This window comes from Sulfurimonas sp. NW9, assembly GCF_051132275.1.
Taxonomy (GTDB): Bacteria; Campylobacterota; Campylobacteria; order Campylobacterales; family Sulfurimonadaceae; genus Sulfurimonas; species Sulfurimonas hydrogeniphila.
In genome coordinates this window covers 969,960-1,085,302 of the sequence record NZ_CP093236.1, presented here as the reverse complement: position 1 = coordinate 1,085,302, position 115,343 = coordinate 969,960, and the positions used below count along the sequence as shown (strand labels likewise).

The following is a 115,343-nucleotide window of genomic DNA, read 5'->3' as shown; positions in this document are numbered from 1 at the left end:
TCAAAATCTGGGCACACACAGATACTATAAACTGCTTAACAAGTCAGGTTTCAAAGCCAAACAAGATACTCTGTGCTCTTTGTACGAAAAGAACATACTTGTGTGCGGCATTGAAGAGAGCAGCGCTGACAATATTCGCAGTGCGGCAGCTACAGCGAATAAAGTCTTTAAAAACATCAAACTATAAATCTGCGAGCATTGCAGTAGAAAAAAACAATATAAAAGCTGTTGTAGAAGGTTTGGTCCTTGGCGGATATGAGTTTAACAAATACAAAACAAAAAATGAGAAACAAAAACTTAAAAATATTTACCTTACATGTAAAGATATAGCAGAGCTAAAAGATGCTTTTGAAGAAGCTGTAATAATTGCTGATGCAACCTGTTATACGCGTGATATAGTAAATATTGCTCCTGATGATTTGAATCCGCCTACTTTTGCAAAACTGGCAAAGAAACTGGCACGTGAAAATTCTCTTGAATGCACTGTTTTAGGACATAAAGAACTCAAAAAAGAAAGATGTGAGGCAATGCTTGCAGTCGGTCGCGCTTCGTGTCATGATACAAAACTGATTCACCTGGCATACAAACCAAAAAATCCGAAGAAAATTATATCTCTTGTCGGAAAGGGTCTGACCTATGACAGTGGCGGACTCAGTCTGAAACCTGCAACCTCAATGGTAACAATGAAAATGGACAAAGCCGGAGCCTGTGCAGTGCTGGGTATCATCAAGGCAGTCAGTGAATTAAAACTCAATATTGAAGTACACGCTTTTGTCGGTGCCGTTGAAAATATGATAGGCGGAAATGCCTACAAACCTGATGATGTTTTAACTTCTCGCAAAGGCGATACGATAGAAGTGAGAAACACAGATGCAGAGGGTCGCCTGGTGCTTGCGGATGTGCTTGATTACGCACAGGAAAAAGTTCAAGCAGATTATCTGTTTGATTTTGCAACGCTTACGGGTGCCTGTATGGTAGCTCTTGGACAGTATACAACAGGTGTTATGGGGCATTCCAACAGACTCAGACATGACATTTCCAAAGCTTCAGGCAGAGCCGGAGAGTTGACAGCTTCCCTGCCGTTTAACAAGTATTTGAAAAAACAGCTCAAAAGTGAAATAGCCGATATCTGTAATATTTCAAACAAGCCTTATGGCGGAGCTATTACAGCCGGACTTTTTTTAGACAACTTCATCAAAGAAGAAAACAAAGACAAATGGCTGCACTTTGACATAGCCGGAAGCGCCTATACTGAGAGTCCCTGGGATGTCAATGTATATGGCGGAACCGGTGCAGGTGTCCGTTTTATGAGTGAGTTTTTAAAAAGTATAAAATAAATATGCTATAATTCCGGTATATTTTAAAAAAGGAGAGAGAATGTCACTAAAAGAACTGTTTCTTGCAACTGCATTAGCATTGTTTCACAGCTCAAAACCGTGTCATTGCCATCTCTTCTTTACCATTAAATCAAAATTGATGGTTTTACTCAACCACTATATTCCAAGATGCCCGTTTTATACGGTATGTTTCGCATTTCGCCGCAGCGGTATTCACCCTCCCCTTTCAATATCCTAATCATTTAATCAAAAAACTTTATAAAAACAAATACAAATATTGTCAGAAATGACTTAAATCAAAGGATATTGTTATGTCAAAAAATACGTATGTAGTAGGATTTCCAAGAATCGGAGAACAAAGAGAACTGAAATTTGCCCTTGAGAGCTATTGGGCAAAAAAAAGCAGCTTTAGTGAAGTTGAAAAAGTAGCAAAAACATTGAAGCAAAGACACTGGAACTATCAAAATAATGCAGGTATAGAATATATCAGCACAAATGATTTTTCCTTTTATGACAACATGCTTGATATGGCAGTCACATTAAATGCTGTGCCAAAGCGCTTTACACATCTGCAGGGGGAAGAACGCTATTTTGCAATGGCAAGAGGCAACAAAGATGCCCTAGCGATGGAGATGACAAAATGGTTTAATACAAACTACCACTACATCGTTCCTGAATTATCACTTGAAGATGAGTACGAATTAAATGCCGATAAAATCATATCAGAATATAAAGAAGCAAAAAAACAGGGGTTTACATGTAAAATTAACATCATAGGACCATTGACATTTTTAGGGCTTTCAAAAAGAGCAGACGGTGGTGATACTTATGAATTGTATTCTAAAATTTTGGCTGTATATGAAGATCTTCTTCAAGAAATAGCCAAACTTGATGAGAGTGTTACTTTGCAAATTGATGAACCTATATTTGTAAAAGATCTTGAGACAACAGTGCTGAGCCTTATAAAACCGACCTATGACAAACTTGCCAATGTTTCTAAAAATATAAAAATTGCAGTTGTAACATATTTTGAACACTCATGCGAAGCAACAAAAATTCTTTTGCATACTCCTGTTTGGGCTCTTGGACTTGATTTTTTATATGGCAAAGAAAACTTTGATTCACTTGAACTCATTGCCAAATCTGACAAAATGCTTATTGCAGGCGTAGTTGACGGAAGAAACATTTGGAAAAACGATATTGAGAAGAGTGTCAATCTGCTTAATAGCATCGCTTTACATGTAAACAAAAATAATATCCTGGTTTCTTCTTCCTGTTCTTTGCTGCATGTACCCTTTAGCCTGAAATATGAAGAGAAAATGAATCCTGAAATAAAAAATTGGCTAAGTTACGGTATTGAAAAACTTGATGAAATTGCGCTTATCAGTAAAATATTTTTTCACTCTCAAGAAGCATTAGATGCAAATGAGCTTCAGTTTTTAAAAGAAAACCAAGAAGCAAACATTTCCAGAAGAACTTCAAAACTGATTCATGATGAAAACGTACAAGAGAGAATCAACAATATTGATAAATATGAACGTGAAGGAAAATATGAACAGAGAATAAAGCTTCAAAAAGAAAAACTGCAATATTTGCCACTTGCTACAACAACTATCGGTTCATTTCCGCAAACACCTGAAATAAGACATGCCAGACGGGAATATAAAAATGGCAACTTGGATGAAAAAAGCTATAAAAATGAGATGAAAAAATATATAGATGACTGTGTAGCTTTTCAAGAAGAGTGCGGGCTTGAAATTTTAGTCCATGGGAACCAGAACGCAATGATATGGTTGAATACTTTGGAGAACAGCTTCAGGGTTATGGCTTTTCCCAAAACGGCTGGGTGCAGAGCTATGGAAGCCGCTGTGTGAAACCGCCTTTTATTTACGGTGATATATCCCGTCCAAAGCCAATGACAGTAGAGTGGATCACCTATGCACAGAGCAAAACAAAAAAAATAATGAAAGGTATGCTCACAGGCCCTGTCACGATTTTAAACTGGTCATTTGTGCGGGATGATATGGAGCGTAGTGAAGTCAGCAAGCAAATTGCACTTGGAATCTGTGACGAAGTAGATGATTTGCAAAATGCCGGTATACAAATAATTCAGGTTGACGAAGCTGCATTTAAAGAGGGCTATCCTTTGCGAAAAGCAAAAGTGCAAGGGTATGAAGATTGGGCTGTAAGAGACTTCAAGCTTTCGGTAAGCTGTGCAAAACAAGAGACACAGATTCATACGCATATGTGCTACAGTGAATTTAATGACATTATTGCAACCATAGAAGCTATGGATGCGGACGTTATCTCAATAGAAACGGCGAGAAGCGGAAATGAATTGTTGAAAATTTTTGCAAAAGTCGGCTATAAACAGGAAGTAGGTCCAGGTGTTTATGATATTCATTCACCAAGAATTCCATCTGTAGAAGAGATTGTCACACAGATTCATTCACTCTTAGAGGTACTTCCAAAAGAGCAGTTATGGATAAATCCTGACTGTGGACTGAAAACACGTAAATGGGAAGAAGTGAAGCCCTCTTTGCAAAATATGGTTGAAGCTGTAAAAATTGTCAGAAAAACATTAGGCTAAAGCTGGAAGTCCATTATTTTTGGACTTCTCTCTTTAGTTGTGTTTCTATGGACTTAATCTTTGAAGTCAGTCTGTTTTTCGTGTTTTTTCGTATATCAAATTTTAGTGAGGAATAGACTCTGTCGCAACCGCTTACCTGCTCATACGCAAGTTCAATGATGTCTAAAGCCTCACGCATTGTCTTTGTTTCTACAACTGTTCCCATCGGGGTAAGTTGGTATGCTACGCCGCTTTTATCTATAGCGTCTACTATCTTAGCCACCTGTTTTGATACGGAACTGCCATCTCGACAGTTATCAGATGTCGGAAACATTGAAAATTCTAAAAGTACACTCATTTATTCATCCTTTAACTTTTAACCTATTGTACCACTCTTAATTTTAAATTTACTTAGATATAATTTCAAAAAATATTTCTAAAGGGTTATCATGGGATTAGCAATAGGCTTAGTCGGACTTCCAAACGTCGGTAAATCAACAACTTTTAATGCACTAACAAAGGCACAAAACGCGGAGGCAGCCAACTACCCATTTTGTACAATAGAGCCAAACAAGGCTGTTGTGCCTGTTCCTGACAAAAGACTGCATGAACTTGCAAAAATAGTCAATCCTGAAAGAATTCAATATTCTACTATTGATTTTGTTGACATCGCAGGGCTTGTAAAAGGTGCCAGCAAAGGCGAAGGTCTTGGAAACAAATTTCTTTCAAACATACGCGAGACAGAAGTGATTTTACAGATTGTCAGATGTTTTGAAGATGAAAATATTGTACATAATGAAGGAAGCATTGATCCTCTGCGTGACGTTGAAATCATCGAAGGTGAATTGATTTTGGCTGATATTGAAGTGCTTGCAAATCGAATCGAGAGACTTAAAAAACAGGCAAAAGCTGATAAAAGTGCAAAAACTGTTTTAGAAATGGCGGAAGAGCTTTTAGAGTTTCTGGGTGAAGGGAATTTAGCACGCAACTTTGAAAAAGCCGACTCTGATGAGTATCGCCAGCTTAACCGTGAAGTGCGTTTTTTAACCGACAAAGAGATTATGTACGGTGCAAATACAGACGAAGACGGATTGCTAGAAGACAACAAATACGTAAAAGCGCTTCGTGAACATGCGCAAAAGAACAACTGTGAACTCATTAAACTGTGTGCAAAAGTTGAAGAAGAGCTTATAGGTCTTGAAGATGAGGAAGCACAGGAATTTTTAACAGATTTAGGTGTAGAAGAATCAGGACTAGAACAAATCATACATAAAGGCTTTGACAAACTCGGTCTTATGAGCTACTTTACAGCTGGGGTCAAAGAGGTACGTTCCTGGACAATCAGAAAAAATTCAACTGCTCCAAAAGCAGCTGCAGCCATCCATAACGACTTTGAAAAAGGTTTCATACGTGCCGAAGTGATTGCCTATGAAGATTTTATAGCCTGCGGCGGTGAAGCAAAAGCCAAAGAAGCCGGAAAAATGAGATTGGAAGGAAAAGAGTATATTGTTCAAGACGGTGATATTATGCACTTCAGATTTAATGTGTGATGTAAGGAATATATAAACTTTTAAACAAATCAGCCTAGAATAAAGTCTAGGTTCCGAAAAACCTAATCAGTTTTTTCGGAACCCGTACTTTAGTGCGGGCTTTGTGCCTATAAAGACTAGACTGAAACCTTGTTTCTAAAAAACTTAACGCTTAGAGTTAATATGAAATTTGCTTTTTATTTTGTAGCAAATTTATAGTCTAAACCAACCCAGATTTTTTGAATGTCGTTTGTATATCCTGCAACTGTACCTTTTGAATAATCAGCATACTTTAAAAGACCTGTTAAGTTATTTACTCCAGGAATTTTATTTGTATATACTGCATCAAACTCAGAACCTAAGTCATCGAGCCCACCCATCGTTTTATCCGCTGTAAATGTGTGATAGACTGCAAGCAACTTGCCAAGACCTTTTGCAGTATAGCCTAAACGGACATTAAAATCTTTTAAACCGCCGAGTGGTCCGCTGTTTCCTACATAAAAGACATCCGCCCAACCGTTAAATTTATGATTTGTTCCCAGCATAGGGTTAAAGTTTGTTTTTCCGTCTGTTCCGGTAGTACCACTTAAAAACTCATAATTAACACCGGCTAGAATACCGTTTACATTTGCACCCAAATCCAAATTATAGTAAGAAGCATCTGCTTTTCCGTTACTGTTATGGATTTCCATAGTAGAATCTTTTTGTAAAGCATATTCAGCACGGTAGCTGAGTTTTGCCATACCTGTCTTTACTTTTCCTGTCAATGCAATACCGTAAGTATCATGTGCACCGGCTATCATATAGTCATATGCAGTTACTTTCAGTTCCGGCATTACTTTATATGCAGCATGTACGAGCACACTGTTCGTATCAGCAGTCGGTCCGGCGATTACACCCTGAAAACCATAAACCCACGCAACTAATACTGAAAGATTCTTAATAGAATTATTTGCAACAAACACTGTATCATAAGAACGTTCGAACTGTCTCCAGCCGACTGTGCCGATAAATCTTTGGTTGTCAAGATTTATTTGACTGCGCCCTACATGTACTGTTGTTTTATCAACACTGTAATTAATTTCAGCATTTGAAATCATTGCCTGTTGAGGGTCCATCACCACTGAATATGGTTTTGTTCCGTCTGTATAAGATGTTCCATTCCAGTTGTACTCATGCGAGCCTAAATTATTTACAGAAATCATACCAATACTTGCAGAAAGACCATCTACACCAAGGAGATTCGCTGTTGCTGTTAATTTTGTACGTACAGTATATGCACTCGCATTTGTCGTTGTTGCTTTTCCGTCATCAACACTCTCATAACGAGGACGAATTTGGCCTTTTAGTTTAATATTGTCTAAAATATTAATCCCGTCTGCACTTGCACTTACACTTAATCCACCGATTACTAATGGCAATGCTGCCATTGAAAGTAGTAATTTTTTCATTTCTCTTCCTTTTTTAAATTCACATAAATTATAACTTATATAACTTATGTAATTCTTGATATAAATCAAGTTTTTAGATTTACTCCTTGTTTTCCTGAGCAACAGGTGTAATCGGTTCCCCTCTCTCTTCTTCTATCTTTGCACGGTGTTCTGCCATAAGAACTCTGATTTCATCCATAACAAAAGGAGGCACATTGTCATCTTTTTGCCATTTCACTTCATCAATGTATCCACCATAGTCATCACCGAGTTTTTCAATGTTTTTTTCAAACTCATCCATATCAAAGCAAATTTCACTTCTACCGTCTGCTTCATCTTTAAGTTCTATAAACCATTTTCCGGTATCATCCAGTTTGATAGTAGCTGTAAAAATAACTGCCATTACTCAACTCCGTCAGGATTACTCAGGCTTTTTGCAAACTCTTGCAACTGAGAATCTTTTTTCTTTAAATCCCCATGGTACACGACTCTGTCAATCTCAACATTTTCATCTTTGAGTAGATTTGGCACGGCATCTGATTCATTAATCACTTTTATATTTGCATCGAGTTCATCTTCTGAATATGCCATCTGCATATCAGCCGCAATCACATGAGGAATAGCCTCTATCACTTTCAGTTTTCCAAGCTCTTCACTGACATCTTTACCTTCTATTGTAATGATAATACGGCCTTTTTCATCATGTAAATGATAATCACAAACCTCACACTCTTTTAAACTCTGCACCACTTCATCTAAAAACTTCGGTACTGTCTGTACCACTATACTTGAAACATTCATATTATCTTTTCCTTAATTTTATTTTATAAAATGAAGGAAACCTCCTTCATTCTTTTATTACGATGCCAGAAGTAATTCTGTCATCTACGCTAACGCTATGTTTCCTTCAGCAGGAAGCTCATTGCACTAGTGCAACTACAATTTAACTGTAAATTATTTTTCTTATTCTTTCGTTCTTTTCACTTCTCATTTTATCATATAATCTTTGATATTTTAACTTTGTTGCATAAGAAACGGGACTTCTGAGTGATTTGTATTCAACCAGCTCGCCTTTTTTATAGACACCCGAAACAAGAGCCTCAACCCAGTAAAAACCTCTATCTTTTCTGAGATTTTTTACTACGCCTTTCCACTGTTTTCCGGCTTTTATAGTATTCCACAAATCTTCAAATGTTGCATCCGGCATATCAGGATGCCTCACGATACTGTGGGGTTTACCGATGATTTCATTTTGAGAATATCCGCTTATTTCACAAAATGTTTCATTTGCATAGGTAATTCTCCCTGATAAATCTGTTCTTGAAATGATTAATTCATCTTGGGGAACTTCAGTTTCAACTAAAAATTCACTTTGTGTAAACTCCATCATCCACTACTCCTTATTTGATTTTATAATACCCTACTCTAGGCGAACTGCTGTTTATAAAAAACTCTTTTTCGTTGATAAAATAGATACTGTTGACAATCATTTTATCAGCTTTGTATTTTCCCAAAACCTCTCTTGTCGTTGTATCAAAAAGTTCTACATCGTTGTTTATATCACTGCTGTATGCAGCTGTTTTCCCGCTTGGGCTGAGTCCTACTCCATATACAAAAAAGTGTGACATTTTATAGTAGGCATCGCCGTTTTTCAGATTATACACTCCTACACGTCTGTCCTGTCCTCCTGTTAAAACCACTTCACCTTTAAAATCAATGCTGAAAATATTGTCGACATTGTCTCCATGAAGTGTTTTTACATGCTTGCCCTCCTTGGTGGAAATAAGATGCACATCTCCACTTTCATCCGCAATAGCCACTAATGTTTTGTCATTATTAAGTGCAAAATTGGAAAACTTGGACATAGAAGCCTGTGTTGTCCAGTTTTTCTTTTTTGATTTAATATTATAAGAGATAATGTCATTACTGATTAATGCAATCAATATATTCTCTTTGTCTATAAATTTTGCTTTGATAATGTTGAGTCTGTCATCTCCTGAAATGATTACATGTAAAGCTGAAGAATTGTAAATATGAACTCTGCTGTATCCTCCGTTATCTTGAGAAAGTATCAACAAAGAGCCATTAATCAGATCAATAGAAAATATTTTAGAATCTATTGCATCTCCCATAAAATCTTTAATTTTGTCTAACTTGATTGCCTGTATATTTTTTTTGCTTTTTGTATTAAAAATTTCTATTTTTCCGTCATCAGTAGCACAATAGAGTTTTTGTTTCTTATATAAAACATCTGTTACAAGTCCTGATGAAACCTTATAAATATACTCCGGCTGTATTAAACCTTTTGCATGTATGCCTGAAATGACCATTAGTAGAAAAACAAGATATTTCATTCACTTACCTTCTCAATATCAATAGCATCCGCCGGGCATCTGCTGATACAAAAACCGCAACTTGTGCATTTGCCATTGATTTCAGGCATAAACATTGCCTTAAAATCTATGGCATCTTCCAGACAGGGGTCTTTACATGAAAAACACATAACACCCTGCCAACTCAAACATTTATCCTGATTTATCACAATATCAGCAAAAATTTTCCTTTTGTTTTCAACCAGAAGAACATCACTGGGACAGGCTGTTGCACACTCATCACAATATGTACAGCCTCTTTTGCTAAAATCCAAGTAAGGTGTTCTGTCTTCTCCGATAATAATAATCTGCTCTTGACACAAAGTAGCGCACTGCGCTTCACAGTTTTGACACTCTGTAACAAAAGCATCAGCATCATTAAAATACGGTGGACGTATAATGACTGTTTCATTTTTATTTTTCTCTGCTGCCTCTTTTACAGAGGAAGAGAGAAAGCTAAAAAGCTCTCTTCTTTCCATTTGTTTATTTACTTTGCAGTATCAATATTTTTCATCCACTTGGATTGATCCCAAGATGATTTGGAAGCACCGTTTGGATCTGTATAAACAGGTCTAAAACTGTTTTGGTCAACCAGCATGTTTGTTGCTTGAGGTGCATGACACTGTGTACAGTTAAATCTTCCTGCATACAGATGTTTTTCATCTTTATCCACTTTTATAGAGACATTTTCCTGTGTTTCAGAAGAAGTATTTTTAACCACTTTTCCGTTTTTCAAAATTTTATCACCTTTGACAGAGGTATGCGGTCTAAAATTTGTAAAGTGTGAAACAGGAATTGGTGTAGCACCCATAGATGGCGCCATATCCGGCATATGACACATCAAACACTGATTGTTGTCTTTTGTAATCGGCAACATTCCAGTTGTATCATGTGGAATCATCGGCGGAGCATCCTGATAAGCTCGCTTAAACTTCTTTGAAGTTCCCGGTGCAGCCGAATGATATTCTACTTTAGGCGGAACAACATCTTCTTTTAAAAGATCAGTTGTCCCTCTGTATCCTAACTGACTTTCATCTATTATAGGTTTTACCTGTGTTTTTTCCTGAGGTTTTACCTGTGCATTGTTATTACATCCAACGAGTAATAAAGCTGCAGTTGTAAAACCGATCGTAATCTTTGTTAAAATTTTCATTTTACTCTCCCATTTTTTTATTTTGAATAAAATCTCTTATTGAGAACCTTAAAGCATCATCATCACATACTTCTATACATCTGGCACAATTTGTACACTCTCCTGAGAGTACAGGAAGTGATTCTTTGCCTATCATATGAAGTACTTGTTTTTCAGGACAAACTACTTTACATTTCATACAAAGTGTACAGTTTTCTTCCAGATGATGCACTCTAATAAAACTAAACTTTCCTAAAAGTGAATAAAATCCACCGAGTGGACATATATGACCACACCAACCATTTTTAAGGACAAACAAATCAAAAAGAAATATCATACCGATAGCTGCCCAGCCAAAGCCCATACCAAAGACAAGACCTCTGTGCATCATTGATATTGGCGATACAAATTCAAAAGCTGCTATACCCATAAAGGCCGAAACTATTAAACTAATACCCAAAATCCAATATCTTACATTTCTTGTAATTGGTTGTTTTGTTATTTGCGCTCTATCAATATCAAATACTCTTCTTAAATAATTAGCACTGTCTGTCACCATATTAATAGGACAAACCCAAGAACAGAACGCTCTTCCGCCTATTAAAAAATAAAACAGTGCAACAACTGCCACTCCTATAAGTAAATCACTTGCGACAACGGCACCTGCTGCCACCATCTGCAACACTGCATAAGGATCACTCATCGGAACAATTCCAAATAGTTCGGATGAACTGAGGTTTCCTTCAAGTATCTTCCATCCCCAGGCATTTGCACCGAAAAATAGAATTAATATTCCAATTTGTGTAAATCTTCTTAAAATAAGATATCTATAGTTATTCCATAGTTTACTCATCTAACAAACCTTCCAAACCACTGTTAAGCTTGTCAACCGCTTTTCTTTTACTTACATTTGTTGTAGTATGAATCGCATGAGCATCTTTTAGTCTTGACTCATCTTTTTTATCCCAGCCTTTGATGTAGTGACTGCCGGCTTTCCCCATTGCCACTTCACGAGGCAGTATAAAGATAGCCGGTTTTTCTGTCACACAGGCATGTTCACACATTCCGCAGCCTGTACAGGCATCTGCATGCACCACAGGTTTTAAAAATGCGTGTTTTCCGGTTCTTTCATTTTTAGAATATTCTACCGTTATGGCTTGTCCTAAGATAGGACAAGCTCGATAACATGCATCACATTGAATTCCCCAAAAAGCGATACAGCTGTTTTCATCAATGACTGCCAATCCCATATCTGCTGTATTAATATCAAGATGACCGTTTACAGTTACACTCGACTCATCCAGCGCACCGCTCGGACAGACAGGAACACAAGGAATATCTTCACACATATAGCAGGGAATATCCCTTGGAATAAAGTATGGTGTCCCTATAGGTCTGTGATCACCGGGTTTAGCCAGCATCAATGTATCATACGGGCATGCTTCAACACATAATCCGCATTTGATACAGGTTTTGAGAAAATCTTCTTCCTTTATAGCCGCAGGCGGACGCAGTATCAGCGGCGAAGCTTTCGCATCATCAAGATACGCGCTCCATAAAAATCCGCCAATCGCAGCATAGCCAACACCTCTGGCCATATTTAAGATAAATTTTCTTCTGTCGCTGAGTGCTTCTTTTTTCATTGTAAATTCTTTATTGTCTATGCTTTATAAATTTTTACAGCACATTTTTTAAAGTCTGTCTGTTTTGACATAGGACAGGTTTGATCCAATGTTACTTTATTGATAAACACACGCTCATCAAACCATGGAACAAATACCAAAGGTTTTGGCGGTCTGTTACGTCCACGCGTCTCAACACGAGCTCTTACTCTACCACGACGAGATTCAACCCAGCATAAATCATTGTCTTTGAGTCCTCTTTCCTCAGCAGCTTTAGGATTCATATAGACAAGCGCTTCAGGAACAGCACGGTACAACTCAGGCACACGCATCGTCATTGTTCCAGAGTGCCAGTGCTCAAGCACACGTCCTGTACACAACCATAAATCATAATTTTCATCCGGCATTTCCGGCGGATCCATATACGGACGGGCAAAGATTTTTGCTTTGTCTGTTAACGGTTTTTTCTTTTTGTCTTGTACACCTGTTAAATTACCGTGTGGTAATGCTTTGGCAAGTGGACCGTAGAATGCAAATTCACTGCCTCTTCCGTTTTCTTTTGCATGTTTTGCCGCATACGGATCAAATTTTACATTAAATCTCCATGCAGTCTCTTTGCCATTAACAACTGGCCATTTAAGACCACGAACTTTATGGTAGGTAACAAAGTCTGCCAAGTCATGCCCGTGACCTCTACCAAATGATGCATACTCTTCCCAAAGGTACTGGTGAATCATAAAGCCGTAGCCTTTGAAAACTTTACCGTCACTTCCGACAACATTTCTTGCATCACCGAGACATTCTGAGTTGTCATACCCTTTTTGTGGAAACTGATCCAATGCCAACGGATAGTTTTTCTTCGCTCTTTCATTTCCAAAAAGAATTTCATACATAGTCGTATCTGGTTTATACCCCATTGCATAGGCTTTTTCTCTTACATCAGCAAGTTTTTTACCGTTTCTCAGTGTATAAGGCCCCCACAGATCATCTACCGTAAATCTTTTTGAAAGCTCTACCCACTGCCAGGTGTCACTCATCGCATCACCTACAGGAAGAACCTGTTGTCTCCAGTGCTGTGAACGGCGTTCTGCATTTCCGTATGCACCCCATTTTTCATAAATCATAGCAGACGGCAAAATCAAATCAGATACCATTGCAGATATACCCGGATACCCGTCTGATGTTACGATGAAGTTATCCATTCACGAGCCGCTTTAATCCAGTGTTTTGCATTGGCACTGTCTTGATATGCATTACACACATTCACCCATGCAAATTTTACAACACCGTCTTCAATATCTCTGTGAATTTTCATAATATGCTGATTTCCGACAGGATTCAGTGTTCCAGCAGGAATATGCCAGCCTTTCTCTGTAATAGCTCTGTGCTTTGGATTTTTTACCATCATATCTGCAGGCAGTCTGTGTGCAAACGTACCGACTTCACGAGCAGTACCACAAGCCGAAGGCTGTCCAGTTAATGAAATGCTCCAGAGCCAGGACGTGCCTGTTTGTTTAACATAAAGTGAACATTGTATGAAAGTGTATTGTCCCATGTTCCACGTGTATGTTGATTCATACCCATTGTCCAGAAACTGACAACTTTTCTGTCTTTTTCAATGTAAAGCGCTGCCAAATCCTGCAACTTTTTCTTAAAGCTGTCAAGTGATTCTTCAGGATCACCTTTACAAAGTTTTGCCGTATACTCCAATGTATATGGTTCTAAAGATTTTTTATACTCTTCAAAAGAAATTTCCCAGTGTTTTAAAGTACCGGCAGTGTTTTTCATAGTATCACCGGCTTTATAACCATATGGTTCTAACGCAGGACCTTCTAATTCTGAGACAACCTTACTCATCTCTTTATTGTAAATTTCCATCTCTTTTGCATCATATTTTCCGGCACTGCCGTCAGGTCTTACCGGAGTAACAGATTTTTCACCTGCACGTCTGAAACCGTATCCGATATTTACAGGACCTGCTGCAAAGATAATATTTTTCTTGATGAAATCCCAGTCAATGGCTTCTGGATGGTTGTACACAATCTCACGAGCAAGATAGTTCCATAATGCAAGGTCAGTGTTTGGTCTAAAAATAATGTTAAAGTCACCCAAATCGCAGGTACGGTGTGTATAGGTCTGAATATTGACCACTTTTACACGTTCAGGGTCTGAAAGTTTTCTGTCTGTTACACGAGACCATAAAATCGGGTGCATTTCCGCCATGTTTGAACCCCAGGTTACGATTGTATCTGTCAATTCAATATCATCATAACAACCTGATGGCTCATCTATACCGAATGTCTGGTAAAAACCGACAACAGCAGATGCCATACAGTGACGGGCATTCGGGTCAATCGCATTGGATCTGAATCCGCCTTTCATCATTTTTTGGGCAGCATATCCTTCCATAATTGTATACTGTCCAGAAGCAAATACAGCTACCCCTTCAGGACCTTTTTCTTTGAGTGCTTTTCTGATGTTTTTTTCCATCTCATCATACGCTCGTTTCCATGAAACCGGTGCGAATTTCCCTTTTTTGTCAAATTCGCCTTTGTCATTTACACGAAGAAGCGGCTGTGTCAGTCTGTCCGCACCATACATGATTTTCGCATTAAAGTAACCTTTAATACAGTTAAGACCACGATTAACCGGCGCAGCAGGATCCCCTTTGACCGCAACAATTTTTCTATCTTTACCATCTCCCGTAGTTGCGAGCATAATCCCGCAACCGGTACCACAGAAACGACAAGCTGCCTTGTCCCATCTCCAATTATTTTCAGCTTTCGCTGCTGCTGCATTCAGTTCTGCTGGTACAGTCATACCAATAGCTGCTGCTGCAGAAGCTGCCGCTGAACTTTTAAGAAATTCTCTTCTTGAAAGTGACATATTTTCTCCTCACTATTTTTAAAAGTAGTTAAACACTTTACAATGTTCTCAACATATTTACTAACGTTTTTATAATAGCATTGAAAAAATTATAAATGATTGATTTAAATCAAGAATTTAAGAAAAGCAAAAGACATTGATATACATGAGTATATTTGTAACATAAATAAAAAATATTATTTGGAGTTATATTTTGCTATTGTATCTCCAAACTTTACTTTGTCATTTTCTTTGACTAAAAGTTTTAGCATATCTTCTTCGGCCAATATGACAATGGTAGAGCCCATTTCAAAACAGCCAAAATCTTCACCTTTGTCAAGATAAAGGTTTTCAAACTCATACACCTGTTCCTCTTGTACATCTGCATTTGTCTGTATACGCGTCTCAAAACTTATTTTCATAACGCCGACATTCAATGCACTCACAAGGATAATGTAAAAATATTTTCCTTCTTGTGTCTTACACAGCAGCACAACTCTCTCATTTTCTATAAAAAGATTCAAACGTTTTTTCAACGAAGGGATATTAACAGGATAAAATTTTCCCGGAATGTGTACAGCTTTAAGTACCTGCAGATTCATCGGAATATGATACCGATGATAGTCTTTTGGAGAAAGATAAAAATTTACAAATTCTCCGTTATGCACATAATCTTTTTCTGCCTGTGTAAAATTTTTTCCAAGCAAATTATCAGTTTTATAGCGCATGCCTTTGATTTGTAAAGCATAATCGTCAATAAGTCTGCCGCACTCCGTAATCAAAGAATCACAGGGTGCAATAAAATCTTCTGCATTCAAAGAAAATTTTCTTGGCTCTTTGAGTCTTCTTGTAAAGAGCGCGTTCAGACTCTTATAGGTACCCGGGTCATGGAATTCACTCATATCGAGTCCCATCAGTTTTACATAGGAATAGTTTACAATTTTTTGAAACCAGTGCGGAAATTCTTTATTTGCAAATTTACCGAACAGCTGGGATACGGCTGATGTGATATGTCTCTTATTCATTTATTTTCCTTTTGGCAATTTCTTCTATTAAAACTGTGGCATACGAACCTTTAGGGAGTGTGAAGTTCATTTCATACTGTGCTTCGTGTTTGTTGAAACGCCCTTCTATCTCCGTTGGAAAGACCCAGGCATAGCGCCTGGCTCCGTCAGCATTGATTTCATCATCATAGTCTTTTTCAATGTCTCCTGCAATTTCTGTGGCATGGCGTACTTTTTTCCCGCACAAAAGTCCTGTAACAGAGATGTCGCGTGCATTAAATCTTTCTAAATCTTCTTTTGCGCCTTCAAAGTCAAAAAGTCTTCCATGCGGATAGTGTTCCATAACATCACCGCTGATAAGTTTAAAAGGATGCTTCTGATCTTTCATCTTTTTGACTTCTTCGTTTGGCATGTTTAACAAACTCTCGATCTCTTCAGCCTTAAAACTGTTCACAAGCGTATTGATCTCAAGTCTTCTTGAGAGCCAAAGATTAAACAGATGACTCTGATAGGCATTGATAAGGAGACGTTTGACTCTGGGATTACGCTCTCTTGCCTCTCCTTTTGCCAACTTTTCTCCCAGAATATGGTTATCTCCGTCATTTCCGAATCTTTGATACCCGAAAAAATTCGGCAACCCGAATTTTTCTATATTTTTTAATGCTTCATCAATTTTTTCAGCACTTGTAGGATTGACCTTTTTCAGCTTAATATAAAAACGATTGCCTTTTAGATGCCCTATTCTCAACTTGTTGTTATGGTATGTTTTTGAAAGAATTTTTATTCCGTCAAAATTGAAATTTTCCAAAGCCTCTTCATGTTTTTTATGCAAAGAGATATACTGCACTGTCATCGCATTTTTATCCTTAAGCCCGGCATAGCCTATTTCTTTGTTTTTTATACCCAGATAACGGGCAATTTGTCCTATCATTTCATTTGTAGAGAGGTTCTTCTTTCTTACCTGCAGTATTAAATGCTCCCCTTCTCCCGAAAATTCATATAAAGGTATCTCCTCAACTACAAAATCACGGGGAGTCTGTTTAAAGTGAAAATCAATACTTGCATGTGCAAGTGAATAAAATCTGTCCATATTTCTCTGTTCCTTAAAAATGATGTGCTTTACATCTGTTTGTATATTTGTTTCTTACAGCTTTTGCAAAAACTGTCAGTTTTGTTCTGGTTTGTCTGGCATACATTTTGATTTTTTTGAGATCCCTTGCATCAAAAGCAATCAGCATTTCATACTCTTCCCCGCTACATGCAATATGCTTAGGTATTTTTTTTATAAACTGCACGCCTGTTTTGTTCAGTGATGCAATTTTACCCAAATCACTGCATAAACCATCCGATATATCCATACCCGCTTTTAAAACATTTATACTTTTGGTGACAAAATCATTTCTTAATCTGATATGAACAAATTTTGATTTTCTGTGGATTTTCCCCAGGTTTTGCAGTTTTTTCAAATCTTTTGCCGAGCGCCCAAGCTCCCCGGTAAAAGCAAAAAGATAATTTTCTCTGACTCTGGTGCGCAAGAGTGGCTTTTTTGTTTTGGAAATAACGGTTACAGTGATATCAAGCTTTGTATTGCTGATTGTATCACCGCCGATAATTTCTATATTGTACTGCTTTGCGACTGATTTAAATCCGTCAGCCAAATCTTTCATTTCTGCTTTTGTCATATTCTTTGGCATTGCAACACTTAAACAGTGCATATTTCGGCACAGCATTCATTGCAACCGCATCAGAAATATTTACAAGCATTGCTTTTTGGGCAATTTGGAAACAACTCATCCAGCTGCGTTTAAAATGCACGTTTTCAAAAAATGCATCTTTGGAATAGACAATATTGTCAATCAATGCACCGTCGTCACCAATGTGTTTACTGTTAAATTGTGATATAAAATAATTTTCTAAATTCAATAAGACTTCTTTTTATTAAGCATATATTAATTACTGCCGATATAGAATATAACGCCATTATAACATTATTAGGAAAAACATACTATGAAATATTCTATTAAAAGAATTTTTGAACACTTAAAATTTTATCTGCTTTTTATCTTCTTTTTGGCGTCTTTGGCTGTTTTGCTTACATTTGAAGAACAACTCTCTTTTGATAAAGTCAATAATTTGAACAATCAAAAAAAGATTATTCAAACACTCACACACTTGGATACGGACGATATAGAACTGGCACTTATACAGTTTAACGGAAAAAGCACACAGCTGCATCAAGAAATCGACAAACTGAAAATGCTTTATAAATACAACATTACAGACAGATATATACTGAGAAATGAGAAAGAGTATTTTGATGACTTACAAAGACTTTCTGTATTAACTGACAAATTTAACAATGCGGCACATAAATATTATGTCGGATCAAAAAATAAAAAACTTGCAAAAGAAGCAAAAGCAGAATTAGACAGATCACTGAATGAAATAATACAGCAGATAGATACTATGCTGTTTAAAAGTCTAACCTATAATCAGCAAAAATTTGATATTATAAAAATCCTGGTAATTATCACTTTCTTTCTTATTTTATTTGCAACATTTTGGTACAGAAAAATGCTGACGGCCATTTTACAGGATATTGAGTACCTGTTTCAGGTTGATAAAACTAAAAGCGATTATGAAATTTTTTCACTCGAGGCTGACGCTATTGCACTGAGGATGAACAGAAAAACTGTTGTTCAGAACAACCCCAGCATGCTTGATCCTGTAACAGAAATAAACAACTACAAAGGTCTTGTAAACTCTTATGGAGCAAAAAAAGGACTCAAAGACAGCAACTTTACAGCTGTTACTGTTCTTGAGGTGGATAATTTTTCAAAATCCAACAGGCCTTTACCCAGGAAGTCACACAGGCAATACTGCGTAAAGTTGCTTACACTGTTTCTTTGCATGAGCAACCCATAGATGTCATCGCGAGAACAGACTACAATCAATTTACAGTCGTTCTTTCACGCTCATCAAAAGAACAGCTTTTCAAAGATATGGAAATAATACGAGAGAGTATTTCTGAACTCAAATTTAATGCACCTGGTCACGGTCCTATACATATAACTGTAACAGGCGGATTTGTCATCAAACCGAACAACACTTCACTTGAAGAGGCAATAAAACAGGCAAAGGAAATTTTAGAATATGCAAAAACAACAGGAAACAATAGAATTTTCCAACTAAGAGACTTAGCCCAAAGAGAGATGTAAAGAGTCACATGTCTCAAATAGTAACAAACACAAACTTCACAAAAACAAATACTGCATTTAACCTAGCCTAAGACTATTCACGCTATAATCAGCATTATTTTAGTTCTTTATTGAAGGATGGGTTAATGAGTATTCCTATTTATACTTACGATGCGATTATAGTTGGTGCAGGCCTTGCAGGATGTGCAGCAGCAAGAGAATTGCAAAATGCAGGAAAAAAAGTTGCTGTTATAACAAAGGTACATCCTTTGAGAAGTCACTCCGGTGCAGCTCAAGGTGGAATCAACGCAGCATTTAGTGATGAAGACAGTGTTGAACTTCATGAATTTGACACTGTAAAAGGATCTGACTATCTGGCAGACCAGGACGCCGTAGAATTTATGTGTAAAAATGCACCTGAAACAATCAGATGGGCAGAGAGAATGGGTGCTGCTTTTAGCAGAAAACCTGACGGCAAAATTGCACAGCGCCCTTTTGGAGGACAATCATCACCTCGTGCATGTTTTGCAAAAGACAGAACAGGGTTAACACTTTTACAAACAGTATATGAACAGGCGTATCGTGTCGGTGTAAAATTTTGGGATGAATGGTATGCAGCTGATATCATCTATAAAGACGGCAAAGTATCAGGTGTCGTTGCCTATAATATTCGTGATATGCAAATGGCTGTTTTTAATGCAAAAACTGTCATGTTTGCAACAGGCGGGTATGCCCGTGCCTATAAAATCAACTCAAATGCCCATGCAAATACAGGTGACGGACTCTCAATTGTAGCCCGTCACGGTCTTCCTCTTGAAGATATGGAATTTGTTCAGTTTCACCCATCAGGACTTTCCGGAAACGGTGTTTTAATTTCTGAAGCAGCTCGTGGTGAGGGTGGCCGTCTTTATAACTCCAAAGGCGAACGATTTATGGAGAAATATGCTCCAAACGCTCTTGAACTTGCATCACGTGATGTTGTTGCGCGTGCAATTTTAAATGAGATCAGAGAAGGCCGTGGTGTCGGACCGAGAAAAGATGCCGTATATCTTGACGTAACACATCTTGGGAAAGAACTTATTATGAATAAACTTCCTGAACTTCGTGAACTTGCGATGACATTTTTAGGCCTTGATATGATAAAAGAGCCTATCTTGATTTCTGCTACGGCACACTACTCTATGGGTGGTATTCCTGTAGATATTGACGGACATGCCCGTAAAAACAATGAAGAATTTATAGAAGGTTTTTATGCCGCAGGTGAGTGCTCTTGTGTATCAGTACACGGTGCAAACCGCCTGGGTGCAAATTCTGTGCTTGAAGCCCTTCTCTTTGGTCGTTTTGTCGGTAAAACAATGGTACGGGATGTAGATACTATTGAACTTCGCAAAGCAAGTGAAGAGGATGCGGCGACAGCACTCAAAGAAATTGAATTTTTACTCAATAATAACGGAAATGAAAGCGTGCCTGCCCTAAGAGAAGAGCTGCAACAGTGTATGACTGCAAATGCAGGTGCATTTAGAAGCAAAGAGACTTTGCAAATCGCAATTGACACAGTAAAAGAACTTCGTAAAAGATTTAAAAATGTACGTATAAAAGACAAATCAAAAGTATTTAACACCGAACTGCAGGAAGCTTTGGAGTTTGGGCATATGCTTGACTACTCTTTGTTTATTGTAGAGAGTGCTATTGCCAGAGAAGAGAGTCGCGGTGCACACTACAGAGAAGATTTTGAAAAACGTGATGATGAAAACTTTCTAAAACACACTATGGCATATATGGATGAGAATGGGAACATTACATTGGATTATATGGATGTTGTTCTTGGCAAACATGAACTCAAAGAAAGAAATTACTAAGGATAACTTATGAGTACAGAACATAAAATAACTACGCAAAAAGTAAACTTCAAAGTATTTCGCTTTAATGCTGATGAAGACTACCTTCCATATTATGAAAATTACGATATGGAAGTGACTTCTGAAGAAGTTGTATTGGATATACTAAACAGAATAAAATGGGATCATGACGGAAGTTTTTCATACAGAAGAAGCTGCCGTCACGGTATCTGCGGAACCTGTGCCATAAAAGTAAACGGAAGATCGACCCTTGCCTGTAAAGAGAGCATGAATGATATGGTAGAACTTTTCGGCAATGAACTTGTTATTGAACCACTGAGTAAAAAAAGAGCTGTCAAAGACATGATTATAGACAAAGGTGACTTCTGGGAAAAACACGCTGCTGTCACACCATACCTTGTTGCAGATATTGATGAAAATCCGGAGTCTGAAAACCTTGTATCACCTGAAGATGCCGAAAAACTTGACGAAGCAGATCTTTGTATCCAATGCGGTGCCTGTCACTATGCCTGTCCTGCCGTTGAAATCAATGAAGATTTCTTCGGTCCTGCCGCTTTTGCAGCAGCATATCGCTTCAGTGCCGATGTACGGGACAACTCAACATCAAGACTCGCAGATGTCAATGAAGAAAACAGGGTGTCTGGGACTGTGTAAAATGTTTTGAATGTGCCGAAGCCTGTCCAAAAGAGATTAATCCTATTGGTAAAATTACAAAACTGCACCAAATGGCTTTCCAGGAAGGTATTGCCAAAAACAATGTTGCAGTTCGTCATGCCGTCGGCTTTAAAAAGTCAATTATGAAAAACGGTGTACTTGATGAGGGTGGACTTGTCCTCTACTCTGAAGGTCCGGCAATTGTTAAACATATACCTGTTGCATTTAAAATGTTTACAAAAGGTAAAATTGTTCCGCCGTGGGGTATCACAAAATCCCAAAATCTTGATGAGATTCAAAAACTTGTAAAATCTTCATCAACTGTAAAGTTTTAGGAGTGTAGCTAAAAGCTACTTTTTTACTAATAGTAAAAAACTTTAGTGATTGAATATTTATTGGACTTTGTTCAATAAATGTGAGAATGTAAGGAAATATAAATGGAAAAACTAAAATACGCACTTTTTACAGGATGTACTGCAAAACAAAGTACTCCTGAACAAATGATGTCAACTATGGCAGTTGCTGAAAAACTGGGAATAGAACTTGTGGAACTGACTGAGGCTTCATGTTGTGGCGCATCCCATCTTCAAGACTATGATGACTTTTTATCTTTGGTTTTAAATGCCAGAAACATTGCCTATGCTGAAAAACACGGGCTTACAATGGTTACTATCTGTAATACCTGTCAGCTCAATACTGCAATGACAAAGCACAGACTTGACAACAACGAAGAGCTCAAAGCAAAAGTCAATGAAAAACTTGCAGAAGTAGGTCTCGAGTATAAAGGTACTTCTGATGTTACACACTTTTTATATGCAATTATTGATGATTTTGGACTTGATAAACTCAAAGAGATGGTTGTTACACCGCTAAGTCAGTTTAATATTGCACCATTTTACGGTTGCCATAATATCCGCCCTTCAGAATTGCAAAACGAAACACATAAAACTGCTGAAAACCCTTATAATCCTACTTCACTTGATGACTTAATCATTGCCTGTGGCGGGGAGACTGTCGATTATGATGAAAAAAACAAATGCTGTGGTTTTCATGTTGAATTGCAGGCACCCCATACTGCAGCAGTTTTAACAGGAAATGCTATTGCCGGTGCGATGGATGGCAATGCCGACTGGATGGTAACACCATGTCCGCTTTGTCACCTTAAACTTGATACGCAGACTGCACATGCAAGTGAAGCGATCGGTCGTGAAGTAGAACTTCCTGTACTGCATATGCAGCAAATGGTTGGACTTGCACTTGGTTGTACTCCGGCTGAACTTGGCCTCAACCATCACTTGGCAAAAGTAGACTTTGTTTAAAAAAATTTCCTAAACTGCCTGGTTTAGGAAATTTACATTACATTGTATCACCGATATGCATTGCAGTCTCAGAATCCCATCGTGCTACATGTAAAACAATCCAGTGTTTGAATTCCTCTTCCAAAAAAGTCTGTATTGCCTGAGGGTCTTTGTTTTCATTCCACTCTTCTAACAAATCTTTTATTTTTCCTCTCATTGTGTCATGTTCGCTCTTATGCATTTGCATTGCATAAAAGTTACTCTCTTCCATCATATCTTCTTCTGTTGTGAAGTGGTCCTCAACATCAAACAAAACAACCTGAAAAAGTTCATCTATTTTTTTAATATCTTTGGCAAGTACCGCATCGTGAAAATTATTAATTATTTCTATCTCTTCTTCATGCAAAATATTCATCATTGCATTTGATACCTGTTGTACATCTTTTGATTCTATTAACATTTTAATCCCTTTTACTTTTATAAAAAAATATTATAACATTAGAGTATTCTTGTCAGATTGATTTACATCAACTTTTTTCTATTGTACTCTCAGACTTGTGCTATAATTTTGAAAAAAAAGTACAGGTCTTATATGTCAGATTCAATAGAAATAATATCATGGAATGTTAACGGAATACGTGCTGTAGCTAACAAAGAAGCGCTTAAATGGATAGATGAAAGAAGCACAGATATTTTATGCCTGCAAGAGATAAAAGCACAAAAAGAGCAAATTCCAGACAATCTGTTTGAAAAAGAGTTCACAGAAGTTGTCATTAATTCCGGAGAACGAAAAGGGTACAGCGGAACAGCCACTTTTAGTATGCTAAAGAGTGATTATACCTCACCATGTAATGACATTGATACAAAGCATGAAGGACGTATCATTGAGACACATTATGGAGATATCGTTCTTTTTAATGTTTATTTTCCAAACGGTCAGAAGGATGAAGAGCGTCTTGCCTATAAGATGAAATTTTATGATGATTTTTTAGCCTATTGTGAAAAGCTCAAAGATGAGGGAAAAAGTATTATTGTATGTGGAGATGTAAATACCGCACACCGTGAAATAGATTTGAAAAATCCGAAAGCAAATGCCAAGACATCCGGTTTTCTCCCAATAGAAAGAGAATGGATAGACAAATTTTTAGATCATGGATATATAGATACATTCAGATATGTCCATGGAGACAAAACAGACGCATACAGCTGGTGGTCCTACCGTTCCAATGCAAGAGTAAAAAATGTCGGCTGGCGCATTGATTATTTTTTCATATCTGAAGATTTGGCGGAAAATCTTGAAGATGCTTTTATTTTGGATTATATAGAAGGTTCAGACCACTGTCCTGTAGGCATTAAAATTGTTTTTTAATCATTGATCAGACTTCTGAAACTTTTAACTGATATACATTGAGTGTGTGTTTTTTATTTATATCTTCAAAAGTCTGACTGGGAGACAGGCCGACTATATTATGAAAGACTTTGTTTAAATGTGCATTGTCGTTATATATGTACTGGGTGTCATTGAATTTCTTTCCATCAGAAATATATTCCATAAAGATCTGATAAAACTTACAGACAAAAATAAATTTTTTGGGAGAAAGACCAATGAATTTTTTAAACTGACGCTCTATAGTACGCCGGCTGCAGGCAAACTCCTGTGCCAACTCCTCTACAGTCACTTCATAATTATACTCTTCAATTCTCTCCAAAATATCCTCTATAAATTCTCTAGAATTATTTTGGTCATTATACATTTGCAAAAAAGCATCATCCAGATAACAAATATCCTGCTCCATACTTTTATGCATATAGAGTTTGGAAAAGTATTTATTGATCATTGTGGTTTCAAGAGGAAGATAGTGGTTATAAAGAGAAGCAGCATCTTTTTTAAATAACTTATAGAAACCTATTGGCAGAAGTTCAGCGAGTATCATAACAGCAGGTTCAACCTGCGGAATGCTTTCTAAGTCCAAAATGCTTTTTTGGGATTTAGCCGTTTTTATACTTGCAGAATACCCTTCCGGAATCTGATATTTTTTATTATTAAGAAGTGAGTAGCCGGTAATACCTCTGTTAAAAACTATAAAGTTCCCGCCATTTGGCAAAAAAAGCATATCAGAGAGTAAAGTAAAATCATATATAACAACATAGCACTTAATTATGCTGCTGAGTTTGATATCTGGTAAAAATACTTCATACTTCATATATCACCAATTGGATTTTATTTAACCCATTGTATCAGAAGTAGGAAGGTTTTTACTTGTACTTATACGACATAACAATTATTATTAAACAATAATTTATATATTCTTTACTTTGATTTAGGTCTAAATGCCTTTATAACATCCTCGTTTGTTTCTATAAACGGACCTTCAATAAGATCTATACAATAGGGAACGGCAGGAAAAACCGCATCAAGACACTCTCTGATTGATTTTGGTTTTCCCGGTAAATTAATAATTAAACTTTTACCTCTGATTCCTGCTGTTTGACGAGAAAGTATAGCTGTTGGAACATACTGCAAACTTACCTGACGCATCAGTTCACCAAAACCCGGCATCATCTTCTCACATACATTTTCAGTCGCTTCGGGTGTCACATCACGAAGTGCCGGACCGGTTCCGCCGGTTGTCACAACCAGGCAGCATCCTGCATCATCACACAACTCTTTCATTGTTGCTTCAAGCACATCCTGCTCATCGGGAATACATCTGTAAACTATTTCAAATTCACTTTTTAAATACTCTTTCATCGTGTCTTGAATAGCCACTCCGCTTATATCCTCATAAATTCCTTTACTTGCTCTGTCACTTGCGGTTATTACACCTATTTTTATTTCACTCATATTTTTTTCCTTTTTATTTTAATAATCAATATTCACTCTTTTATTTCACGGAGCTAGTATATAAATGCCCAAAGCGTAGAGGCTCAGACCAACGGGAGGATTTACCCTCGGAGTTTTAGGCATTTATATACGGTAAAATTTCATGAAAGCTGCAAAAAGTGATTTGCCTCTTTTATGTATGTAACCGTTGCCACATCCAGAAAAAATTCTTTGGCACTCTTCGTATCAACTATCTGGTCTTTTCCACCTAAATAGACTTCAATTGTTACACCTTTATCTGCCAGTGTATATAATTTCTGTATATCCCATTCATAGTTTAAAAGTTCATCCAGCTCTTCGGACACTGTCACACTGCGTTCTACTTCTTTTCTCTCATATGGCAAAAAACAGGCATTTATAAACTGTTGCAAATAGACGTTTTCATTTTTCCTGTATGCCATCAGCTGCAGTTTCTTAAACTTTTCATTTTTACTTTGAAAAAAAGCCGGTGAAAAAAGCTGTAAAGTATCTACTCTTTTCCCCTCTTCCAAGGCTTTACATGTAAACTCAAAAGCTTTTATCGCTCCGTAACTGAAACCGCTTACGGTAAAATCACTTTTATACATGTAAGGGTCAAAAAAGTGTTTTTCATTTTTTAAAGAAAATCCGCTAAAAAACTTCATTTAAATACTCTTTTACTTCGGTTTTACTAATACTTTCACGTTCCAAAAGAACATATTCGATTTTTTCAAGCACTTTCAAAAGAGATTCAAGTAATACACGGCTCTCTTCATAAAGCCTTTTGAGCAGGAGTTCCTGCTCTTTTTCATCCGGCAGTAATGACGAGCACATACCATACTCTTCACACATTTTTTTCACAAGTTTTTTTGCTTCATCCAGATCATCTTTGGCACTGCTTGCATGCTCATTGTACTTTATGTCACAGGCAGCTATTCCGGCTAAAAGCATTTTCACCCGAGATTCAAGTTCCTGTTTTATAAACGGCTCATCCGTAGCAGGTGTCAGCTTTTCGTTTGAAAGCATCAGTTTTTCAAAAGCTATATCATAATAGGTTGCCAGCACTACCTTTCCGGCCTGATAGGTTGCCCGGAATGCTTTTTGTCTTTCATTGAGCATTTGAAGTTTTTTCTTTCCAAACATCACTTTGTCTTTTACCTGCTCAAAATGTTCCAAAGTAACATGAAAATCATTCTGTCTCAAAGCCAACAAAGCCGCCTCATTCACAAGTGCTGCCAGTGCGGCACCGTTAAATCCCACAGTCATATTTGCTATTGTTTTGACATCCAGCTCATGCGGTACTTTTTCCAGATACTTCATCAAAATCGCTTCACGTTCTCGTTTGGTCGGAAGTTCTACAAAAATCCGTCTGTCAAAACGTCCTGCACGCAGCAGTGCCGAGTCTAAAACATCTATTTTGTTAGTCGCAGCAATAACAATCACTCCGCTTGAGCCTTCAAATCCGTCCATTTCAGTCAAAAGCTGATTCAAAGTTGCTTCTCTTTCATCATTTCTGTTGCCGTCTCTCTTTTTTCCTACGGCGTCGATTTCATCTATAAATATAATAGAAGGTGCATTTTTTTTCGCTGCTGCAAAAAGTTCATGCACACGTTTAGCCCCCATACCGACATAAATCTGCACAAATGATGCCCCGCTCTGATAATAAAAAGGCACACCCGCTTCATGCGCAACCGCTTTTGCTATCATCGTTTTTCCAACACCGGGAGGTCCTATTAAAAGCACTCCTTTTGGCATACGCGCACCAAAACTTTTGTATCGCTTTGGATTTTTCATGAAATCTATAATCTCTTCGAGTTCCACTTTAACATCGCTGATACCGCCTATATCATCAAAACTCACATCACTTTTTATCGCTTCAATGTGAGTATTTCCCTCAGAAGAAGAAAGATTTGTATCATTTTTGAGTTCATTTGCAGTAAAAATTTCTCTGAATGATTTTTTTTGCCATTTTCTAAAAGCTAAAGAACCAAGTCCCAAAACCAGTATAAACAGTAACAGATAAAGCAATATATTTGATTCATTGTCAACTTCAACTTTATAATCAGCAAACATATTAGGTGTTACCTGTGAAAAAGGGATTTTATAATATCCTTTTTTTGTTTTTAGGTAAACATATTGTTTCGTAGCGACAACCTTTTCAACATTATGGTTTTGCAACAGTTCTTTGGCCTGTTTCAGGGTTATGGCATCAGCATTGTCCCGAAGCAGAGCAAATAAAATCAATATTATAATAATAAATGCCGATACATAAATCGCAATTCTGTTTGTTTTAGATTCTGGCATAATTGAAGTCCTTTTTTACTTCATAGTTGGTAACAGTAATCCAGTTTCCAACCAAATCTTCTTGAGACTCTACAACAATTTTATTAAAATGCTGATCAAGCCCGTGATAGAATCCTTCTTTACAAGACTCTATCAGCACCTCAAGCTCTCCCCTGTAAGCCTTTCTGAAATCAAAATTTTTCTGTTGAATCAACTCTTGCAATTCGTGCAGTCTCTCTTTTGCTGTTTTGCCGTTTACCTCCGGCTTCATAGTGGCAGAAGGTGTGCCATCACGCTTTGAATAGGTAAAAGCATGAATGTGTGTCAAAGGCAAATCTCTTGCATTTTGCATAGCTTCACGCCATAAATCTTCACTCTCCCCCGGATGCCCTGTTATAAAATCGGTGCCTATTGCGTATCCCTTTTCTGCCAGAAGTTCAAACAATGCTTTATCCTGCTTGTAAACATTTCTTCTGTTCATCAGTTTTAACATTTTTGGCGAGGTGTGTTGCAAAGCAATGTGCATATGTTTTTCCATCCACGGCTCATCCAAAATCTCTTTAAACTCATCTGTAATCTGAACAGGTTCAACACTCCCCAGACGTATGCGTCTGACACCGCGAATTTGAGACATTTTTTTCATAAGTTTTGCCAAAGATGTTTTTGTATCCTGCCCGTAACTGCCGACATTCGTACCGGTTAGGATAAATTCACCGAAACCGTTCAGGGCAAGTCTTGCAACCTGCTCTAAAATTCTATTTTCATCCATACTTCTGGCATCACCTCGTACATAGGGAATGATACAGTAAGAACAGCGAAAATTACATCCCTCCTGTATTTTTATAAAAGCTCTGCTTTTGCCTACAAACTCATCCACAACCATATCGTCTATATGGTTCAGATCACCCGGTTTGTAAAAGGGCTTTTCTTTTGCCAAGAGTGCATCTATCTTCTGCTTTTCACTCTGACCGAAAACTCCGTGTATACGGTTCTCTTTTAAAAGAGACTCTCCCTTGGTATGGGCACCGCAACCGGTTAAAAAAGCTTTGCGCCATTGTTGTTTTTTTCAACCTGCGAAATATAGGAACGCACATGGGTATCGGCACCATTGGTAACCGTACAGGAGTTTATAACAATGACATCGGCTTCTGCTTCATTTTGGGTTATTTCATACTCTTTTAATGAACTCATCATAACCTGAGAATCATAAAGATTTGTTCGGCAGCCAAATGTTTTAAAATATACTTTTTTTGCCCCGCGGACATTTTTTTTACTCTGCATTAGACTATTTCTCCGTTATGTGCACTCGGTGATTCACTCTGCATAGATACATGTAACTTCTGCGTAGGATACGCTATCGTAATATCATCCGCTTCCCTGAATGCATCCAAAATTTCCGTTGAAATGACACTTCTGAGCGTTAAAGTAGCATAGGCATTGGTAAGATACCAGGCTTCTATATCTATCCCGTTTGCTTCTATAAACGAATAAATTCTCGGCTCGACATTTGTGTTTTTCAAATTATAATGCTGTCTGAGTTTGTTAAGCTGTTTTCTTGTAATATCCGTATAACCCTTAGAAAATTTCTTAGTGATTTCTTTGACTATATGCATAGCTTTCTTATGGTTGGAGTCAAAGGTAATCGTAATCTTTACACCATCCCAAACCGTCTTGAGCGAATTATGTGTATAGTTTGCAATCATCTGGGTAAAAATATAGTTGTTCGGTATAAATATAATACGGCCTGCTCTTCTGTTGTGCATGATCGATGTCAAAGTTATATCTTCCAAAATCGTCATACGAAGGAGCGAAATATCTAAAACATCGCCGACATATTTCATCCCTCCCATATCTACACGGATTCTGTCCCCTACATGTATACTTCCGCCAAAGACGATAACAAGCCAGCCCAGCATCGACATGAACCAGTCTTTCATCGCAATGGCTATACCTGCTGAAGCAAATCCAAGGATTGTTACAAGGTAGGAAGCGTTTTCTATATAGTTAAAAAACAGAATCAAAATTATAATGATGAAATTTGTAAATGTGATGATTTTGTTTGCCATATAAAAACGTTCGTTATCTGTAATATATTTCTTGACAACCAGCTTTAAAAGAAAAAATATAAAAAATACGAACAGTATTGCCATACCTATTTTTATCAGTCTGTAAACCTGTTTTTCAATGCCTTTGTTAATGTTTATCTCTGCAATATCCAGGCGTTTTTGATAGACATTCATTGTTACATTCATAGTATCAAGTGCCTGTTCAAACATCTCAAGCTGTGCAAGTTTGTTTCTGTATATCTGAGCATATTTTTTGTTTTTTGGCTGCAGTTGCAGAATTTTTTTATAAATCTTTTTCTCTTGTTTTAATTTGCTGATCAAATCTATCAGACTTTCTCTTTTTTTCTTGTACTCTTCAAGATTAGCATTGAGTGTTTTTATCATAGACAGACCGGTAAGAATATCAAAAGGATTGTTTATTTCCGGTACTTTGTCGATATTTGGCGGCGTTATCAGTTCTGAAAACGGTGCAGAACTGTTGGTGCCTTTTAATTTTTCAATCTGTGAAGCCAAAATATTTTCTTTGGATATCAAGGCGATGAGTTCATCTTTGTCGGCATCTGTTTTAGCATGTTTTGCAAGATACCTGATTCTTTTTTTAATGGCATCAAGATTATGCTTCACATCCATAGATGTCAGGTAGGAAGAGTAACTTTTCATCCACATGTTTTCATCAGATATATCCGACTCAATGGTGTTTATCTGCTGTTCATATGCTTTTGTCTGTTCAAATGCAAGGGCTTCTTCTTTTGTTGTATCTGTGGCATTTTGTTCAACAGAAACATCTGCCTGCAACAAAGAAGAAAAAAGTATACTAACAGTAAAAATGAAAGACTTTAACAGCATCAGTTGTTTCCAAATGTACGAAGAACACTGAGAATCAACTCTTTATCAACTTCATCTGTAATTTTTACGCCACCAATACCTACGGGGATGATAAACGTTACAGAAGCATCCAGACTTTTTTTATCCAGGAAGAATGTTTCATAAAAACTGTTGACATCTTCGATGGTATAAGAAGTCGGCAAATCATACTTTTGTAAAAGCTCTTTTACCCTCTGTGCCTCCTGTGGCGTCATCAGGTTCATAGCCACAGCAACTTCGTTCGCCATCACCATACCAATGGCTACTGCTTCACCATGCAAATAGGTTTTGTATTTTGTTTCGTTTTCAATGACATGCCCAAATGTATGCCCGTAATTCAGGGCAGCTCTCAGTCCATGCTCTTTTTCGTCTTTGGCGACAACATCTGCTTTTGTCTGTACAGCCTGTTTGATGGCTTCTTGCAAAACTTCTTTATCGTGCAGATCTGCTGTTTCTAAAAATTCAAAGAAATTTCTGTTAAAGGTTACTGCCATTTTGATAATCTCGGCAACACCGGCTCCAAATTCCCGTTTGGGAAGTGTCGATAAAAAATGAGGGTCAATATAGACAGCTTTGGGCTGATGAAAAGCACCTATTAGATTTTTTCCGTACTTGTTATTTATACCTGTTTTTCCGCCTACACTGGCATCTACCTGAGAAAGCAGTGTTGTAGGTACCTGCACAAAATCAATACCGCGCTGGTATATACTTGCCGTATATCCTGTCATATCTCCTATAACGCCGCCTCCAAAAGCAATAAGCATTGATTTTCTGTTAAAACGGTGGTTAAACAAAGACTCCAATATCAAGTCAACAGAATCCTGGTTTTTATACTCTTCTCCGTCAGGTACTGTAATAATATAAAGTTCTTTTGCTGATATTTTTGAAAGGAAGTATGCCAGATGAAGTCCGGCCACTTTCGGGTTGGTAATAATAGCTACTTTTTTGTCAAAATGAACTTTTTTAATCGTATCTATAGTAATGTCATATGAGTTGTCAACTGTTTGTTTTAAAGGGATGTTTACCTGCATTGTCTATCCAAAATTATAATATGCTAGATAATACTTAACTTTTACTAAAAAAGGAATAAATTAACGCTGTTTATAGCTGTACAGGTATAAAAATTTGATGAAAATCATCCAGTTTAAAATAGAGTTTTTCACTGTCAGTTGAAAAAAGAGCATAAATATGGCGTGTTGTGAGTTTGTTCGTAAAAGGAATAATCTGTATAAAATTTTCTTTGTGCTTCAGGAGCCGAATCGGGTTTTCATTTTCTTTGAAGACTTTGATTGACTTGGAAAAAATCGTTGAAAGATTATAAAAATGCTCAATGACCTGTTCTTTTTCATCCTGGTGTTCGTTGATATAATTATAAAGTTCTATATTGAAATTCAGCTGCTCGGCTATATCAAAAATAGTAGCAGATATTTTTTCCAGGTCTCTGTTGTCTGAGAGTATCAAAGCGACATCTTTCACCTTGGAAAAAGATTTTTCTGAGAGTTTCAGTACCGGTACATGTACATCATACAAACATTTTCTCACATGATAATCGGCAAACATCTCTCTTGATACAATCACCAGTCCGACATGATACGACTTTACGTCATGCAAAAATGCAGATCGCAGATTAATACTGTCATAATCTATCTCGACAACAATATCCAGATCTCTTAAATCCTTGATTTTTTCAATAATATCAATATCTGAAGGGTTTACAATTTTTATAACAAGGTCATGTTTGAATTTTTCATGTATATACATTGCATGGTGCACAAGCCCAAGAATATTTGAGTGATTTACAATATTCATATCTATATATAAAAGAATATTTGTTCCAAAAGGCTCAGGGAACTGTCCGAGTTCACGCTTGATCGCTTTGTATACAGAACGCAGAACTGCCGGCTCACCAACAAGCAAAAGAGTGTCATTCGGCTGTATCATGCGTCTGCGCGAAGGCATAATGAGCTTTCTGTTTCTGTATATGGCAACTATACGCCAGTTCTTCTGCTCAATCACTCCGATATGCCGATAAACAAAAGAACTGCCAAAAGGCACAAGCACTTCCATGATTTCGCCCTCGCCTATACCGACATTCTGTGCTATAACCGGAACATTTGGCAGGTAATCCAACAAACGGGAGGCCAAAATCTCGTTTGCATTGATGAGTACAACATTCGGATCTTCATTGGTCATATTCCACTGATTTAAGACAACAACCCGCAACTGCTTTTTGACAACACGAATATTTTTAATCGTATTTTCCACTTCGATCTGGTTGTCCATCGCTATAACAACCTGGATAAATTCCATTTTTAGCAAATTTGCCAGTTTGTAAAAACTCGTAGGGTCAAACTCATAAAATTTAAACCGTGCAGGGCTTGCATCTTTGAATTTTTTCTCTTTTGTCTGTACTATATAGTATATATTTTCACTCGTATATGTCTCTGCGACCCGTTGAATAAAATGCTGGCCTATCGGTCCGCTGCTTATTATCAGTATTTTTTTCATTTATCGTCTCTTTTGATAAGCTTTACGCCCATTTCAACATGATGTGTGTAGGGAAACTGGTCAAAAAGCGCCATGTCTGTCACCTGATGTGTTTGGCACAATATTTCCAAATCATCCAGGAGGGTCAGCGGATTACAGGATATATATACTATATGATTATACCTTGAGACAAATTTGCATGAGTATTCGCCCATTCCGCTTCTTGGAGGATCTACAAAAACAGAGTTGATATTGTAGCTGTTGATATCAATATCTTTCATTCTTCTGTACTCTCTTACGCCGTCAAGTGCTCCGACAAAATCCTCAACACTCATGCGTACAAATTCTATGTTCTCTACCTGGTTTAAAAGCATATTTTCTTTTGCCGCATTGATGGAGGATTTGGATATTTCTGTTGCCAGTACTTTATTGAATTTTTTTGCAAAAGGTATAGTAAAGTTTCCTGCCCCGCAGTAAAGCTCAAGCAGATCATTTTTCGTATCTGAAAACCTGTCGCTTGCCCAGACAATCATCTGTTCGTTTACTCTCGGATTTGGCTGGGTGAAACTGTTTTCAATATGTTTAAACTTATAGACATCACTGTTTACATGTAAAGTCTCTGTGACATAATCCTGTCCTATCACAACTTTTTGTTTGCGTGACCTGCCTATGATATATATATTCAAATCTTCTGCTATTTCTGTTGCTTTTTTCTGCCATGCTTCATCCAAAGCCCTGTGATACAATAGTGAAACTACTATTTCTCCCGAGCTTGCACTTAAAAAATCTGCACCGAAAAGCTTAAAGCCTATCTCATGTTTTTGTATGGCTGAGAGCAGTTTTGGCATCAGTTCAGCGATATATTCATTGACCTGAGGACATTCCTCTATCAGAACAACCCCTTTTTTGTCAATATGGTTCATCGCATAGGATATCTCATCGCCGGAGTGCCATATTTTGAACTCACTTCGTGCACGATAATGTGCATCCAGGGATTTATACACAGAAATATTTCCGTCAAAGTAAGGAGAAAATCTTTCTTTGTTTATCTGTACTTTTTCATTGAGTTGCACTTCATACCCATCTTCATAGACTCTGCATGCACCACATTCGCCAAAATATTTACAATCCAATTTTACATCCTTAGAAAATATTTATTTTACGGAGGCAATCAAATTGCCTATCAGTAAATTCCAGCCGTCAATCAATACAAAAACAAGTATTTTAAAAGGCAGAGAGATCATAACAGGAGGCAGCATCATCATACCCATAGACATCAAAATAGAGGCCACGACCATATCTATGACCAAAAAAGGCAAAAAGAGCAAAAAGCCTATCTCAAAAGCGGTTTTTAATTCACTGATGATAAAGGCAGGAATAACAATTGAGAGAGGAACATCTGCCACAGTTTTCGGATTTTCCATTTTTCGTATACGCAAAAAGAGCGCCAGATCTTTTTCTCTGGTATTTCTAATCATAAAATTTTTAAAAGGCAGAGTAGTTTTGGTAAAAGCCTCTTCATAGCCTATATCCTTGGCTATGTAAGGCTTGATACCCTGTTCATAGGCTTTTGTTCCTATGGGTTCCATCACAAAAAAAGTCAAAATCATTGCAAGCATGACAAGAAGCTGTGTCGGCGGAACCTGTTGGGTACCGAGTGCCTGGCGCAAAAACCCGAACACAATGACAAATCGTGTAAATGTTGTCATTACAAGGACCATCGAAGGAGCTAAAAAAAGCAAGGTAAGAACAACGAGTACATTAAGAGAAGAAACAAGCTGTTGCGGTGTATCAGGAGCAGAAAGGCTGAGATTCATTGTAGGCACAACAGGCGATTCTGCCCCAAAACCCAAAGCACTCAATGCCAAAAGTAAAAAAAGAACTCTTATCATTTTTTCTCGACTGTTTTATCTAAAATAGAATTGTTGATATTTTGCGCTTCTTCACTTTTTTTGCCATAAAAATGCAATTCAACTCTTCTGTTTTTTTCTCTTCCTGTGGCTGTTGCATTGGTCGCTATGGGCTGATACTGTGCAAAACCTGTTGCACTCAAACGTGCAGGATCAACACCGTCTAAAATCAACTCATGCAAAACCGCCAGCGCTCTTGCAGTTGAGAGTTCCCAATTGTCCTTATAAGGACTGTTCGGTCCGGGATCTCTGTCATCAGTATGTCCCTGTACATCCACAAGCATATCATTTGGCAACTCTTGAATAATAAGCGTAATCCGCTTCAAAAACAACAAAGCGTCCTGGTTTTCTATCGTTGCACTGCCTGGTTTGAACAACAGTGTTGCCGGCAGTTTTATAACAAAACCGTCCTGAGCCTCTTTTACGGTAATCGCAGGAGACTGTGTTTTTTCCATCATCTCATTCGCATCAGTTGCAGCCTGCTGTACTCTGTTGACCACTTCACTCGTTTCGTCCTGAGAGTCTATAGGCGTGGCTTCAAGCATTCTTTTTTTTGAAATTTCTGTTTGCGTACCGCCCTCAAGAACACTCATCGCCCCTGAGAGTGAACCGATCGCTTCTGAAATCTTTTTTGCATCCATACTTGACATGGAAAGCAGCAAAACGAAAAAACACAGAAGCAGAGACATTAAGTCTCCAAACGCCGCGAGCCATGCAGGGAGGCACTCCTCGCATTCAGGACACTTTTTTTTACCCATCAGTGCTGTCCGTTATTCAAACTGACTGACACGGTCAGCAGGAGCCAGATAGGCAAGCAGTTTTGCTTCAAGCACTCTTGGTGCGTCACCGGACTGAATAGACATGATACCCTCAAGAATCATCTCTTTAAGCATAGTCTCTTCATCATTTCTGATAGTCAGGATATTGTAAATCGGTGTTCCGAATATATTACCTATCATTGCACCGTACATGGTTGTAAGCAAAGCAACTGCCATTGATGGACCAATTGCAGAAGGATCCGCCATATTTAAAAGCATGGCAACAAGTCCGATGAGCGTTCCGATCATACCCATCGCACCGGCAAGCCCTGCCCACTGGTTAAATATGGAAGCGTGAATCTTATGGCGGGTACTTGTCTGTTCCATGTCAATTTCGAGCAAATCACGAATCGTATCAGGTTCGCTGCCGTCAATTGCCATGGAGAGCCCTTTTTTCAAGAACTCGTTCTCTTCATTGTTGACATCACTTTCCAATGCCAAAATACCGTCTTTTCTTGCCTTGGTTGCAAACTCTACCAGTTTTTTGATAAGCTCACCTACATCCTCTTCAGCAGGTTTGATAGCTTTCATAAAAACTTTGGTAAACTTTTTCATTTGCGCCGGTTTAAAGGAGATCATCAAAGCCCCGATACTACCGCCGACAACAATTAAAACAGAAGGAATATCGATATATGCACCGACACCAACACCCATTGTCATGGCCCCGAGCAAAAGAGCCATAATCAAAACAATACCAATGACCGTACCTAAATCCATCCAAAAACCTTATGAAAAATTTATAATTACATTATAATAGCACAATTATTATAAAGAGTAAATTTTATTGACTATCTTTGCGATGAGTAATATAATCAGCCATGCAAGTATCATTGTAATGACCGTATGGCTGAAAAAATGATCGCCGATAACCATTTTATACAGCCCCATACTCCACCCGATTGTCAAAGCAACTGCAGAGGCAATGATTTTGTTTCTCCGTTTGTGAAATAAAAATATCAGGCTCAAAAGCGCAAATCCGCCGCTTGCATGTCCGGCAGGCCAGCATTTGCTTTTGTGATGATGCAGTTTAAATTCGTGAGTATAATTTTGCCAGACTGCCGTTCTGGGATACACTCCGCCATATCTTACTTCATCTTTGGGACAGGGCATATTTGTCTCTCCTTTTATAGAACTTGCAATAAGCGGCACAAATATAGCAGAAAGTATGACAATAATCATGCCTCTTTTGTAGTCATTGACCAGTTTTGTTTTTCTAAAAAAGATAAGTGCAAGCAACAGACTCACAGCAAAGGCAATGAGAAGTTTTTTAATACCGTCGTAAAATATAAACTTGTAAGGCTGCTCACCCCAAAAAAGAACCCATTTATGCGTCGTAAAATCAAAAAACTGATCTTGCAGGCGCAAATCTACATCGCTTATCCCGAAAAAAATGATGCTAAAAAGCAGAAGTATAAAAGTAACAACGAGTTGCTGGTTAATGTTCATCTTTTATAATATCCAGCTTTTTGTTATACTCTTTTGTATGTACATCAAATATGCCCAGCAATGTATGAAAAAGATCATCTTGTGTATATTTTTCATCTTTACGTTTTCGCAAGGCATCTTCATCCACTTTTTTTGCCATATTTTTTCCAAACCACATCAACGCACCGATATGCACCTGCGCATCAGGAGCCATAAAGTAAGGAAGTCCGTGCAGATAGACACCGCCCTCGCCCAGACTCTCTCCGTGGTCGCTCATATATATCATAGCTGTATCATATTTGTTCTCATATTTTTTTAAAAAATCTATTGTTTTGTCTAAAAAATAATCGGTATACAAAATAGCATTGTCATAGGCATTTGTTATCTCTTGCTGTGTACAGTCTTCGAGCTGATTTGTTTTACATGTAGGCGTAAACTTCTCGAACGCTTTTGGGTAACGTTTATAATAGGCAGGACCGTGATTTCCCATCTGATGCAGCACAATTAAAATATTTTTGCCTTTGTTCTTTTGTATAAATTTGTCAAGTCCGACAAGCATACCGACATCTCTGCATTCACCATCTGCGCACACAGTGTTGTTTTTGGGAATTTTATAATCTTCATACGGCACACGCAATGCTACACCTTTGGAGTCAGAGTTATTGTCTCGCCAAAGAATCGCTACATCATTTGTATGCTTTAACACATCCAGCACATTTTCTGTGCTGATGCCTTTTTTGTAGCTGTAATCTGCTTTGCCGTATTTTGCAAACATGCACGGCACAGATGCAGCAGTAGAAGTGCCACAGGAGTAAAAATTCGGAAAATCCACGATGTCATCTTGCGCAAGCAGAGGATTCGTCTCTCTTTTATAGCCGTTGAGACTAAAATGATCCGCTCGCGCTGCTTCACCCACAACCATAATAACAAGTTTTTTGCGATTGTCGTCATTGACTATTTTGGCATCAAGTCCTATCGGTTTAACAACAAGCGGACCGCTGTTAAATGTCAGATTGATATACTTTCCGATGGAATACATCCAGTATGCCGGATTTATCGAATAGCGCAGGGGCTTATGCTCTCTGACAAAAGATGTATAAAATTTGCTAAACAAAAAGAATGACGCGACAATAACCGCCAAAGAGAGCCCTATGAGTTTTAAACGTGCGAAAAATTCCTGCTTAAAAGGTCTATACGCAATTTTTGCCTTATATACGAAATAAGAAGGCAAAAGACCTAAAAAGACAAAATACAGCACCTGTTTGAGCGTTACCAGATCCAGTGATTCGTGCATATTTGTCTGCAGAGTATTTCGAATCATACTCGCATCAATCACCACATGATAACTGTTCATAAAATAGTTTGTCAGCGATGAAACCAGCAAAAGTGTAATAATAATCGGTTTGAGTGTGTATTTATAACAAACCAGACTCAGTAGAAATATCATAAAAAAGACTAGAATAACCGCAAGGGAAATCAAAAAGCCTATATTGTGCCAGTTCAGCGGATAGACCTGCAAGACATTGTGAAAAAAGCTGTAATTATCAAATAGAATAAAAAATATGCTGACATAGATGATGAGTTGTGTTTGTGTAATTTTTTTCAAGGGGAAAATCTTCTTTAGTATAAAATATCTTATTACATGTAAGCAAACATAAATAAGTTTGAAATTATACACTTTATAATTAAATAATGGTAACATTACACTTTAAAGTAACTTGTTGGGACCCGTACTTTAGTGCCAATGCATCAAGTTAAGAAAAAAGTTCGATATTCTTTTGGAACCTAGGTTTTAACCTAGGCCTTAGTTTTGAAAGGCACAAAGCCCGCACTGAAGTACGGGTTCCGAAAAAGCCGCTTAACTTAATGGCATTGAGGTTAAAACCCAGGTTACTAAGACATAACTGAGTTTTGATACATAAAAAACAGATAAAGAGCAGACATGAAAAATGAGAAAATAAGCATAATAATTTTGGCAGCCGGCAAAGGCAGCCGTATGAAATCATCGCAAGCAAAGGTTTTACATTCAATCAGCGGAAAACCTATGCTCTACCATATTATAAAAGAGTCCCGTAAAATTTCTGATGATATTACCGTAGTGGTTGCCCATCAAAAAGAAGCGGTTATTGAAACAATGCAAAATTATTTTGAAAACATTCGTTTTGTCGAGCAAGACGCTCAAAATTTTCCAGGAACCGGCGGAGCCATGATGCAGGTAGAACCAAAATATGACAAGGTGTTGGTTCTTAACGGAGATATGCCACTCATTACAGCCGATGCACTCAAAGGCTTTTTGGAACTTGAAGCAGATATCATCATGAGTATTTTTGATCTTGAAAACCCTGACGGATACGGTCGCGTCATTATACGAAACAATCATGTTGAATACATTGTAGAACAAAAAGACGCTGATGAAGCAGAACTCAATGTCACAACCGTCAATGCCGGAGTCTATGCCTTTTCAAAAGTAATTTTAGAGCGGTATATTCCTGATTTAAGCAATGACAATGCGCAACAGGAATACTATCTTACCGATATCATAGCCATGGCAAATGAGGATGAATCCAGCATTGTTCCCCTGCTTGTTGAAGAAGAACAGTTTAAGGGGGTCAATTCCAAAAAAGACCTCGCAGATGCCGAAGATATCATGCAAAACAGAATTCGCACCAAATGGATGAACGCAGGTGTGACGATGCAGCTTCCTGCAACGATTTATATAGAAGAAGATGTTGTTTTTGAAGGCGAGTGCATCGTAGAAAACGGCTGTCGCATTACCGGAAAAAGCAAAATCATCAACTCCCATATAAAAGCTGGCAGCGTTGTAGAAGAGAGTATAATGAAAAACTCCGACTGTGGACCGATGGCGCATGTAAGACCGCTTTCAAACATAGAAAACACCCACATCGGGAATTTTGTAGAAGTAAAAAAATCAACCCTCAAAGGGGTAAAAGCCGGACACTTGAGTTATTTGGGCGATGCTGAGATAGACGAAGGCACAAACGTAGGTGCGGGAACCATTACATGTAACTATGACGGTGTTGAAAAATACAAAACAGTCATCGGCAAAAACGTCTTCATCGGCAGCGACTCCCAACTTGTAGCCCCCGTAACTATAGAAGATGACGTGATGATAGCAGCAGGAACGACAGTAACAAGCGGCAAAATTAAAAGCGGTAATCTAGTTCTCAGCCGGACAAAAATGCGCCTTGTAAAAGATTTTTATTATAAGTTTTTTGGGAAGAAATAGACATTTGCATAAAAAACTTCACTTATTTCAATTTCTTTATTTTGTAAGTAAAAAATTTTGTTAGAATGCCACATGAATAAAAAACAAATTGCTATTTTAAGTATCGGAAATACATTACACAAAGATGAAGGTATCGCCTTATATGCGAGTAAATATCTGGAGTCCAACTACACTTTTCAACCCAGGGTGGATATTATTCACGGCGGTGTTGAAGGAAAAAAACTGCTCAATATATTTATGGAATATCAAGAAATAATTGTCCTTGATGTCATCGGAATTGAGGATGCTCCAGGTTCAATGTATCAGTTCCCTATGGAGACCTTTCGCAGTTTCAGCACAAATGAAGATGATGACGAAACCGGAGTACTCGGATGTCTTAATTTGCTTGAGAGGCAAGGAGAAACTTTACCAAAAGTCACGCTTCTTGCGATTATTCCCCAGAGTATTGAGCCAGGAAGAGGTTTAAGCAGTTCGCTTCTCAAACCCTTTGATGCTTATATCTTAATGATAATAAAATCTCTTGAAGACAAAGGTATCAACTGTGAAGAAAAAACCGAAAAACAAACACTGGAAAATATAGCAGCTGATCTCACCAGTTAGACGAAACATTGCAGTCACTTCATTTTCACACCATTGAACCTGTTATATTTGCTGATTCAAAAGTGCTTATACTCGGTTCATTTCCCAGTATAAAATCTTTTGAAGAGGGGTTTTACTATGCCCATCCACGGAATCAGTTCTGGCCTATATTGGCTGCGATTTACAAAGAACCTGTTCAGACAAAAGAAGAAAAAACTGCCCTGTGCAAAAAACACAAGATAGCCCTTTTTGACAGTGCTGCAAGTCTGCAAAGAGATGCAAACAATTCCAGTGATACCAACCTGAAAAATATCACAGTCAATGATTTTGAAAAACTTTTAGCAGAATATCCAAACATCAAAACCATATTGTTTACAGGCAAAAAAGCACAACAGATTTTTGACAAAGAGTACAAACATCTGAAAATCAAAAAAATCCTGCTCCCCTCAACCTCCCCCGCCTATGCCAGTATGAAATTTGAAGAAAAACTTGCGAAATACAAAGAGGCTTTGCCTCATCCCTTTCAGTAACATTTTGCATGTTATGCGATATATATGACAAATAACATACACTTTATTTTTAATAAAAGTATTGTATTTTTTCAAATCAACTAAGAAAAATAATGTTTTGGCATATTTTTCAATAAATATCAAAAATTAACAATCATATAAAGTGTATGTTATTTGTTAATTTAAGTGTTTTTGGAATATACTGTTTGTTGATAAATAGTTATCCGCTCACTGCGTGACCGGATAACGGGGGCGCGGGTTGAACACCCGCTAGTCATCTGTCGCACAGCGCCAGATAACAAGCGGGAGGAATGAGCAACAACATCAGAAAATAAATTTTCAGATGTCGCCGTCATTCACCCGCGCCCCCGTTAGTCTACAAAGGAACATATAGTATGATTGTAAATTTAAGAACCAAAATATCTTTATCTCAATTACTAGATTTATTCGAATATAATTTAAATAACTTGTTATTAGAAAAACATTTATTAGAACATTATTGCACTAATATAACTGACCTAAAAGATGCTATACAAGATGGAAATCTTGAATCCTTAATTCAAGAAATTGTTTCCACACAAAGAGACTTAAGAAGTAGAGTGTCACCAAAGTACAAATTTGATGAAAGATGGGCAGATTTTAAGAAATGTTTACTTCTAGATGGATATAAAATTACAGAGAGCAACTCAATTATTTCTATCGAACCAACAATTGATGGAGTGGTAGCAACGGAAGATGATTTAACATTGGAATTAAAAAATTCGTCTTTGTCTAAGAAAGAAGAGATAACGGAACTATTGATTGAATCAGCAAATGCGTTTAAAAACACTTCTCCTGATTACAATCAATGCTTATCAAAAGCAAGAATTGCACTTGAAACAATTGTTAGAAATATAGTTGAAGACGAAGATGGAACAGATGAAACTTGGGGTAGATCTTTAAACATTTTAAAAACTAAGGGTTTTCTTACAAATCAGGAAGAACAAGCAATTTCTTCAACATATACATATGTAAGTAATGGTTCACATATTCCTTTAGGTTTTAATGAAGAAGAGTATGCTAGATATGGAAGAAACTTACTAATGACAGTATGTTATTATATTATTAAAAAACAAAATAGTAGTAGCACTACTCCAGAAAGTGTTTTTTAGACTTGAAGACTAACAAGTACGAGGAGACCAATAATTTACCCTAGCGGGAAAATTATCGCTCACGACAACCGTTAACTTTCAAAGGATGTAAATGGAATCAAATATTATTGCAGGTCTAGTTTCTGGACTAATCGTAACATTGTTTATAGTAGTGTTTAAAGCATTGTGGGATTCAGTCATAACGCCATGGTTCGAAAATCGTGTATATAAAGATATTCGAGTTGAAGGAAAATGGTTTTCCCTATACCCTGCATCTGGGCATTTTCGTCAGGAAATTATCGTCCTAAAAAGAAAAGGACATGATATAGTTGGAACAATAAGCTGTCAAAACGGTACTGATGAAGGTGAGCAGTATATAGTTAGAGGAAGTTTTAGAAATATGCTTTTGCCTATGACCTATGAGAGTACTGATAATGCTAAATCTGATAGAGGTACAATTACACTCAAGTGTATAAAGAATGGAGAACGATTATTAGGAAAAATCGCTGCATATGACAGTATTGATGATACCATCACAACTACGAATGTAATTTGGTTTCGCTCGAAAGAAGAATTAATTAAATATATCGACACTTTGAAAGATAAAAAAGAAAAAATTAAAAAATTAAGAATAGAGCAAAAAAGAATAAATAAGGAAGAGTCAGTATTAGAAAATGATGATTCTGAAGCTAAGCGAGAGAAAGCTCAACGTTAACAAAACATAGTAGCCAATAAATTACCTAGCGGCAATTTATTGGCTATATTCAGCCGTTATCCGCTCACTGCGTGACCGGATAACGGGGGCGCGGGTTGAACACCCGCGCCCCCGTTATCATAAAATCACTCTCTAAGACTTGACAATTTCAGTGTTATTACAATATAATTACATATCAAATATATTTGGAGTTATTAAATGACAATGCTTACAAAAATAGGAAACTCACAAGGTATAAGAATCCCTAAACCAATAATTGCTCAAGCACATCTTGAAAACAAACAGCTTGATTTTGAAGTTGTTAAAGATGGTTTGTTGATTAAACCTATAGAAATAAAGAATAGAGAAAAATGGCAAAAAAACATTCAAGAAGTTTTATTAAAAAATAAAAACATTCAAGATGAAGCAATTTTAAATGATATGCTCAATGACAGTGATTTAGAAGATTACGAATGGTAAAAAATATTAAAAGATTTGATATAGTTTTAGTTAAACTAAATCCAACAGTAGGCTCAGAAATACAAAAAACAAGACCGTGTATTATTATATCTCCAGATGAAATGAGTATGCTAAAAACGGTTATTGTAGCACCTATGACGAGTAAAGGTTTTGATTTTATATTTAGACCAAAGATAAAATTTGAAGCTAAAAATGGTTTAGTATTGTTAGATCAAATAAGAACTATTGATAAGTCAAGAATAGTTAAAATATTAGGAAGAGTAGACACTAAAACACAAAAGGTTATAGCACAACTTTTAGTAGAAATGTTTGACTATTAAAAGAATGATAACAAATCAGAGAAGTTCAATTTTGTGTGAAGTATGAATGAGCCTATCTATCATAGCACAGGTTGGTTTATGAAGTAAAAGAACTTGATAAAATAGTAAGAGTTTTAAGAATGTGGTCACACTATGGAGAATGAGATACAAAAAAAGCTCATCAAAGAAGCAAAGATACACCCCCCCTTATATATTAATCTTCACTTTTAGGGTATAAAGAGACATAAAAGATATAACAGAAACGAGTAGATCAATAGTTTACCCTAGCGGGAAATTATTGCTCACCACAGCCGTCATATACACTTGACAAAAAAACTTTTATGCACTACAATTGTATATACAAATTAAAAGGTTCTAAAATGAAACAGGCAATAAATATTCGACTTGAAAAAGATATGATTCTAACACTTGATGAGTATGCACAGGAATTAGACAAAACAAGAACAAGTCTTATTGAAAAGGCGATTGAACTCTATTTTGACAAGCTTGATGAAATGATTGCTGATAAAAGAATAGATAACCTTAAATCTGGCAAATCAACTGTTGTTCCATTAGAGGAAGTGTTTAAAAAAGCAGGGATAAATGTATAAAGTTGCATTTGAAAGAGATGCAGAGAAAGAGTTCTTAAAACTTGAAACTAAAATACAAAAATTAATTGCTTTAAAAATCATAGACCTACAAAATGGAAATTTTTCTAACGATAAACATCTTCAAGGCAAACATAAAGGAAAGTTCAGAAAAAGGGCTGGTAACTATAGAATTATTTACCTTAAAGAAAATGAGTATTTAGTTATTACAGTAGTTAGAGTTGCACATAGAAAAGAAGTTCATAACTTATTTGGCTATTATCGACAATGAACTGCACCTTCTTTATATATACGATAAAAGTAAATTAGAAAATTTAACAGAAAAAGAAATTGACAATCTAATACTTCAACAAATTAAATAATAAAGATATAACAAACAAGAGTGCTGAAGTTATTAAACTCGATAATTCAAATGATGAAATCATCAAGAATTTTTAAATGTTAAAAAACTAAAGAAAAAATTTCCTAAAACTGCACAATTGTCTTAATTGGATATAATTGCAATAAATAATGCAGGAACAAATACTTAATGAATTTTTTATCAAAAGAAGCTCCGCTTCAAAGCTCTATATCTTCGATGAAGGCTGTTTTGTCTGATGTCGGATGCGAAACGGTTTTTCAAGAACACAAAAATCCCCTCACTCACTGTTATTCGGTGAATCTCAGCTCAAAAGAAGCACCCGGACATATATATTCCAACGGTAAAGGTGTACTCAGCGATGCTTCTGTGGCAAGTGCTTTGGGTGAATATATTGAGCGTCTGCAGACAAACAACTTTTTTATAGATTTTCATTTGCCAAAGAGAAAATATTATCCTGATGAAGTTGTTTTTTCTTTTGATGAAGCGTATCTCAGCGATGAACTTATGGCAGTGTATAACCCTGAGAACAATCTCTCAGCTGAAGATTTGGTGGATTTCAACAGTGACTATGAAGACAAAATTGTCGCACTTCCTTTTGTCAAACAGTCCACACAGGAGCGTGTTGCCATTCCGCTTAATATTTTAAGCAATCTCTACGTGAGCAACGGTTTGGCGACGGGAAACACCCCTTTGGAAGCAAAGGTGCAGGCTCTGAGTGAGATTTTTGAGCGCTATGCAAAAATCGCTATCATTAAAAACGGCTATGCTTTGCCGAAATTTCCTGATGACGTTGTTGCAAGTTTTCCAAAAGTCTATGAAGATGTACAGGCATTGCAAAAACTCGGCTATAAGGTCGAAGTGTTGGATGCTTCTTTGGGCGGACAGTTTCCCGTCACTGCCATTTCATTGATAGATCCTAAGAATGCTACACTTTTTGTCTCTTTTGGAGCACATCCTATTCTTGAAGTCTCACTTGAACGCACAATGACCGAGCTTATGCAGGGACGTTCTCTTGAAAATCTTGACAGTTTTGAAGTGCCTACTTTTGACATGAGCCTTGTCTCAGACAGTTTTAACCTTGAATCACACTTTATAGACTCCAACGGCAAACTCGGATTTCCTTTTTTGAGTGCCAAAAAGAGTTTTGGGTATTCTCCTTTTTCGTATAAAGGAAACTCCACGCAAGATGAATATAACTATCTTACAAAGATTCTTCAAGATATGGAGAAAGAATTTTACATCAGAGAATATGATTACCTCGATTTTTACTCCTGTCAAATCATTGTTCCCGGTATTTCAGAAGTTTATCCCATAGAGGATTTGATATATAACAACAAAAACAACGGCAAACTTATCCGTGATATGGTACTCAATTTTACAAAATATGACCCGCAGGAAATTATGCTTGAGATTGAATCATTGGAAGACTCACTCAATATGGAAAAATACATCGGTGTCATCTTTGTGAAAAATTTTACAATGGCTGAATTTAAAGCACAGATTTTATTGCGCCTGGGTGAGTATGACGAGGCACTGGAGTTATTGGAATACGGGACAAACAAACTCGGTCATCTCGTAGTAGAACTTGCTCGAATGCAGGAGATGCAACTTGATTATGAAGAGTACAAAGAAGCTTTATATGAGGTGTTTTCCAAAGAAAAAGTAGTAAAATCTTTGGGTATTCTCAATAATACAGACTTTTTAATAGAAACAACGCTGCATAAAGACTATACCAATATGCTGAACCTATATGACAAACTTGAGAGAAAAAAATGCACAATGAAATAGACCTGATACTCAAACCTGAATTTACACAGCAGATACAAAACGGTTATCCTCTGCTTATGAAAGAGTATTTTGAAGATTGGCATAAACTCGAAGAAGAAGGCAGTCTGCTTCACTTGTATGACAAAAAAAAGAGATTCATTGCAAAAGGCTACTACGGATTACAGAACAAAGGGCATGGCTGGGTTCTTTCACAAAAAGAAGATGAAACCATAGACAGCGAATTTTTCAAAAGAAAAATCAAAGAGGCACTCTCCTACAGAAAAGATTTCTTTGCCGACACGCAAACAACTGCCTTTCGGGTTTTTAACGGTGAGGGCGATGGCATCGGCGGCTTGAGTATTGATTATTTTGAAGGCTATTATCTCTTTACATGGTACAGCATCGGTATTTATACATTCAAAGAGAGTATACTCGAAGCTTTTAAACAGAGTATCGACTTTAAAGGAATCTATCAGAAAAAACGCTTTAATACAAAAGGCATGTATCTCGATGACAAAAGTGACTTTGTATCTGGACAAAAAGCACCGCAGCCTTTACATGTAAAGGAAAACGGGGCAAATTTTGCCGTTTATTTGGATGATGGGGCAATGGTGGGAGTTTTTTTGGACCAAAGAGAGGTCAGAAAAGCCATTCGTGACAAATATGCAAAAGGAAAAACCGTTTTAAATACTTTTTCCTACACGGGCGCTTTTTCAGTATTTGCAGCCCTTGGCGGTGCAAAAAGCACGACAAGCGTTGACCTGGCAAAACGAAGTTTACCAAAAACGCAAGAACAGTTTTCCATCAACAACATTGATTTGAAAAATCAAAATATCATTGTTGAAGATGTCTTTTTATACTTTAAATATGCCGTGAGAAAAAAACTGCTTTTTGATATGGTTGTCGTTGATCCACCGAGTTTTGCACGTTCAAAAAAACATACATTCAGCGCTAACAGAGACTATGTAAAGCTGCTCAAAGAGGTCATACAAATAACAAATAAAGGCGGTATTATCGTAGCTTCCACCAATGCTGCCAATTTCAGTATGATGACTTTTGGCAGATTCATAGATAAAGCTTTCAAAGATGTAAAAATAAAATACAAAGTGCTAAAACGCTACTCTCTTCCAAAAGATTTTCGCGTGGCAGAAAAATTTCAAGAGGGTAATTACCTCAAAGTCGTTTTTATAAAAAAACTTTAGTTTGTCTCAAGAATAAAATATCCGAGATAGTTTTTTATCGGTTTATGCGCATTTACCCAACTTGAAATACCGCCTTCGAGATTGACAACATTGCTAAAACCCAAATCTTTGAGGGTTTTTGCAGCCATCAGACCTCTAGCCCCTTTGAGACAATAACAGACTATTTGATGATCACTTAAATCAACAAGTTTGTCATCAACGGCGAATTCCAATTTCCCCCGAGGAATGGTAAAAACAGTTTTAGCAGGGATGACACCGCTTGCAAACTCGTCAGATTCCCGCACATCAATCAAAACCATATTTTCCAAGTCAATCTCTTCAACCTGAATTTGCTTTATCTCTTTCTTTGCCGCAGTCAGCAGTTCTTTTAAATGCCCCTTGATAAGGTCAATATCACACCTTTCGTAATACTTTTTCATCTGTTCGTTATGGTTCATGAAAGCTCCTTTACATGTATTGCATACTAAAGTATACAACCAAACAGCTTAATCATTAAGTTCCTTTAGTATTTCTAAGTATTTTTAGATAAAATACTAGAAAATATAATGAAGAGATTTTGAATGAATATTCCAACAAATTTAATCAAAGATAAAAAAATTCTCCTTGGTGTAACCGGTTCTATTGCTGTGTACAAAACACTCGAACTCGTCAGAGAATTCATTAAAGCCGGAGCAGAGGTAAAGATTGTTATGAGTGAGAGTGCAAAAAAATTTATAACTCCGCTCACTTTTGAAACACTCACTTCAAATCAGGTCCTTGATGACACAAACGAGTCCTGGGCAAATGAGCATAACCACATTAAAATCACCCAATGGGCAGACATCATGGTCATTGCTCCTGCAACGGCAAACACCATCGCCAAACTTGCCAATGCCATTGCAGACAATATGCTGCTGCAATGCGCGCTTGCTTTTAACGGTATGAAAATTTTGGCACCCTCGGCAAATACAAATATGCTCCAAAATCCAATCACTCAGGCAAATTTGAAGATGCTCGGCATTGCAAACTATACTATTTTAGAGACGCAGACAAAAGAGTTGGCCTGCAAGACTGTCGGTGACGGCGCTATGGCCGATCCTTTGGATATTTTTTATCAAACCTGCCGTGAACTTTTAAAAGAGGAGTTTTGGGAACACAGACGGGTGATAGTAACCGGCGGAGGCACGATTGAAAAGATTGATGAAGTACGCTACATCTCAAACTTTTCAAGCGGAAAAATGGCATCGGCTTTGGCAACTGCACTCTATTTAAAAGGGGCAGATGTTAATCTCATCGCCACAAAATTTGACCGTGACCTGCCTGTCAATATGCATAAAATAGACGTAGAAGACACACAGGAGATGCTTGAGTATCTTGTCGATTCCATACGCATTGCAAAAAAAGGCAAGCTTTCAAAAGCGACACTCATACGTGACGAGCATATTCATCTTATCCAAAAAAAGCCCTATCTCTTTATGGCAGCGGCAGTGAGTGACTATGTTCCTGAATTTCCTCAAAATACCAAACTTAAAAAAGAGGATTTGGGTGAAAAGTGGGAACTGAGTCTGAAAAAAAATATTGACATTTTAAGTACAATTGAAAAAGAAGGCATTACAGTCATAGGTTTTAAAGCAGAAATGGAGAAAGAAAAAGCCGAAACAAATGCAAAAAAAATGTTACAGGAGAAAAAACTTGACGCGGTCTGTCTCAATGTTTTACAAAATGCCTCAAGCTTTGGCAGTGACGAAAATGAAATAGACTTTATTACACCACAAAAAAATGTGCACATACCAAAAGCGGACAAATTGCATGTATCTTTTGAAATAATCAAAAATGCAAAAGAGCTGCAAGAATAGATGATGAACAAGGCCAGACATATAGCCATCATAATGGACGGAAATGGACGATGGGCAGAGCAACAGGGCAAAAAAAGAGTCAAAGGGCATGAAGCAGGTGCAAAAGTCGTCAAAGCAATCACAACCTATTGTTCAAATGATGAAGATATAGAACGCTTAACACTTTATGCCTTTTCAACCGAAAACTGGAAAAGACCACGTCTCGAAGTTGAGTTTTTAATGAAACTTTTGGAAAAATATCTCAAAGACGAGTTACCTTCTTACTTGCAAAACAATGTCAGGTTTGAAGCTATCGGCGACATTCGTGCTTTTTCAAAATCACTGCAAAAAACCATACAGACGGTAGAAGAAAAAACGGCGCATTGTGACGGGTTGGTGCAGAGTCTCGCCCTGAACTACGGTGCGCAGGATGAGATTCTTCGTGCTATAAATTCTTTAAAAAAACAGGATGAGAACATCACACTGGAGATGCTTAACAATGCACTTGACTGCAAAGTAGCCGTAGATATACTCATTCGTACCGGAGGAGACAAGCGGCTTTCAAACTTTCTGCTTTGGCAGTCGGCATATGCAGAGCTTTTTTTTACAGATACGCTCTGGCCGGACTTTACATGTAAAGAATTAGAAAAAATTCTACAAAAATTTACAAAAATTGAAAGACGATTTGGTGGTTTAAAATGATGGAACTTGGCATAGCTTTTATACTCGGTATACTTTTTGGTTCTTTTTTAAATGTTGTCATTCTTCGCATACCAAAGGGAGAAAGCGTTGTTTTTGATGCGTCACACTGCCCTGCATGCAATGAAAAGCTCAAACCCTGGCATAACATTCCGCTTTTTTCATGGATTTTTCTAGCAGGAAAATGTGCCTACTGCAAATCACATATTTCTGTGCAGTACCCGCTTATAGAACTTCTCTCAGGTTTTATTTTTGTCATTCTTGCCAATAAATTCGGACTGAATCTGCCGGCATTTTTCATAGCTTTGAGTTTTTTGATGCTTTTAGCGCTTTCGGTTATAGATTTCAGATACAAAATGGTACCCGATTCACTCAACCTCTTGGCTATTTTCTTTGCCATACTCGGCGCATGGAGTATTCAAGGTTTTGTTCTTAACCTGGAAAACGCCCTCCTTTTTGCCGGTGGTTTTACACTCCTGCGTTTTACTCTTTCTTATTACTTAACATCATCTGTATTTAGAGCCGGACTAAAAACGAAAACATCCTGGAACAGGCACTATGACAGGACACCTTTTATAGAAGCTATGGGAGAAGGCGACATTATGGTAGCGGCTGCAATGGGCGCACTTTTAGGAGTCAAACTTGGTCTTGTTGCCATTTTTCTCTCAGCCCTCTTGGCTTTGCCGGTTATGCTCTTGCTTCTTAACAAATCAAAAGAGGAACAACGCGTCCCCTTTGTGCCTTTTTTGGCACTTGCAACTTTCATAGTCTATGTGTATGATTCTCAAATACTCAGATACATCGAGGCAAACTACTAATGCTGAGATTAAAAAAATATATACTGAGTAACTTTTCTGCTCTTTTTATGTCCATATTTTTGCCGTTGTTTGTCATAGCATCGGTAATATTTTTAATTAAACTCTCTACCTATACGGCAGTTATTCAACTGACTATTTTGGAAATGGGCAAACTGTATCTTTTCATACTGCCTGAAATTCTTTTTTATACGCTGCCTATTACATTTTTTGTCGCAGCAACACTTTCTTTGTTTAAACTTTCAAATGACAATGAAATAATCGTTATTTTTTCACTTGGAATTGCACCGGGTTTTATCATCAGAACCTTTTTCAAACCTGCTTTCATATTAAGTCTGCTGCTGGCATTTAACTTCCTGGTTGTTGCACCCCATACGACTACTTTGTCAAAAAACTTCCTCTCCTATAAAAAGAGTGAAGCAAAATTCAATCTTGCAGCTAGTGAATTTGGAAACAGTTTTGGGGACTGGCTTTTATACATTGGAGCAAAAAACGAAGACGGTACCTTTTCCAAGGTATTTTTGTTTAACAAAAAACAGGAAGAAGAGATACTCATTGCTGCAAAAAAAGCCAAAGTTATTAACGATTCGGGAATTTTACGTCTTCAGTTAATGGATGGAGAGGGTTACAGTTATTCAAAAGAAAAATTTTCTCAGATAAATTTCCAAGAGATGCTTATCAACGATACGCTCAAAGCAGACTTGACCACCTATGAACAACCCTTGCAGTACTGGCTCTCAAAAGAGAATGCCGGGAGAAAAAAACATATCTTCATTAAAGATACCTTGCTGAGTCTCTTTCCGATGATAACACTTTTTTTAATCGCAAGCATCGGTATAGTTCAGGTAAGACATCAGAAGTCTAAAGTCTATTTATATCTCTTTGTAAGCATAGTTTTATTTTATGGAATGACAATAGGTTTGGAAAAAATGTTTCAATACTATACGATTCCTGTTGTTGCACTTTCATGGCTGATAATAACATATGCCATCTATAGAAAAACTATCGTCAATAAGTTTTAATTCACATGAGAGCAGCATTGCATTTAGCCTATAACGGCACTCATTTTTTTGGTTCTCAAACACAAAAAGAGACATCTGATACAGTCCTTGGTGAGCTTGAAAATGTTTTGAAAAAACTGGGAATTGAGCAGAAAGTCGTGCAAGCGGGCGAACTGACAAAGGCGTCCATGCTACTATGCAGGTCTGTCATATAGATTTACCGCCCTACTGGGATGATATGGAAAAACTCAAAAAAGTTCTCAATAAAATGCTCTGTGATGCTTTACATGTAAAAAGAATCATACATGTAAAGGATGATTTTCATGCACGATACAGTGCAAAAAAAAGAAGCTACCGTTACATCATTAAAACAAAACAGAAAAATCCTTTTGAAAGTGATTTTGTTACTTTTTTAGAGGATGTAAACCTGCAACAGATACAGCAAAACATCGCTCTTTTTGTCGGAGAGCATGATTTCAGACAGTTTATGAAAACAGGCAGTGACGTAAAATCTACTACAAGAATTATATACAGAGCTTTTGCCTATCAGCACAAAGACTACATTGTTTTATACTTTGAGGCCAACGGATTTTTGCGCAGCCAATCAGACTGATGGTCGGTGCACTTTTGACACTCACTAAAGATGCAATACAAGCACAGCTCAACTGCACCCAAAAGTACAAAATCAAACCGGCACCTCCAAACGGGCTTTATCTTGCAAAAATCAAATACTAGACTTCCTTCGGTTTCACGCTCCAGATAAATACAAGCGGTATAAACAGCAGAGTCAAAAAGGTACCTACAATCAAACCGCCAATTGCTACCGTTCCAAGCGGTGCCAAACGCTCCAACCCAATGGCAGATCCAAGCGCGACAGGCAGCATACCGGCAGAAGTTGCAAACGCTGTCATAAGAACAGGCCGCGTTCGTATCTTGATACTCTCAACCATTGCTTCAAAAGTACTGTATCCTTCTTTCATATTTTCGAGTGCAAAATGGATTAGAAGGATCGCATTGTTGACGATAATACCACTCAAGAGAATGAATCCCATCATTGCCGGCATAGAGGTATGGTAGTGCATAAGAAGCATCATCCACGAAGCCCCTATAATGGTAAGCGGTATCGAAAAGACTATCATCATTGAAATTTTTACAGAGTTGAACATGGCGATGAGGGTAAAAAGTATCAATATAACTGCAAAACCAATGGCCCCTACCATTCTTCCTGCAGAGTTTTTAAACTGTTTTATATCTCCCGTCTGCTCCATTGTTACACCATCGGGCAATACTTTACCTGCAAAGGCTTTGTCAAAATTTGCCATTATATGAGAAATCGCCGCCTTTTCCCGAAAACCGTACACATTCAGAGTATATTGCAATCCTTCTCTTGTAATCAGAGACGGCTCCTGCACCATTGTGATCTTTACCATATCACGCAAAGGTATTTTTCCTCTTTTTGTCGTAACAAGATAGTCTTTAATTTCTTCAATACTTTCTCTCTTTTTCTTGTCTACCCATACTCTTATGCCAAAATCCGCACTGTTTTGCAGATAAAATGAGGCTGCTTTTGCCCCGCGTACAAAGAGTTGGAGTTGTTTGGCTATCTCTTCGTTGCTTAAACCGTAATAGGCAGCTTTTTTCTCGTCTATACTGAATTCATAAACTCTTTTGCTCGCAAGCCAGGTTCTTGAAACACTGACGACCCCGCCTGTATGTTGCATTGCATCCGCAACAATGTCACCGGCCTTTTGCAGTTTTGTCACATCATCGCTGTAGAGTGTTACATCAATATTTGCACGAAGACTCGCAATCGCTGTTGCACCATAATCTACAACATCCACACTGTTTACATTTTTTATTTTATTCAGTGCTTCACGCAGTTTGCGTTCTATCTGCCAGATACTCTCTTTTCTTTTGTATCTGTCTACATAGGTTGCCGATATGCTGATGTGGTCTATAGAACTGCCGCTTCCTATACTCATAACACCCGCTTCGCTTCCAATGGCACTTGAGAGATACAAAAGTTCTCCCTGTTTTGTTATGATTTTGTTTGCCTCTTCTACTACTTTTTTACTCGCTTCTATAGGCAGATTCGGATCCACTGTGATGCTGATTCTTACTCCTCCTGTATCCATAGGCGGCATCAGTTCCTGTCCGACAGTTGGCATAACACCTTTGACACTTGTAAAAAAGAGCAGAAAAAGTACCGCCACATACAACAATGCAATGCTTTTTTTCTTTGCACCCAAAGAGACGGCACGCACAAAAAAATCGGCGATTGCACTGCTGAATCCTCCTGTGATTTTTTCAAAAAAAGCTTCGCTCTTTAAAACAAAAGGAGATTTGATGGTAAGAATTTTCAGTGACAACAGAGGCACAGCCGTTATAGATATAACATACGAAGCTGCCAGTGCCAAAAGCAGTGTTGCTACAAGCGGTTGGAAAATTGTCTGCGGATATCCTCCTACAAAAAGCATAGGAGAGAGGGCTATCATCGTTGTGATCGTTCCGCTCAAATCTGCAAACATAATCTCTTTGGTTCCGTTATAGACAGCTTTGTGTATCTCATCATGGAGTTCTCTGTAATGCCTTTCAATGTTTTCCATCACGACTACAGCATCATCCAAAAGAAGTCCCAGTGCCAATATAATGGCGGTAAGCGTGACAACATTAAACTCTATATCCATAATCCACATAAGGGCTATAGTGGTAGCATAAACAAGTGGAATGGTAACCAAAACAACCAAAACTTGACGAAAAGATGCCAAAAAGAAAAAAACAACAAGCGTCGACATAATGATGGCATCGCGCAAAGATTCAAACATATTGTTTGTACTTTGCACTATAGTGTCTTTTTGCGTATCGGTAATTACAAAAGAGAGATTTTATATTTGTTTTGCAGTTTTTGTATCTCTTTTTCTACTCGTGCGATTGTTCTTATTACATCAGCATTACCGGTTCTCTGTACAGCAATGGCGATAGCATTTTTTGAATTTCCATAGTATTCGGCACTGTTGTCATAATGTCCAAAATAGACTTTTGCAATATCTTGCAGTTGTATCTCTTTGGTAATACTGACTTTTTTCAGCTTGGCTACAGTATCACGTTTTCCCTGGGCCCGCAAAAGATATCTTTTGTCTTTTCCTGTAATAAATCCAATAGCAAAGTCATTATCATTTGCCCGTAATTTGGCAACAACCAGGGCTATATCAAGATTGTAGCGCTCAAGTTTTTCTTTATCGACGATAACCTCTATCTCTTTTTCATAGCCGCCAAATACATCCACATTGGCAACACCCTGTACTTTAATAAGCTTATGCTTTATCTGTGTTTGCACAATTTGCCTGATATCTTCCAAAGAGACATTTCCCTCTTTTGCACTGACTGCATATGTCACTATCGGGGCAGTTGCTTCTGTTATTTTTATAATCTGGGGATTTAAAATGGATGCAGGCAGTTTGGCCCTGATTTTATCAAGCGCATTGGAGACATCACTTGTAGCACTGTCAATATTTTTTGTATACTCAAACTCGGCAGAAATCACACTCACTTCATCAATGGTTGTTGAGTAGACTCTTCTTATTTTGTCCAGTGTATACAGCTCCTCTTCCACAGGAATGGAAACATTCGCCGCCAAACCTTTCGCTGATTCTCCCGGTTCTACAATTACCACAGCTACAGTTGGATAATTGGAATCCGGAAAAAGTTTTCTGTCTATTTTGTTGTACCCGACAAGGCCCAAAAATAAAAACAGTGCCAAAAATGAAATAATAAAATAGGGTCTTGAAAGTAAAAAATCCACTATGGAAAAACTATTTTTCATGCGTCTGCGCCTTGTCGATTATTATCTTTCCATAGGCTGGAAGCATAGAAAGTTTTGCTTCAGAACCCAGAGCCACGCTATACTTTGGACATGGAGATACGACAGCCGCTCTGTTGTCTTCCAAAAGCAGGTCAACGGCAAGTTTTGAAAATTTGCCTTCTTTGTATTGCATTACATATACACCCTCTTGTGTATGCAAAAGTGCATTTAAAGGAACACTGCATCCCTTTGCATTTGCAATTTCAACGTTGATATGAACAAAAGATTTGTTTGCAAAATCTATGCGTTTTTGCAGTGTGACTTCGGCAACGAGCAGAGCATTTTTTGCATCATCATAAACCTTGCTGACTCTTCCTATCAAGCTTTTTTGCAGGTAAACCTTTTGTCCTTTGGCTATTGGTATCTGATTTTGGGAAAAAGAAAAAGTCAGCTTTTGCTTCTGTGTATTGAGCGTGACAACAGGTTTTCCTGCCGGAGCGATGGACCCTTCATCCAGGAGTTTAGAGCCGATAACACCGTCAAAAGGGGCTACAAGATTCAGGTAATTCAACTGTACCTTTGTTTGTGTTATTTTTGCCTCCGTCGATTTGACAGCTGAACGTTTTGTCTGATACTTTGCATTCGAAGCATCAAGTATCTCTTTGGAAACAGCTTCGATTGCATAAAGCTTTTTATTTCTTTGCAAAATATCCTGAGCATTTTTTAAATCAAGCATAAATGCTTTTTTCTGTGCTTTGAGTGATGCAAGATTTGCTAAAATATCCTTATCATCAAGCGTCACCAAAAGTTCCCCTTTTTTTACTTTGTCATTTTCATGCACATATATTTTTTTGATATTTGCTGTAAATTTTGAAGCAATATCTGCCTGCTTCAAAGAAAACACCTCTGCCAAAAATTCTCTCGTACGAGAAATATTTTTCTCCTTTGCTACAGTTGTCTCTACACTTTTACTATACTCTTTTGCTGCAGGCAAAGCAGCCACATGTTCTTTTTGTTTTTTCAAAAAAATTCCTGCGCCTGCTACTAAAATCACACCAAAAATAATTAATACAGTTTTTTTCATCTACTTCACTTCCTTTTCTAAAAGATATTCTTTATAGTATTTCGCCTTTTGATACCCGTATTTTGCTTCTGTCATTTGGGCATAGACCAGCTCTTTTTTTGCCTGTGTATCCAACAAATCCACAAGGGAAAGTGCATTGTTTTCATACTTGATCTGTTGGGCTTTTTCTATCTCCTGCAAAAGTTCATACTGGCTTTGCAAAGCTGTATAGTCTGCCTGTGCGATTTCTATTTTGGAATTTGCAATTTTTAAATTTTTTTCCAACTCCAACCGTGTTATGCTTTTGTCTATTTTTGACTGCATCAGAGCAATCTTTTCTTTGGCCACATCTGCACTTTTTGCTCCGAAATCATAAAGATTCCACTGCAGGTGCAAACCTATCTGCCATACATTTTCACTGTTAAAGTCATTTTTGTTTAAATATGTCACACCTGTCTGAGCAAAAGTATTTGTCGTTGCATTGGGCCCCATACTGTAGCCGTAATATGCACTGAAATCCACCTTTGGATAGTACAGTGCCTCTGCGGTACGGACTCTTTTTTGTGCTATATTGCTTTTTAGTGCAGCAATTTTTAATCGGCTTAAGCTTTTAAGGTCCGGTTCGCCTTCTTGCAAGCCCTCAAAAGTGACACTGACCTCTTCTGCTTTGTCAAATTTGTCCGAGGCAATCATTTGCGAAAGAGAAGCTTTTAAAATTGCTATATTGGAGGTTATCTTATTTTTATTTGCCACTGCTTCTACATAGGTATTTTTTGCCTCCAGCATGTCAAGTTTTGATTTTCCTCCAAGCTTATATGCTTTTTGTATATACATGTAAAGACTCTTTTTTGCCTCTATATACTTTTTTTGTGCTTTGAGCTGCTCCTGCAGTGATAAAAGAGAGAGATAAATATTTTCTACATTGTAAATGAGCTCTGCTTTTGCAAGTTTTATTTTAAAAAGAGTGTTTTTATATGCCAAATCCGATATTTTATAGCTGTTTTGTTTGGCAAATCCGTCAAAAAGCGTCACATTGTAAGAGATACCCGTAGAGACCAAATCATTTGTTGTCGGCATCTCATAGGCACCTGTTGGAGAAGAAACGATTTGCATTGGTGTTAACGGCACCAGTGTTCGTGCATTATTATAATGGTCATAATTGAGGGTAGCATCAAATCGACCAAGGTTCTGTGCCTGCTTTATACGCCTGCTTTTTTGTGAAACCTCTTTATCCAAAAAGATTTTTTTCAAAGAGTTATTGTGCTGTAATGCCTCATCTATTGTCTCCTGCAGACTCATCGCTTGCAGCGAAAGAGGCAAAAGAAAACCTAAAACCAGTTTTTGTATCATGTTCATCCAGACCTTGTAAAAAATATAGCTAATTCTAACACTTTCGTATTAACTCATTGTTAAGAGGACATAATTCTGTATTGACTCTTTTTATGATATGATATAACTGATTTTTATATATGAAGGATATTTCATGCAAAAATACAGATGTAGCGTATGTGATTATATTTATGATCCTGAAGCGGGTGATGAAGAGAATGGCATACCTGCAGGCACACCCTTCGAAAATTTGCCTGAGGATTGGGTATGTCCGGACTGCGGCGAACCCAAAGATGTTTTTGAACCTTTGGAAGATGAATAATCTCCTTGTTACAAATATCTATGCAGCACATAACAGGAATGATGCATCCAATGTCATAAAATTGCCAAAAAGAAATTGAATTTCAAGAGTAAATTTATGCTTTTCTTGCTACACTTATAAAAAATATAAATATTTCAAAAGAGAAAACAAATGTTTGAAAATGTAAAAATGCCAGAAGGCTTGAACCCTGAAGTCCTGGAACACCTGATGAATCCGAAAAATTACGGAAAACTGGATGATGCCGACGGAGTGGGTGTGGCTCTGGATGAAAAAACAAAAGAGTATGTCATCTTTTATACAAAACTTGATGACAACATCATAAAAGATGTAAAATTTGCAACGAACGGATGTCAGGATACCGTAGTTATCGGATCGATGTTTACGCAGATGATAAAAGAGAATGATTTGGACTACGCAAATACTGCTGTCGAAAAAATACATGAAAAACTGGGAAAACTCTCAGCACAGCAACTTATCTGTGCAGAGATTGTTTTTAGTGCCTTTTTGGCATCACTTCAAAATTTTGAAAACAGGAAAAACGGCGCAGATGAAGAACTGCATCTGTTTAAGATGAAAGAGAGCTGTGAGACGGCACCTGCGCAGAAGGATAAAGAAAATGAATAAAAGATACCAAAAAAAACATGAACTCTGGCTTGCTGTACTTTTTGCCTCATTTGCCATAAATGATGAAACAATCAAGTCCCGTTTGTATGATTTTTCACAAATTGCCTTTCGGCATATGAAATGGCTTGGCGAAGAGGCTTTGGGAACAGGAGAGGGTTATAATTACGACAGAGATATGCTCTTGTATAAGCGTAATACAGTTTTTGAAGTCATTACAGCGCTCAAAGAACAAATAGAAGAGACTCAGCCATTTTATCCACAAAACATTTTAGGTGAACGCATCAAAACGGATGACGCCTATCTCTTAGAGTATCTTTCTCAAATTTTAAAAGATGAGAAAAACAATCAAGAGGTTACCGCATTTAATATGCAGCGTAAATGGGGAGACAAAAACCTTTCTCAGGAGCAAATTGACGCACTGACACTCTTTTTGTTTGAAGAGTCGTACAAAGAGTATGAGCTTATCTTAGTCTATGCCTACATGCAGGCACGAACCAGAAACGTACTGCATTTTAATGTTTTTCAAGATTTGGTTGACGAGTCACACTTTCATCTCAAATCATTTGGCAACATGATGGCAAAATTAGGCATTTTAGCACTTCCGAGAGAATTGCACACTATGACCTATGTCGTCAAAGATTTGGAAGAGTTTGTCAAAGACGGCATTGCCGAAGAAGAGGCTGCAAAAATTATGTGCAAAGAGTTAAGTGATGCTATCAAAGATGAAGAGCTTGCCAGGTTTTTTGATTTTATCAATTATCAGGAGAGTTATCATATTGAGTTGATGAAAAAACTTTTATAAGTTCTTTTATCTTGAAAGACGCAAAGCCCGCACTGAAGTACGGGTTCCGAATTTGAGTGTCGACTGTTTTCTTTTGCTTTCATGCCACTCTTGCCCGTACTGAAGCACGGATTCCGAAGAACTGCACACTCTCTTGGAATCGGTACTTCAGTGCCGGCTGTTGCTATTTTTTCCACTCTTGAGGCACTAAAATACCAATTCAGAAAAAACTCCTTTTTGCCCAGAGTATCCCCAGGTATTCATGAACTGCTATACTTGAAATATAAAAATAAACAGGTTTGGGAACCTGCAGATACCCTCTGAACTCACTTTTGTAATAATTTGTCGGTGCAGCTATGGGATGCATACCGAGTGAGCGAAAAAGCAGCATAGCCCGTGGCATATGTGTGGCAGAGGTTACCAGTACAAAAGGCTTATCTGTGACAAGTGTTTTGGTGAAAATTGCTTCTTCTTTTGTATCGGCCGGTTTACCGTTTATAATCATATCTTTATATGCCACACCCAAAGCATGTGCCAGTTTTGCATTCATCGCTGCATTTGTTGTATTTGTATCTCCCTCGTATCCTGTAAAAATCAATTTTGATTCCGGCATCTTTTTATGTATGAGTATTCCTTCTAAAACTCTTTTTGTGCCGGTACTGCTGATTTGGGAAGAGAGTGGCTGAGACGGATCCGTATTATGTCCGTTGCCGAGTACATGTATATATTTAACCTGCTGTTTATAATCAAATTTTGGGTACTGGTTTTCCAGATTCTGTACCAAAAAGTTTGCAAAAGGCGGATAGGAAAAAGTAACAGTAAAAACAGGCCCGAAAAAAACAGTATTTTTGCAAAACGAATCTTCTTTACATGTAACATGTAAAGCCCGACTGCCAACAGTGTAACAATCAAGCCAAGCGGTTCTACAAAAAATGTTAGAAATTTTTTCAGATACAAACCTGCACTCATGTGATAACTTCATTGATTTTATTTGTAACACGCGGATCCCAAAACAGTTCTGTATGCGAAAGTCCTTTGAACTCTTCATAATGCACTAAATTTTTTATATGCTTTTTTAGATTTCTGGAATTTTGCAAAGGAATAAGTTCATCATCCCGACTCACAAACAAATAAGTATCAGCTTTTACATTTTCAATATAATGCATCGTTTTGAACTTATACCGTAAAAGCTTTGCCATATAAGAAATTTTAGAATATTTTTGGCGCAAAAGCTGTCCTATGGAGTCAAAGGCCCCTATCAAAAAGAGCGCTGATACTTTATGTTTTGAAGCAACATACGCAGCAACACTTGAACCCAAAGAGTAGCCCAAAAGATAAAAATCACCATAGTTTTTCTGCACCAACTCTGCAATTTTCAGACTGTCTTGCAAAATATTTTTCTCATTTGCCACACCTTCACTTTTACCGTAACCACGATAGTTAAAGACTACTATTCGTGACTTTGGATAAACCTGGGATAGCCTGTTGAGAAGGGCCACACCGTCATGACTCCGACCTACAAACATAAGCAGGGTACTTTTCGGATTTTTCGGCTCATACACAGCACCCTCAAGTTCTATACCGTCATCCATTTTCGCACTTAAAAGGGAGCAGTCTTGGCACAAACGCCTCTCTTTTATATATGTAGGACGAAAAATCATAAAATATTGCCATTGATAAAAAGCAAACAGTAATATTAAAAAAGTGAAAATTAAAAAAGCTATATAAATCATGAAAAGAATTATAGTATAATTCGCCTAATAAGTGCCAGAGGATAATAAATGCAAGTATTTGGAAAATTTTCAACAAACTTTGATATGGACTATTTAGTCGAACAGTATATGTATATCAATGAGAACGAAGAGGAAAAAATCACCGTTGATGATTTAGAAAACATGCTTAAGAAAAAACGCAAAACTGTCGCAGGAACTGTTTTTTTGTATAATCCTGAAGTCAGTCCAGTCGGTTATAAAATGAGCCGTTTTTTGCAAGAAGAAGGATTTGACAAGTATGATGAATTTGTCCCTCTAAATGAAAGTCCAAAAGACTATGTTTTAAACGCAGGCTTTAAAGAACACTACAAAGGCAAACTTGTCCAGATCAGATATCTGTTTAATTATAACAGGGAAAACATCGAACCGACGCCGATTTTGGAAGAGTTTGATGCTGACCTGGACAAAATCACCTCTTCTCAGCTTACACGATATGACAAGCAGCTGAACTATATTGATATACCGAACATCAGACTCAGCGGAAAATTTGTCTTTTTCGGTATAGGAAACAAATACGACAGACACCACAAAGCCATCATCGCCTATGCCAGAGCACTCTCTTTACATGTAAACAAACTCGATAAAAACGTGGTCTTTATGTATGACAACAATTATGACCCGGACGAGTGTATAGAGAGGGCCTACTATCTTTCACCTTTTGCCGGCGGAAAAGCAAGAGAGGTCCGTGCCAATGCAGTCAAAGCAATTTTCAAAACGCTCCCGCCGCAACGCGTAAAAATCTAATCTCTCTGATTATCTCTTTTTAGCCCAACGCGCAAAAAACCTTGCCGGGCTGATTCTCTCACTGATATTTTTTCCGTGCAGTATATGTTCTGTCAGTATTTTTGCCAGATACGGTGCCAAGACAAAACCGTAACCTCCACTTCCGTTTATCATAAAAAGGTTTGGATAATAGACATACTCTGAATAATCAGGCTTTTTCGTATGCAAAGAGCCTTTACATGTAAGCAGTGTTTCGCTTGAAAGTACCAAAGAACCGATCATCGGCAGATAATCAAAAGAACCCGAACGCAGTCCCGTATAATCTTTTATGACTTTCACATTTTCCAACTGCATAGTTTGTGAAGCTTTTTGCAACAGCTCTGCTCTGCCCTGCTCAGTGTCATACGCTTCTTTATTTTTTTCGGGATGATAATGCACATTATGTGTGGCACCTATGGCTATTTTTCCATTCTTTGAAGGGGAGATAGAGACATGCTGATGCACAGAACAGCAGTTTTGCGTTGTTGTTGTGACATCTATGCGATGTCCCCAAACACCACGGAGTTTGATGTATGGCTCTTTAATGAGCATATCATATGCTCCTGTTGCCAACACAACATTTTTGGCGCTGTAACTTTCATTGATGACCCAATACTCATCATCAAACACCAGTGTCTCTGCTTTTTCTTGAACAAATGTCGCTCCGCAGGACATATCACTGCATACTTTTTGGGCATCGACGACACCGGCATCTATAGAAACACTCTCTCTTTTTTTTTGCCTCTGCACTCAATTGCGAGTATAAATCAAGCGGAATGTTTTGCAGTGGCAGCGGTGCACTTTGTTTATATACATCCAAGCCTGCATCATCCGCTTCCTCTTTTGCAATGTGAACAAGCTGTGCTTTTGTGAAGGTTAAAGGGAAATTTTTATCGTAAAAATCATAAGAGTAGACAAAGGCTTCTTGAAGCAGCTCTTTAAGCTCGCCGGCTTTGGAAAATTTTGGAGATATAAAAGCACCTGCAGCACCGCTTCCTCCACTTGCTATGCCTTCTTTGTCCAAAAGAAGCACACGCTTACCCTCTTTTATAAGTTCATACGCCACAGAACAGCCGTTTATGCCGGCTCCGATAATGGCTACATCATACATGTAAATCCACCAAACATTTAATTTATAAGTTCTGAAAAAAGATTAGCATCTTTTTTTGAAGAAAAAATAAATATAACATTTTTTACATATTCTGCATGCATCAATAAGTCAAATATCATTTTATAAGCAATTGCAGCAGCTTCTTTTTTGGATATGCATATGCACCAGTGGCAATGAAAGGGAATGCTATTGATTTACATTTATACCTCTCTGCTAATAAAAATGATTTTTTATAACATGATTGCAAATGTACTGATGGATTTATATCGTATAGATATTGAGGTCCTACTGTATGAATAATATATTTTACTTTCATATTTCCAGCTGTTGTAATTACAGCTTCCCCTGTTGGTAATCCATCAGGGTAATCATGTTTCCTTAAAAACTCACACTCTTTTAATATCTCTTTACCACCAGCTTTGTGAATAGCCCCATCAACACCTCCACCACTACCTAAAAGACTGTAATTTGCAGCATTTACAACTACATCTGCATTTATACTTGTAATATCACCTACCAATATATGTATCTTGTCTTTAAGTTGATGTTCTTTAGTTTCTTTTACCTCAGTCTGATAAAGATTAATAGCCACATCATAAATCATATCATGCTTCATTAATAATAAAGACCATTTATGCGGAATAGCTTTATACCCATAAAATGCACCTGCCAATTGCCCATATACAGCACCAACAGTATCTGTATCATATCCTAGAGAGATTACATGTAAAAGACCATCTTCAAATGAATTAAACCTATAAAATGCCATTAAAGCAGTTTCTAAAGTATCAATAACATATCCAGTAGGCTTATATACTTTATCTTCTTTGTACGAGCCATTAATAACATTTAAAACTTCTTTTCGTATATCTTGTATATCTATAAACTCATTCGATAGAAGTTTTTCTTTTGAATAACCTTTAACAGCTCCTGCAATAAGTTGGGCATAATAAATACAGGCATCCACTGCTAATTGAGATTTATGAGTTGTTTTGGAACTTAACGAAGCATATTTTATCAGCTTATTTATATCTTTATAATAAAGTAATACAATAGGTGCTAATCGCATTAACGAACCATTTCCTGAATTAGCATCTCCTGTTATACCTGAAAAAGGTTCTTTTGTTCGTCTATATGTACTCAAGGCTCGTGCGACAGTATTGCCTATGTCAAAACATTGCGAACGAGTTGAAAAATAACCATCTTCTTCCCAAGATACATATTTATCCATTTGGTCTTTTGCATTGAAACCATTGTTTTCAATAAGACTTTGTGCTAAACATAATGCCATAGAAGTATCATCAGTCCATTCTCCAATTGATATAGAATGAGCACCACCTTCTACAAAATGGGAGCTAACTTCATAGGAAGGTTTTTTAAATTCATAAGGTGCACCCAATGCATCTCCAACAGCTAAACCAATTAAAGAGCCTACAATCTTGTTCTTATACATGTAACTACACCTTTTATTAGATAACATAACTGTTTTTTTCAATATTTAAACAATCAAAGCATAAGATATGGATATTTAAACTCTCATCATATGCCAAAGCAATATCCAAAGAAGATTGAAACTCTTTTGTTTTAGGGTAAACTAAATAAACATCCTTGGCCGTATATTTTTTTCCATAAGCATACACCTGATATAAATCAGACTGTGATAAGTCATAGTTTTTACTTTCTTGATTGATTAATTTCCATTTAGTATCTAACACAATATTTTTATCCATGACAATATCAGGCTTTAATTGAAACAGATTATGAGATTCAACAAGTTTATATTGCCTGTCTTGTGTTTTTATCTCCCTGTTTTGATAAGTCTTTTTAAAAAAATGTGCGACATAAGATTCAAAAAGTAAGTTCATATCAAACAGCAAAGCATAAGCCACATCATTACCTTTATATGGTGAAAAAGAATGATTGTTTAAAAATATACTGCACCATTGCATTATCATCTGATAATGGAGCATAGAACGATCTATTTTACATTTTTTAAAATCATTTTTTATGTCATGTGATATATCTGTATTGTCAAACATAAATATAAACTCTCGCAATCGTTGCTGATTTTTCGTAGAAGTAGAGACTTGATACAATTTATTAAGTGTAGTTTTTATGAGTCTGTTTTCAGCTCTGTTTGTGGTGTATTCATCATATTCCACGAAAAATCTCTCTTTATGCAGTAAATTATTTGAAACTTGCTTATTTAGTTTTATTTTTCCTTTTAAAAAATAAAGATTATCAGCAGTCTCAATATAATCTGCTTTGATTCCTTTTTTTATAAGAGCCGTAAGTTCTTCTAAAAACATTGCAATAAATATCTCAAGAATATTTGTACTGGTTGTTTCTAAAGATGCTTTGTTTATATTTTTAAATGGTGATTTTTTTAATGTTTTGAGCATTTTAAGAAGAGTTTGTTTTGTGCTTGTTGCGTCATCTTCACTGCCATATATTTTTGGCAATATTTCTATGGTTGTACCATCTTTTGTAACGATTGTACCAACATAATTTTTTAGGCGTAGAGCAGTACCACCACGAGCTATGTCGAGATATTTATAATTTTCTTCATAAGAAGCAAATTTCACTAACTCCGCAAAAGCTTTCTCTGGGATTTCTCCTTTTTTTATCAGAGTATGTTCTTTGTAAATCATTTAAGAAAGTCTTTCATTGATATAAGTAGGGTTACTTCTTGTGTCCAAAACTGCATAAATATAAACTGCTTCATTATCATATTTATAATAAATTGCATATGGAAATCGCTTGGATAAAAGACGGTAGTAATTTTCAATTTTGATATGAACTCCACAGTATATTCGCAATGATTCAATATCTGAAAAAATTGTACTTAAAAAGTATTTTCCCAGCCCCTGTGATTGGCACTCATAAAAGTCAGCACCATTAGAAATATCAATCTTTGCGGGAGTTAATATTTGTATATTCATTTATGAGAATTTTTTTAATAAATCTTGTTTAGCATCATCAAAGTTTTCAAATACTGCTTCGCCACTTGCAATTTGATTTTCTCTTTCATGTAATACAGCTTTGTGCCACTGTGGTGTCAAAGATTCATCATTTATGTTTTTGCTCATATCTTCCCAGAGCTCTTCCATCGCCATAAACTTTTGCGATGTTGTCATAGTGTTAAGATTCAATATTGGCATTTCCATCTCCTAATGCTTGATTTTCTATTTTATCATATATTTGAATATATCTCCCTTCATCATGCAAAGCCTCACTATTTAAACTGTAAATATTTTTATCGTCTTCAAATTCATCAAAATCTTTACAATTAGAAAAAAGCTCCTGCTGTTTATACTTTTTACTGTATATAAATCCATTATTATTTAAAACCAAATTTATTTTTTCCCAATCATCATAAAAATACTCTTGCAGTAGAGGAATGATTTTATTTTTAAAGATTTTTGATAAACTTTCAAAATCTTGGCAACTTATAAAATATGCATGTCCTATTGTATGATCTCTATCATAAAGGAATTCTATTCTTTCATTCATTTTTGCAAGTAATCTTTGAATATCTATACCTTCAATATCATCTGAAATATCTTTATGACAAGGTTCTGGCATCATCTCTTCAAATTCGAATCTTCTTCTGAGGGCTGTATCAAGGACTGCTATACTTCTATCGGCTGTGTTCATTGTGCCTATAATTGAAAGGTTTTTGGGAACTTTAAATGGTTTTTTACTATATGGTAGTTTAATTTCCATTCCTCGTTTTGAGGTTTCAATCAATGTAATAAGTTCACCAAATATTTTAGATATGTTTCCTCTATTTATTTCATCTATAAATATTGCATATTTTTCATCAGGGGTTTTTTCTGCCTGTTCACATATATCTTTAAAAATACCATTGTTAACTTTATAATAAACATCTCCTTTATCATTTATTTCAGCCTTCAAACCCTCTACAAAATCTTCATAACCATAACTTTGATGAAAAGTGACTGTAACATAATTATCTTTATTGTATTCATTTTGCAATTGTTGCAGTTGATAAGTTTTTCCTGTTCCTGGGGGTCCGTAAAGGATTTTATTTTGTGTTATTCCAATCCCTATACCAGTAATAACATCAGACTCACTTTCATTATATATTTCCTCAGATCTTACTAGCTGATTATTTTGAATTCTATTAATTAAAACTGGTTCATAAGAACTATAAAGATATTGAGCATTATCAAAAACGACTTTGGACAATTGATTTAATGTAATAACCATTGATGTTGAATAATCTGTAAATGCATGAACTACTATAGAATCTTGAGTATTCCTATAAACTTTAAAAGGTTGATTTCTTGCTGTAGTGAATAATTTAGCATATTGACCAGAATTTTTGAGAGGTAACTTTTTTACAAAAGAATAGTAAGCATCTACAAAAGTTTTTTTCTCTTCAGAATCAATCATAAATCCGTCTTCTAAAACTTCTATTGGCATATGTAATTCTTCAATAGCTAACTTTACAAAATTATCTATATTATTGCATTCTCCACCACTATTACCCCACTGTGTTGTAAAATACAACTGCATGTTGTTATATGTAATTGGCTCAAAGAACCTACTGTCTAATCTAGAATCAGTTTTTCTTTTTCTCCATTCTCTGTAATCATTTTCATCATAAACTACAGCAAGATTGCAGTGAGTATTATTAAATATTTTTTTGAGACTATCATAAGTTTCATAAGGGTGTTTCTTTAAATAGTAAGTAAAAATATCATATACTAAACGCCCGAGAGAATTATTATTTCTTCCGTGGTTTTTATATTCTTTTCCGTTAAATATATATTTTCTTGCCATAAACAACCTTTCTAATTTACTTCTTAATTATTAACTAACATATAATTTTCTTAATTATATCCAAACCTTTACCTCGAATTCCAATATCATCAATATTTTCTACTTCATTTTCAATGCGATCAATTCGAATCAATGACGTAATTAAGTCTAATTTTACTTCCAAGCATACGAATAACTTGAGGGAAATATTCATATTTTTCTCTTTTTAGAACGCTTATAGATATATTTCTCATAATTGAAAAATTTGTAAGTGCATTTTTAGTTTGGATTAGAGAAGCATCTTCACCAAAAGTGATATTTTTAATATTAGAGTATAGCCTCAACAGCCCAATGAATTCTAACTAAAAACACTATATGTAAGGCAGTTTGGCCATAATAAAGTTTGGATTCCAGAAAAGTTATTTAATCCATTATAAGTAATTATATACTTACTTCTTTAATGTCGGCGATAGTAAGAATACTTTTGTATATGGAAGCGATGAGTGCTTTACGGTTGTTTTTCAGCTTTTCATCTTCTGCATTGACCATAACATTGTCAAAAAATGCATCCAATTCAGGTTTAAGCCCAAGGAGTGCATCCAACTCTTCTTCATAGCTTTCATAAGTTTTTGATATCACTTCTTTGTATCTTTTGTATAGTATTTTTTCAGCTTCTTCTTCAAATAGGCTTTCATCTACATGTAAATCAGCATTTAGGTCAATATCTTTCGTGATATTTGCCACACGTTTAAAAGTAGATGAGACTTCATCAAAACCTTCCGAATTGACCAAAGTATTGAGTGCTTCTATTTTTCTACCGAGTGCCAGGAGTTCTCTCTCACCGGAAGCCAAAACCGCTTCAATAATAGACGGATTGACTTTGTAATATCTTCTGATGCGCTCTATAATGAAATTTTCAAGTTTTTCCAAATCAATTGCATCATAATTTACGGACAACTCTTTTAAAGTCTTCACAATGTCAAATTCAAAACCGTACTCATTGACAATACGGATAATGCCGTTGACTGCACGACGCAAGGCAAAAGGGTCTCGAGAACCTGTCGGGATTTCATTGACAGAAAAAAGTCCAAGCAGTGTATCAAGCTTGATGCTCATCGCCACTATGGCACTCAAAGGCGCAGAAGGGAGTTCACTCTCTTCACCCTCAGGCAGATACTGCTCTTTTACAGCCAAGGCAACAGCCTCGTTTTCGCCTGCTTCTTTTGCATAGTAGTAGCCCATCAATCCCTGAAGTTCTGTAAACTCATACACCATTTCACTCATCAAATCGGCCTTTGCAAGCTCTACAGCTCTTTGCAAATCCTCTTTTTTTACATCAGGCTGATACATATCATATAAAGCACTGGCAATTTTTTCTTCACGCTTTATTTTGTCAGCAACACTGCCCAAGCCTTTAAAAAAGGCAACTTTTTCCAGTCCTTTTGTACTCAAACCGTTTTTCAAGTCATTTTCATAAAAGAAAAGCGCATCTGCCAAACGAGGACGAAGCACACGCTGATTTCCGGCTATTACTTCAGAAAAATCATCTGTCAGGGCATTAGAGACAACTACAAACTTATTGATAAGTCTGCCCTCTTTAAATACAGGAAAATAACGCTGATGCTCTTTCATAGAAGTGATAATAACCTCAGGAGGCAATCGTAAAAATGCTTCATCAAACGAGCCTAACAACGCCGTCGGATTTTCCGTAATAGCAACCACTTCCGCAAAAAGATCTTCATCTATCTCAACATTGACACTGTTCTCATCTTCAATTGTTCTAATGTCAGCAAGTATTTTTTCTTCTCTTGTCTGTTGAAAAAGTGTTACACCACCGTTCTTCAATGTTTCAAAATACTCTTTTGTCCCTGTAATTTCTACAGGATTAAAATTTGCTATACGGTGAACACGTGTAGTTTTGGCGGCATCTATACCATACATGTGCATAGGAACAAGCGTATCATCCAGTTGCACATTTATCCATCGTACAGGACGAATAAAACTCTCATGCAAACTGCCCCATCGCATAGATTTGCCAAAATCAAGCGACTTGAGCCATGCATGTATAATCTCTGGCAAGAGTTCCGCCGAAGGTTTTCCTGCAACATCTTTTTTATAGTAAAGTACCTCTTTACCGCCTTTTTCTGCCGTACTGAGTTCGTCTAGTGAAACTCCGCATTTACGGGCAAATCCCTCAGCCGCTTTGGTAGGGACGCCATCTTTGTAGGCAACTGCCAAAGGCGCACCAAAAAATTCTTCTACACTGTCAGCCTGCTGCATTGGAAATTCTCTGTGCCACATTACCAAACGACGAGGCGTATAATAAAATTCAAATTCACTCAAGAGAGCATATTTTTCTAAAATATCGGCATATTTTTTTTCAATATTCTTCATCTCTTTTAAAAGAGGAACCGCAGGAAGCTCTTCAACACCGATTTCAATTAGTAATGGTTTTAACATATTTAGACTCTTTATGTATTAATTAACGCGATTTTATCTCTTTATTGGTTAAAAACTCTTAAAATGGTTCACATATGTCTTAAATAAATTTCAGTTAGGAAATACAAGTATGCAAGAAAAAAAATCTTCTATCGACCCGAAAGACTTAATGGCAGTAGAAAGAGCGACTACCGCACTTATCGGAACCTCTATCTCCCTTATTATTCTCGGTTTTATTATTGAAAAATTTGAACTGTTTCTGCATATTATATCTGTCGAGCTAACAGGAAAAAAACATGATACCATACCGCAGTTGACACATATTGCCTTTTACAATTATCTGGGTATATTTATCACGATATGCGGCATGCTTCTGGCTGGATACACCTATAAATACTACCTCACATGGATCACACATCTGGAAAAAGGAGAAATAGATACCGACAAAAACATCTATTTTTATCTTTCATTGACAGTTTCACTTGTCGGTTTTGTACTTTTACTCAGTATGATCTTTATTTAAAATAAAATCCGAGTTAAAAAGAGTGTTAAAAAAAACAAATAATCTTAGTATAAACTTAGACAAGATAAATATGCTCTGATTTATGATAATGCTAAAGATTTTATAGATACAATAACGTTAAATAAATTAACACAAGGAATTTAATATGCCAAAGATTAACAAATACGTTGACATTGACACAGTAGAAAGAGAAGCAAAGAAAGATTTAATTGACCGTCACTCACCATTCATTACCGTACCTGGTGTTGCTAAAAAAGGCGAAATGCTTGCAGTAAACGTAAAAATGGGTAACGAATATACTCACCCGGATGATTTCGATCACTACATCGAGTCTATCACTCTTTATGACGGTGACACTAAATTGGCAACGGCTACTTTTGTTCCTGGAACTTTAGGAAATGAAAAATCTCATGCTGAAGTAACTTTCAACATCAGACCGATGAAGAAAAAACTTACTCTTGTAGCACATGGTTACTGTACTAAGCACGGCATCTGGGAAAGTACGCCTGAAATCGTAGAAGTTACAGAATAACTTAACTTCTTCAGATAGAATTTTTAATTCTATCTGAGCATTTCTATCATTTTATTTAAAATCTTCACATCCAGCTGTTTACTCATTTTCGTTTTCATCAACAACAATGCTTCAAAGACTCCCATTGCTTCTTTATAGGATCTTCTGCTCGTTAACGCATCAAAAACATCACATACAGCTATAATTCTTGCTATATAAGGAATATTTTCTCCATTGAGTCCTGCAGGATACCCTGAACCGTCCATTCTTTCCTGATGATACTTGATACCCATGAGAATATCTTTGTTTTTTATTCCCAGTTTTAATCCGATGGCATAGCCAAACATCGGGTACTTTTTCATTTCAGTAAATTCTATTTCTGTCAAGCGTCCTTTTTTTTCAACAATTTCAGGATTGATTTTACTTTTTCCGATATCGTGCAAGAGTGCCGCTTCTCCCAATGCCTCAAGCATTTCTTTGGAAAATTTCAAGTAAGTGCCAAGATTTAATGCGTAAATGCAGACATTAATAGAGTGTGTCATTATTGTATACTGATGTTCAGCTATATTTATAATAGAGTCAATAGAAAAATTCTTATCTGCAACAGTTTCCACAAGCTCATATATCACATGTTTGGATGTTTTATAAGTCTCGAGATCTTCCGGATTTGAAAACAGAGTATGAAGGATAACAGTCGCTTTATGATATATTTTAGCTGCTTTTTCTTCAAAGTTTATGTATTTTTTTTGAGCATGTGCAACTCTTTGGTTGTAATATCTGAGATAATATGCCCGCTCTTTTTCATTGATATAAACAGCGTTGATATCTTTAAGCTTTTCTACATCCTCTGCAGTCACCAAAGTGCCTGCATGTTTAAAATAGTGCATCTTTTTTTCTTTCTCTGAAGGAATAAAAAGATTAAACTCAAATACTGCATTTTCTTTTATGATATCTTTGTCTATTGAAATATATTTAGTTGACTTCAAACATACTGCCTGTTATTATAAATTTAATTTCACAGATGGTTCATCTATATAAAATCCTTGTGAATAGTCTATACCCAATTCACACACTCTGTCCATAACAACACTTGAATGCACATATTCTGCTATTGTTTTTATTCCCAGTTTTTTAGCAAACTGAACAATTGTATCGACAACAATTTTTGAAGCCTCATCCACATCAATATTTTCTATAAGTGAACCGTCGATTTTTATATAATCTGCATCAATTTTTGTTATATATGAAAAATTGGAGTAGCCGCTTCCAAAATCATCTATCGCTATTTTCGCGCCATACCTGACAACTTCACTGACAAACCTGTCTACCCTTTTAAAATCCTGCACGGCTTCTGATTCCAAAAGCTCAAATGTTACCCTTGAAGCTGCGTGAGAGTTTTTCAGTTTATTCAGGATAAAATTAAATATTTCGCTGCTCATAATGTCTTCTATGGAAAGGTTAATACTGAATTCAAACTCATTCTTTTCAAAAACAGCAAAGGATTTGTTGATTATTTTTTTTGTCACTTCATTATAAATTTTAATATTTTTAGCAATAGGAATAAACAACAAAGGAGAAAGAATCTTTCCGTTCATATCTACAAGTCTTGCCAGGCACTCGTATTTTGTAATTTCTTTCGTTTTGTTGTCACGAATCGCCTGAAAATATGGAATGATTTTGTCATTTTGCACCGCTTCGCGAACAATTGAAGAGAGTTGTAAATTACGCCGATATTCATCTTCAAAATGCATTTTGTCTTCATAAATCCAAAAGGGAACACCCTTTTTCTTTGCATACATCAAGGCCATGGAAACTTTGGAAAAAACATTATTGTTTATTCTGTCTGATGACGATGCCAAAGTAAAATCAACAAAAATTTGTGTTTCCTGATAAGTGACTTTTATGTTTTTTATCTTTTCGTAAAGTTCACTCAGATAACTCTTTAAATGATAAAAACCAAGATTTTCATCCAGCGAAATGGCAAATTCTGCGCCTGAAAGACGATAAACCTGATTTGGCGAAAGCACTTTTTTTAAGTATTTTCCGACATATTCCAAAACATAATCGCCAACTACAAATCCGTAAAAATTATTGATTGTCTGAAAATTATCAATTTTCAAGAGAATCAAACCGCACTGCTCACAGTTTTCCAGGTCTTTGCGAAGCTGATACAAGTTTGGAAGATTAGTCAGGTGATCTGTAAAATAACGTTTAAAAAGTTCTCTCCTGTACTCTTGAATACTCAAATTTTTGCTTGAATGGTCTTCATAAAGCTCTTTGAGCACTTCATCACTTATATGCTCTGTATCATCCGTATCTATCGTAAAAACTACAACAGAAGTTTTTTGTTTGTCATCATGCTTTAAAAGTACTATTTTTGCATCCGGTACTGTCTTGTTGATCTCTCGTACTAAAGTTTGAACCAATACAGTATTGTGTATATATGAGAGGATATGAATCAATACTTTATGTTTCGCCAAAAGCCCAATTTCATATATTACATCTGGAACTTCAGCGGATGAACTTAATGTAAAATTTTCAACTTCAAAAGTATCACTATTCATACTGTCTTTGCCTTTATACCTGTGTTTCATATGTATAATAACATATTTTTAATCCATAAAGTAGAATTTAACCGCAGTTTGACTATACTCTTGTCATATTTTCAGAAATGGTGGCAGTATTGAAATCCTATCAAAATCTTGTTTTACTTCAAAACCTGTACCGCTTAAAAGCTATCGGTTTTGAATATATAGAACACTTTAATATAAATGATAAAACAAACTATGAAACGCCAACAACATTAGCGGCTCTGTCTCAAAATATATCCTCATGTCATCTGTGTGATTTGAGCAAATCAAGAACGCAAAGCATGAGCGGATACGGAAACCAAAATGCAAGCTTGTTTATAATAGATTTCAGTGTTTCACAGGCACAGGACCGTGCAAATGCATACTATACAGGACGATCCGGAGAAACATTAAAAAATATGATAGAAAAAGTTGTACATCTCAGTATAGAAGATGTTTTTATAACACATGCTGTCAAATGCAAACCCCTGCAATCAAACAAGCCTTCTGCCTCCGAATTCAATTCCTGTAAAAATTATCTGTTTTCTCAGCTGGATTTTATAAAGCCAAAGGTCATTGTAACACTTGGAGAAGATGCCTATACTCACCTGACAGGTGATGTGAATTTTGAAAATGTAAGAGGGCATGTTATAGACTACAAAGAGTATAAACTCATCCCTGTTTATCATCCCCAGTATCTTTTGAGAAACCCCGAGTTGAAAAAAATCACATTAAATGATCTAAAAACCATAAAGAGTTGCCTATGAAAAAACTACTATTTCTGCTTGCGCCCTGTATCATTTTTGCACAAAGTTTTATGATATCCAATATTCCTATTCCAAAGATATACATTCAGGACCTTGATCCTTATACATGTAACGACAAATGTATGAAAGAGCTTTTACAAAACGGGCAGATATTCTCTTTTCTCTCCCATGCAAACAAGAAACTGACAGACAAAGAGTTGGATGAGGCACGCATTATTAACATTGCCGTACTCAATCTTGGCGCATCAAACGCCGGCATGAAATTAAAAATAGCCCTGCTCCTGCCTTACAAGAAAATAGGAAAATACGCATCCACCACCACAAATGCGGCTTTTGCCTATCTGATGACAAAAAGTAACTCTTTTATGCTCAAAAGCTACAAAATTTCGACAGAAAACAGATCAGATTTGCAAGAAGCTCTGACGCAAATAGAATCAGATGGATTTGAGTATGTCATAGCACCGCTTACAGCACAGGGAGTAAACAACATTATTGAGATTGATCCAAATGTAAATATATATTTTCCTACTATGAATAAAAAAGATGTTCATACTGTCTCCTCTTCTCTTGTTTTTGGAGGTATTGACTACAAACAGCAAAGCAAAATGCTACTTCATGAAGCAGTTTCACCTCTGGTTATTTTTTCTGACAAGTCACAGACAGGCAGAAAGTTGGCATTTTATCAAGAAGACGAGTTTTTGCACCCTTGCGCTGATATAAACGATACTATGTATTATAATGATGAAATCAGTGTTTATAACGAAGATGTCAATCTTTCAGAAGAAAAAAAAGTATTTACCTATTTTATTTCACGAAGAACAACCAATCTTGAAAGATATTTAAAAGAAAATAAAGACATTGTCAATGCTTCATTTTTTGTCAATACCCCAATCATTAAAACAGGAATGATATTATCACAACTGACACTTTACGATGTAAATGCTACAAACATCCTCTCAACACAGATCAATTATGACCCATTGCTGCTCTCTATGACGCAGTACAATGACAGAAAAAACATGATTGTAGCAAATTCTATAACCAAAGATAATAATATCTTGATTGAGACAAATTCGCTGTTGGGAAATGACATTGTGTATGACTGGATTAACTACACTACAACTGTCGGAATAGACTACTTTTATGCACAAATCACCGGTGAAGAAAGAGAATACAATATCAACTTTCTGGACAATCAAATGATGTATGATATAGAACTTTTACGCCCTGGAATATCGAGATTTTTCAAATATATTCCAGACGAGTAGTGTCAAGAACATTACTCCCATGCCTCCTTCACTTACTATCACTGCATTTTCAAAACCGTAATTTTTCCAAATATACCCTATAACAATTGCTCCCAAAGCACTAAAAACAGCAATGCCGCCATAAAAAATACCGTAAACAAATCCTTTGGAATTTGCATATTCAGAAATGTAGGCACGGGTAGCATTTAAACTAAAAACAGTAAATAGACCCAAAAAAGCAAATGCCAGCCATAGATTTATATTTAACATAGATATAGAGACAATACCAAAAACAAAAGAAAGCAACAACACCCTGATAACACCTATCTTGTCACTTAAAACTCCGCCATAATAACTCATAAGAGTCTGTACAGCCGTCAGCATCATTACAAGAAGCGGAATAGTTGCCAAAGAAAAACCCTCATTTCTCGCCTTTAAAATAAAAAACTGGTCACTCATGATAAAAAACAAAAATCCGAAATAGATAAACAGGACCGGAAGTAACTTATAATCCTCCTTGTTAATAACCTGCTTATCTTTTTTTATCTTTTTTGGTGCATCTTTTACAAGAAAGACTACTATGGCAACCGCAATCAACCCTGGTATGATCGTCAGTTCAAAAATGAATCTTATTGATTTTTCATCTTGCGCAATAAACATAAAAATGACAAAAATTAAAAATGCTCCACTCAATTCTCCGGCAATATCGAGCATTTTATGAAAACCAAAAGTTCTGCCATGCGCATTGTTTTTAACATAACTGCTGATAAGCGAGTCTTTTGAAGCACTTCGTATGGCTTTACCCATTCTTTCGACCCCCTGCAATAATGCGACACTTATAAAACTGTGTGAAAAACCCAACAATGGTTTAGAAACAGTCGATAAAAGATACCCTGCAACAAGAAACGGTTTCACTATTTGATATTTATCACTTAAATATCCAAAAAGAATTCGAAAAGCATAGGATATAAATGTTGCAATAGCGATAATAATTCCAAGCTTATCAACCCCTTCATTCAAAACATAGACGACAAAAACAGGTAAAAGAGTAGTAACCATGTTTGATGACATATCTGTAAAAAAACTGACCCAGCCTATATATACTACATTTTTATCTATACTTTTCATATAATTTCCTAAAATAAAGAGAGAATGAGTTCTTTGCTTTCATTATCTAATTTCTGTACTTTCCCGTCAAAATCAATATATACCAAAAGAATTTCCAATTCAAATATTTTTTCATTTTCTTTATAAATTTCCTGACTCAGTGTAAAGGAAGCTGCTTTCATTGTAACTAGTTTTGTATATATCTCAAGCATATCACCAAGTTTAGCACTTTTATAAAAATCTGCGGTAACTTTACGGGCCACAAAATGCCCGTTTTCCAAAACTGGGGTCATATTTTTTTTAAAAAAAGCTTCACTGCGTGCTCTTTCGCAAAAATTTAAATAGTTTGAATGGTACACGACACCACCGGTGTCTGTATCTTCGTAATAGACTCGTATTTTCACTCAATATTCCTTCATATATGGCTAAAAAAATCTCTAAAATCAGTGTTCATATTGTACTCAAAACATACACTGTTTATTATTAGAAAAGAATAGTTTCAATAATTTATCTCTTACAAAGCTATTTGGGATATAAAATATTATATTTTAAATGAAGGACAATATATGCAAGATATAAAAACACTCAATGATCTGGCACAGTTAGCTGAGTATTCTCTAATGGACAGACTTAATCCTGATCCAAATGCTACAGCAGACGGTGCAGATCATGCACCAAGACAGGTATTCAGCGGGCACTATGTTCCTGTAAAACCCACTCCTATAGAAAATCCTGTTTACATTGCGCACAGCAAAACCTTCTTTAAGGAACTTGGACTGCATGATGACTTGGCTGCATCTGAGGATTTTATACGCATGTTTTCGGGTGACACTTCACATCTAAAAGAGCCTTTGCGTCGTACCGGTTGGGCAACAGGGTATGCCCTTTCCATCTACGGTACGGAGTATTATGAGCAGTGTCCTTTTAAAACAGGTAACGGGTATGGTGACGGACGCGCAATATCTGTTTTTGAAGGGGTTATAAATGGTAAACGCTGGGAAATGCAGCTCAAAGGCGGAGGGAGAACCCCTTACTGCCGTGGAGCTGACGGTCGTGCGGTACTGCGTTCAAGTGTTAGAGAATTTTTGGCACAAGAACACATGTATGCCCTCGGTGTTCCCACATCACGCTCTTTAAGTTTATATATGTCAAAAACCCAAACAGTAAGACGGCCCTGGTTTATGAACGGTTCCTATTCAAGGGATCCGGAAGTCATGATAGAAGAAAATGTTGCCATCACAACACGTGTTGCCCCCTCTTTTCTTCGTGTGGGTCAACTTGAACTTTTCGCCCGACGGGCACGTAAAAATGAACATCCAAAGGCGATGGAGGAACTTGAGATGCTTGTCTTGCACCTGATTGAAAGAGAATACAGTGATGTAATAGACAAAAATTTACCTCTGGAAGAAAAAACAGTGCTGCTTGCCCGTGAATTTCGCTCCCGCCTTACTTCACTTGTAGTAAACTGGATTCGTGTCGGATACTGCCAGGGAAATTTCAATGGTGACAACTGTGCTGCAGGCGGTTTTACCCTTGATTACGGTCCGTTTGGATTTATAGACATGTTTGATCCAAGCTATCAACCCTGGACGGGTGGCGGAGCACACTTTTCATTTTTGAATCAACCTCAGGCCGGGGAACAAAATTTCAAAATGTTTTGTAAGGCACTTCAGCCTTTGCTCAAGGCAGATGAAAAACAGAGTAAACAATTGGATGAAATTATGAACGGTTTTTCCAAAGTCATGCAGGCTAAAATGATACAGATGTGGACTGCCAAACTGGGTCTAAAAACCTTTGACGCAGCCTTGTTTAACGAACTGATAACACTGATGATGGAGACTTCGGTCGATTATACCCTCTTTTTTCGTGAACTCTCTGGTATACCTGATAATATTTCCGCAATTGCGAAAAGCTTTTACGGTGACTCTCTATATGATCAAAAGATTATAAAAAGCTGGACCGAGTGGTTGGAAAAATGGAAAGCAAACATTAACATTGATACTCCGGAGTCCCGCAAAAAACTCTCAAAAGAGATGAAACAAACCAATCCGAAATATATTCTCCGTGAATGGTTCCTTGTTCCGGCATACAAAAAGGCCCAGGAGGGAGATTATTCACTTATAAAAGAGCTGCAGGAAGTGATGAATGATCCCTACAGTGAACAGTCATCGGAGACAGAAGACAAATACTACAGAGAAAAGCCTGCTGAACTGTTTGATGTCGCAGGAATATCTCATGTAAGCTGTTCTTCCTAAAACTGCATCTCCACTTCTTTTTCTTTGAGTTTTTGAATGTAGAGCAGAGCATTTGTAAAGGCATACTGGTCTACTTCCTCTATGCCTGCTTCTTCACATTCTACCAAGTAATCAAAACCGTCGAGTTCAGTGTTTTGCACTTTTTTCAAATGTATTACATAAAGTAACAAGTCGGCTAAATCACTTATAGGGATTATCTCTCTGTAGTTTTTGCTACACGCACTTATATAATCGTCGCATATGCTTTCATTTGACATTAAAAGTATCCAGAGAATAATTTTATCTACCTTTTTTGGTGCATTCGCCCGAGCTGAAAAATCTTCATAAAGTGCTTTATTTTTGGCTATCTCATCAAGCTGTTCATGAACCTGTGCTGTTAAAAAATCAACTCTTTCATCTGTCAGTTTTTCATTTTTATAGCCATCTAATACTGATTCTGCAATTTGGTATGTGTGCATTGTTTTCTCTTTTCTCTTTTTTATTTTAAAGTCAAATTATACCATTCAAACAAAATATTTTTCTTGAATTTTTTGGCTATAATCGACCAAAAGAAACATTTTAAGAATAGGAGTAACAATGTATCCAAATAAAAAATTAAGAACAGGCTTTTGTATGAAAATTGAGGGTGTTTTGCTGAATCGTCCGGACTTGCATAATATTGCGGCAGAATTAGGGGTAAACCCAGGTGACGTACTTACAAAAAATCAAATCCTTACGATTTACAATACTTCTGAAACATGCCAGGAAATTATAAAGGATAACGCATTGGCAACATTTGTCGCAATGGCTCTTGATATTTCGCCCCAAAACATCACTGATATCAAAGAGGTTGTAGAAGAACCTGTAAAAATTGAATTTGATCTGAGTGATTTTGAAGACGACGAAGATGATGAATAGGTTTTACAAACCTTTCATCTTTTTTGCAAGATAATTTGCAGTCGGGTAGTCCACTGTGTTTACATGTAAGACTATCCATTCGGGTGCTCTGCGGATAAAATCAGTAATTTTTGAAACCTTTTTATAGTTTTTCCAATTTTTAAGAGCCATATTCAGTTCTTCCAAAAACATGTCATGTGCAGTCTTGTGCATGTCATAGGAAGGAAAACTATACTCTTGCATCAGACGTTCTTCGTTTGCAAAGTGTTCATGAACATGCTTTACATACTCCTCGATTTTTGCTTCAAGTTCTTCGAGTGTCGCTTCCCCCCGATCGTAAGAGATCGCAAGATTATCTATTGCATTTAAAATTTTAATCTCATTTTCATGAGTTTTTTGCATCTCCTCCACATCCATATCTTCAACCTGCTCAATATATACCAATGCCATAAAAAATCCCTCTTTTTCTTTTATTATAGTAAAAAAATAAAAACAGAGCCTTAATTTAAAACAATTTTCCGATTTTTTTAAAACCGTACCAATACAGCAGCGTTCCAAGAAGAAGAACTCCGCTAAAATATGGCCACAAATCTATAAACTCCGTTCCTCTGAAAAAGATGCTCTCTGTTGCTTCTATGTAGTAGCGAAGCGGTGAAAACAAAGAGAGTGTCTGAAATACCGGGTGCATAGCGTAAACAGGGGTCCATGCACCACTGAGAAAAATCAACGGCATCATAATAATGATAGAAAGCTGTGCCACCTGCATCACATTTTTGGACACAGCCGCTACAAAAAGTCCTATGCCGGCACTCGAAACAGAATACAAAAATGTCAGGAGCATAAATGCCCAAAATGAACCGTTAAGCGGTACATCAAACTGGCCAAAAAGCACAAATCCCAAAGAGAGAACAACGCCTGCCATGACAATGAGTACCTGCGAAAAACTTTTCGCCAAAATAATGATTTTGGGATTTATCGGAGTAAGCAGCATAATATCCCAGGTACCGTCCTCTTTTTCTTTGACAAAAACAATGGCCGTCAAAATGACTATCAACAGGGTTATAATTGAAAGCAGTTCTGTCAGTGCCATAAAACTGTGATTGTCAGCATTTTGATTAAAAAGTTTATGTGACTTTAATTCAAGCGGAAAGTTTACAGATTGAAAGTCAAATACAATATTTTGCAGATACATAAATGTCGTGAGACTTTGCGATGCTGCAGTAGCATCGAGCAAAAGATTGATCTGTGCTTTTTTCCCGCTCTTGTAGTTCTTTTCAAAATCAGAGTCAAAGAGTATTCCGACCATAACTTCTTTATTAAAAATAGCATTGGAGAGTGCTTTTTGCGAAAGAAAGGCAACCGGTGGTTTAAACTCCGGTTGATGTAACCGTGCAAGTATTTTTTGGCTTACTCCCCCTCCTGTTTTGTCAACATATCCGACAACAACATTGCGCGGTTTTATCTGTATGCCGGAACCGGCTATGTAAACATCGAGTGTAAACGAATAAAGTACAACAGCCACTAATCCTATAGAGCGTAAAAAACTCAGCAGTTCTTTGGAGACAATCATCGCAAATATTCGCATTATCTCATCTCCTTTTTCAACAATAAGGTGCCGACAGTAAAAAGTCCCACAACAAACCCGACAAGTATCAGCAGATACATGATAATTTTTTCAGACGCCAAACCCTGTCCTATCAAAAATGTATCATAAAGAATATGCGTATAATACATCACCGGAAACATATGCGCTTCAATATATGACTCGCCACTCATGGAAGATATCGGCATAAGCATACCAGAGTATAAAAATCCGGGAATTATGGTGATAATAATTGTCAAAACAACGGCAACAATTTGTCTGCTTGTAATGATAGAAATAAGCATACCGATAGAGAGACTGATAAGAATATAAAGTTCACTGCTGAGCCAGTAGAGCATAAAACTTCCCCGAAAAGGAACATCAAACAGATAAACTGCAAGCAAAAAAAGTATAAAAATATTCACAGAATGCAGTAAAAAAGCAGGAAAAAGTTTTGCAAGAAGGAACTCTCCTTTACTCAAAGGCGAAGCATAAAAATTAAAAATGGTCCCTCGCTCTTTCTCTTTTACTATAAGAAGTGCTGCCAAAATTGCAGGAGCCACCAAAAGCACAAGCCCTATGAGTCCTGGAACTATGGCATCTTCATCCCGCATTGCCTGATTGAAAAGCGTACGCTGATTTAACACTATAAGCCCTTTTGCAGACAAACCGCTTCTTTGTGCCACTTCGCTTGCCCCATCAAGCACACTCCCCTTGATATACCCCTCAATAGTAGTAGCCCTTGTCGGAAAAGAGGCATCCACAAAAACACCGATCTCACTCTTTTGTCCGTGTAAAAGTTGTTTTTCAAAAGAAGAGGGAATGATTAAAACTGCATCGGTTTTAGCCTGTTTTATAGAGCGCAGTGCCTCTTTTTCACTTACATGTAACACCTTTGCATTAAAGTATTTGCTATGTTCAAATTTTGAAATCAGCATTTGTGAAAATTTGCTCTGGTCATTATCAATAATCAAAATTCTTGCATGCGTTACATCCATACGGATTCCATAGCCAAAAAGCAGTACAATCATACTCGGCATCAAATATACCATCACAATCAGACGCGTTCTGTAAAGCTCCATAAATTCTTTCAATATATAGGCTTTAATGGTTATTAGTTTCATTCTCTATCCTTATAATATGTCAAGAAAATATCTTCAAAATTCTTTGCATCGGGATGTGTTTTATAAAAATTTTCTATGGTATCGTCTGCAATCTTTTTTCCCTGTTTGAGGAGTACCACTCGATCACAGTACTCCGCCTCGCTCATATAGTGTGTGGTTATCAAAATAGATATATGCCACTGCTCTTTAAGCTTTTTAAGTATCTCCCAAAATTGTGCTCTTGCAATGGTATCCACGCCGCTTGTAGGCTCATCCAAAAACAGCACAAGCGGTTCGTGCAAAAGTGCCGCAGCTATGGAAAAACGCTGGTTGACACCCAGAGGAAGCGCAGTTGGCAATTCATCCATATACTCTTTAAAGCCGAGTTCATTGGCATACTGCTCTATTCTTTTCAAGGCAGTCTTGAGAGGAATCTGATGCATATTGGCAAAATAAATCAGATTTTCTCTTACAGTCATGTCATTGTAGAGTGCAAAATGCTGACTTACATAGCCGATTTTGGACTTGAGCGTTTGACGATCATCTCCGCTGCGGATGACTTTTTCAAGCAGGGTAAGTGTGCCCTCGTCTATCGGATACAGACCCAAAAGCATTTTGATAAATGTGGTTTTTCCTGCGCCGTTTGCACCCAAAAGACCCAGAATTTCACCCCGTTTGAGTTCTATGTCTACATGGTCATTTGCCGTAAAACTGCCAAATCTTTTTGTAATGCCATATGCCTGCATCACAACAGGCGGTATTGCAATTTCTTTGTCTCGTTTTGCTATGACGACCTTAGGCAGGAGCTTTTTCTTTTGCAGCGCGTTCACAAAAAAGAGTCCCTCCAGAGTAGGTTCTGCCTGCTTTACATGTAAAGGCTGCAGCGAATATGTTCGCTTGTTAAAACCAAGGCACTCTTCTTTACATGTAACCTCTTCATAAACATACGGACGGATAGAGTCTATAAGCTCTTCATTTGTTCCGCTGGCAATGATTTCTCCTTCGTCAAAAAGAAAAATTTTGTCCATTTTGGAGGCTTCTTGCATATAAGCGGTGCTCACTAAAATTACTGTTCCTTCTTCTTTGCGTATGCTGTCCAAAATCTCCCACAGTTCCAAACGGCTCAAAGGATCCACTCCGGTTGTCGGTTCATCCAGAATAAGAAGTTTCGGACGGTGCAGCAGTGTGCAGATAAGTGAGAGTTTTTGCATCATCCCGCCACTGAGTTTACCGGCTTCTCTCTCAACAAAAGCACTCAGTCCTGCCATATGCAGCAGTTTTTCTCTATATGCAAGAAATTGTTCATCTTTTGCAACATTGCGAATATCGGCAAAAAACTCCAAATGCTCCCCTACTGTCAGAGTATCATAAAGAACAAGCCCTATTCCCTGTGGCATCAATCCGATAAAAGGTTTTACTTTTTCTGCCTCTTTGGGTGAATGGTACGCGATACCATCATAAACAATCTCACCCTCAAAACGGATAACACCGGCTACAGCATGCATAAGGGAGCTTTTACCTGCACCGTCCGCTCCTATAAAACCGATAATCTCTCCACTCTCTGCTGTGAGCGAGGCATTGTCTATGCCTGTTCTTTTTTTGTAAGAGACCCGGATATTTTTTACTTCAAGAAGAGACATCTTGTTTTAGAGTACCGGAATGTCATTGAGTGAATTTGGCAGACCTTTGCCATCAAGTGACACAACTCCCACAGCCGGTATACCGAGTTTTAACAAAGGGTCAATTGCCAGTGGTTTGAGGTGTACGGCAAACACTCTTTGAATTCTGTCTGAACGCACACTGACCTCTTTGGGCGTAAATTCCGCTTTTTGGGCAATACGCACTACTTTTGCCTGTATCGGATGATTTGGATAGGCATCAAGAAATATTACCGCTTTGTCACCCAGTTTTATTTTTCCGTTTTGCAGTGTGTCGACAAATATTTTCAGATACAACGAGTGAGGATCCAAAAGTGTGGCTACCGGCATACCAGGAGCTATTACCTCTCCCTCGTTGGCGATTTTTTCTACCGTAATTCCATCAACAGGTGAAACAAGTGTCATCTCCTGAATCATCGCTTCTATCTGTGCTTTGGATGCTTTGAGGGCTTCAATACCATCTTGCAGGGCCTGAATATTTGCGGCAATGGCAAAAAGTTTTTTCTGTGATGCCTGCGCATCCAAAAGTGCAATACGAGCCAGAGTTACTGCTGATTTTATTTTTTTCAGCTGTTGCTGCAGTGCGGAAAGCTTTTTGTTTTCTGTATCCCTTTTGAGTTGCGCAAGTTCCAGTTTGTGCTTGTCAATACTTTTGTTTTTATACAATCGTTGAGAGCGTTTGAAATCTCTTTTTGCCTGGGCAACGACATCTTTTTGTATCAAAATATTTTTTTCAAATGCCTGTTGCGAGGCTTGGGCTGAGACAAGCTGTGCTTTTGCTTTTTTCTCCAAAAGCGGAATTGTTGTCTGTGCAATTTTTTCTTCAATTTTTTGTGCTGCGAGTTGCTGTTTTTTTGCCTGAATCTGTGCATCAAGCCCTGCTTTTTGTGCTGCAAGTTCTTTGCTCTTCAAGACACCCACAACCATTCCTTTGCTCACAGGTACACCGTCATCAACAGATATTTTTTCCAGCCTTCCTGCATATTTTGCATTGAGATTTACCAGATCACCGTCCATGCGGCCTGTCCCTTCAACCAAATTTGCAGGAAGTGTTTTTGGATGCAGTTTTTTATAGATCATTCCGCCTGCTGTAACCAATAAAACAGCTATCACAACACCCAACCAATATTTTTTCAGAACCTGCATAATCTACTCCTTATTCAGTATCACTCTGTATTTTTTTCTCATACCACTTTCGAAGCCACGCATCAATCGGATTTATCATTTTATAAATTACAGGCACAACAAGCAATGTTAGCACCATTGAACTTAAAAGACCGCCTATGATGGCTATTGCCATCGGTGCTTTTGTTTCACTTCCCAAAGAGTTGCTCAGTGCTAAAGGAAGCATCGCAAATATCATCGCAATTGTTGTCATCAAAATCGGGCGCAGTCTTTTTTCTCCCGCTTCAAGCAGTGCTGCATTGGCATCTTTTCCCCGCGCTACTGCTTCATTGGCAAAATCAACAAGCAGTACGGCATTTTTACCGACCATCCCCATAAGTAGCATAAAGCCTATCATCACAAAAAGACTGAAATGCAAATGTGTCAGATACAAAGCCAGCATGACCCCGATAATACTCAGTGGCAATGCCATCATAATGATAACAGGCTGAATAAGCGACTCATACAAAATTGCCAGGATGATAAACATTAAAATTACAGACAAACCAAGAGCTACACCAAAGGCTTTGGCTGTTTTTTCCATCTCTTCGGCAAAGCCTGTAAATTTATAGTTTACACCCGGTGGCAGTAATGTGTCTATTTTTGCACGTGTATACTTGACAGCGCCGCCCAGATCAAGCCCAAACAGATCAGAATAGATAGTCACCTGTCTTTGTCTGTTATAGTGATAAATAGAAGCCAGAGACCTTGCATTGTCAAATGTGACAAGACCGTCAAGAAAAACCAACTTTCCGTTTTTGGCTCTGAGTTGGATTTTTTTGAGATCATCTATGCTTACACGTTCCTTGTCAGGCAGTCGCAGGGTAATTTTGTACTGTTTTCCGTTTTGCTCAAAATAGGAAATTTCCAAATCACTTGAAAAGGCAATGGAGACAGCCTGTGCTATCTGTGCTGCACTAATCCCCATTCTGTTGGCATTTTCACGTACTATATTGATGTCAATCTGTGGTTTGCCTTCATCAAGATTACTGTCAATATCAACAAAGCCTTTTTTCTTCGCCAGATACTCCATCAGATTTTTTCTCGCCACATCAAGGTCGGCAAAAGAATCCGATGTCAGTACAATTTGATACGGTACACTCACCCCGGCACCTTTGATGTTTGGAATTGCCGCTGCTGTAATAAACATCTCTTTGGAAAAGGGTTTGAGCTTTTGTCGAAATTCCTGAATAATCTCTTCTTGATTCTTTTTTCTGCTGCCTTTAGGCGTAAGTTTGACATAAATGAGCGCTTTGTTTTTCTCGTGTACACTGTTATAGCCTACACTCAAGGTTGTAAAAACAACATTTTTGTCAGCTCTGATTAAATTTTCAATCACTTTGGACTCCCGTATCATTTCATCCAAACTGATGCCCGCATCGGCTCTGAGTTTTACTTCAAACTCTGCTTTATCCTCTTTTGGCAGAAAATCCATACCGATTTTCGGAAAGAGAGAAAGCGAGGCAACAAACACCCCAAGAACAAAAATAAGTGTAAAAAATTTAAAACGAAGCACAAAACTCAGTGTTGCAGCATATAATTTGTCTATACGTTGAAAAATCGGTTCTGTAATATTGTAAAACCTGCTCTCTCCTTTATGCAATACTCTTGCACTCAGACTCGGCATAAAACTCATCGCAACCGTATAGGAAATAATTACCGCAAACCCTACCGTCATCGCAAAACTTTCAAAGAATTTTCCGACAATTCCGCTCATATGTGCAACCGGAAGAAAAACAGCAAGCAACATTGCCGAAATCGCAAGAATAGCAAATGCCATCTCTTTCACACCATAGAGTGCCGCTTCAAACCTGCCCATGCCTGCTTCCATCTTTTTGTAGATATTCTCCAACACAACAATGGCATCATCTATGATAATTCCGATAGCAAGCGTTAAACCGATGAGTGTCATTTTATTCAGGTTATACCCCATCAGATTCATTAAAGCAATCGTACCCAGGATAGAAATTGGAATAGAGAGTGCCGAAACCAGCGTAATAGTAAAGTTTCTCAAAAAACCGAAGATGATAATAACTGCCAAAACTGCACCGTAAATAAGGTCAAATTTCACATCTTCAAGTGAGTGAATGATGAAAGGCGTTGTATCCTGGAGCAGTTCTACACCATATTTTTCGCCAGCCATTGTTTTTAACTGCGGCACGGCTTCTTTGACGCGTTTTACTATATCTATCGTATTTGTTCCTGAAATTTTTTGCACTTCAAGCATAACACCCGGTATACCATTGTATGACGAGTAGCTTTTTGCATCACTCAAAGAGTCTGTTACCGTTGCCAGATCTTTGAGCCTTAAATCATCTTTTATTATAATGTCTTGGAGTTGCTTCACACTCAGAGCATCCGCTTTTGTTTTTAAGATAATCTCTTTTGTTTTGGTGATAAGCTTTCCGCCACCGATTTTGACATTTTCTTCGGCAATAATATCATTAAGCTCTTTGATTGTAATGCCAAACTTGTTGAGTTTATAAATATCTGGGAAAATTTTTATCTCTCTGTCTTTGTAACCGATGATATTTATAGCACCGACACCGTTGATCTTTTGAATAGCCGGTTTTACTTTCTCATCGGCAAATACCATCAGGTTTTGCAAGGTATCTTTTTTTGCTGTTAAAAAAACATTGATAACAGGAGCCCCGCCGATATCGAGTTTACTGACAAGTGGCGTTTGTGCATCTTTTGGCAAGATAACAGCTGAGACTTTGTCTCGTACATCATTGGTCGCTTCATCAATATTGCGTTCCAGGAAGAATTTCACCATAACAACAGATGCGCCGTCACTGCTTGTGGATGTGATGCTGTCCACTCCGCCTATACGGGAGATGGCCTCTTCTATTTTCTCTGTGACCTGTGATTCTATCGTATCTGCTTCAACACCCGGATAGATTGTTTTGACTGTCACTATAGGAAAATCAACATTCGGATAGAGTGCCGAGGGCATGCTTTTAAAACTCATATAGCCAAAAATCACCAATGTAATGACATACATCAGTGTTGCAATTGGTCTGTTAATCGCTAATTTGTACATCGTTATTTTCCGTCAACCAGTATCATACCGTCACCAAAAAGCCCGACTGTAAAATCTTTTGCCTCTACTTCCGCTTTTATCTTTCTGTTGTCAAAATTTGCATACGGATAGACTTTAGAGATAACACCTGTGTATGTCTTGCTGTCTCCGTCTATCTTATACTCAAAGGTTTGTCCGACTTTTACAATATCATGATATTTTTGATCAAATTCCAATATCAGCTTTCTTGCATGAATACTTTGTATTTTAAAAACAGTTTTAAGCATCAAACCGCTTACAGCATCGCCTACTTCTATGCTTTTGTCATAAATGACACCTGCAAAGGGTGCTTTTAAAATAGTTTTTTCATACAAAGCCTGCTGATAGGCAACCGATGCTTTGGCATTTTCATAATTACTGAGTATTTTGTCATATTTGCTTGCATCTATAAGCTTTTTGATTTTTTCCTGTCTTTTGAGTTCTCTTGAAGCAAACTTAAAAACTATTTGTGTTTTTTCAAGCATTGCTTTTATATCTTTGTTTCCCAGTTTTGCCAGTATTTGGTTTTGGCTCACTATAGAGCCGATATCGACATTGACTTTTTCTACAATTCCGCTCGCAGTGAAAGCCAGATTGGCACTTTTTTGTGCTGTCACATCAAATGTTGCATAAATCTTTTGCGCATAAGAGAGACTCACCAGGGTGATTAAAGCTATAAATATTTTTTTCATTTAACAAACTCCTCTAAATTTTTATTGTTGTAATAGTAATAAATGCCATAGGCTATTTCCAAATCATTGCGTGCTTTTTCATACCTTGCTTTTGCCTCTGTTTTTGCCGAGAGCGCATCAAGATAGACGACATTGTCCACTATGCCTGCATTGTATTTTTCTGTGATAGTTTTTAAAGCACTTTTTGCCGCTTTGAGTGCACTTTTTGAACTTTTAATGTTGAGTTTGGCTGTATGAATTCTCTCCTGTGCCAACTCTTGCTGCATCTGTTGCTCTTTTGATTTGTAAATAATCTGTTGATTCAGTGCATCAGCCTGCAGTTTGAGTGCCTCTTTTTGCTCTTTGAGTGTTCCAAAATCAAAAAGTCTCAAGCCGACTGTAGCCATCAGCTCATTTTGTTTGTCAAGGTAGGCAATGGGAACTCCCCCAAAAGTCGGCTTATTTTGATACCCATAAAACGAATAGGTATCTTCTATACGCAGAGTAGGATAATAATAGCTCGCAACCGTTTCGCCTAAATTTTGCAATGCTGCTTTTTTGTACCTGAGTGACTGAATACTGTCAAGGAGTCCTTCATTTTGTGCTGCTCTTTTGTCAAACTGCGAATTTTCCAAAGTGTTTATTTTTTTTCCGACTTTGAGTTCAAGTGCTTTATGCAGCGCTGTAATTTGAAATTTTGTAGATTCTATTGCATACAAAGTGCTGTCGTATGCAGATTGGAGTCTGTCCACATCATCACTTGTAGCAAGATCAGCTTCATAAAAATGTCGCACTCTGTCAAGTTGTGCTTTGACTGCTTTGGAAGCTTCTATCGTCGCACCCAAAGAGGCCTGCAGACTTTTGAGATTATAATAATCCTCTGTTATGGCAAGAAGTGTCAATTTTTTTGTCTCTTTATAACTGAAAGAAGCAGATTTTCTTTCATTCTCTTTTTGTTTTTTTGTATTTGATTTCTTTCCGCCGTCATATATGTCAAACCCGATTTTCGTCCTTGCTCCGTATGTTGTTCCCGGGAAAAAAGGACTCGGTTTATCATCTCTTTTGTAAAAAGCGCTCACATCTACCGTAGGGAAGTAATTGCTTTCGGCACTTTGTACCTCTTTTGCTTTTGCATGTACTGCTATTTTGGAGGCATTGACAAGATTGTTATTTTCTTTTGCAAATTCCAAAAGTGATTTCAGGTCATCTCCAAACAAAAGAGCAGGGACAACAGTGAGTAAAAGTAGTTTTTTCATAATCATTTCTCCATTAAATCAAATAAAATATCTATTTGCGTATCTATTTTTTGTTTTAAATCTTCTATGGCACTTGTGGTGACACTCATAATAAAAGTACCCTGAGCAAAAGCAAAAATACCCATAACCAACTCTTTTGCTTCACTCTTTAACTCGTTTTTTTCTATACCCTCTTCTATGATATTTTCCATCCATTTTTCATAAAGCGTATAGCATTCTGTTTGAAAAGCCACCATCTCTTCATTTGTACTGCTCAGAGCAATGGCAGTAAACTGCTTGTATATTTCACGCAGTTCCTGATCTTCATCGGCATAAAAAAAGCTAAAGAAACTTTTGACTTTTTCCCGTGTGCTTACATGTAGTGAGAGTTGTTTCTTTTTCTCTCGTTATGCTCCTGCATCAAAATCTCAACCAGTTCAAAGACTACCTCATCTTTGTTCTTGAAATATTCATACACAGTGCCTTTGCCTATGTTGGCAGCTTTTGCAATCTGAGCAATCGTTATATTGTTAATTCCGTCTTTAAGAATTAACGCTTTTGTTCCAAGAGCAATATCTTTTTTTTTCTGTTCTTTGTCAACTATAATTGCCAACATAACCCTCCGAAAATATTTTTGACCGACTGTCGTTCAATTATTATAGTAGTATTATTGTTAATTTTTTCTTAAGGGCAATGGAGGTACCCTGAATATATCAGACTTCGTAGAGTGTAACCCGGTTTTTTCCGTTTTTCTTGGATTTGTACAGTGCTTCGTCTGCCACTTTTATCATTTTTTCCAAAGAATCCGCCATCCCGTATGCTATGCCAAAAGAAACTGTATATCCGATTTTCATATTGTTGTATGTAATGATGTTGTTTTCAAAATCTTTTCTTATTTTTTCAAAAAGTTTTTCTGCATCCTCTTTGGAAATATCATCAAGAACAACGCAAAACTCTTCTCCTCCAAATCGTGCAAACAGATCATATCTTCGCAGATTTTTTTCTAAAATCTTTTTAACTTCTATGATAGCCAAGTCACCTGCATCGTGACCATAAGTATCATTAACACTCTTAAAATCGTCAATATCCATCATCACTACAGCCAGTTTGGTATGTTTTCGCAGCGCTTTGGAAAAAATTGCCCTGGCAACTTCAAAAAAATATCTTCTGTTGTAAGCACCTGTCATATAATCCACTATAGTCTGCATTTTGAGTTTCTGATTGATAATTTTTGATTTTTGATACAAAAAAACCAAATAAAGGCTCAAAAGCATTAAAAGAAAAATAGGAAAGGTATATAAAAAAGATTTAAACCAAAGAGTGTGTGCCTGTACTCTATAAACAAAGTGCAGATGTACATACGGGAGTCTTTTGACAAAAATATATTGAGAGTCTTTGTATTGCAGAGATTCTAAAGTTTCATTCATATTTTGTATGGAGAAATCCAGAAAATCATCTATCTTGTATATCTTGCTTCGGTTGAAATCCTGTATCAGATTATGGCTTGCCACTATCTGGTTCTTGTTGTTATAAATCACACTTTGATTATTAAAATAATCCAGACGTGAAAGCAGATTGTCAAAATTGTTCAATGTTATATCCACATCAAGTGTCCCCAAAAAATGATTTTTGTAATACAAAGGCTTGCCGACAGTCACCATAAGCCCTTTGCCTATGGCATCCATATACAAAGGTGTCAAAAAGAGTTTTTTTTGAGGATTGGCTTGGGGAGTTGCATCATGATAGAAAGGTTTTTTCTCAACCACAGGGGTAAACTGAAAATCTGCAGAACAAACATAAGGGTAAAGAACCGTAAAATGATTTTTGGAATAGTAATAAATCCAGGCAAAATTTTTATTTTGTTCAGCAACCACTTGAAAAAACGGAGTGAGTTGCAGTGCCGCCTCCATCTCCTGAAGCAGTCTTTTGTCCGAAAGTGCTTTTTTGCCAAAACCCAATAAGTTTACTTCTTTGTTTTCATCCAGTGCATAGGTGCCGTTTTCATTAACATACTTTACATGTAAAGCCTCATTTGGCTTGAGATTTTCTTTATTTTTAAAAATCTGCTCTGCGGCTACATGTAAATACTCTACCGCATTGATACTCATACGCATTTCATGTTCAATACTCAATGCCATCTCATTTGCATTTCTAAAAATATTTTTCATCTGCATTCTGTTAAACTGCAAAAAAAACAGCATATTTAATAAAACAATAATAAATACAGTAATTATAAGTTTTTTATTATCCATACCTATCCATTTCGTTTGAATAAGTATATCTAATCTCACAAAAATATCAAAGTATCGTATTTTCCTGGAAACTTTTTGAAGAGACAACTTTTTTGTTTTCTATTTTCAAGATTCTGTCACACAGCGGCAACATCGCTTCATCGTGTGTCACCATGATTACCGCCACATTCTGTTCTATGGCTATTTTTTTGAGCATTTTTACAACATCAACAGAACGCTTGGAATCAAGTGCTGCTGTCGGTTCATCTGCCAGTATAATCTGGGGTTTGTTTGCCAGAGCCCTTGCTATGGCTGCTCTTTGGTTCTGTCCGCCTGAGAGTTCTGAAGGCATAGAATAGGCCTTGTCCGCAATTTCAAAGTACTCCAAAAGTTCCATCGCTGTTTTTTTGCTCTCTTCTTCTGAAACACCGTTTACCTGAGGGACCAAAGTAATATTTTCCAAAATATTCAAAAAAGGAATCAGATAATGCGCCTGAAAAATAAAACCGATTTTTTCCCGTCTTATTTTTCGCGTCTCATTAGTCAGCCATTTGTTCTCATATACCTTTTCATCTCCTAGCCAAATAACGCCGCCTGTCGGCTCTTCCACACAGCCTATCATCATAAGCAGTGTTGTTTTTCCGGCACCGCTCGGGGCAACAAGTGCTACAAGCTCTCCTTTGTCTACACTGAAAGATGCACCGTCCAAGACCTCAACAAGAGAATCTCCCTTGCCGAAATTCTTCACCAGATTTTCTACTCTAATTGCCTGTTTGCTCATATCAACCGCCTATTGCCTGTGCAGGATCTGCTGAAATTACTTTTTTTACCCCTATTAAGGAAGCCAGTATGGATGCAATGACAACAACTATAAAAAGAGCAAAAGCATCCGGTGTTTCCAGTACAACCCGTTTTGGAAATTTTGTATAAATAAGATGTGCAAAAATATTGCCGGATATAAAAGCCAGAACTCCCATAATAAGTGTCTCCTGTACGATCATTTTGATAATCATGCTGTTTGGTATACCGATAAGTTTCATGATAGCTATCTCTTTCATTTTTTCCAGCGTCATCGTATAGATAATCAGCGCAATAATAATTGTTGAAACAATTACCAAAATAACAGTAAACATACCAATCTGTTTTGATGCCATCTTTATAAGGTTTTTGTCAGTATCGTTTTTTCCTCTGCAGCGGTAAATACTGCTTTGTGCTTCCATTTTCTTATATTTTGGGCAACTGCATCTGCATCATATCCGTCTTTTTTTGTAGCAATGACAGCATTGACCATGTGTGAATTCACACCGGAAACACCTCTTGCTCTGTCATTTCGTATACGGGCATTGGAATATAAAAACTGTAACTGCTGTGCATCTTTGAGACTGATATACACCAAAGGATCGCCGCCTGAGGAGACGGTTCCGTGTGTTACACCGACCACATGGTAAATATCCCGTCCTAAGCGAATAGTGTCGCCCAGTTTAAAACCTGTTTTGTCAGTGACAACCATTTCATAATGATTTCTGCGAAGTCCTCGTCCGCTTATTAAACGCTTTGGATTAACAGGGTCAATGTCACCAAAAGGATCAAATCCCACTGCAAAGACACGGACAGCGCCGTTTTTTGACGGAAGCTGCAAATTTTGAAATGTCATTCCTTCTGCTTTGTCTATTCCTTCAATAACCTTTACTGTATCTTTGAAGTCTTCATGTATCCGTGAGGATTCGGCAAAAGGACCAAGGGTATTTTCCTGTACTATCCAGAAGTCAACACCCACATCATCCAAAAGAACCTGCGCATCGATAATCATTCCTCTGTAAACACCCATCATAACAAAAACGATACCAAGCAGCATGCCTACGCCTATCGCAGTAACGATAAACTTTCCAAAAGTATGGGCTATCTCTTTTTGTGCTAGATTTATCATTTGTAAATTCTCATACCTTCACTGAACGATTTTTTGGTTTTATCCGGGACCAAGAGTCAAGAGTCGTATCCAGATTTTTCACAGCTGCTTCTTTGTCTGTTATAGCCGTTATATTTACATGTAAGAAGTGTGCATGTCCCTCTTTCTCTATCCAGACACCGGCCTTTTTATCTTTATAGACAATCAAGTAAGCAGGTATTTTGATAACATTTTTCAGTGTTTGTGTTGTAATGAGTACCTCTGCCTGTTCATTGATATAAAAGGGAGTCGGCACAGCATAAAAACTGACATCAACTTCTCGCTCTTGTGTCACAGCATCACTCTGTGCGACAATGCGGCTTACATACCCTTCAAGCTTCTTATTGCTTTGAGAACGCAATGTCACAACTGCACGCTGTCCTGTTCTGACATCTCCGCTTATCTTTTCATCTATATATGCTTTAATCCATACGGTTTTCGGGTCAACTATTTTCAGTATAGGCTGTGTCGGCAGAACACTTTGTGCAACCTCAGCCTCTTTGGCAATGACATAGCCGTCAACCGGCGCATAAATTTTATAACGTGAGAGCTTTACATGTAAAGCCTCTACAGCCTTTTGTAAACGGACCACTTCTGTTTTTGAAGAATCTATATGCGCCTGTGTTGCCTGTATATTTGCCTCAATGCTGTCCAGGTCCGCCTTGGCTTTGTCATACTCCGCCTGAGAGACAAAAGCTTTTTCTTTTAGCTTTTTATACCGTTCATAGGTCAGTTTTGCCAAAATTTTCTGTGCAGCCAGGGATTTGAGCTCTTTTTGTGTTGCTTTGAGTTCAGACTTTGCTTTGTATACCGACATTTTTGACTCTTCAATCAACTGGGGCAGATCTACACTGTCTATAACGGCAAGCAGATCACCCTTTGCAACCCATTTTCCCTCATCTGTATTTATCTGCACAATTTTCCCACCTGTCTGTGCGGTGATGGCATAAATATTTTTTGCTCCTACTTCTCCTATTCCAAAGACCTCTTTGTTTAAATCACCCCGAATCGGATGCACGGTTTCAAATGTATGTTTTGGAATAAAAACTTTGTTATAAAATACAATTGCGGCTACCACACCCAAAACAGTAAAAATTATATATTTCATTTTTGTACTCATTTTATTTTTCCTTGTAAATAATCGATTCTGTCTATACTCAGCGTTTTTGAGTAATAGGCCTCAAGCAGTCCGAGTTCTGCCTCTAATACCAGAGAACTCGCATCCAAACTTCTATATAGGTAGAGAGTCCCTCTTTGTATCTGCCGTCAAGCACTCTTTTTGTCTTTTTTGCCGAATCAAGCTGTGCTTTTTTTGCTGCTATGGTCTCATCATATCTGTGTATATCCAAAACAAGATTGCTTATTTCTTCTTTTAAAGCGAGTATTTTTGAAGCTTTTTGCTCTTTGGCAACCTGCAGTCCTATTTTTGCATTTTGTGTCTGTGCTGTCAGTTTTCCTCCGGCATACAAAGGAATGTTCAGCACAACACCGACAAGATGCGCATCATACAGATTTAAAGAGCTGACACGATTATACGAGGCAACGGCATCAAGCGAACCATAATGGGAGGCTCTTGCAGATTTATGCAACAAAGCATTTTTCTGTATGGTTTCATCATAGATCTTCAATTCGGTATTTCTCTCAAGTATCTCTTGTACAGTATATTGAGTACTGTCAAACTCTTTTTTCAAAACATCAGCTTCCAGATCGACATTCTCCTCTATTGTCTCTCCCATGTAAAGAGACAAAGAATTTTTTGCTTTTGCATAAAGAGATTTTGCAATGGCCAGATTGTCTTTTGCCGCATATACCGCTGACAAAAAACGGCTTGTATCCGCTTCGGTCTTGAGTCCCTGCTGCAAAAGTGCTTTTGCCTGGGCATAATAGGCTTCTTTTACATGTAAATCCGCTTCTCGTACAGCAATCGCTTCTTTTTGGACAACCATCAATTCATACAAAGATTTTACTTTGAAGCAAGCAATGCCTGAAAATCTTTCAAAGAAAGTTTCGAGATATCTTCATCAAGTCTGCTTGCATCTATCTGCAAACTTGTTTTGGAAAAATCCCAAATTTTCTGTTTGACATTTACTCCTATATTCCATCCTGTATCATTAATTGTATTAAACTGTCCGTTGACAGGAAAATATAGGTCTGTGTAGGATTGTATTGCGCAGACAGATTCACCTGGGGCAGGTATTCTGCACGTGCAGATGTATACCCTGTATGCGACTGTTTTATTTTCAACGCAAAAGATTTTGCATCAGGATGGTTTTGCAGTGTTTTGTCTATACTTTCTTGTAAAGTAAGTGTTTTTCCCTGCAAAGAGAGTACCAGGAACAATAAATTTATATATGCTAACTTTTTCATACACAAAGTATAGCTTTTTCGTGTTAGCACAATGTTAAGAGCGCTTTTTTATTGAATGATTTTATACTTCCTGTTAAAAAAGTGGCCTCTTACATATCGTCCGTAGATCAGTTCAAAGAGACCGGAAATAATGATAAAGCCCATAAAAATCACAACGGCTCTCGGGTTTGATGTGTATGTATGAAAAAGCAGAGTGCAAAGCGCCAAAAAACTCAATACAGATGATGTCAGCAAAACAAAACGGTTTGCCTTGATCTCTTGAGAGAGCTTAAATGCACTGATATTGACAAGCAAAAATATCAACAAAAACCCTGCACTGCCTATAATGGCAATTTCTGTCAGATCAATGCTGTTTGCCAAAACCAGACTCAAAAGAGTGGTATACAAAACACCTTTAAACGGGACACCCGATTTTTTGCCCTCATCCATTAAAGCTCTTGGCAGCTTGCCGTCTTTTGCTATGATGTATCCGAGTCTTGCATTGCCGTAAATTGTAGCATTGATTGCAGAAAATGTCGACAACAGCGCTGCAAATGCCACAAGGGTAAAGCCCATCTGCCCCAAAGAGGGTTTTGCAGCTTCTGCCAGGGCATAATCTTTTGCCTGCATCAAAATATTTTCCGGAACATTCCCTACTGTGATGACCGCAATCAAAATATACAAGGCTATCACGATAATGACAGACGCATAAAAGGCCCGAGGCAGATTCTTATCGGATTTTTGATATCCTGGGCAGAATTTGCTATAAGCTCGAACCCCTCATACGCAACGAAAATAATCATACCTGCTGTCACGATGGAAAGAGCAGAACCCCAATGCACAGGAGACATACGCTCTGTATCTACATAAAAAGAACCTGCCGCAATTACTAAAACCAGCAAGGCAACTTTAATAACAACGATAACAGTTTCGCTTTTACCGACAAACGAAGCACTGACCAGGTTGATAACTGCCGGGATGATGATAGAAACAACAATAAGCCCGTGATGGAGCCATTGCGACTTGTGTGTAAAAAAAGTCTCTCCATACGAAGCAAAAGCTGTTGCATAAAGTGAAATAGTCACCAAATAGCTCAGCCACAGCATCAAATTGACACTCCCCGAGAGGATATTGTCGCCAAAGGCTTTGTCTATGAAAGTAACCGTTCCGCCCTCACTTTGATATGTTACAGAAAGTTTCGCATACGAATATGCCGTCAATATTGCTACAACACCGGCTATGGCAAAGGCAACTGCGGTTGCCCCGTGTGCCAAAGAAACTGCTTCTCCCAAAACAGCGAATATACCGCCGCCTACCATACCGCCTATACCGATTGAAATCGCGCCTAAAAGTCCTATACTTCTCATTTATCTCCTTATGAAATCTCTGTCTATTGTTTTTATTATCCTGCTGATATTTTTATCTTTTACAAAACATCTTCTCAAGGTACATGCCAAAAAATCTTTATACTCTTTTGCTTCACGCAGCAGATAAGGATATTGTACCGTTTGCAGTATTTTAGCATTTTTGAGCAAATTGTCTTTTGAACTTTTCACGACGACAACACCCAGTTTCTGCATTAAATACGCCTGTGCCAGAGCCGGTGCATTTGACTCTTCTCTTATAAGCTCTTCTTTGAGTTTTTCCATACTGCTTTGAAACAGTTTTTCGTATTCAAAAGAGGCTTTGAGCGATGTCAGTCTGATTATGTTTTGCAGCATCTTTGAAAGCGGTGATGTATAATATTTGTCATTTATACCGGCCTTTACATGTAAAGCGTCATTTGAGAGATACCATGTACCGTTTTTGTAAAACCTGTACTTTGCCTGTGCTGCCAAATACTCGGCAAAATCAAGTTTGGCAGTATCATAATCAACTTCATACCCGCTGATAAGCGCTCCAATCAAAAAACTGTAATCTTCCAGCAAAGCTTTTTGTCTGGGCACAGCTCCCTCTATGGTCTGATGATACAACTCCCCTCGCACAAACATCAGATTTTGCAAAGCTTTTAAATTTTTTTCTGCTGTGTCTGCGTATCTTTTGTCAAGAGCAGAGGCTTTGTACAGTGCTTCTATCATCATAGCGTTCCAGGCCGTGTTTATTTTTGTATCTGTAAAAGGGTATTTTTTCTTTTCTCTTACATGGTACAGCATCTCCTTAAAAGATGCAAAACCGGGAGGCCTCTTGTCTGTATCAAAATTTATATGCACGCGGTTGTTGAAGTTTCCCTCTGTGCTAAATCCCAGAGCATCCTCTATGGCGTCGGCATGAGGATTTTTTTTGAGCGCCTTGTCTATTTCATCTGGGCTGAATGTGAAGTATGCCCCCTCTTTGCCCTGGCTCTCTGCACTGCTTGCACTCCAGTAAAGATTATGATGCAAAAAGCGTTTTTGTACCATCGCTATCGTCTCTTGCACCACGCTTGCATAAAGCTTTTTATGACTTTTTTCATAAGCTCGGACATACAGACCAATAAGCTCCGCCTGCGTATAGAGCATCTTCTCAAAATGAGGAATCTCCCAGTTTGCATCCACACTGTATCTGAAAAATCCGCCGCCTACATGGTCATACAAACCCCGCAGTGCCATAGTGTCAAGCATTGCAAAAGAGTATTTTTTCAATGTTTTGTCTGCCGTTATATCCGCTATATCCATCATCAAAGCAAGTTTGGAAGCCTCGGGAAACTTTCTGCCTGTGCCAAAACCGGTATAAATATCATCAAAAGATTTTTTGAGAGAATTTTTCAGTGTAGTCAGGGAAACATTTTTGTCTTCTGTATCTGAGAGTTTTACTCTGCTTGCCACTGCCTTTTGAATCCTGTCTGTTTCTTGTCGGAGCGCTTTTTTGTCGGTATATAATTTTGACAACTTTCGTATTAAATCCGAAAATCCTTCAGAATAAAACTCTTTTTTTGGAGGAATATATCCTGTTATATAAAAAACCTCTCTTTGCGGTGTCATAAAAACACTCAGAGGCCAACCGCCGGTCCGTTTATGCACATGCGCAAAAATATTTTGGTACAAAGCATCAACCTGCGGCATCTCTTCACGATCAACTTTTACAGATATAAAATATTTGTTCAAAAAGCTGTGCGATTTTTTTATTTTCAAAGGATTCTCTCGCCATCACATGACACCAGTGACAGGTGGAATAGCCAATAGAGAGAAATATAGGTTTGTCTTCTTTTTGTGCCTGCAAAAATGTTTTTTTCTTCCAGGCATGCCAGTGCACAGGATTGTTCTCATGCTGTTTTAAATAGGGTGATGTTTCGTATTGTAAATCATTTTTTGCGCATAACAGTGAAGCAACACTCAGAAACAAAAGAAATAATATTTTCATATTTTATTGTACAATAATGTTGGAAATAAAATGCTTTTAGCATGACTTGTCAGAAAAAACTAAATTTTTTTCTGTAAACTGAGTTTTTAAAGACATACAGCCCGCACTGAAGTACGGGTTCCGAAAAGCCGATTCATCGGAATCGGTACTTTAGTGCCGACTGTGCGTCTTTGCTAAATTTGAAATTATTTACAGATATATAATTATATAAACTAAGATAATTTTAATTATAAGCAACTATAATTATAAAAATACTCAAAAAGGTTTTATCATGCAGTTTTTAGATGAAGATATTTATAATGCAGTACAAAATTACCTGCCAAAAGTAAGCGAATATGTCAATTCTCACGGCGGCGGTATAGAACTTCTCGGCACAAAAGACGGTGTTGTCTACATCAAACTGACAGGTGCATGCGGAGGCTGTTCTATGAGTCTGATGACAACAAAAATGGTCGTACAAAAAAAGTTGCGTGAACTGATTCATCCCGAACTGCAGGTTGTCAATGTAGACGGAACTCCTGAAAACGAAATGCCAAAAGATGCCTACACCGGTCCAAAAAAAGAAGAGCCAACAGTTGAAAAACACGGCTTTTTGGATAATGTAAAACATATGGTAGGTCTCTAAAATGGTGGTGGATTATGCAGACAAAGCACTTACACAACGCTATCAGCTTATGGCGCAGACCATCATCCCAAGGCCAATTGCCTGGATTTGTACGCAAGATGCAAAAGGCACTCTTAACATTGCTCCTTTTAGCTATTTCATGGGGCTCAGCTCTGAACCTCCTACAATGATAGTCAGTATAGGGCATAAAAATGACGGCAGCCAAAAAGACACGCTTAAAAATCTGCGTGAACACAAAAAATGCACAATATGCATGGTAGATGAGGCACATTTACAACAGATGCATTTTAGCTCCAAAGAACTTGATAACACGCAAAGCGAAGCAGAAATTTTTGGCATTGAGACAAAAAGCATAATCAAAGACTTCCCTCCAATAGTGACTGGCATACCGAGTGCCTTTTTTTGTGAACTCTACCAGGAGATAGATCTCAAAGGCTCAAAAACCATCCCGCTTGTCGTAGAGATAAAGTCCCAGTATATTGATGATGAAATCATTACAGACAAAGAGAAACTCACGCTTGATTATGAACCGCTCGCCCGTGTCGGCAAAAGCTACGCCCTGCTCGGCAAAAGAATCAATCCTCCAAAAATACCATAAATGCATGACTATATTCTCTTTGGTTCTATCACCCTTATACTCGCTACAGTCTTTTCTATGGGCGGAGCGGGTTCGGGTATAGCGCTTATTCCGATTTTACATTTTTTAGGACTTGATTTTACTGTGGCTAAAGCGGTCGGACTTTTTGCAGGAGCATCTACCACTGTGACAGCAAGCATTATGAATATCAAACGCAAAGCTGTTGAGTATGCCTTTGTCTTGCCTATTGCTGTGACAATGCTCCTTTTTGCACCTCTTGGCGCATATTCCAGCAGTTTTATCAATGAAAACATAGTCAAATTTTTCTTTATGCTCTTGCTTTTTTACTCTGCAAGCATGATGATGTTTGGCAAGAAAAAAGCTCTTTTTTCCGCCCACTCAAAACTCACACTTTTGCTTGTCGGTGCTGTGATTGGGTTTATTGCCGGACTTTTAGGTGTAGGCGGAGGCAATATCCTCATTCCGCTTTTAACTCTTCTTGGATTTGCTCCCAAAAAAGTAGCCGTTGCGGTAAGTTTTGTAGTGCCTTTTTCGGCACTCGGTTCCTTTTTTACCTATGCCAGTTATGTACCTTTGGACTGGATTCTTTTGACGGTGGTTGCTCTGTGTGCCGTCATCGGTGGCTACATTGGAAACTATCTTATGCACTTTAAACTCGAGCAGTCTCACATTAAAAAAATTATGGCAGGACTTTTGTATCTCCTGGCATTTAAAATGCTTTGGTATTTTACAGTAATCCTATAAATAATGACAATAAATATCTCTGCTTTCACTTTTGTCAGCCCTCTTCCTTAACATTCCCCTAACACAAACGTTTTATACTAACAGTAAAATTTTACATACGGAGTTTATACTATGAAAAGATTACTTATACCGACACTGTTCCTAACAGGGAGTCTTTTTGCACAAAGTGCGCAGGAGATTATTCAAGACAATGGCTGTCTCTCTTGTCACGCAGTTGCAAGCAAAAAAGCGGCTCCCGCATTTGCAGGAATAGGAATGCGAAACAAACGTTTTGAAGGTGAAAATGCGAAAGAAGTGATTATGGCAAGTATCAAAAACGGCTCTCAAGGGAAATATCCAAGATTTTCTGATACTGCTATGCCCTCGTTTGCAAATCTGACACAAGAGCAGTTAAGTACCGTAGCTGATTACATCTTGGCACAATCTTCTCAAGCAAAAGGGATGATGGGCAAAGGTGGCGGTATGGGTCGTGGACAAGGGATGGGAATGGGAGGGGGTATGTAATGCAATATCCTCAATTTTTTGATACTATTGACAAAATAGTTTTGTATGATGACTTGAGCCGGTTTTTAGGTGTAAATGACGGCATACTTGATTTTTCCTACGCCGACATTGTCAAAAGTGCAGGACATAGTTGTGCAACTGTTGCAGGGGCTTATCTCATGGCACTTGAGGGCTTAAAATCACTTTATGGCGCTGAATTGCCACAAAGAGGCTACATAAAAGTAGAACTTGCAAAAGAGCCGACTGTTGAAAATACCGGTGCTGTCGGATGCGTACTTTCAAACATTACAGGAGCAACCACAGACTATGGTTTTGGTGGCATTCCAACAGGAAAATACAATCGAAGAGGCACACTTTTTTATGGTGTAGCGATGGATGCTGATGTCTGTTTTACCCGACTAGACACAAATGAAAAAGTATATGTAACCTACACACCTCAAAAAGTTGTCAATCCTATGGCAATACTCAAAAGTGCTATAATGCCTAATGCAAAAGAAGAAGATATAAAAAGCTTTCCTCTGCGTTTTCAAGAGATGGTGAAAACTGTTTTTGAACATAAAGACGAAGTGATTACAATTACAAAAAAGGATATCTAATGTTTACAAAATCAAAATATATACTCAGCACTGCACTTTTAGGCTTACTTGTCAGTTTTGCACCTACTTCTCAACTTGAAGCGGCTCCTGTGAAAAAAGCCAGCAAACCGTTCCTGATTCAAAACCCTGGTTTACCGCATTTAACAATGTTGGTCAAAAAAATGTGGAATTCAGAAAAGCTTGCCTTAACCAAAAAACAAAAAAAAGAACTTTTACAGGTACGCAAAGAAACCTTGCGCAGTGTTATGAATCTTAAACAGAAGATTATGCCATTAGAGCAAACAATTGTCCAACTATCACAACAGGGGGCTTCACCGCAAAAAATGAAAAAACTTGTTGATGAAGTAGCCAGATACAAAGCTCAGGCAACAATGACACATCTTAAGTGCATCTATGAGACAAAAAAGATTTTAACCTCCAAACAGTTAAAAACTCTTTTGCAAAAATAGTATAAAGATATTACAAATGAAAAAAATCTTATTAATCGGATTTGGATTATTTATTGCAATACAATTTATACCGTACGGAAGAGATCACACAAATCCGCCTGTAGTTGCTCAAGTGCAATGGGACACTCAAGAGACACAGGATCTTTTTCAAAGAGCCTGTGCAGATTGTCATTCCAATGAAACAAAATGGCCTTGGTACAGTAATATAGCACCGCTTTCATGGAGTATCTATCACCATGTTGATGAAGGTCGTGAACATTTCAATGTTTCCATGTGGGGTGTTCAGAAAAAGAACAAAGGTGATGAAGCAGCCGAAGAAGTTGAAGAGGGAGAAATGCCTTTAGCATCTTATCTAATAGCACATCCAGAGGCAAGACTTACAAAAGAGGAAAAACAAGCACTTATTGCAGGGCTTAAAAATACTTTTGGAAGCGAAAAGTATGAAACGCATAAAAATGATAAAGACTAATCTTAATAGTATAAATTTATTATACGAGTACATATTTACTAATCAAAAATAGTTTCTTTATTAACGTTTTGCTAACACAAATGTGATAGAGTTGTATTTATAGATAGCAAGGAATAGTTTTTGCTTGCTATCTAAATCTAAGCTAAGGGATAGACTATGCAAGTAAGTTCAAATGGTTCAATGCAACAAATGCAGATGCAAATGAGAAAAATGGACGGTACAGGTGGTGGTCAGGGAAATGGCGGTATGAAAGATATCATGCAATCATTGTCTCAAGAAGACAGAACTGCTCTCAAAGATAAAATGAGTTCAATAGATCAGACACAAAGAGCTGATCTAATTGCACAGATGAAACAAGTAGATGCTTCAACTATGGATTCTCAGCAATATACACAAAGCTTGATGGATATTTTAAATCAAGATACTACGCAACAAAAAACAAATACAGCAAATTCAACTTTTTCTGTATATGCTTAAGTTTCTCCAGGATTTTTATGTAATAGCACTTGTTTGAGTGTTATTACATTTTATACCCATTTCTTTGAATTTTTGACAGAATTATACCGGATATATGTTCATGTGATTCTTGATAATTATACAGTGGAAAGATTTACGAAAGAAACTGAAAGTAGTTTCTTTCGTTAGATAAGAAAACTATTTTTTCTTTTTTTGAGCTTTTTTCTTTGCTTTGGATTTAGCTTTCTTTTTATCAGCTTTTTTCTTGCTCTTTTTCTTTGTATCTTTTTTCACAGCTTTCTTTTTTTGAGCTTTTTTCTTTGCCTTTTTCTTTTCAGCTTTTTTTGCCAACTTTTTCTCTAACTCTTTTTTTGTATCTTTTGCCATTGTTTGACCCTTTATGCAGTTTTTCATTACTATTAGTAATAAATTATAGCTATTATATATGATTTCAGACTACATGTCAATAAAATATAGAGTTAAGCTATAAAAGACTATACTTCCACATGACATTTATAGAATTTAAAAAACTACTTTTAGATGCGGAGATCAGCCTTCCAAAATTTTCAAAGCTTATAAAAGTCAGTGAAAAAAATATACAGGCATATAAAAAAAAAGGTGAAGTGCCTAATGCAATAGCAGTAGTAGCGCAATGTTTTGCAACAATGCATCAGAACCGTATAGATTACAAAGAACTTATCACGGCTCTTGAGCTTAAAGCAAAAACAAAAAAAGGTGCAGGGTTTGCAAAAACAAAAAAATTAGATTTATCTACTCACTCTTCGGACTAAAATAAAAACCATTCTGTGGTAATTGACCACCAATAGTTTTAGGATTGTTGTTTTTCAAAATTTCAAAGAAAAATTCCAAGTCTTTTTGTGCATCTTTTGCATTAACATCATTCAATTGAACATAGTCCAGACTGTCTGCTACAGCTTCAGGCACCAGCATTGGAATATATTTATGAACCAACTCTCCAGCTTCTTTTGGATGTGTTTTATACCATTGAAGCGCTTTTGCATACTCCTCATTGAAACGTTTGATGAGATATGGATCTTTTTTGCCAATAACCGCCATGCCGGCCTGTGGAATTTTGGCTTCAATATGAAAAACTTTTCCCCACTCTTTTTGTAAATCTGCACTTCTGTAAAGGTCAGGCGCTATAAGTTTCAACGGAAAAGAGTTTGTTTTTCTCAGTGCCATAGAGATGGCAGGCTCAGCCAAGAGTGCATGATCGACTCTGCGCATTATAAGCATCTGCATAGCATCTATCGGTGAGTTTACATAACGAAGTGTAAAGTCTTTTTTCGGATCAAGCCCCTCTCTTTTTACAATCTCTTCAAAGACAATGTCAGGCATATCGGCACGAAAAGGCATTGCTATCTCACACCCTTTGAAATCTGCAAGAGTCTTTTTGGTTTTATCTCTTGTTATCATTCCCAAAATACCCCACACAGAGACATTGAGAAGTTTTATATCTACACCTTTGTTATAAAGATTTGCTGCTACATTGGTAGGAATTGCTATAAAGTCAGCACTGCCGCGAAGTGTGAGAGCACGCAGTTCATCGGGCGATTTCCACATAATAAATTTGACATTTGTTGCCACATCGTTTAATGCACCTGTTTCAATCATCCTTAAAAGCGGGTGGCTTACAGATGCCATAGGACCGCTTAAAACCAAAGTATCTACTTTTTTTATCCCGTTTGCCTGTAGAAAAAGTACGAGAGAAACTGTCAGTAATATTTTTTTAATCATAATAAAATCTCCTTAACTGGTTTATAGATTTTATCAAAAAAGACTTTAACCACAACTGAATTTGATAATTACTTTCATTATACTTACTTTAAGCTTAATTATCATAAACTTTAATATTAATTATCATTTAAAGGAGTCTTGTTTGAAATTCTTACTTAAAATACTGAAAGATTTTCCGGCTTACTTATGGAGCGGATGGGGAGCTGTTGCTTCCATTCTGCTCTTTATAGCTTTGTGGGATGTTGGCAATCAGGTATATGGCAACTTAGTGTTGCCATCACCTCTTGAAACATTTAAGACACTTTATACCATGTTGCATGACAAAGAGGTATGGGAGCAGATTGACATTACCCTCTACCGCGCTTCTGTTGGCTTTGGGCTCTCTTTGTTGTTTGGCTCTGTCTTGGGACTCATCGCCGGCTTCTTTGCAACGGCGTCTATGATGAGTCGTCCGGTTGTCACCATCCTTGTAGGCATGCCTCCAATTGCCTGGATAGTTTTGGCGATGATTTGGTTTGGAATGGGAGATGAAACAGTTATTTTTACCATCATAGTTGCTTCTTTTCCCATTATATTTGTAGGTGCCCTGCAAGGTACAAGAACACTTGACGGTACTTTAAAAGAGATGGCTGAGAGTTTTCATCTGCCATGGCACATGAAGTTTACAGATGTCTATTTTCCTCATATTTTTTCCTACATTTTTCCTGCCTGGGTAAGCGGACTTGGTATGGCCTGGAAGATTGTCATCATGGCGGAACTTTTAGCTACAAGCGATGGGCTTGGTGCTTCCTTGGCAGTGGCCAGAAGCCAGTTGGACACTCCAACGGCATTGGCGCTTGTAACCATAATGATAGGTTCGCTGATGTTTATAGAGTATATCATTTTAGAACCGATAAAAAGAGAGGTAGAGTTATGGAGAAGCTAGAAGTAAAACACTTAACACATCATTTCGGATTTACAGAGATTTTAAGAGATATAAATTTTACACTCAATAAAGGGGAGATACTCTCAATAGTAGGGCCAAGCGGAGGTGGAAAAACTACACTTCTGCATTTATGCTCCGGACTTTTGGATGTGCAGGAAGGGAGTGTTGTCAATACATTCACAAGTACTTCCTTTGCATTTCAAGAAGGAAGACTGCTTCCTTGGAAAAATGTACTTGACAATATTGCCATTGGACTCCTTGCCCGTGGTGAGAAAAAAAGTACCGCAATAGAAAAATCCAGGGCAATTGCACTGAAATTTGGACTCGAAGAAGAAGATTTTGAAAAATTTCCAAAAGATTTAAGCGGCGGAATGAAACAACGCGTCAGTTTTGCCCGTGCTTTGGTTGTCAAACCCTCTCTTCTGTTTTTGGATGAGCCCTTTTCAGCATTGGATATAGGTCTGAAAAAAGAGTTGCAAACACATCTCATAGAAATAAGTCAAAAAGAAAATATCTCTATACTTTTTATAACGCATGATATGATGGAAGCTATTCGTCTGAGTGATGAGATACTTTTACTCAAAGCCGATCCTGGACATATAGTCAAAAAATTCAGCTTTGACCTTCCTCAAGATAAAAGAGATGATGCCTTTGTGTATGAGCAGAGTGTAAAAATACTGCAAGACAAAGATATCATAGAAACATTTGAACTAAATTCTTTGGAGTTAAAATAATGCAACATAAAGAAGAAAAACTTCATGCGACGAACCACTACCTCTATTATCCTGATGAAGAGAATATTCCGCCATATTTAGCATACGGCTTTCGCCCTGTCTTTTTACTTTTGGCTCCCTATTTTATACTTTCGATGATATTGTGGGGGTTGGTTTGGAGCGGGTATTTGAGTATCCCGTTTATGGACAATATTCTTGTTTGGCATGTCTACGAGATGCTTTTTGGAGTACTTACTGCCGGAATCATGGCGTTTTTAACAACCGGTTTGCCGGAACTTTTCCCCGGAATGGTACCTTTTGTCGGCAAACGGCTCAAATATATTATGCTTTTATGGATAGCCGGTCGCGTGAGCTTTTGGTTTATAGATGTTACAGGCGTCTATCTTGCTGGATTTTTAAATCTTGCCATGCTTGCCTGGCTTATCTGGTTTGCAAAAGATGTTGTTTTAGATAAGCTCCAACGACATGCCTCTTTGGGCTACATTTTACTTGTTATTTTTGGTCTTGAGAGTTGGTTTTTTCTAACAATGGCAGAATTAGTGCAAAGTGACCCGATGAAAATTTTAAAGCTTTCCCTTGGTGCGATTGTTGTACTTGTTTTACTTGCAATGCGTCGTGTAAACATGGAAGCAGTCAATGAACTGATGGAAGACAAAGCAATTGATGATATTTATATATCACGACCGCCACTTACAAACTTGGCTATATTTTGTGTCACGCTCTTTAGTATTGTTGAATTTTTATACCCTGCAAACTCTGCACTTGGATGGATAGGATTGGCTGCCGGTGCTGCTGTTTTGGCGATTACGAGTGATTATCATCTCAAAGAGAAGTTTATACTCAATCAGCCTTATGTTATTTATCTGTTTTTGATTTTTCTTATGCTTGCTTTAGGATATGCTTTTATGGGATGGAGTATTTTGTTTAATGACGGAGTCGGTATCTCGAGTTTTAGGCATTTTATAACAGCCGGTGGGCTTGGACTTGCCTATTTAATGGTCATGATAACCATAGGATGGATTCACACGGGAAGGCATTTGACTTCAAACATTTATACCCATTTAATGGTATTTTTCATCATTATTGCTACATTGATGCGTTCACTTATACCTTTTTACGAAGCAGACGCAATGCAACTCTATTTATGGTCTGCTCTTCTTTGGAGTGTTCCGTTTATGCTTTATATCAAAGTATTTTTCGGTTTTTTGCTCAATCCAAGAGCCGATGGAATCAAAGGCTAAAAGGATTTGACGGTTTTATGTCAAGTCCGTAACCTATGTCATCGGCGGAGTTAAATTCAGCAGTTTTTTGTATTGTTCTTTTTATTTTTTTTCTTACTTTTTATCTGTTTTTATGTTTAAGGCTTTTTTATGTATCAAAGAATCTGCTGTTTTTTTTTCTTGCCGACTCTACAAGTCGTGAAGTTGGTAGAGTCCCTCATAATCAGACAAACGAATAGCCTCCATTTCATCTTCGCAGAGTTCAATATATTCCAAATCAATACCACAAATACCACAAGGCTTAAAACAAACATCACTGTGATCTGCCCCGATATTTCGTAGTTTTCTTCTTCCAACCATTCTTCTGCCTTAAATAGCACCGCTTAAAAAGTTTTTTACAACCTCATCAGCAGTTGTACCATGTTTTTGTCTGATTTTTTTTACCTTTAAACCTATGGATTCTAAAGCTTCTTTCATATTTTCACCAACAGCCTGTACTAAAATAATGTCACAATCTTTTAAAGCCTCTACATCTTTTCTATGAGAATTTGTATGCTCCTCATGTTCCATTTCTGAATGCTTATGTTCTTCATTGTGTCTGTGCGCATGATGTCCACCGTCGTGATGCTTATTTGGTACCAAATCAACCATTTTGTCATCATCATATATTGCAAAATAAGCACTTTGCCCTGTTCTTTTTACTATGGTTTGTTTGTCTTCATCTACTGCTAAAACTATTTTCATCAATATTCCTTATAATTATTATAATGTTATATTGGAATCATATAGAACATATGTGCATAATGTCAAGTCTCCTTAGCAATCCACTTACTTAATGTTTCAATATCATCATTGCTTATCTTTTCACCAAATGCCGGCATTATCGCATTTCTGTAACCTTTCCACTTTTTAGCAGAACCGTTTTTAATGCTTTGTGCTATCTGCGTAATATTTTCCTTGTATCTTTTAGCAATTTTATTAAAAGATGGTCCCACTAAATCTTTGTTTATTTTATGACAAGACAGACAGTTATGTTTTAAAGCAATTCTTTTTCCTTTTGGCATTGCATTCAACCTGTTTTGCAAATCTTGTGCTGCTGTCAAATTTTTTATTGTAAAATGTTCAAACATATATTCAGCAATCGCTTCAAGTTCATCTTGCGTGACTTTACCTTTTTGCGAAGGCATTACTCCATAAGTTCTTAAGCTCTCTTTATCACAAAAAGATTTTGAAGCACTTGGATTCACAACATAGTCTTTTACAAATTCTACAGCTTTTGGAATCTTGTCACTCTCACTACTTGCTTTTATAAAATCTTTTATATGAAATGCAACCGCCATCATCGGCGGTGCTTTTTCATCCTGAAAAGTTTTTGGAGGCAGGTCAGTATTGTGACACTTGCTACATTTTTGCTCTAAAAGTTGTTTACCGTTAAGATTTGAATGAGATTTTGGTTCACATGCAGTAAAAAACAGTATACTAATTAAAAATATATATCTATACATTAATTATCCTTATGATTTTCATAAGTATTATATATCATTTTTGTAAATATTAAAAGCGTCTTCTCTTGCAGAACAGACCATATTTCAATAAATGTGATATAAATGTGATATATGAAAATGAAATATATGTTATAATTTAAACTTAAAATTATTATAACTATGAAAAGGATGTTGGAAAATGAATAGACTGATAAGTATTTTTGCGTTTTCTTTGCTGTTACATGTATCAGCGTCAGCGACCGAGGCATTGACACTGGATCAAGCACTACAGCTTTTGAAAGCAAAAAATCTGGAAATTAAGGCAGCCAAATTTGATGAACGCTCTGCAGAAGAGGATATTGATGCAGTGTCAGGGAAAAACTGGGGAACACTGACATTTATACAAGATGTGGCACGTTCAAATGATGCGGGAAATGTCTTTGGATTTAAACTGACTTCGCGTGAGGCAACTTTTGGGGATTTTGGTGCTGAAGAATTTATGACGAATTTAAACAATGGCGTAAATCCATATATTACACCTCCACAAAATCTAAACTATCCGGGTTACCGAAACTTTTTTCAGAGCAAACTCAAATATGAAGTGCCTCTTTTTACAGGATTTATGCTCAGTTCTTACACTGACATTATGCAAAAAGTCAAAGAACTGAAATCTTTGGACAAACACAAGATAGAAAAACAGAAAAAATATGAACTTAAAAAAAGCTTTTATGATATGGCACTGCTTGATTCTTCTATAAAAAATCTCAATAAAATTCTGGACAATATCCATATATTGGAAGAGACAACAAAAGAGATGATAGCGGTAGGCTATGCTAAAAAAGTAGATTTGCTTGAAGTACAGGCAAAAAAGGGAAATGTTGAAAGACTCTTGGTACAGATGCAGTCCAACAAAAAACTGTTATACCACTACATCAGTTTTTTACTCAATCAAAAAATTGAACATATTCAGACACCTGCAACAGAAGTGCGCATGCCACATATAAGTGATGAAGAGATTTTAGCGCGCAATATTGACCTGCAAAAAGCGGCAACAGGACTCAAAATCACAAAAGATATGCTTAAGGTCTCTCAGGCAGCCTACTATCCGACGCTTGGAGCTTTTGGCGAAGTCTCCACTGCGGACAATAGCTTTTTAGGAAATGCCGACAAACACAAAGCCTATACCATAGGTGCACGCCTGAGCTGGAATCTTTTTGACGGCGGAATCGATGCGGCAAAAATCGAAAAATCGAAAATCGAAAAACTTAAAATGCAGTCACAGCTGGAACTTGCAAAACAGGGAATTCTTTTAAAAATTGCAAAAATCCGGACACAGATAGAAGGGGTTGATGTCGAAATTGCCTCACTGAAAAAAGAACTGGAACTTGCAAATGCCATTTATGAAAATTATGAAGGCAGATATAAAGAAAAACTTGTTTCCATGAGTGATGTTATCATAAAACAGTCTGCACAGATTGAAAAGATACTGCAGCTGCAGATAGCAAAGAACAAAAGAACAGAAAAAATACTTGCACTTGAAAAATTAGCAAACGGAGAAGACTAACATGAAAAAACTACTACTATTACTGGCACTGGGCGTTTCACTTTTAGCGGAGAGTTTAACACTTTCGGGAAGTGTGATTTCGGATAATCAGAAGATGATCACAAGCCGATTTATGGGTTTTGTTACCAATGTAAACACAAGCGAAGGGGAAAAGGTAAAAAAAGGCCAAATTCTTTACAGTATAGATTCACGTGAAATTGATTCGGCAAAACGTCAGGCAGAGCTTTCACTGCAAATGTATCAGAACCAGTACACGAATGTCAAACTGAATCTGGAACGCTACAAAAGACTGCTGAAAAAAGATATGGTCTCAAAATATGAAGTGGAAAATATGGAACTTGCGGCAAAAAATCTGCAGGATATGATAAACATAGCCAAAGCAAGACTCCAGGAAGTGGAAAATCAATACAAATACTTACATGTAAAGGCTCCAAACGACGGTGTTGTTGTTGCCAAAAACATCAAAGTCGGAGAGATGGCAATGCCCGGTATGCCTGCAATTGTGCTTTCGGATTTGAGTGATTTAAAAATTTCGGCAGAGATTGCGGAAAGTAATTTAAATCTCATTCATCACGGGAAAAAAGTAAAAGTGGAGATTCCTTCTGTCGGTGTCAAAACAATCGGAACGATTACGGCGATCATACCAAATTCCAATCCGATGACACACACATTTAAAATCAAAGTATCATTCAAGACACTGAACAAATCAGTCTACCCTGGTATGTATGCCACTGTAACCATTGACTAAAAGGGGAAAAATATGAATCATCATAAGCCATATACACCTAAAGATGTCGCAGGAAAACTGGCAAAAACATTTTTAAGAAATCCTCTGACCTCTGTTTTGGGAATTTCACTGCTTGTTATCGGTTACCTCGCCTTAATGATTATGCCTCGTGAAGAAAATCCGCAAATGGTTGTCAGTGGATCTACCGTCATAGTAGCTCTGCCGGGTGCCAATGCCAAAGAGGTAGAAAAAATCATAGTCAAACCCTTAGAACGAAAGCTCAAAGAGATTAAAGGGGTAGAACACATTTACGGCACGGCTATGGACAATGTCGGGATTGTCAATGCAGCCTTTTATATCGGAGAGAAGAAAGAAGATTCAAACCTCAAAATCTACGACAAAATCATGCAAAATGCCGACATGTTTCCAAAAGGGGCCATGAAACCGATTATCAAGCCTTTGGATATTGACATTGACATTCCCATTGTAAGTGTTGCCTTTTATTCCCATGACAAAAACATGTCTCAAACAGAACTCTATGACAAAGTCAAGCAAATCCAGCACCATATAAACGGTTTGAACAATGTTGCCGTTACAGCACTCAAAGGCGGTCACAAACACCAGTTCAACATAGAAGTGGATTTGAACAAACTCTCAGGCTATAACCTTTCTATGGGACAAATCACACAGGCTGTACAGGCAGTTTCCTATAATGTACCTGCGATTAAAAACAAAACA

Annotated in this window: 123 protein-coding genes and 5 pseudogenes (2 of these 128 cut by a window edge); 53 read left to right on the top strand and 75 right to left on the bottom strand. The window is 37.2% G+C overall.

Translation table 11 applies throughout. The features are described 5' to 3' along the window. The 4 genes and pseudogenes from MLC44_RS06175 to metE all read left to right on the top strand — a co-directional run. On the top strand, positions 1–187 hold the 3' portion of the coding sequence (locus MLC44_RS06175; protein ID WP_434658822.1) for a hypothetical protein. 71 nt of this gene lie to the left of the window's left edge; 187 of the gene's 258 nt are visible here — the last part of the coding sequence; its start codon lies off the left edge, out of view; its stop codon occupies positions 185–187. Then, positions 99–1,337: a leucyl aminopeptidase gene (locus tag MLC44_RS06170; RefSeq protein ID WP_434658821.1), complete on the top strand. Its 1,239-nt coding sequence runs from the start codon at positions 99–101 to the stop codon at positions 1,335–1,337. Before MLC44_RS06175 ends, MLC44_RS06170 begins: the two co-directional genes overlap by 89 nt. Positions 1,338–1,377: 40 nt before the next feature. Then, the gene (locus tag MLC44_RS06165; protein WP_151900385.1) at positions 1,378–1,575 is read left to right on the top strand and encodes a hypothetical protein; all 198 of its coding nucleotides are present in this window, start codon (positions 1,378–1,380) and stop codon (positions 1,573–1,575) included. Between the two features lie 73 nt (positions 1,576–1,648). After that, a pseudogene (gene metE / locus MLC44_RS06160) lies at positions 1,649–3,927 on the top strand (5-methyltetrahydropteroyltriglutamate--homocysteine S-methyltransferase). Between the two features lie 13 nt (positions 3,928–3,940). Here the strand turns inward: metE and MLC44_RS06155 are convergent. Next, complete coding sequence (locus tag MLC44_RS06155; RefSeq protein ID WP_151900387.1) at positions 3,941–4,264, bottom strand: MTH1187 family thiamine-binding protein; 324 nt, start codon at positions 4,262–4,264, stop codon at positions 3,941–3,943. A gap of 91 nt (positions 4,265–4,355) precedes the next feature. On the opposite strand from MLC44_RS06155, the gene ychF reads away from it, so the two are divergent. Continuing rightward, positions 4,356–5,456: a redox-regulated ATPase YchF gene (ychF, locus tag MLC44_RS06150; protein ID WP_434658820.1), complete on the top strand. Its 1,101-nt coding sequence runs from the start codon at positions 4,356–4,358 to the stop codon at positions 5,454–5,456. A 176-nt stretch (positions 5,457–5,632) separates the two neighbouring features. Here the strand turns inward: ychF and MLC44_RS06145 are convergent, their stop codons facing one another. The 14 genes and pseudogenes from MLC44_RS06145 to MLC44_RS06080 all read right to left on the bottom strand — a co-directional run bounded on the left by MLC44_RS06145 (position 5,633) and on the right by MLC44_RS06080 (position 17,783). Beyond that, positions 5,633–6,886 (bottom strand): hypothetical protein, encoded by a 1,254-nt coding sequence (locus MLC44_RS06145; protein WP_151900389.1) that lies wholly within the window; start codon positions 6,884–6,886, stop codon positions 5,633–5,635. Positions 6,887–6,965: 79 nt separating this feature from the next. Beyond that, positions 6,966–7,268, bottom strand: coding sequence for a hypothetical protein (locus MLC44_RS06140; RefSeq protein WP_346388722.1), 303 nt, complete (start codon positions 7,266–7,268; stop codon positions 6,966–6,968). Beyond that, a complete protein-coding gene (locus tag MLC44_RS06135) occupies positions 7,268–7,666 on the bottom strand; it encodes a chaperone NapD (RefSeq protein ID WP_151900391.1) in 399 nt (132 codons plus the stop codon). Before MLC44_RS06135 ends, MLC44_RS06140 begins: the two co-directional genes overlap by 1 nt. A gap of 142 nt (positions 7,667–7,808) precedes the next feature. Continuing rightward, positions 7,809–8,252 (bottom strand): PAS domain-containing protein, encoded by a 444-nt coding sequence (locus MLC44_RS06130; RefSeq protein WP_151901521.1) that lies wholly within the window; start codon positions 8,250–8,252, stop codon positions 7,809–7,811. A gap of 13 nt (positions 8,253–8,265) precedes the next feature. Beyond that, the gene (locus MLC44_RS06125; protein WP_346388721.1) at positions 8,266–9,219 is read right to left on the bottom strand and encodes a WD40 repeat domain-containing protein; all 954 of its coding nucleotides are present in this window, start codon (positions 9,217–9,219) and stop codon (positions 8,266–8,268) included. Next, on the bottom strand, positions 9,216–9,716 hold the full coding sequence (locus MLC44_RS06120) for a ferredoxin-type protein NapF (RefSeq protein WP_151900393.1): 501 nt from the start codon (positions 9,714–9,716) through the stop codon (positions 9,216–9,218). The genes MLC44_RS06125 and MLC44_RS06120 overlap by 4 nt, the downstream gene beginning before the upstream one ends. An 8-nt stretch (positions 9,717–9,724) precedes the next feature. Beyond that, the gene (locus MLC44_RS06115) at positions 9,725–10,390 is read right to left on the bottom strand and encodes a nitrate reductase cytochrome c-type subunit (protein WP_434658819.1); all 666 of its coding nucleotides are present in this window, start codon (positions 10,388–10,390) and stop codon (positions 9,725–9,727) included. Between the two features lies 1 nt (position 10,391). Further along, entirely contained in the window at positions 10,392–11,222 is an 831-nt protein-coding gene (napH, locus tag MLC44_RS06110; protein WP_151900395.1) for a quinol dehydrogenase ferredoxin subunit NapH, read from the bottom strand. Beyond that, positions 11,215–12,012, bottom strand: coding sequence for a ferredoxin-type protein NapG (gene napG / locus MLC44_RS06105; RefSeq protein ID WP_151900396.1), 798 nt, complete (start codon positions 12,010–12,012; stop codon positions 11,215–11,217). The genes napH and napG overlap by 8 nt, the downstream gene beginning before the upstream one ends. Before the next feature lie 17 nt (positions 12,013–12,029). After that, positions 12,030–14,877: pseudogene (napA, locus tag MLC44_RS06100) on the bottom strand (nitrate reductase catalytic subunit NapA). Between the two features lie 176 nt (positions 14,878–15,053). Then, entirely contained in the window at positions 15,054–15,881 is an 828-nt protein-coding gene (locus MLC44_RS06095) for a phosphatidylserine decarboxylase (protein WP_151900398.1), read from the bottom strand. Beyond that, complete coding sequence (gene truD / locus MLC44_RS06090) at positions 15,874–16,950, bottom strand: tRNA pseudouridine(13) synthase TruD (RefSeq protein ID WP_434658818.1); 1,077 nt, start codon at positions 16,948–16,950, stop codon at positions 15,874–15,876. Before truD ends, MLC44_RS06095 begins: the two co-directional genes overlap by 8 nt. Positions 16,951–16,963: 13 nt before the next feature. Continuing rightward, positions 16,964–17,542: a thiamine-phosphate kinase gene (locus MLC44_RS06085; RefSeq protein WP_434658817.1), complete on the bottom strand. Its 579-nt coding sequence runs from the start codon at positions 17,540–17,542 to the stop codon at positions 16,964–16,966. Beyond that, entirely contained in the window at positions 17,511–17,783 is a 273-nt protein-coding gene (locus tag MLC44_RS06080) for an AIR synthase related protein (RefSeq protein ID WP_434658816.1), read from the bottom strand. The genes MLC44_RS06085 and MLC44_RS06080 overlap by 32 nt, the downstream gene beginning before the upstream one ends. A gap of 84 nt (positions 17,784–17,867) precedes the next feature. Here MLC44_RS06080 and MLC44_RS06075 point away from each other — a divergent pair, with 84 nt between their 5' ends. The 5 genes and pseudogenes from MLC44_RS06075 to MLC44_RS06055 all read left to right on the top strand — a co-directional run bounded on the left by MLC44_RS06075 (position 17,868) and on the right by MLC44_RS06055 (position 22,889). Continuing rightward, complete coding sequence (locus MLC44_RS06075; RefSeq protein ID WP_434658815.1) at positions 17,868–18,785, top strand: hypothetical protein; 918 nt, start codon at positions 17,868–17,870, stop codon at positions 18,783–18,785. Continuing rightward, positions 18,701–19,078 carry a GGDEF domain-containing protein gene (locus tag MLC44_RS06070; protein ID WP_434658869.1) on the top strand — a complete coding sequence of 126 codons (378 nt, stop codon included), beginning with the start codon at positions 18,701–18,703 and terminating at the stop codon, positions 19,076–19,078. The genes MLC44_RS06075 and MLC44_RS06070 overlap by 85 nt, the downstream gene beginning before the upstream one ends. 125 nt (positions 19,079–19,203) lie before the next feature. Continuing rightward, positions 19,204–20,916: a succinate dehydrogenase flavoprotein subunit gene (gene sdhA / locus MLC44_RS06065; protein WP_418641369.1), complete on the top strand. Its 1,713-nt coding sequence runs from the start codon at positions 19,204–19,206 to the stop codon at positions 20,914–20,916. 9 nt (positions 20,917–20,925) lie between these two features. Next, positions 20,926–21,905 (top strand): annotated as a pseudogene (locus tag MLC44_RS06060) (succinate dehydrogenase/fumarate reductase iron-sulfur subunit). A gap of 102 nt (positions 21,906–22,007) precedes the next feature. Then, positions 22,008–22,889 (top strand): CoB--CoM heterodisulfide reductase iron-sulfur subunit B family protein, encoded by an 882-nt coding sequence (locus tag MLC44_RS06055; protein ID WP_151900404.1) that lies wholly within the window; start codon positions 22,008–22,010, stop codon positions 22,887–22,889. Positions 22,890–22,926: 37 nt separating this feature from the next. Here the strand turns inward: MLC44_RS06055 and MLC44_RS06050 are convergent, their stop codons facing one another. Then, entirely contained in the window at positions 22,927–23,328 is a 402-nt protein-coding gene (locus tag MLC44_RS06050) for a hemerythrin family protein (protein ID WP_151900405.1), read from the bottom strand. Positions 23,329–23,460: 132 nt separating this feature from the next. On the opposite strand from MLC44_RS06050, the gene MLC44_RS06045 reads away from it, so the two are divergent. Continuing rightward, positions 23,461–24,237 carry an exodeoxyribonuclease III gene (locus tag MLC44_RS06045; protein ID WP_151900406.1) on the top strand — a complete coding sequence of 259 codons (777 nt, stop codon included), beginning with the start codon at positions 23,461–23,463 and terminating at the stop codon, positions 24,235–24,237. A 7-nt stretch (positions 24,238–24,244) separates the two neighbouring features. Here the strand turns inward: MLC44_RS06045 and MLC44_RS06040 are convergent, their stop codons facing one another. The 14 genes and pseudogenes from MLC44_RS06040 to MLC44_RS05975 form a co-directional block, all read right to left on the bottom strand. Further along, complete coding sequence (locus MLC44_RS06040; RefSeq protein ID WP_434658814.1) at positions 24,245–25,072, bottom strand: helix-turn-helix domain-containing protein; 828 nt, start codon at positions 25,070–25,072, stop codon at positions 24,245–24,247. Between the two features lie 107 nt (positions 25,073–25,179). Then, complete coding sequence (mog, locus tag MLC44_RS06035) at positions 25,180–25,713, bottom strand: molybdopterin adenylyltransferase (RefSeq protein ID WP_151900408.1); 534 nt, start codon at positions 25,711–25,713, stop codon at positions 25,180–25,182. Between the two features lie 140 nt (positions 25,714–25,853). Then, positions 25,854–26,375 carry a pimelyl-ACP methyl ester esterase BioV gene (gene bioV, locus MLC44_RS06030; protein ID WP_434581597.1) on the bottom strand — a complete coding sequence of 174 codons (522 nt, stop codon included), beginning with the start codon at positions 26,373–26,375 and terminating at the stop codon, positions 25,854–25,856. Continuing rightward, complete coding sequence (locus tag MLC44_RS06025) at positions 26,362–28,014, bottom strand: AAA family ATPase (protein WP_151900410.1); 1,653 nt, start codon at positions 28,012–28,014, stop codon at positions 26,362–26,364. Before MLC44_RS06025 ends, bioV begins: the two co-directional genes overlap by 14 nt. Beyond that, positions 28,001–29,274, bottom strand: a pseudogene (gene mtaB / locus MLC44_RS06020) (tRNA (N(6)-L-threonylcarbamoyladenosine(37)-C(2))-methylthiotransferase MtaB). Before mtaB ends, MLC44_RS06025 begins: the two are co-directional and overlap by 14 nt. Next, positions 29,274–30,905, bottom strand: coding sequence for a mechanosensitive ion channel domain-containing protein (locus tag MLC44_RS06015; RefSeq protein ID WP_434658813.1), 1,632 nt, complete (start codon positions 30,903–30,905; stop codon positions 29,274–29,276). Before MLC44_RS06015 ends, mtaB begins: the two are co-directional and overlap by 1 nt. Continuing rightward, the gene (gene aroB, locus MLC44_RS06010) at positions 30,905–31,954 is read right to left on the bottom strand and encodes a 3-dehydroquinate synthase (RefSeq protein WP_346388708.1); all 1,050 of its coding nucleotides are present in this window, start codon (positions 31,952–31,954) and stop codon (positions 30,905–30,907) included. The genes MLC44_RS06015 and aroB overlap by 1 nt, the downstream gene beginning before the upstream one ends. A 70-nt stretch (positions 31,955–32,024) precedes the next feature. Beyond that, a complete protein-coding gene (locus MLC44_RS06005; protein ID WP_418641364.1) occupies positions 32,025–33,431 on the bottom strand; it encodes a COG3400 family protein in 1,407 nt (468 codons plus the stop codon). Continuing rightward, on the bottom strand, positions 33,428–34,543 hold the full coding sequence (gene trmA / locus MLC44_RS06000; RefSeq protein WP_434658812.1) for a tRNA (uridine(54)-C5)-methyltransferase TrmA: 1,116 nt from the start codon (positions 34,541–34,543) through the stop codon (positions 33,428–33,430). Before trmA ends, MLC44_RS06005 begins: the two co-directional genes overlap by 4 nt. Positions 34,544–34,564: 21 nt before the next feature. Then, entirely contained in the window at positions 34,565–35,302 is a 738-nt protein-coding gene (gene fliP / locus MLC44_RS05995; protein WP_151900416.1) for a flagellar type III secretion system pore protein FliP, read from the bottom strand. Continuing rightward, a complete protein-coding gene (locus MLC44_RS05990; RefSeq protein WP_151900417.1) occupies positions 35,299–36,078 on the bottom strand; it encodes a flagellar motor protein MotB in 780 nt (259 codons plus the stop codon). The genes fliP and MLC44_RS05990 overlap by 4 nt, the downstream gene beginning before the upstream one ends. A 12-nt stretch (positions 36,079–36,090) precedes the next feature. Next, positions 36,091–36,855 (bottom strand): motility protein A, encoded by a 765-nt coding sequence (locus MLC44_RS05985; protein ID WP_151900418.1) that lies wholly within the window; start codon positions 36,853–36,855, stop codon positions 36,091–36,093. Positions 36,856–36,903: 48 nt separating this feature from the next. After that, positions 36,904–37,584 (bottom strand): phosphatase PAP2 family protein, encoded by a 681-nt coding sequence (locus MLC44_RS05980; protein WP_151900419.1) that lies wholly within the window; start codon positions 37,582–37,584, stop codon positions 36,904–36,906. Further along, positions 37,574–39,169 (bottom strand): phosphoethanolamine transferase, encoded by a 1,596-nt coding sequence (locus MLC44_RS05975; RefSeq protein ID WP_434658811.1) that lies wholly within the window; start codon positions 39,167–39,169, stop codon positions 37,574–37,576. The genes MLC44_RS05980 and MLC44_RS05975 overlap by 11 nt, the downstream gene beginning before the upstream one ends. A gap of 336 nt (positions 39,170–39,505) precedes the next feature. Between MLC44_RS05975 and glmU the strand changes: the two genes are divergently transcribed. The 11 genes from glmU (at position 39,506) to MLC44_RS05920 (ending at position 48,439) form a co-directional block, all read left to right on the top strand. Next, positions 39,506–40,810 carry a bifunctional UDP-N-acetylglucosamine diphosphorylase/glucosamine-1-phosphate N-acetyltransferase GlmU gene (gene glmU / locus MLC44_RS05970; RefSeq protein WP_434658810.1) on the top strand — a complete coding sequence of 435 codons (1,305 nt, stop codon included), beginning with the start codon at positions 39,506–39,508 and terminating at the stop codon, positions 40,808–40,810. A gap of 72 nt (positions 40,811–40,882) precedes the next feature. Further along, positions 40,883–41,410: a hydrogenase maturation protease gene (locus MLC44_RS05965; protein WP_434658809.1), complete on the top strand. Its 528-nt coding sequence runs from the start codon at positions 40,883–40,885 to the stop codon at positions 41,408–41,410. Between the two features lie 8 nt (positions 41,411–41,418). Next, complete coding sequence (locus tag MLC44_RS05960) at positions 41,419–41,919, top strand: DNA-deoxyinosine glycosylase (protein WP_434658808.1); 501 nt, start codon at positions 41,419–41,421, stop codon at positions 41,917–41,919. Positions 41,920–42,293: 374 nt separating this feature from the next. Continuing rightward, positions 42,294–43,049, top strand: coding sequence for a hypothetical protein (locus MLC44_RS05955; protein ID WP_434658807.1), 756 nt, complete (start codon positions 42,294–42,296; stop codon positions 43,047–43,049). 91 nt (positions 43,050–43,140) lie between these two features. After that, on the top strand, positions 43,141–43,743 hold the full coding sequence (locus tag MLC44_RS05950) for a hypothetical protein (RefSeq protein WP_434658806.1): 603 nt from the start codon (positions 43,141–43,143) through the stop codon (positions 43,741–43,743). Between the two features lie 198 nt (positions 43,744–43,941). Then, positions 43,942–44,202, top strand: a complete 261-nt coding sequence (locus MLC44_RS05945; protein ID WP_434658805.1) for an AbrB/MazE/SpoVT family DNA-binding domain-containing protein — start codon at positions 43,942–43,944, stop codon at positions 44,200–44,202. Continuing rightward, a complete protein-coding gene (locus MLC44_RS05940) occupies positions 44,196–44,522 on the top strand; it encodes a type II toxin-antitoxin system PemK/MazF family toxin (RefSeq protein WP_151900429.1) in 327 nt (108 codons plus the stop codon). The genes MLC44_RS05945 and MLC44_RS05940 overlap by 7 nt, the downstream gene beginning before the upstream one ends. Positions 44,523–44,881: 359 nt before the next feature. After that, positions 44,882–45,112, top strand: a complete 231-nt coding sequence (locus MLC44_RS05935) for a ribbon-helix-helix protein, CopG family (protein ID WP_434658804.1) — start codon at positions 44,882–44,884, stop codon at positions 45,110–45,112. Continuing rightward, on the top strand, positions 45,105–45,380 hold the full coding sequence (locus MLC44_RS05930) for a type II toxin-antitoxin system RelE family toxin (protein ID WP_434658803.1): 276 nt from the start codon (positions 45,105–45,107) through the stop codon (positions 45,378–45,380). Before MLC44_RS05935 ends, MLC44_RS05930 begins: the two co-directional genes overlap by 8 nt. 258 nt (positions 45,381–45,638) lie before the next feature. Further along, positions 45,639–47,258: a YcaO-like family protein gene (locus MLC44_RS05925; protein ID WP_346388697.1), complete on the top strand. Its 1,620-nt coding sequence runs from the start codon at positions 45,639–45,641 to the stop codon at positions 47,256–47,258. After that, the gene (locus tag MLC44_RS05920) at positions 47,243–48,439 is read left to right on the top strand and encodes a class I SAM-dependent rRNA methyltransferase (RefSeq protein WP_346388696.1); all 1,197 of its coding nucleotides are present in this window, start codon (positions 47,243–47,245) and stop codon (positions 48,437–48,439) included. The genes MLC44_RS05925 and MLC44_RS05920 overlap by 16 nt, the downstream gene beginning before the upstream one ends. On the opposite strand, the gene MLC44_RS05915 is transcribed toward MLC44_RS05920, so the two are convergent. Continuing rightward, positions 48,436–48,876, bottom strand: a complete 441-nt coding sequence (locus tag MLC44_RS05915; RefSeq protein WP_346388695.1) for a rhodanese-like domain-containing protein — start codon at positions 48,874–48,876, stop codon at positions 48,436–48,438. The two genes, MLC44_RS05920 and MLC44_RS05915, sit on opposite strands and share 4 nt — an antisense overlap. A gap of 123 nt (positions 48,877–48,999) precedes the next feature. Here MLC44_RS05915 and coaBC point away from each other — a divergent pair, with 123 nt between their 5' ends. From coaBC to MLC44_RS05885, 6 genes are read left to right on the top strand one after another with little or no spacing between them, the layout of a single operon-like run. Further along, entirely contained in the window at positions 49,000–50,274 is a 1,275-nt protein-coding gene (gene coaBC, locus MLC44_RS05910; RefSeq protein ID WP_434658802.1) for a bifunctional phosphopantothenoylcysteine decarboxylase/phosphopantothenate--cysteine ligase CoaBC, read from the top strand. A 3-nt stretch (positions 50,275–50,277) separates the two neighbouring features. Continuing rightward, a complete protein-coding gene (locus tag MLC44_RS05905; RefSeq protein WP_151900436.1) occupies positions 50,278–50,955 on the top strand; it encodes a di-trans,poly-cis-decaprenylcistransferase in 678 nt (225 codons plus the stop codon). Further along, positions 50,955–51,770 carry a prepilin peptidase gene (locus tag MLC44_RS05900; RefSeq protein WP_151901523.1) on the top strand — a complete coding sequence of 272 codons (816 nt, stop codon included), beginning with the start codon at positions 50,955–50,957 and terminating at the stop codon, positions 51,768–51,770. The genes MLC44_RS05905 and MLC44_RS05900 overlap by 1 nt, the downstream gene beginning before the upstream one ends. Then, positions 51,770–52,789, top strand: coding sequence for an LptF/LptG family permease (locus MLC44_RS05895; RefSeq protein WP_151900437.1), 1,020 nt, complete (start codon positions 51,770–51,772; stop codon positions 52,787–52,789). The genes MLC44_RS05900 and MLC44_RS05895 overlap by 1 nt, the downstream gene beginning before the upstream one ends. A 17-nt stretch (positions 52,790–52,806) precedes the next feature. Continuing rightward, entirely contained in the window at positions 52,807–52,983 is a 177-nt protein-coding gene (locus MLC44_RS05890; protein ID WP_434658801.1) for a hypothetical protein, read from the top strand. Further along, on the top strand, positions 52,965–53,381 hold the full coding sequence (locus MLC44_RS05885) for a hypothetical protein (RefSeq protein WP_434658800.1): 417 nt from the start codon (positions 52,965–52,967) through the stop codon (positions 53,379–53,381). Before MLC44_RS05890 ends, MLC44_RS05885 begins: the two co-directional genes overlap by 19 nt. Positions 53,382–53,499: 118 nt before the next feature. Here the strand turns inward: MLC44_RS05885 and MLC44_RS05880 are convergent, their stop codons facing one another. From MLC44_RS05880 to MLC44_RS05865, 4 genes are read right to left on the bottom strand one after another with little or no spacing between them, the layout of a single operon-like run. Beyond that, a complete protein-coding gene (locus MLC44_RS05880; RefSeq protein ID WP_434658868.1) occupies positions 53,500–55,638 on the bottom strand; it encodes an efflux RND transporter permease subunit in 2,139 nt (712 codons plus the stop codon). Next, on the bottom strand, positions 55,638–56,591 hold the full coding sequence (locus tag MLC44_RS05875; protein WP_434658799.1) for an efflux RND transporter permease subunit: 954 nt from the start codon (positions 56,589–56,591) through the stop codon (positions 55,638–55,640). Before MLC44_RS05875 ends, MLC44_RS05880 begins: the two co-directional genes overlap by 1 nt. Beyond that, positions 56,581–57,654, bottom strand: coding sequence for an efflux RND transporter periplasmic adaptor subunit (locus MLC44_RS05870; RefSeq protein ID WP_434658798.1), 1,074 nt, complete (start codon positions 57,652–57,654; stop codon positions 56,581–56,583). The genes MLC44_RS05875 and MLC44_RS05870 overlap by 11 nt, the downstream gene beginning before the upstream one ends. Next, entirely contained in the window at positions 57,655–58,983 is a 1,329-nt protein-coding gene (locus MLC44_RS05865) for a TolC family protein (protein ID WP_434658797.1), read from the bottom strand. A gap of 133 nt (positions 58,984–59,116) precedes the next feature. Here MLC44_RS05865 and rd point away from each other — a divergent pair, with 133 nt between their 5' ends. The 3 genes from rd to MLC44_RS05850 all read left to right on the top strand — a co-directional run bounded on the left by rd (position 59,117) and on the right by MLC44_RS05850 (position 60,710). After that, entirely contained in the window at positions 59,117–59,284 is a 168-nt protein-coding gene (rd, locus tag MLC44_RS05860) for a rubredoxin (protein ID WP_434658796.1), read from the top strand. Between the two features lie 150 nt (positions 59,285–59,434). Further along, positions 59,435–59,908 carry an iron-sulfur cluster assembly scaffold protein gene (locus MLC44_RS05855; RefSeq protein ID WP_434658795.1) on the top strand — a complete coding sequence of 158 codons (474 nt, stop codon included), beginning with the start codon at positions 59,435–59,437 and terminating at the stop codon, positions 59,906–59,908. After that, on the top strand, positions 59,901–60,710 hold the full coding sequence (locus MLC44_RS05850) for an iron-binding protein (protein ID WP_434658794.1): 810 nt from the start codon (positions 59,901–59,903) through the stop codon (positions 60,708–60,710). The genes MLC44_RS05855 and MLC44_RS05850 overlap by 8 nt, the downstream gene beginning before the upstream one ends. A 199-nt stretch (positions 60,711–60,909) precedes the next feature. Here MLC44_RS05850 and MLC44_RS05845 read toward each other — a convergent pair whose 3' ends face one another. Together MLC44_RS05845 and MLC44_RS05840 are read right to left on the bottom strand one after the other, a co-directional pair. Then, the gene (locus MLC44_RS05845; RefSeq protein WP_434658793.1) at positions 60,910–61,671 is read right to left on the bottom strand and encodes an ElyC/SanA/YdcF family protein; all 762 of its coding nucleotides are present in this window, start codon (positions 61,669–61,671) and stop codon (positions 60,910–60,912) included. Continuing rightward, positions 61,655–62,350 carry an alpha/beta hydrolase gene (locus MLC44_RS05840; protein ID WP_434581578.1) on the bottom strand — a complete coding sequence of 232 codons (696 nt, stop codon included), beginning with the start codon at positions 62,348–62,350 and terminating at the stop codon, positions 61,655–61,657. Before MLC44_RS05840 ends, MLC44_RS05845 begins: the two co-directional genes overlap by 17 nt. Positions 62,351–62,470: 120 nt before the next feature. Between MLC44_RS05840 and MLC44_RS05835 the strand changes: the two genes are divergently transcribed. Further along, positions 62,471–63,205, top strand: a complete 735-nt coding sequence (locus tag MLC44_RS05835; protein ID WP_434581577.1) for a hypothetical protein — start codon at positions 62,471–62,473, stop codon at positions 63,203–63,205. 9 nt (positions 63,206–63,214) lie between these two features. Here the strand turns inward: MLC44_RS05835 and MLC44_RS05830 are convergent, their stop codons facing one another. The 8 genes from MLC44_RS05830 to glyS form a co-directional block, all read right to left on the bottom strand. After that, entirely contained in the window at positions 63,215–63,973 is a 759-nt protein-coding gene (locus tag MLC44_RS05830; RefSeq protein ID WP_434658792.1) for an NAD(P)/FAD-dependent oxidoreductase, read from the bottom strand. Further along, positions 63,900–64,334, bottom strand: coding sequence for an FAD-dependent oxidoreductase (locus tag MLC44_RS05825; protein WP_434658791.1), 435 nt, complete (start codon positions 64,332–64,334; stop codon positions 63,900–63,902). Before MLC44_RS05825 ends, MLC44_RS05830 begins: the two co-directional genes overlap by 74 nt. Before the next feature lie 115 nt (positions 64,335–64,449). Then, a complete protein-coding gene (locus MLC44_RS05820) occupies positions 64,450–65,787 on the bottom strand; it encodes an ADP-ribosylglycohydrolase family protein (RefSeq protein WP_434658790.1) in 1,338 nt (445 codons plus the stop codon). Positions 65,788–65,803: 16 nt separating this feature from the next. Next, entirely contained in the window at positions 65,804–66,985 is a 1,182-nt protein-coding gene (locus MLC44_RS05815; RefSeq protein ID WP_434658789.1) for an McrC family protein, read from the bottom strand. Beyond that, positions 66,986–67,276: a type II toxin-antitoxin system RelE/ParE family toxin gene (locus MLC44_RS05810; protein ID WP_434658788.1), complete on the bottom strand. Its 291-nt coding sequence runs from the start codon at positions 67,274–67,276 to the stop codon at positions 66,986–66,988. It abuts the gene before it with no gap. Then, positions 67,277–67,495, bottom strand: a complete 219-nt coding sequence (locus MLC44_RS05805; protein WP_434658787.1) for an addiction module protein — start codon at positions 67,493–67,495, stop codon at positions 67,277–67,279. It lies immediately after the preceding gene. After that, the gene (locus tag MLC44_RS05800) at positions 67,476–69,143 is read right to left on the bottom strand and encodes an McrB family protein (RefSeq protein ID WP_434658786.1); all 1,668 of its coding nucleotides are present in this window, start codon (positions 69,141–69,143) and stop codon (positions 67,476–67,478) included. The genes MLC44_RS05805 and MLC44_RS05800 overlap by 20 nt, the downstream gene beginning before the upstream one ends. A gap of 420 nt (positions 69,144–69,563) precedes the next feature. After that, on the bottom strand, positions 69,564–71,582 hold the full coding sequence (gene glyS / locus MLC44_RS05795; RefSeq protein ID WP_434658785.1) for a glycine--tRNA ligase subunit beta: 2,019 nt from the start codon (positions 71,580–71,582) through the stop codon (positions 69,564–69,566). A gap of 109 nt (positions 71,583–71,691) precedes the next feature. Between glyS and MLC44_RS05790 the strand changes: the two genes are divergently transcribed. Together MLC44_RS05790 and MLC44_RS05785 are read left to right on the top strand one after the other, a co-directional pair. After that, the gene (locus MLC44_RS05790; RefSeq protein WP_346388682.1) at positions 71,692–72,084 is read left to right on the top strand and encodes a YidH family protein; all 393 of its coding nucleotides are present in this window, start codon (positions 71,692–71,694) and stop codon (positions 72,082–72,084) included. Between the two features lie 145 nt (positions 72,085–72,229). Continuing rightward, positions 72,230–72,616, top strand: a complete 387-nt coding sequence (locus MLC44_RS05785; protein ID WP_151900453.1) for a class II SORL domain-containing protein — start codon at positions 72,230–72,232, stop codon at positions 72,614–72,616. A 29-nt stretch (positions 72,617–72,645) separates the two neighbouring features. Here MLC44_RS05785 and MLC44_RS05780 read toward each other — a convergent pair whose 3' ends face one another. Together MLC44_RS05780 and MLC44_RS05775 are read right to left on the bottom strand one after the other, a co-directional pair. Continuing rightward, entirely contained in the window at positions 72,646–73,581 is a 936-nt protein-coding gene (locus MLC44_RS05780) for an HD-GYP domain-containing protein (RefSeq protein ID WP_418641331.1), read from the bottom strand. Between the two features lie 15 nt (positions 73,582–73,596). Further along, entirely contained in the window at positions 73,597–75,159 is a 1,563-nt protein-coding gene (locus tag MLC44_RS05775; protein WP_434658784.1) for an EAL domain-containing protein, read from the bottom strand. Positions 75,160–75,269: 110 nt separating this feature from the next. Here MLC44_RS05775 and MLC44_RS05770 point away from each other — a divergent pair, with 110 nt between their 5' ends. Then, positions 75,270–75,932, top strand: a complete 663-nt coding sequence (locus tag MLC44_RS05770) for a uracil-DNA glycosylase (protein ID WP_434658783.1) — start codon at positions 75,270–75,272, stop codon at positions 75,930–75,932. Then, positions 75,929–77,200 carry a hypothetical protein gene (locus MLC44_RS05765; protein ID WP_434658782.1) on the top strand — a complete coding sequence of 424 codons (1,272 nt, stop codon included), beginning with the start codon at positions 75,929–75,931 and terminating at the stop codon, positions 77,198–77,200. The genes MLC44_RS05770 and MLC44_RS05765 overlap by 4 nt, the downstream gene beginning before the upstream one ends. On the opposite strand, the gene MLC44_RS05760 is transcribed toward MLC44_RS05765, so the two are convergent. Both MLC44_RS05760 and MLC44_RS05755 read right to left on the bottom strand, forming a co-directional pair. Continuing rightward, positions 77,153–78,307, bottom strand: a complete 1,155-nt coding sequence (locus tag MLC44_RS05760; RefSeq protein WP_151900457.1) for an MFS transporter — start codon at positions 78,305–78,307, stop codon at positions 77,153–77,155. The genes MLC44_RS05765 and MLC44_RS05760 overlap by 48 nt on opposite strands. An 8-nt stretch (positions 78,308–78,315) precedes the next feature. Continuing rightward, the gene (locus tag MLC44_RS05755) at positions 78,316–78,690 is read right to left on the bottom strand and encodes a YbgC/FadM family acyl-CoA thioesterase (protein ID WP_346388677.1); all 375 of its coding nucleotides are present in this window, start codon (positions 78,688–78,690) and stop codon (positions 78,316–78,318) included. A gap of 162 nt (positions 78,691–78,852) precedes the next feature. On the opposite strand from MLC44_RS05755, the gene MLC44_RS05750 reads away from it, so the two are divergent. Then, on the top strand, positions 78,853–80,541 hold the full coding sequence (locus tag MLC44_RS05750) for a protein adenylyltransferase SelO (RefSeq protein WP_434658781.1): 1,689 nt from the start codon (positions 78,853–78,855) through the stop codon (positions 80,539–80,541). Here MLC44_RS05750 and MLC44_RS05745 read toward each other — a convergent pair. Beyond that, complete coding sequence (locus MLC44_RS05745) at positions 80,538–80,999, bottom strand: hypothetical protein (RefSeq protein ID WP_418641325.1); 462 nt, start codon at positions 80,997–80,999, stop codon at positions 80,538–80,540. The genes MLC44_RS05750 and MLC44_RS05745 overlap by 4 nt on opposite strands. A 118-nt stretch (positions 81,000–81,117) precedes the next feature. On the opposite strand from MLC44_RS05745, the gene MLC44_RS05740 reads away from it, so the two are divergent. Further along, the gene (locus tag MLC44_RS05740; protein ID WP_151900501.1) at positions 81,118–81,438 is read left to right on the top strand and encodes a hypothetical protein; all 321 of its coding nucleotides are present in this window, start codon (positions 81,118–81,120) and stop codon (positions 81,436–81,438) included. 3 nt (positions 81,439–81,441) lie between these two features. Here the strand turns inward: MLC44_RS05740 and MLC44_RS05735 are convergent, their stop codons facing one another. From MLC44_RS05735 to MLC44_RS05640, 20 genes and pseudogenes are all read right to left on the bottom strand, one after another. Further along, the gene (locus MLC44_RS05735; protein WP_151900502.1) at positions 81,442–81,867 is read right to left on the bottom strand and encodes a bacteriohemerythrin; all 426 of its coding nucleotides are present in this window, start codon (positions 81,865–81,867) and stop codon (positions 81,442–81,444) included. Positions 81,868–81,922: 55 nt separating this feature from the next. Further along, positions 81,923–83,002 carry an ABC transporter permease gene (locus tag MLC44_RS05730; RefSeq protein ID WP_346388675.1) on the bottom strand — a complete coding sequence of 360 codons (1,080 nt, stop codon included), beginning with the start codon at positions 83,000–83,002 and terminating at the stop codon, positions 81,923–81,925. After that, on the bottom strand, positions 83,002–84,123 hold the full coding sequence (locus tag MLC44_RS05725; RefSeq protein WP_346388674.1) for an ABC transporter permease: 1,122 nt from the start codon (positions 84,121–84,123) through the stop codon (positions 83,002–83,004). Before MLC44_RS05725 ends, MLC44_RS05730 begins: the two co-directional genes overlap by 1 nt. Next, positions 84,120–85,742 (bottom strand): ATP-binding cassette domain-containing protein, encoded by a 1,623-nt coding sequence (locus MLC44_RS05720; RefSeq protein ID WP_418641323.1) that lies wholly within the window; start codon positions 85,740–85,742, stop codon positions 84,120–84,122. Before MLC44_RS05720 ends, MLC44_RS05725 begins: the two co-directional genes overlap by 4 nt. Before the next feature lie 6 nt (positions 85,743–85,748). Further along, positions 85,749–86,906, bottom strand: coding sequence for an HlyD family secretion protein (locus tag MLC44_RS05715; RefSeq protein ID WP_434658780.1), 1,158 nt, complete (start codon positions 86,904–86,906; stop codon positions 85,749–85,751). Between the two features lie 10 nt (positions 86,907–86,916). Further along, a complete protein-coding gene (locus MLC44_RS05710) occupies positions 86,917–89,967 on the bottom strand; it encodes an efflux RND transporter permease subunit (protein WP_434658779.1) in 3,051 nt (1,016 codons plus the stop codon). A 2-nt stretch (positions 89,968–89,969) separates the two neighbouring features. After that, complete coding sequence (locus MLC44_RS05705) at positions 89,970–90,677, bottom strand: efflux RND transporter periplasmic adaptor subunit (RefSeq protein ID WP_434581506.1); 708 nt, start codon at positions 90,675–90,677, stop codon at positions 89,970–89,972. Next, positions 90,674–91,912, bottom strand: a complete 1,239-nt coding sequence (locus MLC44_RS05700; protein ID WP_434658778.1) for a TolC family protein — start codon at positions 91,910–91,912, stop codon at positions 90,674–90,676. The genes MLC44_RS05705 and MLC44_RS05700 overlap by 4 nt, the downstream gene beginning before the upstream one ends. Positions 91,913–91,914: 2 nt before the next feature. Further along, positions 91,915–92,145 (bottom strand): hypothetical protein, encoded by a 231-nt coding sequence (locus tag MLC44_RS05695; protein ID WP_434658777.1) that lies wholly within the window; start codon positions 92,143–92,145, stop codon positions 91,915–91,917. A 119-nt stretch (positions 92,146–92,264) separates the two neighbouring features. Continuing rightward, the gene (locus tag MLC44_RS05690; RefSeq protein WP_434658776.1) at positions 92,265–92,507 is read right to left on the bottom strand and encodes a TetR/AcrR family transcriptional regulator; all 243 of its coding nucleotides are present in this window, start codon (positions 92,505–92,507) and stop codon (positions 92,265–92,267) included. Between the two features lie 97 nt (positions 92,508–92,604). After that, complete coding sequence (locus MLC44_RS05685; protein ID WP_434658775.1) at positions 92,605–94,143, bottom strand: sensor domain-containing diguanylate cyclase; 1,539 nt, start codon at positions 94,141–94,143, stop codon at positions 92,605–92,607. Between the two features lie 46 nt (positions 94,144–94,189). Continuing rightward, the gene (locus MLC44_RS05680) at positions 94,190–94,903 is read right to left on the bottom strand and encodes an ABC transporter ATP-binding protein (protein WP_151900512.1); all 714 of its coding nucleotides are present in this window, start codon (positions 94,901–94,903) and stop codon (positions 94,190–94,192) included. A gap of 1 nt (position 94,904) precedes the next feature. Further along, positions 94,905–95,276, bottom strand: a complete 372-nt coding sequence (locus tag MLC44_RS05675; protein ID WP_434658774.1) for an FtsX-like permease family protein — start codon at positions 95,274–95,276, stop codon at positions 94,905–94,907. Between the two features lie 2 nt (positions 95,277–95,278). Continuing rightward, a complete protein-coding gene (locus MLC44_RS05670) occupies positions 95,279–96,049 on the bottom strand; it encodes an ABC transporter permease (RefSeq protein WP_434658773.1) in 771 nt (256 codons plus the stop codon). 10 nt (positions 96,050–96,059) lie between these two features. Next, positions 96,060–97,187 (bottom strand): efflux RND transporter periplasmic adaptor subunit, encoded by a 1,128-nt coding sequence (locus tag MLC44_RS05665; protein ID WP_434658772.1) that lies wholly within the window; start codon positions 97,185–97,187, stop codon positions 96,060–96,062. Between the two features lie 82 nt (positions 97,188–97,269). After that, on the bottom strand, positions 97,270–98,025 hold the full coding sequence (locus tag MLC44_RS05660; RefSeq protein WP_434658771.1) for a TolC family protein: 756 nt from the start codon (positions 98,023–98,025) through the stop codon (positions 97,270–97,272). A 133-nt stretch (positions 98,026–98,158) separates the two neighbouring features. Then, complete coding sequence (locus tag MLC44_RS05655) at positions 98,159–98,434, bottom strand: TolC family protein (protein ID WP_434658770.1); 276 nt, start codon at positions 98,432–98,434, stop codon at positions 98,159–98,161. Between the two features lie 237 nt (positions 98,435–98,671). Continuing rightward, positions 98,672–99,732, bottom strand: a pseudogene (locus MLC44_RS05650) (APC family permease); the annotation flags it as partial. 48 nt (positions 99,733–99,780) lie between these two features. Continuing rightward, positions 99,781–101,523, bottom strand: a complete 1,743-nt coding sequence (locus MLC44_RS05645; protein ID WP_434658769.1) for a thioredoxin domain-containing protein — start codon at positions 101,521–101,523, stop codon at positions 99,781–99,783. After that, a complete protein-coding gene (locus tag MLC44_RS05640) occupies positions 101,465–101,752 on the bottom strand; it encodes a DUF255 domain-containing protein (RefSeq protein WP_434658768.1) in 288 nt (95 codons plus the stop codon). The genes MLC44_RS05645 and MLC44_RS05640 overlap by 59 nt, the downstream gene beginning before the upstream one ends. Before the next feature lie 271 nt (positions 101,753–102,023). Between MLC44_RS05640 and MLC44_RS05635 the strand changes: the two genes are divergently transcribed. The 8 genes from MLC44_RS05635 (at position 102,024) to MLC44_RS05600 (ending at position 106,214) form a co-directional block, all read left to right on the top strand. Next, complete coding sequence (locus tag MLC44_RS05635; RefSeq protein ID WP_151900518.1) at positions 102,024–102,377, top strand: NifU family protein; 354 nt, start codon at positions 102,024–102,026, stop codon at positions 102,375–102,377. 1 nt (position 102,378) lies between these two features. Next, positions 102,379–102,975, top strand: a complete 597-nt coding sequence (locus MLC44_RS05630) for a flavin reductase family protein (RefSeq protein WP_434658767.1) — start codon at positions 102,379–102,381, stop codon at positions 102,973–102,975. After that, positions 102,976–103,719, top strand: coding sequence for a sulfite exporter TauE/SafE family protein (locus MLC44_RS05625; protein ID WP_418641311.1), 744 nt, complete (start codon positions 102,976–102,978; stop codon positions 103,717–103,719). Positions 103,720–103,830: 111 nt separating this feature from the next. Continuing rightward, on the top strand, positions 103,831–104,223 hold the full coding sequence (locus MLC44_RS05620; protein WP_151900521.1) for a c-type cytochrome: 393 nt from the start codon (positions 103,831–103,833) through the stop codon (positions 104,221–104,223). Further along, complete coding sequence (locus tag MLC44_RS05615; protein WP_418641310.1) at positions 104,223–104,819, top strand: hypothetical protein; 597 nt, start codon at positions 104,223–104,225, stop codon at positions 104,817–104,819. The genes MLC44_RS05620 and MLC44_RS05615 overlap by 1 nt, the downstream gene beginning before the upstream one ends. Next, positions 104,819–105,268: a hypothetical protein gene (locus MLC44_RS05610; protein WP_434658766.1), complete on the top strand. Its 450-nt coding sequence runs from the start codon at positions 104,819–104,821 to the stop codon at positions 105,266–105,268. The genes MLC44_RS05615 and MLC44_RS05610 overlap by 1 nt, the downstream gene beginning before the upstream one ends. Positions 105,269–105,284: 16 nt before the next feature. Then, positions 105,285–105,737: a heme-binding domain-containing protein gene (locus tag MLC44_RS05605; RefSeq protein WP_434638114.1), complete on the top strand. Its 453-nt coding sequence runs from the start codon at positions 105,285–105,287 to the stop codon at positions 105,735–105,737. A gap of 156 nt (positions 105,738–105,893) precedes the next feature. Then, complete coding sequence (locus MLC44_RS05600; RefSeq protein WP_418641307.1) at positions 105,894–106,214, top strand: hypothetical protein; 321 nt, start codon at positions 105,894–105,896, stop codon at positions 106,212–106,214. 177 nt (positions 106,215–106,391) lie between these two features. Here the strand turns inward: MLC44_RS05600 and MLC44_RS05595 are convergent, their stop codons facing one another. Next, the gene (locus MLC44_RS05595; RefSeq protein ID WP_346388656.1) at positions 106,392–106,544 is read right to left on the bottom strand and encodes a hypothetical protein; all 153 of its coding nucleotides are present in this window, start codon (positions 106,542–106,544) and stop codon (positions 106,392–106,394) included. Positions 106,545–106,699: 155 nt separating this feature from the next. On the opposite strand from MLC44_RS05595, the gene MLC44_RS05590 reads away from it, so the two are divergent. Continuing rightward, positions 106,700–106,984, top strand: a complete 285-nt coding sequence (locus MLC44_RS05590) for a hypothetical protein (protein WP_346388655.1) — start codon at positions 106,700–106,702, stop codon at positions 106,982–106,984. Here the strand turns inward: MLC44_RS05590 and MLC44_RS05585 are convergent. After that, entirely contained in the window at positions 106,965–107,951 is a 987-nt protein-coding gene (locus MLC44_RS05585; protein WP_151900528.1) for an ABC transporter substrate-binding protein, read from the bottom strand. The two genes, MLC44_RS05590 and MLC44_RS05585, sit on opposite strands and share 20 nt — an antisense overlap. Before the next feature lie 142 nt (positions 107,952–108,093). Between MLC44_RS05585 and MLC44_RS05580 the strand changes: the two genes are divergently transcribed. Genes MLC44_RS05580 through MLC44_RS05570 form a run of 3 tightly spaced genes read left to right on the top strand, consistent with a single transcriptional unit; the run spans position 108,094 to position 110,851 of the window. Next, on the top strand, positions 108,094–108,876 hold the full coding sequence (locus tag MLC44_RS05580; RefSeq protein ID WP_151900529.1) for an ABC transporter permease: 783 nt from the start codon (positions 108,094–108,096) through the stop codon (positions 108,874–108,876). Further along, positions 108,864–109,610, top strand: coding sequence for an ABC transporter ATP-binding protein (locus MLC44_RS05575; RefSeq protein ID WP_418641306.1), 747 nt, complete (start codon positions 108,864–108,866; stop codon positions 109,608–109,610). The genes MLC44_RS05580 and MLC44_RS05575 overlap by 13 nt, the downstream gene beginning before the upstream one ends. Then, positions 109,610–110,851 carry an NnrS family protein gene (locus tag MLC44_RS05570; protein WP_418641305.1) on the top strand — a complete coding sequence of 414 codons (1,242 nt, stop codon included), beginning with the start codon at positions 109,610–109,612 and terminating at the stop codon, positions 110,849–110,851. The genes MLC44_RS05575 and MLC44_RS05570 overlap by 1 nt, the downstream gene beginning before the upstream one ends. 168 nt (positions 110,852–111,019) lie before the next feature. On the opposite strand, the gene MLC44_RS05565 is transcribed toward MLC44_RS05570, so the two are convergent. The 3 genes from MLC44_RS05565 to MLC44_RS05555 form a co-directional block, all read right to left on the bottom strand. Continuing rightward, positions 111,020–111,190: a hypothetical protein gene (locus tag MLC44_RS05565; protein ID WP_346388651.1), complete on the bottom strand. Its 171-nt coding sequence runs from the start codon at positions 111,188–111,190 to the stop codon at positions 111,020–111,022. Positions 111,191–111,199: 9 nt separating this feature from the next. Further along, on the bottom strand, positions 111,200–111,574 hold the full coding sequence (locus MLC44_RS05560; protein WP_346388650.1) for a NifB/NifX family molybdenum-iron cluster-binding protein: 375 nt from the start codon (positions 111,572–111,574) through the stop codon (positions 111,200–111,202). 62 nt (positions 111,575–111,636) lie between these two features. Next, the gene (locus tag MLC44_RS05555) at positions 111,637–112,335 is read right to left on the bottom strand and encodes a c-type cytochrome (protein ID WP_434638106.1); all 699 of its coding nucleotides are present in this window, start codon (positions 112,333–112,335) and stop codon (positions 111,637–111,639) included. Between the two features lie 178 nt (positions 112,336–112,513). On the opposite strand from MLC44_RS05555, the gene MLC44_RS05550 reads away from it, so the two are divergent. The 3 genes in view from MLC44_RS05550 to MLC44_RS05540 are tightly spaced (at most 12 nt apart) and all read left to right on the top strand, a layout consistent with a single transcriptional unit that may run on beyond the window. Beyond that, a complete protein-coding gene (locus MLC44_RS05550; RefSeq protein WP_434658765.1) occupies positions 112,514–113,878 on the top strand; it encodes a TolC family protein in 1,365 nt (454 codons plus the stop codon). 1 nt (position 113,879) lies between these two features. Further along, positions 113,880–114,626 (top strand): efflux RND transporter periplasmic adaptor subunit, encoded by a 747-nt coding sequence (locus MLC44_RS05545; protein ID WP_346388647.1) that lies wholly within the window; start codon positions 113,880–113,882, stop codon positions 114,624–114,626. Between the two features lie 12 nt (positions 114,627–114,638). Next, on the top strand, positions 114,639–115,343 hold the 5' end (the start) of the coding sequence (locus MLC44_RS05540; protein ID WP_151900537.1) for an efflux RND transporter permease subunit. 885 nt of this gene lie beyond the right edge of the window; the window shows 705 of its 1,590 coding nt (coding positions 1–705); its start codon is at positions 114,639–114,641; its stop codon lies off the right edge, out of view.

Bases quoted from the DNA above. Each gene is read 5' to 3' on its own strand.
- MLC44_RS06165 (WP_151900385.1), top strand. From the start codon at position 1,378: ATGTCACTAAAAGAACTGTTTCTTGCAACTGCATTAGCATTGTTTCAC.
- MLC44_RS06155 (WP_151900387.1), bottom strand. From the start codon at position 4,264: ATGAGTGTACTTTTAGAATTTTCAATGTTTCCGACATCTGATAACTGT.
- ychF (WP_434658820.1), top strand. From the start codon at position 4,356: ATGGGATTAGCAATAGGCTTAGTCGGACTTCCAAACGTCGGTAAATCA.
- MLC44_RS06145 (WP_151900389.1), bottom strand. From the start codon at position 6,886: ATGAAAAAATTACTACTTTCAATGGCAGCATTGCCATTAGTAATCGGT.
- MLC44_RS06140 (WP_346388722.1), bottom strand. From the start codon at position 7,268: ATGGCAGTTATTTTTACAGCTACTATCAAACTGGATGATACCGGAAAA.
- MLC44_RS06135 (WP_151900391.1), bottom strand. From the start codon at position 7,666: ATGAATGTTTCAAGTATAGTGGTACAGACAGTACCGAAGTTTTTAGAT.
- MLC44_RS06130 (WP_151901521.1), bottom strand. From the start codon at position 8,252: ATGGAGTTTACACAAAGTGAATTTTTAGTTGAAACTGAAGTTCCCCAA.
- MLC44_RS06125 (WP_346388721.1), bottom strand. From the start codon at position 9,219: ATGAAATATCTTGTTTTTCTACTAATGGTCATTTCAGGCATACATGCA.
- MLC44_RS06120 (WP_151900393.1), bottom strand. From the start codon at position 9,716: ATGGAAAGAAGAGAGCTTTTTAGCTTTCTCTCTTCCTCTGTAAAAGAG.
- MLC44_RS06115 (WP_434658819.1), bottom strand. From the start codon at position 10,390: ATGAAAATTTTAACAAAGATTACGATCGGTTTTACAACTGCAGCTTTA.
- napH (WP_151900395.1), bottom strand. From the start codon at position 11,222: ATGAGTAAACTATGGAATAACTATAGATATCTTATTTTAAGAAGATTT.
- napG (WP_151900396.1), bottom strand. From the start codon at position 12,012: ATGAAAAAAGAAGCACTCAGCGACAGAAGAAAATTTATCTTAAATATG.
- MLC44_RS06095 (WP_151900398.1), bottom strand. From the start codon at position 15,881: ATGAATAAGAGACATATCACATCAGCCGTATCCCAGCTGTTCGGTAAA.
- truD (WP_434658818.1), bottom strand. From the start codon at position 16,950: ATGGACAGATTTTATTCACTTGCACATGCAAGTATTGATTTTCACTTT.
- MLC44_RS06085 (WP_434658817.1), bottom strand. From the start codon at position 17,542: ATGACAAAAGCAGAAATGAAAGATTTGGCTGACGGATTTAAATCAGTC.
- MLC44_RS06075 (WP_434658815.1), top strand. From the start codon at position 17,868: ATGAAATATTCTATTAAAAGAATTTTTGAACACTTAAAATTTTATCTG.
- sdhA (WP_418641369.1), top strand. From the start codon at position 19,204: ATGAGTATTCCTATTTATACTTACGATGCGATTATAGTTGGTGCAGGC.
- MLC44_RS06055 (WP_151900404.1), top strand. From the start codon at position 22,008: ATGGAAAAACTAAAATACGCACTTTTTACAGGATGTACTGCAAAACAA.
- MLC44_RS06050 (WP_151900405.1), bottom strand. From the start codon at position 23,328: ATGTTAATAGAATCAAAAGATGTACAACAGGTATCAAATGCAATGATG.
- MLC44_RS06045 (WP_151900406.1), top strand. From the start codon at position 23,461: ATGTCAGATTCAATAGAAATAATATCATGGAATGTTAACGGAATACGT.
- MLC44_RS06040 (WP_434658814.1), bottom strand. From the start codon at position 25,072: ATGAAGTATGAAGTATTTTTACCAGATATCAAACTCAGCAGCATAATT.
- mog (WP_151900408.1), bottom strand. From the start codon at position 25,713: ATGAGTGAAATAAAAATAGGTGTAATAACCGCAAGTGACAGAGCAAGT.
- bioV (WP_434581597.1), bottom strand. From the start codon at position 26,375: ATGAAGTTTTTTAGCGGATTTTCTTTAAAAAATGAAAAACACTTTTTT.
- MLC44_RS06025 (WP_151900410.1), bottom strand. From the start codon at position 28,014: ATGCCAGAATCTAAAACAAACAGAATTGCGATTTATGTATCGGCATTT.
- MLC44_RS06015 (WP_434658813.1), bottom strand. From the start codon at position 30,905: ATGCTGTTAAAGTCTTTCATTTTTACTGTTAGTATACTTTTTTCTTCT.
- aroB (WP_346388708.1), bottom strand. From the start codon at position 31,954: ATGCAGGTAAACATCCCTTTAAAACAAACAGTTGACAACTCATATGAC.
- MLC44_RS06005 (WP_418641364.1), bottom strand. From the start codon at position 33,431: ATGAAAAAAATACTGATAATAAGCAGCGGACCGATAGGCCAGCATTTT.
- fliP (WP_151900416.1), bottom strand. From the start codon at position 35,302: ATGATAAGAGTTCTTTTTTTACTTTTGGCATTGAGTGCTTTGGGTTTT.
- MLC44_RS05990 (WP_151900417.1), bottom strand. From the start codon at position 36,078: ATGGGTAAAAAAAAGTGTCCTGAATGCGAGGAGTGCCTCCCTGCATGG.
- MLC44_RS05985 (WP_151900418.1), bottom strand. From the start codon at position 36,855: ATGGATTTAGGTACGGTCATTGGTATTGTTTTGATTATGGCTCTTTTG.
- MLC44_RS05980 (WP_151900419.1), bottom strand. From the start codon at position 37,584: ATGAACATTAACCAGCAACTCGTTGTTACTTTTATACTTCTGCTTTTT.
- glmU (WP_434658810.1), top strand. From the start codon at position 39,506: ATGAAAAATGAGAAAATAAGCATAATAATTTTGGCAGCCGGCAAAGGC.
- MLC44_RS05965 (WP_434658809.1), top strand. From the start codon at position 40,883: ATGAATAAAAAACAAATTGCTATTTTAAGTATCGGAAATACATTACAC.
- MLC44_RS05955 (WP_434658807.1), top strand. From the start codon at position 42,294: ATGATTGTAAATTTAAGAACCAAAATATCTTTATCTCAATTACTAGAT.
- MLC44_RS05950 (WP_434658806.1), top strand. From the start codon at position 43,141: ATGGAATCAAATATTATTGCAGGTCTAGTTTCTGGACTAATCGTAACA.
- MLC44_RS05945 (WP_434658805.1), top strand. From the start codon at position 43,942: ATGACAATGCTTACAAAAATAGGAAACTCACAAGGTATAAGAATCCCT.
- MLC44_RS05940 (WP_151900429.1), top strand. From the start codon at position 44,196: ATGGTAAAAAATATTAAAAGATTTGATATAGTTTTAGTTAAACTAAAT.
- MLC44_RS05935 (WP_434658804.1), top strand. From the start codon at position 44,882: ATGAAACAGGCAATAAATATTCGACTTGAAAAAGATATGATTCTAACA.
- MLC44_RS05930 (WP_434658803.1), top strand. From the start codon at position 45,105: ATGTATAAAGTTGCATTTGAAAGAGATGCAGAGAAAGAGTTCTTAAAA.
- MLC44_RS05925 (WP_346388697.1), top strand. From the start codon at position 45,639: ATGAATTTTTTATCAAAAGAAGCTCCGCTTCAAAGCTCTATATCTTCG.
- MLC44_RS05920 (WP_346388696.1), top strand. From the start codon at position 47,243: ATGCACAATGAAATAGACCTGATACTCAAACCTGAATTTACACAGCAG.
- MLC44_RS05915 (WP_346388695.1), bottom strand. From the start codon at position 48,876: ATGAACCATAACGAACAGATGAAAAAGTATTACGAAAGGTGTGATATT.
- coaBC (WP_434658802.1), top strand. From the start codon at position 49,000: ATGAATATTCCAACAAATTTAATCAAAGATAAAAAAATTCTCCTTGGT.
- MLC44_RS05905 (WP_151900436.1), top strand. From the start codon at position 50,278: ATGAACAAGGCCAGACATATAGCCATCATAATGGACGGAAATGGACGA.
- MLC44_RS05900 (WP_151901523.1), top strand. From the start codon at position 50,955: ATGGAACTTGGCATAGCTTTTATACTCGGTATACTTTTTGGTTCTTTT.
- MLC44_RS05895 (WP_151900437.1), top strand. From the start codon at position 51,770: ATGCTGAGATTAAAAAAATATATACTGAGTAACTTTTCTGCTCTTTTT.
- MLC44_RS05885 (WP_434658800.1), top strand. From the start codon at position 52,965: ATGCAGGTCTGTCATATAGATTTACCGCCCTACTGGGATGATATGGAA.
- MLC44_RS05875 (WP_434658799.1), bottom strand. From the start codon at position 56,591: ATGAAAAATAGTTTTTCCATAGTGGATTTTTTACTTTCAAGACCCTAT.
- MLC44_RS05870 (WP_434658798.1), bottom strand. From the start codon at position 57,654: ATGAAAAAAACTGTATTAATTATTTTTGGTGTGATTTTAGTAGCAGGC.
- MLC44_RS05865 (WP_434658797.1), bottom strand. From the start codon at position 58,983: ATGATACAAAAACTGGTTTTAGGTTTTCTTTTGCCTCTTTCGCTGCAA.
- rd (WP_434658796.1), top strand. From the start codon at position 59,117: ATGCAAAAATACAGATGTAGCGTATGTGATTATATTTATGATCCTGAA.
- MLC44_RS05855 (WP_434658795.1), top strand. From the start codon at position 59,435: ATGTTTGAAAATGTAAAAATGCCAGAAGGCTTGAACCCTGAAGTCCTG.
- MLC44_RS05850 (WP_434658794.1), top strand. From the start codon at position 59,901: ATGAATAAAAGATACCAAAAAAAACATGAACTCTGGCTTGCTGTACTT.
- MLC44_RS05845 (WP_434658793.1), bottom strand. From the start codon at position 61,671: ATGAAGTTATCACATGAGTGCAGGTTTGTATCTGAAAAAATTTCTAAC.
- MLC44_RS05840 (WP_434581578.1), bottom strand. From the start codon at position 62,350: ATGATTTTTCGTCCTACATATATAAAAGAGAGGCGTTTGTGCCAAGAC.
- MLC44_RS05835 (WP_434581577.1), top strand. From the start codon at position 62,471: ATGCAAGTATTTGGAAAATTTTCAACAAACTTTGATATGGACTATTTA.
- MLC44_RS05825 (WP_434658791.1), bottom strand. From the start codon at position 64,334: ATGTATGATGTAGCCATTATCGGAGCCGGCATAAACGGCTGTTCTGTG.
- MLC44_RS05820 (WP_434658790.1), bottom strand. From the start codon at position 65,787: ATGTATAAGAACAAGATTGTAGGCTCTTTAATTGGTTTAGCTGTTGGA.
- MLC44_RS05815 (WP_434658789.1), bottom strand. From the start codon at position 66,985: ATGATTTACAAAGAACATACTCTGATAAAAAAAGGAGAAATCCCAGAG.
- MLC44_RS05810 (WP_434658788.1), bottom strand. From the start codon at position 67,276: ATGAATATACAAATATTAACTCCCGCAAAGATTGATATTTCTAATGGT.
- MLC44_RS05805 (WP_434658787.1), bottom strand. From the start codon at position 67,495: ATGCCAATATTGAATCTTAACACTATGACAACATCGCAAAAGTTTATG.
- MLC44_RS05800 (WP_434658786.1), bottom strand. From the start codon at position 69,143: ATGGCAAGAAAATATATATTTAACGGAAAAGAATATAAAAACCACGGA.
- glyS (WP_434658785.1), bottom strand. From the start codon at position 71,582: ATGTTAAAACCATTACTAATTGAAATCGGTGTTGAAGAGCTTCCTGCG.
- MLC44_RS05790 (WP_346388682.1), top strand. From the start codon at position 71,692: ATGCAAGAAAAAAAATCTTCTATCGACCCGAAAGACTTAATGGCAGTA.
- MLC44_RS05785 (WP_151900453.1), top strand. From the start codon at position 72,230: ATGCCAAAGATTAACAAATACGTTGACATTGACACAGTAGAAAGAGAA.
- MLC44_RS05775 (WP_434658784.1), bottom strand. From the start codon at position 75,159: ATGAATAGTGATACTTTTGAAGTTGAAAATTTTACATTAAGTTCATCC.
- MLC44_RS05765 (WP_434658782.1), top strand. From the start codon at position 75,929: ATGAAAAAACTACTATTTCTGCTTGCGCCCTGTATCATTTTTGCACAA.
- MLC44_RS05760 (WP_151900457.1), bottom strand. From the start codon at position 78,307: ATGAAAAGTATAGATAAAAATGTAGTATATATAGGCTGGGTCAGTTTT.
- MLC44_RS05750 (WP_434658781.1), top strand. From the start codon at position 78,853: ATGCAAGATATAAAAACACTCAATGATCTGGCACAGTTAGCTGAGTAT.
- MLC44_RS05745 (WP_418641325.1), bottom strand. From the start codon at position 80,999: ATGCACACATACCAAATTGCAGAATCAGTATTAGATGGCTATAAAAAT.
- MLC44_RS05740 (WP_151900501.1), top strand. From the start codon at position 81,118: ATGTATCCAAATAAAAAATTAAGAACAGGCTTTTGTATGAAAATTGAG.
- MLC44_RS05735 (WP_151900502.1), bottom strand. From the start codon at position 81,867: ATGGCATTGGTATATATTGAGCAGGTTGAAGATATGGATGTGGAGGAG.
- MLC44_RS05730 (WP_346388675.1), bottom strand. From the start codon at position 83,002: ATGCGAATATTTGCGATGATTGTCTCCAAAGAACTGCTGAGTTTTTTA.
- MLC44_RS05725 (WP_346388674.1), bottom strand. From the start codon at position 84,123: ATGAAACTAATAACCATTAAAGCCTATATATTGAAAGAATTTATGGAG.
- MLC44_RS05720 (WP_418641323.1), bottom strand. From the start codon at position 85,742: ATGTCTCTTCTTGAAGTAAAAAATATCCGGGTCTCTTACAAAAAAAGA.
- MLC44_RS05715 (WP_434658780.1), bottom strand. From the start codon at position 86,906: ATGCAGGTTCTGAAAAAATATTGGTTGGGTGTTGTGATAGCTGTTTTA.
- MLC44_RS05710 (WP_434658779.1), bottom strand. From the start codon at position 89,967: ATGTACAAATTAGCGATTAACAGACCAATTGCAACACTGATGTATGTC.
- MLC44_RS05705 (WP_434581506.1), bottom strand. From the start codon at position 90,677: ATGAAAAAAATATTTATAGCTTTAATCACCCTGGTGAGTCTCTCTTAT.
- MLC44_RS05700 (WP_434658778.1), bottom strand. From the start codon at position 91,912: ATGAAAAAACTACTTTTACTCACTGTTGTCCCTGCTCTTTTGTTTGGA.
- MLC44_RS05690 (WP_434658776.1), bottom strand. From the start codon at position 92,507: ATGTTGGCAATTATAGTTGACAAAGAACAGAAAAAAAAAGATATTGCT.
- MLC44_RS05685 (WP_434658775.1), bottom strand. From the start codon at position 94,143: ATGGATAATAAAAAACTTATAATTACTGTATTTATTATTGTTTTATTA.
- MLC44_RS05680 (WP_151900512.1), bottom strand. From the start codon at position 94,903: ATGAGCAAACAGGCAATTAGAGTAGAAAATCTGGTGAAGAATTTCGGC.
- MLC44_RS05675 (WP_434658774.1), bottom strand. From the start codon at position 95,276: ATGGCATCAAAACAGATTGGTATGTTTACTGTTATTTTGGTAATTGTT.
- MLC44_RS05670 (WP_434658773.1), bottom strand. From the start codon at position 96,049: ATGATAAATCTAGCACAAAAAGAGATAGCCCATACTTTTGGAAAGTTT.
- MLC44_RS05665 (WP_434658772.1), bottom strand. From the start codon at position 97,187: ATGAGTACAAAAATGAAATATATAATTTTTACTGTTTTGGGTGTGGTA.
- MLC44_RS05655 (WP_434658770.1), bottom strand. From the start codon at position 98,434: ATGAAAAAGTTAGCATATATAAATTTATTGTTCCTGGTACTCTCTTTG.
- MLC44_RS05640 (WP_434658768.1), bottom strand. From the start codon at position 101,752: ATGAAAATATTATTTCTTTTGTTTCTGAGTGTTGCTTCACTGTTATGC.
- MLC44_RS05635 (WP_151900518.1), top strand. From the start codon at position 102,024: ATGCAGTTTTTAGATGAAGATATTTATAATGCAGTACAAAATTACCTG.
- MLC44_RS05630 (WP_434658767.1), top strand. From the start codon at position 102,379: ATGGTGGTGGATTATGCAGACAAAGCACTTACACAACGCTATCAGCTT.
- MLC44_RS05625 (WP_418641311.1), top strand. From the start codon at position 102,976: ATGCATGACTATATTCTCTTTGGTTCTATCACCCTTATACTCGCTACA.
- MLC44_RS05620 (WP_151900521.1), top strand. From the start codon at position 103,831: ATGAAAAGATTACTTATACCGACACTGTTCCTAACAGGGAGTCTTTTT.
- MLC44_RS05615 (WP_418641310.1), top strand. From the start codon at position 104,223: ATGCAATATCCTCAATTTTTTGATACTATTGACAAAATAGTTTTGTAT.
- MLC44_RS05610 (WP_434658766.1), top strand. From the start codon at position 104,819: ATGTTTACAAAATCAAAATATATACTCAGCACTGCACTTTTAGGCTTA.
- MLC44_RS05605 (WP_434638114.1), top strand. From the start codon at position 105,285: ATGAAAAAAATCTTATTAATCGGATTTGGATTATTTATTGCAATACAA.
- MLC44_RS05600 (WP_418641307.1), top strand. From the start codon at position 105,894: ATGCAAGTAAGTTCAAATGGTTCAATGCAACAAATGCAGATGCAAATG.
- MLC44_RS05590 (WP_346388655.1), top strand. From the start codon at position 106,700: ATGACATTTATAGAATTTAAAAAACTACTTTTAGATGCGGAGATCAGC.
- MLC44_RS05585 (WP_151900528.1), bottom strand. From the start codon at position 107,951: ATGATTAAAAAAATATTACTGACAGTTTCTCTCGTACTTTTTCTACAG.
- MLC44_RS05575 (WP_418641306.1), top strand. From the start codon at position 108,864: ATGGAGAAGCTAGAAGTAAAACACTTAACACATCATTTCGGATTTACA.
- MLC44_RS05570 (WP_418641305.1), top strand. From the start codon at position 109,610: ATGCAACATAAAGAAGAAAAACTTCATGCGACGAACCACTACCTCTAT.
- MLC44_RS05565 (WP_346388651.1), bottom strand. From the start codon at position 111,190: ATGGTTGGAAGAAGAAAACTACGAAATATCGGGGCAGATCACAGTGAT.
- MLC44_RS05560 (WP_346388650.1), bottom strand. From the start codon at position 111,574: ATGAAAATAGTTTTAGCAGTAGATGAAGACAAACAAACCATAGTAAAA.
- MLC44_RS05555 (WP_434638106.1), bottom strand. From the start codon at position 112,335: ATGTATAGATATATATTTTTAATTAGTATACTGTTTTTTACTGCATGT.
- MLC44_RS05550 (WP_434658765.1), top strand. From the start codon at position 112,514: ATGAATAGACTGATAAGTATTTTTGCGTTTTCTTTGCTGTTACATGTA.
- MLC44_RS05545 (WP_346388647.1), top strand. From the start codon at position 113,880: ATGAAAAAACTACTACTATTACTGGCACTGGGCGTTTCACTTTTAGCG.